Source organism: Bradyrhizobium sp. sGM-13 (assembly GCF_018398875.1).
GTDB lineage: Bacteria > Pseudomonadota > Alphaproteobacteria > Rhizobiales > Xanthobacteraceae > Bradyrhizobium.
The window spans coordinates 1-109,642 of record NZ_JAGWDK010000005.1 but is presented as its reverse complement, the minus strand read 5'-3'; the positions used below and the strand labels follow the sequence as shown (position 1 = coordinate 109,642).

The 109,642-nt window shown below is 62.3% G+C and carries 121 protein-coding genes and 1 tRNA gene (1 of these 122 cut by a window edge); 36 read left to right on the top strand and 86 right to left on the bottom strand.

The features are described from left to right. Positions 1 to 1,074: the 5' end (the start) of an indolepyruvate ferredoxin oxidoreductase family protein gene (locus KJQ96_RS09175; RefSeq protein ID WP_213286333.1), read on the bottom strand. 2,418 nt of this gene lie to the left of the window's left edge; the window shows 1,074 of its 3,492 coding nt (coding positions 1–1,074); its start codon is at positions 1,072 to 1,074; its stop codon lies off the left edge, out of view. A gap of 279 nt (positions 1,075 to 1,353) precedes the next feature. On the opposite strand from KJQ96_RS09175, the gene KJQ96_RS09170 reads away from it, so the two are divergent. The 3 genes from KJQ96_RS09170 to KJQ96_RS09160 all read left to right on the top strand — a co-directional run bounded on the left by KJQ96_RS09170 (position 1,354) and on the right by KJQ96_RS09160 (position 4,148). Continuing rightward, on the top strand, positions 1,354 to 2,571 hold the full coding sequence (locus KJQ96_RS09170; protein ID WP_213286332.1) for a c-type cytochrome: 1,218 nt from the start codon (positions 1,354 to 1,356) through the stop codon (positions 2,569 to 2,571). Between the two features lie 230 nt (positions 2,572 to 2,801). Beyond that, positions 2,802 to 3,212, top strand: coding sequence for a hypothetical protein (locus KJQ96_RS09165; RefSeq protein ID WP_213286331.1), 411 nt, complete (start codon positions 2,802 to 2,804; stop codon positions 3,210 to 3,212). Positions 3,213 to 3,407: 195 nt separating this feature from the next. Next, the gene (locus KJQ96_RS09160) at positions 3,408 to 4,148 is read left to right on the top strand and encodes a bifunctional 2-polyprenyl-6-hydroxyphenol methylase/3-demethylubiquinol 3-O-methyltransferase UbiG (protein ID WP_213286330.1); all 741 of its coding nucleotides are present in this window, start codon (positions 3,408 to 3,410) and stop codon (positions 4,146 to 4,148) included. A gap of 69 nt (positions 4,149 to 4,217) precedes the next feature. Here KJQ96_RS09160 and KJQ96_RS09155 read toward each other — a convergent pair whose 3' ends face one another. Both KJQ96_RS09155 and KJQ96_RS09150 read right to left on the bottom strand, forming a co-directional pair. After that, positions 4,218 to 5,030 carry an oxaloacetate decarboxylase gene (locus KJQ96_RS09155; protein ID WP_213286329.1) on the bottom strand — a complete coding sequence of 271 codons (813 nt, stop codon included), beginning with the start codon at positions 5,028 to 5,030 and terminating at the stop codon, positions 4,218 to 4,220. Between the two features lie 67 nt (positions 5,031 to 5,097). After that, the gene (locus tag KJQ96_RS09150) at positions 5,098 to 5,406 is read right to left on the bottom strand and encodes an NIPSNAP family protein (RefSeq protein ID WP_213286328.1); all 309 of its coding nucleotides are present in this window, start codon (positions 5,404 to 5,406) and stop codon (positions 5,098 to 5,100) included. 166 nt (positions 5,407 to 5,572) lie between these two features. Between KJQ96_RS09150 and KJQ96_RS09145 the strand changes: the two genes are divergently transcribed. From KJQ96_RS09145 to KJQ96_RS09135, 3 genes are all read left to right on the top strand, one after another. After that, the gene (locus KJQ96_RS09145) at positions 5,573 to 6,277 is read left to right on the top strand and encodes a helix-turn-helix transcriptional regulator (RefSeq protein ID WP_213286327.1); all 705 of its coding nucleotides are present in this window, start codon (positions 5,573 to 5,575) and stop codon (positions 6,275 to 6,277) included. 108 nt (positions 6,278 to 6,385) lie between these two features. After that, complete coding sequence (locus KJQ96_RS09140) at positions 6,386 to 7,399, top strand: alpha/beta fold hydrolase (RefSeq protein WP_213286326.1); 1,014 nt, start codon at positions 6,386 to 6,388, stop codon at positions 7,397 to 7,399. 83 nt (positions 7,400 to 7,482) lie between these two features. Next, positions 7,483 to 7,737 (top strand): GCG_CRPN prefix-to-repeats domain-containing protein, encoded by a 255-nt coding sequence (locus tag KJQ96_RS09135; protein WP_213245414.1) that lies wholly within the window; start codon positions 7,483 to 7,485, stop codon positions 7,735 to 7,737. 75 nt (positions 7,738 to 7,812) lie between these two features. Here the strand turns inward: KJQ96_RS09135 and KJQ96_RS09130 are convergent, their stop codons facing one another. Together KJQ96_RS09130 and KJQ96_RS09125 are read right to left on the bottom strand one after the other, a co-directional pair. Beyond that, positions 7,813 to 8,142, bottom strand: a complete 330-nt coding sequence (locus tag KJQ96_RS09130) for a twin-arginine translocation signal domain-containing protein (protein ID WP_213286325.1) — start codon at positions 8,140 to 8,142, stop codon at positions 7,813 to 7,815. A gap of 224 nt (positions 8,143 to 8,366) precedes the next feature. Further along, positions 8,367 to 8,681: a hypothetical protein gene (locus KJQ96_RS09125; protein WP_213286324.1), complete on the bottom strand. Its 315-nt coding sequence runs from the start codon at positions 8,679 to 8,681 to the stop codon at positions 8,367 to 8,369. A gap of 216 nt (positions 8,682 to 8,897) precedes the next feature. On the opposite strand from KJQ96_RS09125, the gene KJQ96_RS09120 reads away from it, so the two are divergent. After that, positions 8,898 to 10,145: a glycerophosphodiester phosphodiesterase family protein gene (locus tag KJQ96_RS09120; RefSeq protein ID WP_213286323.1), complete on the top strand. Its 1,248-nt coding sequence runs from the start codon at positions 8,898 to 8,900 to the stop codon at positions 10,143 to 10,145. Between the two features lie 108 nt (positions 10,146 to 10,253). On the opposite strand, the gene KJQ96_RS09115 is transcribed toward KJQ96_RS09120, so the two are convergent. Continuing rightward, a complete protein-coding gene (locus KJQ96_RS09115) occupies positions 10,254 to 11,243 on the bottom strand; it encodes a tripartite tricarboxylate transporter substrate binding protein (protein WP_213286322.1) in 990 nt (329 codons plus the stop codon). A 253-nt stretch (positions 11,244 to 11,496) separates the two neighbouring features. Between KJQ96_RS09115 and KJQ96_RS09110 the strand changes: the two genes are divergently transcribed. Next, complete coding sequence (locus KJQ96_RS09110) at positions 11,497 to 12,324, top strand: ThuA domain-containing protein (protein ID WP_249733890.1); 828 nt, start codon at positions 11,497 to 11,499, stop codon at positions 12,322 to 12,324. 70 nt (positions 12,325 to 12,394) lie between these two features. Here KJQ96_RS09110 and KJQ96_RS09105 read toward each other — a convergent pair whose 3' ends face one another. From KJQ96_RS09105 to KJQ96_RS09090, 4 genes are all read right to left on the bottom strand, one after another. Next, positions 12,395 to 12,982: an N-acetyltransferase gene (locus tag KJQ96_RS09105; protein WP_213286321.1), complete on the bottom strand. Its 588-nt coding sequence runs from the start codon at positions 12,980 to 12,982 to the stop codon at positions 12,395 to 12,397. A 38-nt stretch (positions 12,983 to 13,020) separates the two neighbouring features. Further along, complete coding sequence (locus tag KJQ96_RS09100) at positions 13,021 to 13,740, bottom strand: DUF899 family protein (protein WP_213286320.1); 720 nt, start codon at positions 13,738 to 13,740, stop codon at positions 13,021 to 13,023. Positions 13,741 to 13,883: 143 nt separating this feature from the next. Further along, on the bottom strand, positions 13,884 to 14,921 hold the full coding sequence (locus KJQ96_RS09095) for a cell wall metabolism sensor histidine kinase WalK (protein WP_249733889.1): 1,038 nt from the start codon (positions 14,919 to 14,921) through the stop codon (positions 13,884 to 13,886). 482 nt (positions 14,922 to 15,403) lie between these two features. Next, positions 15,404 to 16,123, bottom strand: a complete 720-nt coding sequence (locus KJQ96_RS09090; protein WP_057843627.1) for a response regulator — start codon at positions 16,121 to 16,123, stop codon at positions 15,404 to 15,406. A 502-nt stretch (positions 16,124 to 16,625) separates the two neighbouring features. Between KJQ96_RS09090 and KJQ96_RS09085 the strand changes: the two genes are divergently transcribed. Together KJQ96_RS09085 and KJQ96_RS09080 are read left to right on the top strand one after the other, a co-directional pair. Then, complete coding sequence (locus KJQ96_RS09085; protein WP_213286318.1) at positions 16,626 to 17,039, top strand: hypothetical protein; 414 nt, start codon at positions 16,626 to 16,628, stop codon at positions 17,037 to 17,039. Between the two features lie 231 nt (positions 17,040 to 17,270). Continuing rightward, positions 17,271 to 18,632: an IS1182 family transposase gene (locus tag KJQ96_RS09080; RefSeq protein ID WP_213286317.1), complete on the top strand. Its 1,362-nt coding sequence runs from the start codon at positions 17,271 to 17,273 to the stop codon at positions 18,630 to 18,632. Between the two features lie 161 nt (positions 18,633 to 18,793). Here KJQ96_RS09080 and KJQ96_RS09075 read toward each other — a convergent pair whose 3' ends face one another. Beyond that, a complete protein-coding gene (locus KJQ96_RS09075) occupies positions 18,794 to 19,843 on the bottom strand; it encodes an aminoglycoside phosphotransferase (protein ID WP_213286316.1) in 1,050 nt (349 codons plus the stop codon). Positions 19,844 to 20,543: 700 nt separating this feature from the next. On the opposite strand from KJQ96_RS09075, the gene KJQ96_RS09070 reads away from it, so the two are divergent. The 5 genes from KJQ96_RS09070 to KJQ96_RS09050 all read left to right on the top strand — a co-directional run bounded on the left by KJQ96_RS09070 (position 20,544) and on the right by KJQ96_RS09050 (position 25,625). Further along, positions 20,544 to 21,140, top strand: coding sequence for a DUF2380 domain-containing protein (locus KJQ96_RS09070; RefSeq protein ID WP_249733887.1), 597 nt, complete (start codon positions 20,544 to 20,546; stop codon positions 21,138 to 21,140). Positions 21,141 to 21,187: 47 nt separating this feature from the next. Then, positions 21,188 to 21,778, top strand: a complete 591-nt coding sequence (locus tag KJQ96_RS41975; RefSeq protein WP_375293151.1) for a GFA family protein — start codon at positions 21,188 to 21,190, stop codon at positions 21,776 to 21,778. 801 nt (positions 21,779 to 22,579) lie between these two features. Next, positions 22,580 to 23,623 carry a methyltransferase gene (locus KJQ96_RS09060; protein WP_213286314.1) on the top strand — a complete coding sequence of 348 codons (1,044 nt, stop codon included), beginning with the start codon at positions 22,580 to 22,582 and terminating at the stop codon, positions 23,621 to 23,623. A gap of 23 nt (positions 23,624 to 23,646) precedes the next feature. Beyond that, complete coding sequence (gene pobA, locus KJQ96_RS09055) at positions 23,647 to 24,825, top strand: 4-hydroxybenzoate 3-monooxygenase (RefSeq protein WP_213286313.1); 1,179 nt, start codon at positions 23,647 to 23,649, stop codon at positions 24,823 to 24,825. Positions 24,826 to 25,133: 308 nt separating this feature from the next. After that, complete coding sequence (locus KJQ96_RS09050; protein ID WP_249733909.1) at positions 25,134 to 25,625, top strand: methyltransferase; 492 nt, start codon at positions 25,134 to 25,136, stop codon at positions 25,623 to 25,625. 24 nt (positions 25,626 to 25,649) lie between these two features. On the opposite strand, the gene KJQ96_RS09045 is transcribed toward KJQ96_RS09050, so the two are convergent. The 5 genes from KJQ96_RS09045 to KJQ96_RS09025 all read right to left on the bottom strand — a co-directional run bounded on the left by KJQ96_RS09045 (position 25,650) and on the right by KJQ96_RS09025 (position 31,038). Next, a complete protein-coding gene (locus KJQ96_RS09045) occupies positions 25,650 to 27,197 on the bottom strand; it encodes an FAD-binding oxidoreductase (protein ID WP_213286564.1) in 1,548 nt (515 codons plus the stop codon). Positions 27,198 to 27,292: 95 nt separating this feature from the next. After that, positions 27,293 to 28,033, bottom strand: a complete 741-nt coding sequence (locus KJQ96_RS09040) for a protein-L-isoaspartate(D-aspartate) O-methyltransferase (protein ID WP_249733885.1) — start codon at positions 28,031 to 28,033, stop codon at positions 27,293 to 27,295. 163 nt (positions 28,034 to 28,196) lie between these two features. Next, entirely contained in the window at positions 28,197 to 29,015 is an 819-nt protein-coding gene (locus tag KJQ96_RS09035; RefSeq protein WP_213286312.1) for a hypothetical protein, read from the bottom strand. 220 nt (positions 29,016 to 29,235) lie between these two features. Next, positions 29,236 to 30,483 (bottom strand): cell division protein FtsZ, encoded by a 1,248-nt coding sequence (gene ftsZ / locus KJQ96_RS09030; protein ID WP_213286311.1) that lies wholly within the window; start codon positions 30,481 to 30,483, stop codon positions 29,236 to 29,238. A 48-nt stretch (positions 30,484 to 30,531) separates the two neighbouring features. Beyond that, complete coding sequence (locus tag KJQ96_RS09025) at positions 30,532 to 31,038, bottom strand: hypothetical protein (protein WP_213286310.1); 507 nt, start codon at positions 31,036 to 31,038, stop codon at positions 30,532 to 30,534. A gap of 241 nt (positions 31,039 to 31,279) precedes the next feature. Between KJQ96_RS09025 and KJQ96_RS09020 the strand changes: the two genes are divergently transcribed. After that, complete coding sequence (locus KJQ96_RS09020) at positions 31,280 to 31,489, top strand: hypothetical protein (protein ID WP_213286309.1); 210 nt, start codon at positions 31,280 to 31,282, stop codon at positions 31,487 to 31,489. A gap of 252 nt (positions 31,490 to 31,741) precedes the next feature. Beyond that, on the top strand, positions 31,742 to 32,203 hold the full coding sequence (locus tag KJQ96_RS09015; protein WP_213286308.1) for a glyoxalase/bleomycin resistance/extradiol dioxygenase family protein: 462 nt from the start codon (positions 31,742 to 31,744) through the stop codon (positions 32,201 to 32,203). A 105-nt stretch (positions 32,204 to 32,308) separates the two neighbouring features. Here the strand turns inward: KJQ96_RS09015 and KJQ96_RS09010 are convergent, their stop codons facing one another. After that, complete coding sequence (locus KJQ96_RS09010) at positions 32,309 to 33,841, bottom strand: acyl-CoA carboxylase subunit beta (protein WP_213286307.1); 1,533 nt, start codon at positions 33,839 to 33,841, stop codon at positions 32,309 to 32,311. Between the two features lie 138 nt (positions 33,842 to 33,979). Between KJQ96_RS09010 and KJQ96_RS09005 the strand changes: the two genes are divergently transcribed. After that, entirely contained in the window at positions 33,980 to 34,387 is a 408-nt protein-coding gene (locus tag KJQ96_RS09005; protein ID WP_213286306.1) for a DUF4260 domain-containing protein, read from the top strand. Between the two features lie 22 nt (positions 34,388 to 34,409). Here the strand turns inward: KJQ96_RS09005 and KJQ96_RS09000 are convergent, their stop codons facing one another. Beyond that, positions 34,410 to 35,711 carry a serine hydrolase gene (locus KJQ96_RS09000; RefSeq protein ID WP_213286305.1) on the bottom strand — a complete coding sequence of 434 codons (1,302 nt, stop codon included), beginning with the start codon at positions 35,709 to 35,711 and terminating at the stop codon, positions 34,410 to 34,412. Between the two features lie 234 nt (positions 35,712 to 35,945). Here KJQ96_RS09000 and KJQ96_RS08995 point away from each other — a divergent pair, with 234 nt between their 5' ends. Next, positions 35,946 to 36,470 carry a hypothetical protein gene (locus KJQ96_RS08995; protein WP_309142385.1) on the top strand — a complete coding sequence of 175 codons (525 nt, stop codon included), beginning with the start codon at positions 35,946 to 35,948 and terminating at the stop codon, positions 36,468 to 36,470. A gap of 8 nt (positions 36,471 to 36,478) precedes the next feature. Here the strand turns inward: KJQ96_RS08995 and KJQ96_RS08990 are convergent, their stop codons facing one another. The 5 genes from KJQ96_RS08990 to KJQ96_RS08970 form a co-directional block, all read right to left on the bottom strand. Then, the gene (locus KJQ96_RS08990; protein ID WP_213286304.1) at positions 36,479 to 37,297 is read right to left on the bottom strand and encodes a penicillin-binding transpeptidase domain-containing protein; all 819 of its coding nucleotides are present in this window, start codon (positions 37,295 to 37,297) and stop codon (positions 36,479 to 36,481) included. 132 nt (positions 37,298 to 37,429) lie between these two features. Beyond that, positions 37,430 to 37,696 carry an EscU/YscU/HrcU family type III secretion system export apparatus switch protein gene (locus KJQ96_RS08985; RefSeq protein WP_028349018.1) on the bottom strand — a complete coding sequence of 89 codons (267 nt, stop codon included), beginning with the start codon at positions 37,694 to 37,696 and terminating at the stop codon, positions 37,430 to 37,432. Next, a complete protein-coding gene (locus tag KJQ96_RS08980) occupies positions 37,693 to 39,282 on the bottom strand; it encodes a flagellar hook-length control protein FliK (protein WP_213286303.1) in 1,590 nt (529 codons plus the stop codon). Before KJQ96_RS08980 ends, KJQ96_RS08985 begins: the two co-directional genes overlap by 4 nt. A 71-nt stretch (positions 39,283 to 39,353) precedes the next feature. Further along, entirely contained in the window at positions 39,354 to 40,127 is a 774-nt protein-coding gene (locus KJQ96_RS08975) for an ATP12 family chaperone protein (RefSeq protein WP_213286302.1), read from the bottom strand. Positions 40,128 to 40,345: 218 nt separating this feature from the next. Then, positions 40,346 to 41,548, bottom strand: coding sequence for an RluA family pseudouridine synthase (locus tag KJQ96_RS08970; RefSeq protein WP_213286301.1), 1,203 nt, complete (start codon positions 41,546 to 41,548; stop codon positions 40,346 to 40,348). A 128-nt stretch (positions 41,549 to 41,676) separates the two neighbouring features. Between KJQ96_RS08970 and KJQ96_RS08965 the strand changes: the two genes are divergently transcribed. The 5 genes from KJQ96_RS08965 to KJQ96_RS08945 all read left to right on the top strand — a co-directional run bounded on the left by KJQ96_RS08965 (position 41,677) and on the right by KJQ96_RS08945 (position 44,582). After that, positions 41,677 to 42,621, top strand: coding sequence for an alpha/beta hydrolase (locus KJQ96_RS08965; RefSeq protein ID WP_213286300.1), 945 nt, complete (start codon positions 41,677 to 41,679; stop codon positions 42,619 to 42,621). A 131-nt stretch (positions 42,622 to 42,752) separates the two neighbouring features. After that, positions 42,753 to 43,214 carry a hypothetical protein gene (locus tag KJQ96_RS08960; protein ID WP_213286299.1) on the top strand — a complete coding sequence of 154 codons (462 nt, stop codon included), beginning with the start codon at positions 42,753 to 42,755 and terminating at the stop codon, positions 43,212 to 43,214. Then, positions 43,211 to 43,891: a helix-turn-helix domain-containing protein gene (locus tag KJQ96_RS08955; RefSeq protein WP_213286298.1), complete on the top strand. Its 681-nt coding sequence runs from the start codon at positions 43,211 to 43,213 to the stop codon at positions 43,889 to 43,891. The genes KJQ96_RS08960 and KJQ96_RS08955 overlap by 4 nt, the downstream gene beginning before the upstream one ends. 11 nt (positions 43,892 to 43,902) lie before the next feature. Continuing rightward, on the top strand, positions 43,903 to 44,298 hold the full coding sequence (locus KJQ96_RS08950) for a TfoX/Sxy family protein (protein WP_213286297.1): 396 nt from the start codon (positions 43,903 to 43,905) through the stop codon (positions 44,296 to 44,298). Further along, the gene (locus KJQ96_RS08945) at positions 44,295 to 44,582 is read left to right on the top strand and encodes a YciI family protein (protein ID WP_213286296.1); all 288 of its coding nucleotides are present in this window, start codon (positions 44,295 to 44,297) and stop codon (positions 44,580 to 44,582) included. Before KJQ96_RS08950 ends, KJQ96_RS08945 begins: the two co-directional genes overlap by 4 nt. 18 nt (positions 44,583 to 44,600) lie before the next feature. On the opposite strand, the gene KJQ96_RS08940 is transcribed toward KJQ96_RS08945, so the two are convergent. The 4 genes from KJQ96_RS08940 to KJQ96_RS08925 all read right to left on the bottom strand — a co-directional run bounded on the left by KJQ96_RS08940 (position 44,601) and on the right by KJQ96_RS08925 (position 48,501). After that, positions 44,601 to 45,314: a tetratricopeptide repeat protein gene (locus tag KJQ96_RS08940; protein ID WP_213286295.1), complete on the bottom strand. Its 714-nt coding sequence runs from the start codon at positions 45,312 to 45,314 to the stop codon at positions 44,601 to 44,603. Next, the gene (locus KJQ96_RS08935; RefSeq protein ID WP_213286294.1) at positions 45,311 to 46,648 is read right to left on the bottom strand and encodes a replication-associated recombination protein A; all 1,338 of its coding nucleotides are present in this window, start codon (positions 46,646 to 46,648) and stop codon (positions 45,311 to 45,313) included. The genes KJQ96_RS08940 and KJQ96_RS08935 overlap by 4 nt, the downstream gene beginning before the upstream one ends. After that, positions 46,645 to 48,042 (bottom strand): DegQ family serine endoprotease, encoded by a 1,398-nt coding sequence (locus KJQ96_RS08930; RefSeq protein ID WP_213286293.1) that lies wholly within the window; start codon positions 48,040 to 48,042, stop codon positions 46,645 to 46,647. Before KJQ96_RS08930 ends, KJQ96_RS08935 begins: the two co-directional genes overlap by 4 nt. 81 nt (positions 48,043 to 48,123) lie before the next feature. Then, positions 48,124 to 48,501 carry a helix-turn-helix domain-containing protein gene (locus KJQ96_RS08925; protein ID WP_065748174.1) on the bottom strand — a complete coding sequence of 126 codons (378 nt, stop codon included), beginning with the start codon at positions 48,499 to 48,501 and terminating at the stop codon, positions 48,124 to 48,126. A 129-nt stretch (positions 48,502 to 48,630) separates the two neighbouring features. Here KJQ96_RS08925 and KJQ96_RS08920 point away from each other — a divergent pair, with 129 nt between their 5' ends. From KJQ96_RS08920 to KJQ96_RS08905, 4 genes are all read left to right on the top strand, one after another. Beyond that, positions 48,631 to 49,644, top strand: a complete 1,014-nt coding sequence (locus KJQ96_RS08920; protein WP_213286292.1) for a zinc-binding alcohol dehydrogenase family protein — start codon at positions 48,631 to 48,633, stop codon at positions 49,642 to 49,644. A gap of 128 nt (positions 49,645 to 49,772) precedes the next feature. Further along, complete coding sequence (locus KJQ96_RS08915) at positions 49,773 to 50,750, top strand: tripartite tricarboxylate transporter substrate binding protein (RefSeq protein WP_249733882.1); 978 nt, start codon at positions 49,773 to 49,775, stop codon at positions 50,748 to 50,750. Positions 50,751 to 50,757: 7 nt separating this feature from the next. Next, on the top strand, positions 50,758 to 52,251 hold the full coding sequence (locus KJQ96_RS08910) for an amidase (RefSeq protein ID WP_213286291.1): 1,494 nt from the start codon (positions 50,758 to 50,760) through the stop codon (positions 52,249 to 52,251). Between the two features lie 291 nt (positions 52,252 to 52,542). Beyond that, positions 52,543 to 52,911: a hypothetical protein gene (locus tag KJQ96_RS08905; protein ID WP_213286290.1), complete on the top strand. Its 369-nt coding sequence runs from the start codon at positions 52,543 to 52,545 to the stop codon at positions 52,909 to 52,911. A gap of 65 nt (positions 52,912 to 52,976) precedes the next feature. Here the strand turns inward: KJQ96_RS08905 and KJQ96_RS08900 are convergent, their stop codons facing one another. From KJQ96_RS08900 to rplJ, 43 genes are all read right to left on the bottom strand, one after another. Continuing rightward, positions 52,977 to 53,321: a DUF1236 domain-containing protein gene (locus tag KJQ96_RS08900; protein ID WP_213286289.1), complete on the bottom strand. Its 345-nt coding sequence runs from the start codon at positions 53,319 to 53,321 to the stop codon at positions 52,977 to 52,979. 149 nt (positions 53,322 to 53,470) lie between these two features. Next, complete coding sequence (locus KJQ96_RS08895) at positions 53,471 to 53,770, bottom strand: DUF1330 domain-containing protein (RefSeq protein ID WP_213286288.1); 300 nt, start codon at positions 53,768 to 53,770, stop codon at positions 53,471 to 53,473. 27 nt (positions 53,771 to 53,797) lie between these two features. Further along, positions 53,798 to 54,256, bottom strand: a complete 459-nt coding sequence (gene greA / locus KJQ96_RS08890) for a transcription elongation factor GreA (RefSeq protein ID WP_213286287.1) — start codon at positions 54,254 to 54,256, stop codon at positions 53,798 to 53,800. 128 nt (positions 54,257 to 54,384) lie between these two features. Continuing rightward, positions 54,385 to 54,801, bottom strand: coding sequence for a 50S ribosomal protein L17 (gene rplQ / locus KJQ96_RS08885; protein ID WP_213286286.1), 417 nt, complete (start codon positions 54,799 to 54,801; stop codon positions 54,385 to 54,387). 159 nt (positions 54,802 to 54,960) lie between these two features. After that, on the bottom strand, positions 54,961 to 56,001 hold the full coding sequence (locus KJQ96_RS08880; protein ID WP_176722005.1) for a DNA-directed RNA polymerase subunit alpha: 1,041 nt from the start codon (positions 55,999 to 56,001) through the stop codon (positions 54,961 to 54,963). Between the two features lie 110 nt (positions 56,002 to 56,111). Next, complete coding sequence (gene rpsK, locus KJQ96_RS08875) at positions 56,112 to 56,501, bottom strand: 30S ribosomal protein S11 (protein ID WP_006021048.1); 390 nt, start codon at positions 56,499 to 56,501, stop codon at positions 56,112 to 56,114. Positions 56,502 to 56,628: 127 nt separating this feature from the next. Beyond that, positions 56,629 to 56,997 (bottom strand): 30S ribosomal protein S13, encoded by a 369-nt coding sequence (gene rpsM, locus KJQ96_RS08870; RefSeq protein WP_028349038.1) that lies wholly within the window; start codon positions 56,995 to 56,997, stop codon positions 56,629 to 56,631. A 184-nt stretch (positions 56,998 to 57,181) separates the two neighbouring features. Then, a complete protein-coding gene (locus KJQ96_RS08865) occupies positions 57,182 to 58,042 on the bottom strand; it encodes an adenylate kinase (RefSeq protein ID WP_213286285.1) in 861 nt (286 codons plus the stop codon). A gap of 71 nt (positions 58,043 to 58,113) precedes the next feature. After that, on the bottom strand, positions 58,114 to 59,445 hold the full coding sequence (gene secY / locus KJQ96_RS08860; RefSeq protein ID WP_213286284.1) for a preprotein translocase subunit SecY: 1,332 nt from the start codon (positions 59,443 to 59,445) through the stop codon (positions 58,114 to 58,116). A 135-nt stretch (positions 59,446 to 59,580) separates the two neighbouring features. Continuing rightward, positions 59,581 to 60,066, bottom strand: coding sequence for a 50S ribosomal protein L15 (gene rplO / locus KJQ96_RS08855; protein WP_213286283.1), 486 nt, complete (start codon positions 60,064 to 60,066; stop codon positions 59,581 to 59,583). Positions 60,067 to 60,082: 16 nt separating this feature from the next. Beyond that, positions 60,083 to 60,277: a 50S ribosomal protein L30 gene (rpmD, locus tag KJQ96_RS08850; RefSeq protein WP_028349042.1), complete on the bottom strand. Its 195-nt coding sequence runs from the start codon at positions 60,275 to 60,277 to the stop codon at positions 60,083 to 60,085. Positions 60,278 to 60,314: 37 nt separating this feature from the next. Further along, complete coding sequence (gene rpsE / locus KJQ96_RS08845; protein ID WP_028349043.1) at positions 60,315 to 60,890, bottom strand: 30S ribosomal protein S5; 576 nt, start codon at positions 60,888 to 60,890, stop codon at positions 60,315 to 60,317. A gap of 62 nt (positions 60,891 to 60,952) precedes the next feature. Beyond that, positions 60,953 to 61,312 carry a 50S ribosomal protein L18 gene (rplR, locus tag KJQ96_RS08840; protein ID WP_065728824.1) on the bottom strand — a complete coding sequence of 120 codons (360 nt, stop codon included), beginning with the start codon at positions 61,310 to 61,312 and terminating at the stop codon, positions 60,953 to 60,955. 11 nt (positions 61,313 to 61,323) lie between these two features. Further along, the gene (gene rplF / locus KJQ96_RS08835; protein ID WP_213286282.1) at positions 61,324 to 61,857 is read right to left on the bottom strand and encodes a 50S ribosomal protein L6; all 534 of its coding nucleotides are present in this window, start codon (positions 61,855 to 61,857) and stop codon (positions 61,324 to 61,326) included. A gap of 16 nt (positions 61,858 to 61,873) precedes the next feature. Further along, positions 61,874 to 62,272 carry a 30S ribosomal protein S8 gene (rpsH, locus tag KJQ96_RS08830; protein ID WP_028349046.1) on the bottom strand — a complete coding sequence of 133 codons (399 nt, stop codon included), beginning with the start codon at positions 62,270 to 62,272 and terminating at the stop codon, positions 61,874 to 61,876. 14 nt (positions 62,273 to 62,286) lie between these two features. Then, a complete protein-coding gene (rpsN, locus tag KJQ96_RS08825; protein ID WP_028349047.1) occupies positions 62,287 to 62,592 on the bottom strand; it encodes a 30S ribosomal protein S14 in 306 nt (101 codons plus the stop codon). A gap of 43 nt (positions 62,593 to 62,635) precedes the next feature. Continuing rightward, positions 62,636 to 63,193: a 50S ribosomal protein L5 gene (gene rplE / locus KJQ96_RS08820; RefSeq protein ID WP_213286281.1), complete on the bottom strand. Its 558-nt coding sequence runs from the start codon at positions 63,191 to 63,193 to the stop codon at positions 62,636 to 62,638. Further along, positions 63,186 to 63,500: a 50S ribosomal protein L24 gene (gene rplX / locus KJQ96_RS08815; RefSeq protein ID WP_213286280.1), complete on the bottom strand. Its 315-nt coding sequence runs from the start codon at positions 63,498 to 63,500 to the stop codon at positions 63,186 to 63,188. The genes rplE and rplX overlap by 8 nt, the downstream gene beginning before the upstream one ends. Then, a complete protein-coding gene (gene rplN / locus KJQ96_RS08810; protein ID WP_011473865.1) occupies positions 63,500 to 63,868 on the bottom strand; it encodes a 50S ribosomal protein L14 in 369 nt (122 codons plus the stop codon). Before rplN ends, rplX begins: the two co-directional genes overlap by 1 nt. An 84-nt stretch (positions 63,869 to 63,952) precedes the next feature. Beyond that, positions 63,953 to 64,201, bottom strand: a complete 249-nt coding sequence (rpsQ, locus tag KJQ96_RS08805; protein ID WP_028349050.1) for a 30S ribosomal protein S17 — start codon at positions 64,199 to 64,201, stop codon at positions 63,953 to 63,955. A gap of 11 nt (positions 64,202 to 64,212) precedes the next feature. Then, positions 64,213 to 64,419 (bottom strand): 50S ribosomal protein L29, encoded by a 207-nt coding sequence (rpmC, locus tag KJQ96_RS08800; protein WP_028349051.1) that lies wholly within the window; start codon positions 64,417 to 64,419, stop codon positions 64,213 to 64,215. A 5-nt stretch (positions 64,420 to 64,424) separates the two neighbouring features. Then, positions 64,425 to 64,838: a 50S ribosomal protein L16 gene (gene rplP / locus KJQ96_RS08795; RefSeq protein WP_028349052.1), complete on the bottom strand. Its 414-nt coding sequence runs from the start codon at positions 64,836 to 64,838 to the stop codon at positions 64,425 to 64,427. A gap of 30 nt (positions 64,839 to 64,868) precedes the next feature. Then, positions 64,869 to 65,573 (bottom strand): 30S ribosomal protein S3, encoded by a 705-nt coding sequence (rpsC, locus tag KJQ96_RS08790; RefSeq protein ID WP_057843581.1) that lies wholly within the window; start codon positions 65,571 to 65,573, stop codon positions 64,869 to 64,871. A gap of 19 nt (positions 65,574 to 65,592) precedes the next feature. Further along, entirely contained in the window at positions 65,593 to 65,979 is a 387-nt protein-coding gene (gene rplV / locus KJQ96_RS08785) for a 50S ribosomal protein L22 (protein ID WP_028349054.1), read from the bottom strand. 10 nt (positions 65,980 to 65,989) lie between these two features. Continuing rightward, positions 65,990 to 66,268, bottom strand: a complete 279-nt coding sequence (gene rpsS, locus KJQ96_RS08780; RefSeq protein WP_025588653.1) for a 30S ribosomal protein S19 — start codon at positions 66,266 to 66,268, stop codon at positions 65,990 to 65,992. A gap of 12 nt (positions 66,269 to 66,280) precedes the next feature. Next, positions 66,281 to 67,114: a 50S ribosomal protein L2 gene (gene rplB, locus KJQ96_RS08775; protein ID WP_028349055.1), complete on the bottom strand. Its 834-nt coding sequence runs from the start codon at positions 67,112 to 67,114 to the stop codon at positions 66,281 to 66,283. A 12-nt stretch (positions 67,115 to 67,126) separates the two neighbouring features. Then, positions 67,127 to 67,426 (bottom strand): 50S ribosomal protein L23, encoded by a 300-nt coding sequence (locus KJQ96_RS08770; protein WP_028349056.1) that lies wholly within the window; start codon positions 67,424 to 67,426, stop codon positions 67,127 to 67,129. Then, positions 67,423 to 68,043 carry a 50S ribosomal protein L4 gene (rplD, locus tag KJQ96_RS08765; protein WP_213286279.1) on the bottom strand — a complete coding sequence of 207 codons (621 nt, stop codon included), beginning with the start codon at positions 68,041 to 68,043 and terminating at the stop codon, positions 67,423 to 67,425. The genes KJQ96_RS08770 and rplD overlap by 4 nt, the downstream gene beginning before the upstream one ends. Position 68,044: 1 nt before the next feature. Then, positions 68,045 to 68,767, bottom strand: a complete 723-nt coding sequence (gene rplC, locus KJQ96_RS08760) for a 50S ribosomal protein L3 (RefSeq protein ID WP_213286278.1) — start codon at positions 68,765 to 68,767, stop codon at positions 68,045 to 68,047. A 52-nt stretch (positions 68,768 to 68,819) separates the two neighbouring features. Continuing rightward, entirely contained in the window at positions 68,820 to 69,128 is a 309-nt protein-coding gene (gene rpsJ, locus KJQ96_RS08755) for a 30S ribosomal protein S10 (protein WP_002712302.1), read from the bottom strand. A 93-nt stretch (positions 69,129 to 69,221) separates the two neighbouring features. Next, a complete protein-coding gene (gene tuf, locus KJQ96_RS08750; RefSeq protein WP_213286277.1) occupies positions 69,222 to 70,412 on the bottom strand; it encodes an elongation factor Tu in 1,191 nt (396 codons plus the stop codon). A gap of 40 nt (positions 70,413 to 70,452) precedes the next feature. Next, a complete protein-coding gene (fusA, locus tag KJQ96_RS08745) occupies positions 70,453 to 72,525 on the bottom strand; it encodes an elongation factor G (protein WP_213286276.1) in 2,073 nt (690 codons plus the stop codon). Positions 72,526 to 72,554: 29 nt separating this feature from the next. After that, the gene (gene rpsG / locus KJQ96_RS08740; protein ID WP_028349061.1) at positions 72,555 to 73,025 is read right to left on the bottom strand and encodes a 30S ribosomal protein S7; all 471 of its coding nucleotides are present in this window, start codon (positions 73,023 to 73,025) and stop codon (positions 72,555 to 72,557) included. A 15-nt stretch (positions 73,026 to 73,040) separates the two neighbouring features. Then, a complete protein-coding gene (gene rpsL / locus KJQ96_RS08735; protein WP_027536823.1) occupies positions 73,041 to 73,412 on the bottom strand; it encodes a 30S ribosomal protein S12 in 372 nt (123 codons plus the stop codon). A 427-nt stretch (positions 73,413 to 73,839) separates the two neighbouring features. Further along, positions 73,840 to 74,271, bottom strand: coding sequence for a hypothetical protein (locus KJQ96_RS41970; protein ID WP_213286275.1), 432 nt, complete (start codon positions 74,269 to 74,271; stop codon positions 73,840 to 73,842). A gap of 17 nt (positions 74,272 to 74,288) precedes the next feature. Further along, positions 74,289 to 75,080 carry an MOSC domain-containing protein gene (locus KJQ96_RS08725; RefSeq protein ID WP_256441604.1) on the bottom strand — a complete coding sequence of 264 codons (792 nt, stop codon included), beginning with the start codon at positions 75,078 to 75,080 and terminating at the stop codon, positions 74,289 to 74,291. A gap of 41 nt (positions 75,081 to 75,121) precedes the next feature. Beyond that, the gene (locus KJQ96_RS08720; protein ID WP_213286273.1) at positions 75,122 to 77,152 is read right to left on the bottom strand and encodes an ABC transporter ATP-binding protein; all 2,031 of its coding nucleotides are present in this window, start codon (positions 77,150 to 77,152) and stop codon (positions 75,122 to 75,124) included. A 161-nt stretch (positions 77,153 to 77,313) separates the two neighbouring features. Further along, complete coding sequence (locus KJQ96_RS08715; protein WP_213286272.1) at positions 77,314 to 79,368, bottom strand: FAD-dependent oxidoreductase; 2,055 nt, start codon at positions 79,366 to 79,368, stop codon at positions 77,314 to 77,316. A gap of 247 nt (positions 79,369 to 79,615) precedes the next feature. Next, positions 79,616 to 80,713 carry a helix-turn-helix transcriptional regulator gene (locus KJQ96_RS08710; RefSeq protein WP_213286271.1) on the bottom strand — a complete coding sequence of 366 codons (1,098 nt, stop codon included), beginning with the start codon at positions 80,711 to 80,713 and terminating at the stop codon, positions 79,616 to 79,618. A gap of 147 nt (positions 80,714 to 80,860) precedes the next feature. Beyond that, entirely contained in the window at positions 80,861 to 85,060 is a 4,200-nt protein-coding gene (rpoC, locus tag KJQ96_RS08705) for a DNA-directed RNA polymerase subunit beta' (RefSeq protein ID WP_213286270.1), read from the bottom strand. A gap of 152 nt (positions 85,061 to 85,212) precedes the next feature. Next, positions 85,213 to 89,331: a DNA-directed RNA polymerase subunit beta gene (gene rpoB, locus KJQ96_RS08700; protein WP_213245518.1), complete on the bottom strand. Its 4,119-nt coding sequence runs from the start codon at positions 89,329 to 89,331 to the stop codon at positions 85,213 to 85,215. A gap of 484 nt (positions 89,332 to 89,815) precedes the next feature. Beyond that, positions 89,816 to 90,193, bottom strand: coding sequence for a 50S ribosomal protein L7/L12 (rplL, locus tag KJQ96_RS08695; RefSeq protein WP_213286269.1), 378 nt, complete (start codon positions 90,191 to 90,193; stop codon positions 89,816 to 89,818). A gap of 50 nt (positions 90,194 to 90,243) precedes the next feature. Then, entirely contained in the window at positions 90,244 to 90,762 is a 519-nt protein-coding gene (rplJ, locus tag KJQ96_RS08690) for a 50S ribosomal protein L10 (RefSeq protein WP_057843567.1), read from the bottom strand. 398 nt (positions 90,763 to 91,160) lie between these two features. Here rplJ and KJQ96_RS08685 point away from each other — a divergent pair, with 398 nt between their 5' ends. Genes KJQ96_RS08685 through sigJ form a run of 3 tightly spaced genes read left to right on the top strand, consistent with a single transcriptional unit; the run spans position 91,161 to position 93,169 of the window. Next, on the top strand, positions 91,161 to 91,766 hold the full coding sequence (locus KJQ96_RS08685) for a hypothetical protein (RefSeq protein WP_213286268.1): 606 nt from the start codon (positions 91,161 to 91,163) through the stop codon (positions 91,764 to 91,766). Further along, the gene (locus KJQ96_RS08680; protein ID WP_213286267.1) at positions 91,759 to 92,304 is read left to right on the top strand and encodes a hypothetical protein; all 546 of its coding nucleotides are present in this window, start codon (positions 91,759 to 91,761) and stop codon (positions 92,302 to 92,304) included. Before KJQ96_RS08685 ends, KJQ96_RS08680 begins: the two co-directional genes overlap by 8 nt. Further along, a complete protein-coding gene (gene sigJ / locus KJQ96_RS08675; protein WP_309142384.1) occupies positions 92,276 to 93,169 on the top strand; it encodes an RNA polymerase sigma factor SigJ in 894 nt (297 codons plus the stop codon). The genes KJQ96_RS08680 and sigJ overlap by 29 nt, the downstream gene beginning before the upstream one ends. 5 nt (positions 93,170 to 93,174) lie before the next feature. Here the strand turns inward: sigJ and KJQ96_RS08670 are convergent, their stop codons facing one another. From KJQ96_RS08670 to secE, 5 genes are all read right to left on the bottom strand, one after another. Next, on the bottom strand, positions 93,175 to 94,128 hold the full coding sequence (locus tag KJQ96_RS08670; protein WP_213286266.1) for a 2-hydroxyacid dehydrogenase: 954 nt from the start codon (positions 94,126 to 94,128) through the stop codon (positions 93,175 to 93,177). A 128-nt stretch (positions 94,129 to 94,256) separates the two neighbouring features. Continuing rightward, complete coding sequence (gene rplA / locus KJQ96_RS08665; RefSeq protein WP_057843562.1) at positions 94,257 to 94,949, bottom strand: 50S ribosomal protein L1; 693 nt, start codon at positions 94,947 to 94,949, stop codon at positions 94,257 to 94,259. Positions 94,950 to 94,955: 6 nt separating this feature from the next. Then, positions 94,956 to 95,384, bottom strand: coding sequence for a 50S ribosomal protein L11 (gene rplK, locus KJQ96_RS08660; protein ID WP_028349072.1), 429 nt, complete (start codon positions 95,382 to 95,384; stop codon positions 94,956 to 94,958). A gap of 132 nt (positions 95,385 to 95,516) precedes the next feature. Next, positions 95,517 to 96,047 (bottom strand): transcription termination/antitermination protein NusG, encoded by a 531-nt coding sequence (gene nusG / locus KJQ96_RS08655; RefSeq protein ID WP_028349073.1) that lies wholly within the window; start codon positions 96,045 to 96,047, stop codon positions 95,517 to 95,519. A gap of 20 nt (positions 96,048 to 96,067) precedes the next feature. Then, positions 96,068 to 96,259: a preprotein translocase subunit SecE gene (secE, locus tag KJQ96_RS08650; RefSeq protein ID WP_028349074.1), complete on the bottom strand. Its 192-nt coding sequence runs from the start codon at positions 96,257 to 96,259 to the stop codon at positions 96,068 to 96,070. 368 nt (positions 96,260 to 96,627) lie between these two features. Between secE and KJQ96_RS08645 the strand changes: the two genes are divergently transcribed. Further along, a complete protein-coding gene (locus KJQ96_RS08645) occupies positions 96,628 to 96,813 on the top strand; it encodes a hypothetical protein (RefSeq protein WP_213286265.1) in 186 nt (61 codons plus the stop codon). Between the two features lie 51 nt (positions 96,814 to 96,864). Here the strand turns inward: KJQ96_RS08645 and KJQ96_RS08640 are convergent, their stop codons facing one another. From KJQ96_RS08640 to KJQ96_RS08620, 5 genes are all read right to left on the bottom strand, one after another. After that, on the bottom strand, positions 96,865 to 97,554 hold the full coding sequence (locus KJQ96_RS08640) for a hypothetical protein (protein ID WP_309142383.1): 690 nt from the start codon (positions 97,552 to 97,554) through the stop codon (positions 96,865 to 96,867). 68 nt (positions 97,555 to 97,622) lie between these two features. Continuing rightward, entirely contained in the window at positions 97,623 to 98,018 is a 396-nt protein-coding gene (locus KJQ96_RS08635; protein WP_057843560.1) for a phage holin family protein, read from the bottom strand. After that, positions 98,015 to 98,611 (bottom strand): hypothetical protein, encoded by a 597-nt coding sequence (locus KJQ96_RS08630; protein WP_249733880.1) that lies wholly within the window; start codon positions 98,609 to 98,611, stop codon positions 98,015 to 98,017. The genes KJQ96_RS08635 and KJQ96_RS08630 overlap by 4 nt, the downstream gene beginning before the upstream one ends. A gap of 16 nt (positions 98,612 to 98,627) precedes the next feature. Then, entirely contained in the window at positions 98,628 to 99,653 is a 1,026-nt protein-coding gene (locus KJQ96_RS08625) for a DUF3618 domain-containing protein (protein ID WP_213286263.1), read from the bottom strand. A gap of 44 nt (positions 99,654 to 99,697) precedes the next feature. Beyond that, positions 99,698 to 100,552, bottom strand: a complete 855-nt coding sequence (locus KJQ96_RS08620) for a YihY/virulence factor BrkB family protein (RefSeq protein ID WP_213286262.1) — start codon at positions 100,550 to 100,552, stop codon at positions 99,698 to 99,700. A gap of 108 nt (positions 100,553 to 100,660) precedes the next feature. Between KJQ96_RS08620 and KJQ96_RS08615 the strand changes: the two genes are divergently transcribed. Then, a complete protein-coding gene (locus tag KJQ96_RS08615) occupies positions 100,661 to 100,909 on the top strand; it encodes a DUF3072 domain-containing protein (RefSeq protein WP_249733878.1) in 249 nt (82 codons plus the stop codon). Between the two features lie 92 nt (positions 100,910 to 101,001). Here KJQ96_RS08615 and KJQ96_RS08610 read toward each other — a convergent pair. Continuing rightward, a tRNA-Trp gene (locus KJQ96_RS08610) sits at positions 101,002 to 101,077 on the bottom strand. 148 nt (positions 101,078 to 101,225) lie between these two features. On the opposite strand from KJQ96_RS08610, the gene KJQ96_RS08605 reads away from it, so the two are divergent. Further along, on the top strand, positions 101,226 to 102,449 hold the full coding sequence (locus KJQ96_RS08605; RefSeq protein ID WP_213286261.1) for a serine hydrolase: 1,224 nt from the start codon (positions 101,226 to 101,228) through the stop codon (positions 102,447 to 102,449). A gap of 169 nt (positions 102,450 to 102,618) precedes the next feature. On the opposite strand, the gene KJQ96_RS08600 is transcribed toward KJQ96_RS08605, so the two are convergent. Then, positions 102,619 to 103,386 (bottom strand): SDR family NAD(P)-dependent oxidoreductase, encoded by a 768-nt coding sequence (locus KJQ96_RS08600; protein WP_028349077.1) that lies wholly within the window; start codon positions 103,384 to 103,386, stop codon positions 102,619 to 102,621. An 89-nt stretch (positions 103,387 to 103,475) separates the two neighbouring features. Continuing rightward, the gene (locus KJQ96_RS08595; protein ID WP_213286260.1) at positions 103,476 to 104,186 is read right to left on the bottom strand and encodes a histidine phosphatase family protein; all 711 of its coding nucleotides are present in this window, start codon (positions 104,184 to 104,186) and stop codon (positions 103,476 to 103,478) included. Positions 104,187 to 104,325: 139 nt separating this feature from the next. Here KJQ96_RS08595 and KJQ96_RS08590 point away from each other — a divergent pair, with 139 nt between their 5' ends. Then, positions 104,326 to 105,111, top strand: coding sequence for an SDR family NAD(P)-dependent oxidoreductase (locus KJQ96_RS08590; RefSeq protein WP_213286259.1), 786 nt, complete (start codon positions 104,326 to 104,328; stop codon positions 105,109 to 105,111). 17 nt (positions 105,112 to 105,128) lie between these two features. Here KJQ96_RS08590 and KJQ96_RS08585 read toward each other — a convergent pair whose 3' ends face one another. From KJQ96_RS08585 to KJQ96_RS08575, 3 genes are read right to left on the bottom strand one after another with little or no spacing between them, the layout of a single operon-like run. Continuing rightward, positions 105,129 to 106,040: a DMT family transporter gene (locus KJQ96_RS08585; RefSeq protein WP_213286258.1), complete on the bottom strand. Its 912-nt coding sequence runs from the start codon at positions 106,038 to 106,040 to the stop codon at positions 105,129 to 105,131. A gap of 18 nt (positions 106,041 to 106,058) precedes the next feature. Further along, positions 106,059 to 107,117 (bottom strand): phosphotransferase family protein, encoded by a 1,059-nt coding sequence (locus KJQ96_RS08580; RefSeq protein ID WP_213286257.1) that lies wholly within the window; start codon positions 107,115 to 107,117, stop codon positions 106,059 to 106,061. 57 nt (positions 107,118 to 107,174) lie between these two features. After that, positions 107,175 to 108,407, bottom strand: coding sequence for an acyl-CoA dehydrogenase family protein (locus KJQ96_RS08575; RefSeq protein ID WP_213286256.1), 1,233 nt, complete (start codon positions 108,405 to 108,407; stop codon positions 107,175 to 107,177). Between the two features lie 216 nt (positions 108,408 to 108,623). Between KJQ96_RS08575 and KJQ96_RS08570 the strand changes: the two genes are divergently transcribed. After that, positions 108,624 to 109,316 (top strand): TetR/AcrR family transcriptional regulator, encoded by a 693-nt coding sequence (locus KJQ96_RS08570; protein WP_213286255.1) that lies wholly within the window; start codon positions 108,624 to 108,626, stop codon positions 109,314 to 109,316. Positions 109,317 to 109,642: the final 326 nt, after the last annotated feature.

The following is a 109,642-nucleotide window of genomic DNA, read 5'->3' as shown; positions in this document are numbered from 1 at the left end:
CCAATTGAACAGCTCCTGCTTGACTTGGTTCTCGACGATCTCGCGGCGCTCTTCGACGATGAAGATTTCCTCGAGGCCGATGGCGAAATTGCGCACGCCTTCCGGCTCCAGCGGCCAGGGCATGCCGATCTTGTAAAGCCGCAAGCCGATCTTGGCGGCGACCTCCTCGGTGATCCCGAGCTCGCGCAGCGCCTGACGGATGTCCTCGTAGCTCTTGCCGGATGCCATGATGCCGTAGCGGGCATTCGGCGAATCCATGGTGATGCGGTTGATCTTGTTGGCGCGAGCAAACGCGATCGCGGCATAGCCCTTGTAATCCTGCAGACGCAGGTCCTGCGCATAGCGATCGTCGGGCCAGCGCAGGTTGAGTCCGCCCGGCGGCATCTCGAAATCGGTCGGGATCGCGAACGGCGTCATCTCGTCGGTGAGGTCGATCTCGGCGGTGGTTTCCACCGTCTCGGTGATCACCTTCATGCCGACCCAGCAGCCGGAGTAGCGCGACATCGCGATACCCAACAGGCCCATCTCGATCATTTCATGGATGCTGGAGGGATAGAGATACGGCATCAGCGCGGAGATGAAGGCGTGGTCCGACTGATGCGGGACGGTGGAGGATTTCGCACCGTGATCGTCGCCGGCGAGACACAGCACGCCGCCATGTTTAGCCGAGCCGGCCGTATTGCCGTGGCGGAAGACGTCGCCGCAGCGGTCGACGCCGGGGCCTTTGCCGTACCAGATGCCGACCACGCCGTCGTACTTGGCGCCGGGCGAGAGATTGAGTTGCTGCGAGCCCCAGATCGCCGTGGCCGCGAGATCCTCGTTCACGCCGGGCTGGAACTTGATGTTGTACTGTTCGAGATGTTTTCGGGCTGCGAAGAGCTGCTGGTCGTAACCGCCCAATGGGGAGCCGCGGTAACCGGAGATGAAGCCCGCCGTGTTGAGCCCTGCGGCGCGGTCGCGGCGGATTTGCGCCATCGGCAGGCGGACCAGCGCCTGGATGCCGGTCAGGAAGATGTGGCCGGACCCTTGCGTGTATTTCTGATCGAGACTGATCGGACCCTGGTTAATTCCCATTGCAGCCCTCTTTGGCGGTAAGCCTTGATCGTGACGACGCTCTTTTAGCTAAGCATCTGAACTCGTTAGAACCAGTCTATGTCGGATTTTCCGGGCCGCGCACCACAAATCTCGGCAAGAAAGCCGCGCCTTCAAACTTCGCAATTTAGTGCCGGGAAAATCGGCGCGGCATTTCGGTTTGTGTCGTCCGGAAGCCTCGGCGCGAAATGGCATGACGCCCCCGCTGTGTGCGCTTTCGCGCTATAACGCTCCGGAACGTCAATCGGTGCAGGGACGACCATGCGGGCGATTCTCGCGGCACTGCTTTTGTGCACTGCGTTCATAGCCGAAGGTCATGCCCAGCCCAAGGGCGATCCGGCGATGGCCGAGGACATCGCGCGCGGCAAGGCGCTGACGAACGCCGGCGACTGCGCAAGCTGCCACACCGCCGATCCCGCAAAACCGTTCGCCGGGGGCAAGCGGATCGACACGCCGTTCGGCGGCATCTACGCGCCCAACCTGACGCCGGATCGCGAAACCGGGCTCGGCGCGTGGAGCGATGACGACTTCTACCGCGCGCTCCGCTTCGGCGTGGCGCGCGACGGATCGCGCTATTACCCGGCCTTCCCCTATCCGAATTTTACGAAACTGACGCGGCAGGACATTTTGGCAATCCGCGCCTATCTGGCCACGCTGCCACCGGTCGCGAACGCACCGCGTGCGCCGGAGCTGCGCTGGCCGTTCAACTACCGCTTCGTCATGCGCGGCTGGAACTGGCTGTTCTTCAAGCCCGGCATCCTGATGCCGGACCAGGCCAAGAGTACAGAATGGAATCGCGGCCGCTATCTGGTCGAAGGCGTCGCCCATTGCGGCGCCTGCCATACGCCGAAGAACTTTTTCGGCGCGGACAGGCGCGACCAGGCTTACGGCGGCGGGCGCGTTGCGGGCATGTTCGCGCCGCGGCTCGATGGCGCTGCCCGCAGCGGCCTGAAATCCTGGAGCGTGGAAGATATCGCCGAATATCTGCAGAGCGGCCGCAACGCGAGGAGCCATGCCGGTGAGCTGATGTCGGAGGTCGTGGTCAACTCGACCTCGAAGATGAGCGATGCGGATGTCAGGGCCATCGCGGTTTACCTGAAGGATCTGCCGGCGGGCGCGCCGGAGCCGAAGGTCACTCCGCCTCCAGCCGCACGAATGGCCGCGGGCGAAAAGCTCTACAGCAGCGCCTGTATCGCCTGCCACGAGAGCGATGGATCGGGTGCGCCGCGGATCTATCCACCGCTGCCCGGCAACGCCAATCTGCAATCGGCCGATCCCTCCTCGGCGCTGCGCATCATTCTCGACGGCGCCGAGACCGTGACGACGCCACGCGCACCCAACAAGGGATCGATGCCAGGCTATGCCGCCAAGATGACCGACCAGGAGATCGCCGACGTGACGAACTATATCCGCAATGCCTGGGGCAATGCCGCGCCGCTGGTGACGGCGGCGGAAGTCGCGAGCGCGCGGCGCAAATGAGCGCGGCGTAAATTGATCGTGTCCCGGACGCGGTGCAGTCTAGGCGACGCAAAGCATCGTCCGGAAACGCTGCTCCGGGGACGTCGGCCAGCGCAAGGCAATCTCACTCAGGAACTCTAAGGGATCACGGGTTCCAACATTACCGGGTTGCAACGTTGGCGCGGAACATCCGCGCACGCCAGCCATTGTCCTCACGCTTCACTTCGGGATGCTAACGGAGGAACCCATTCATGGCACACCAACCCGATCCGAACGATCCTTACCGCGCCGGCCTGAGCGATGAAGAAGTCCGCCGTCAGGCCCGCTTCAACAGTCTCGACAATGAGCTGCAACCCGATCCCGCGCTGTCCGAAGGACCGCCGAGTGGCGGCAAGGTCGCGATGTTCGCCGTTGCCATCGCGCTCGTACTCGGCGCGCTGTTCTACGGCCTGAACAACACGACCGTGCAGCAGGCCGGTACCTCGTCGACCAACCAGACCGCGCAGCAGCAGCCGGCCAACCCGTCGGCGCCTCCGGGCATGCGTGACGTAACGCCGCGCAGCAACACCGACCCCGGCACGACCACCGGCTCCGCGACCAATCGGCCGACGCCGCCATCGCAGAACCCCACCGGCACGGAAGTTGATCGCTCCAAGCAGTAGCGGTTGATCAATCCCAAGCTACGTACAGCGGGCAAAATGGCCCGCTGTTTTTTTGCGTTGTCCAGGCTCATGACTGATTAATCAACGCTAGAGGATAACGGTTGCGCGATGCACACTGGCGAACCCTGGCCTCGCCCTCGCGGGCGAGGTCTTTCGGCTTCTGAAACGTGCCTCGCCCTCCTTATGGAGACAAACGTGGCGCAGAATATCTACGACAATCCCGATTTCTTCGCCGGCTACAGCCGATTACCTCGCCAGGTGCAGGGGCTGGACGGCGCGCCAGAATGGCCGGCTGTCCGGGCCATGCTGCCCGCGCTAACCGGCAAGCGCGTGGCCGATCTGGGCTGCGGCTTCGGCTGGGCCTCGCGCTGGATGCGCGCGCAGGGCGCGGCCTCGGTGCTTGGCCTCGATCTGTCGCAGAACATGATCGCACGCGCCAAGGTCGATACCTCGGATCCGGCCATTGAATATCTGCTCGCCGATCTCGAGACATTGGAGCTGCCCGAAGCGGCTTTCGACCTCGTCTACAGCGCCCTGACCTTCCACTATATCGAGGATTTCCGGCGCCTCGCGCGCATGATCCACAAGGCGCTGGTCGACGGCGGAGATCTGGTCTTCACGATCGAGCATCCGATCTTCATGGCTGCGGCGCATCCGCATTGGATCGCCGATGAAGGCGGCCGCAAGACCTGGCCGGTCAACGGCTACTCAGTCGAAGGCGAGCGCCGCGCGGACTGGTTCGCCAAGGGCGTGCTGAAGTATCACCGGACCCTCGGCACGACGCTCAACACGCTGATTGATGCAGGCTTCGAGTTGCGCCGGGTCGAGGAATTCGCCCCGACGCGCGAACAGATCGAGCGCTTGCCCGAACTGGCCGAAGAGCTGGAGCGGCCGATGATGCTTTTGGTCTCAGCGCGAAAGACAGAAACGCGTTGAGAGTCGAGCCGCCCGCGCCGCATGACACGGGCGGCTCGCGATTGACCACCGCCTTAAGATCGATGGCCGCTAGCTGAACATCTTGTTGATCTCGCCGCCGGGATAGCCGTTGGCGAACTCGCCGAAGGTGCCCTTCTCCGCCATCTCCTTTGACGCCTTCATGAAGCCGGCCCAGGCCATCCGCGCCAGCGAAGCGCCGACGCTGATGCGGCGCACGCCGAGATCGGAGGCCGCCTGCAGCGACGGTCCGGTCGCGCCGACCAGGAGATTGACCGGCTTTGGATGCACCGCTTTCACGACCGCCGAAATCTCTTCCGGCGTCGCGATGCCGGGCGCATAGAGGCAATCGGCACCGGCGTCGGCATAGGCGGTGAGCCGGTCGATCACGAGCTTCAAATCCTTCTGCCCGCGCAGGAACGCCTCGCAGCGGCCGGTGAGCAGCACCCCGCTATTGTCGGCATCGATCGCCTGGCGCGCCGCCTTGATGCGATCGATCGCCAACGCGCGATCAAACAGCGGCTTTGCGTTGTCGCCGGTAAAATCCTCGATCGACAGGCCGGCCACGCCGGTCTGAACTGCGCGCGCGACATTGGCGCCGACCTTGTCCGGCTCGTGCGCAAAGCCATCCTCGAAATCGGCATTAACCGGAATGTCGACCGCTGCGCAGATCGCGGCGAGATGGGCGCAGACGTCGTCGACGGTGACGTGGTTGTCGGCCTTGCCCAGCGTCCAGGCGAAGCCGGCGCTGGTGGACGCCAGCGCCTTGAAGCCGAGATGCTGCAACGCCTTCGCGCTGCCCACGTCAAACGGATTGGGAATGATGAAGCTTCCGCTCTCGTGCAACTTCCTGAATGCGGCGCGTTTGTCAGCAGATGTCAGCATGGGTCGCTCCCCTCGGTTTGTTTGGCGCCGCCTACATAGTAACGCTGCGTCAGCTCCGCCAGACGTCTCACGCCACGACCTTGCGCAGAAACGTCCGCTCCTCCGCGAGGATGAACTTGTTCTCCTCGGCGAAATCAAAATTGGCCCGGCCTTCGCTGTCCGCGCGCAGCCGTGCGCGGTAGCTTTCGTAAGACGCGAGGCTGTCGAACGAAATCAGCGCGAATGCGATGTTGTTGGTGCCCTCGTGCGGCATCCAGTAGCCGATCAGGTCGCCGCCGCATTTCGGGATGATTGTGAGCCAGTTTTTGGAATATTCTTCGAACAAGGCACGCTTGAACGGGTCGAGTTGATAGCGGATGAAGACGGTGACGGTCATTGGTCGGCACTCCGATGGTTCACTCCGTCATTGCGAGGCGCGTTAGCGACGAAGCAATCCATTCCTTCGCTCGTGGCGCGATGGATTGCTTTCGCTTCGCCCGCAATGACGTTCGAGGCAATACTACCCGCTTGCGTGTCATCGATGCTTCGGCTATCATCGAACTATGAAATCAGGTCCTGATATCGCTATGGTCGCCTCCTTGGTCGGCGATCCCGCCCGCGCCAACATGCTGACCGCGCTGATGGATGGCCGCGCGCTGACCGCGAGCGAGCTGGCGCACCAGGCCGGCATCACGCCGCAGACCGCGAGTTCGCATCTTTCCAAGCTCGAAACCGGCGGCCTCATCGAGCCGGAGAAGCAGGGCCGTCATCGCTATTACCGCCTCACCGGCCCCGATGTTGCGGGCGTGCTCGAAGGGCTGGCGGGCCTTGCCGAACGCGCCGGGCACACGCGCGTGCGCACCGGGCCGAAGGAGCCGGCGCTGCGCCGCGCCCGGATCTGCTACGATCATCTGGCCGGCGATCTCGGCGTGCAGATACTCGACAGCATGCGAAAGCAAAAGCTGGTCCGACAAACCAAACAGGCGATCGAACTCACCGGCGAGGGCAAGCGCTTCATCGCCGAGGCGCTGCAGATCGACGCAGATATGCTCGCCCATCCGCGCCGTCCCGTGTGCAAAGCCTGTCTCGACTGGAGCGAACGGCGGCACCATCTCGCCGGCACGCTGGGCGCTGCGGTAATGAACCGCTTCACCGAATTGAACTGGGCGGCGCGCGATCCCGCGCCCGGCAGCCGCGTCGTGAATTTCACGCGCGCCGGCGAAAAGCGGTTCGCGGCGCTGTTTGGGAGCAGCGAAGCTCATTCGTGATGGCTTGAGGGTTAGCCAGCTCGCGCTCTCGCCAAAACGTGAAATGCAAAGTCTTTACAGCGCGAGGGGACGGCATCAATTCAACTTCATCTTCAGATGGAGTTTGCGATGCGACCAATTCTTGCCGGCGTGCTCACCGCCGCTCTTTGCATTCAGCCCTTGCTGCCGGCCGGAGCCGCGGAAGCCGCGCAACGCGAACCCTACGGCATCGGTCTCGAAGGTTTTGCCTATCCCTACCCCGTCCATCTGCTGCCGCTGGTCAATGACGGCGAGCAGGTGCGGATGGCCTATATGGATATAGCTCCCGCACAGCCCAATGGACGCAGCGTGGTGCTGCTGCACGGCCGCAATTTTCCATCGAGCTATTGGGCGCCGGTCATCAAGACCTTGAGCGATGCCGGTTACCGCGTGGTCGTGCCGGATCAGATCGGCTTTGGAAAATCATCGAAGCCGCAAGGCGATTTGCATTTCGATACGCTGGCGCGCAACACGATCGCGCTGCTCGATCATCTGCAAATCGCCAAGGCCGACATCGTGGCGCATTCGCTCGGCAGCATGCTAGGGGTGCGGATCGCACGCGCCTACCCTGACCGGATCGCGCATCTGGTGCTGATCGCTCCGATCGGGCTGGAGGATTACCGGCTCTATGTGCCGCCGACGCCGACGGAAAAGATATTGGAGAACGAAGATAAACTCACAGCGGACGCCTATCGCAAACAGCTCGAAACCAACTACGCCCTCAAACTGCCGCCCGAACAGATCACGCCCTTCATCGACGCGCGCTTCAACATCAAGGGCAGCGCCGAATATCCGCGCTGGCTGCGCGCGTTCGTCAGCTCGGCACAGATGATCTATCGCGAGCCTGTCGCGCACGAGATTCCGCTGATCACGCAGCCGACGCTGTTCGTGATAGGCGCCGACGATCATAATGCGCCGGGAAAAGCCAATGCGCCGGAGGCGCTGCGTCCGAAGATGGGGCAGAACGCCGAGCTGGCCAAGGCGCTCGCCGCCAAGATGGCACGCGGCCGGGCCGAGGTGATTCCGAACACCGGACACCTGGTCTTTCTGGAGGCGCCGGGCAAATATAACGAACTGGTGCTCGGATTCCTGGCCGCCCCATAGCATCAGGGAACATTCATGTTCCATTCAGGTCTCGTCACTAAGTTCCGTTCCGTGCCGCCTTGCGGCCGAAAACGGGAGAAAACATGAAATACCTTTTCGCAGCAGTTTTGGCCCTGGGCACCGTTGCCAGCTTCAGCGCGGCGGAAGCCGCGCAAGGATGCGGCCCCGGCTGGCATCGTGGCCCCTATGGCGGCTGCCAACCCAATCGCCGGGTCGTTGTTCGGCCGGCGGCACCAGTCGTCGTGGTGCGGCCTCCAGCTCGGACCGTCGTGGTGCGGCCCGGCCGCGTGTGCCCCTACGGCACCGTGTGGCGCTATGGACGCTGCCGCGCTTACTGAGAATTCGCAAGCATGACAAAGCCCCGCTCGCGCGGGGCTTTTTTATTGCGTCTCTAAACAATGCGCGGCGAAGTCTTACCAGTAACGACGGCGCCAGTAGCGGCGGCGCCAGCGACGGCGGCGATACCAGCCCCAGTGCCTGCGGCGCCAACGGCGGCGACGCCAGCCCCAGTGCCTTCGGCCCCAACCGCGACGTCGGCCGCGGCCCCATCGTACTTCTTCAGGCGCGAGGCGATCGACCTCGGCGCGGGACGTGACAGCAGGTTGAGCATCTTTGTTGGCGGGCAGCTTCGCGTCATCGGCGAGCGGTGCCGGCATCAGCGGCGCGGCCTCCGCGCTCGCTGCGAGCGCGACACCGCTCGCCGCAAATCCAAAGGCGAGCTTCAGAAAGTGGCGGCGTTCCATCACATCCCTTCCTCCGTTTGCTGTGTGCAAGAAAGAGAGTTTCGATGTGCTGAGATGAACGCGCGGTGAACTGCGTGTACAGCTTTGCTGCGAACGGAGTCGATCGAGAATTATTTTCGTGCGCTGTTGTTTGCAGCGGAACTTCCGTCGTCTTTGCGGTATTTCTGCGTCGCGCGCATGTGTGACCGCGCGTCTTCTCTACGACGAACACGTCGTCTCGCGTCTTACGCTACGCGCTCCTCGGCAAGCACCAGCACCTCGCGCGTCCGCGTCACGTCCGGCCAGTCGCGGTTGAAGTCAGCGACCAGCCGCTTCAGCTCTGGTCCCTCGATCGCGCGATCGAGCGCAGCCTTGTCCGTGAACTGGTACATCGCCTCGTGCAGCGATGGATCGGTCGCGCTCCAGTAGCGCCACGCCTTCACGGCGCCGAACGATTTCATCGCATCCGGCAGATGCTCGCGCGAGTACCAGGCGTCGAAGGCCTGACGCTTGGCGGGATCGGACACGGTGGCGCGGACGACGAAAAAGGCTGCGGGCATGTCATTCTCCCAAGGAAGGGTGGGCAAAGCGCAGCCTGCCCACCATCCATCAACAACAGTGCAGGAAATGGTGGGCACGCGGAGCCTGTCATCGGGCGCGCGTTCGCGCAACCCGTTGGCTTTCCCCACCCTACGCACCTACATCCTTCAACATGCAACTGTCACATGCTCCGTGATATCAAGGCTGCGCGCAATGCGTTATCCGAGGTGCCACCCATGCCCGTCCGCCATCGCTCCGCCCTCCTCTCAGCGCTCTGGCTGTTGACCGCGGTCCTTCCCGCCGCGGCCGAGGACATCCTGCTGCCGCGCGAGCCGCAGATTGGCCCGCGGCCGTTCTATCTCGTCGACAAGATGAAGGACGGGCCGCTGAAGCAACAACTCAGCCAGTGCACCGGGCCGTTTCGGAAGACCGATTTTTCCATCGGCCACCGTGGCGCCGCGCTGGAATTTCCTGAGCATACCAGGGAATCCTATATCGCCGCCGCCCAGATGGGCGCCGGCATCATCGAATGCGACGTGACGTTTACGAAAGACCGCCAGCTCGTGTGCCGCCATTCGCAGTGTGACCTGCACACCACCACCAACATTCTGACCGTGCCCGCGCTTGCTGCAAAATGCATGCAAGCCTTCAGCCCGGCTTATTCCGCGGCCGGCAAGAAAGCCTCCGCAAAGTGCTGCACGTCAGACATCACGCTTGCCGAATTCCGGCGGCTGCGCGCGAAGATGGACGGCTTCAATCCCGACGCGAAGACGCCTGAGGAATATCAGAACGGCACGCCGCGCTGGCGCACCGACCTCTATGCGAACTCCGGCACGCTGATGACGCATGATGAGAGCATCGCGCTGATCAAAAGTCTGGGCGCCAAGTTCACGCCTGAGCTCAAGGCGCCCGAGGTGCCGATGCCGTTCGACGGCGATTACACCCAGGAGAAATACGCATCGCAGATGCTGGACGCCTACAAGAAGGCCGGGATTGCGCCGAGCGATGTGTTTGCGCAAAGCTTTAATCTCGCCGACGTGCTCTACTGGGTGAAGACCGAACCGGAGTTCGCGAAACAGGCGGTCTATCTCGAAGAGCGCTACGAAAAGCAGGGTCTCGATCCCAACAAGCCGGAGACGTGGAAACCGTCGATGGCGGATTTAAAGGCGCAAGGCGTCGCGATCCTCGGCCCGCCGATCTGGACCATGCTGACGCTAAACGACAGACAACAAATCGTCCCGTCCGAATACGCCAAAGCCGCCAAGGCCGCCGGCCTCGACCTGATCGGCTGGTCGCTGGAACGCGACGGCCCGCTCAACAAGGGCGGCGGCTTCTATCACAAGTCGATCAAATCGGCGGTTGACCGTGACGGCGATACGCTGACGGTGCTGGACGTGCTCGCCAAACAGGTCGGCATCCGCGGCATGTTCTCGGATTGGCCGGCGACGACGACGTTCTATGCGAGTTGTACGGGGATGAAGTGAGAATCGTAGGCTTTGTAGGGTGGGTTAGCGAAGCGTAACCCACCGGCCTTACCACCGCGTATTGAGACTTTGGTGGGTTACGCTACGCTAACCCACCCTACAGGCCAACTACGCCGGCTCCAGGCCGAGGGCCTGCGCGGTCTCGATCCAGGTCGGCAATTCGCGCTGATACAGAGCATTGCTTTCCTTGAAGCCAAGCGCCGGCTCGAGCACGAACGTGGCGAGAACTTCCTTCACTTTCGGATCGTTGTTGGCGGCCACGCAGAGTTCCGAAAGCCGATCGACGATCGGCTGCGGCGTCGCCTTCGGCAATGCCCAGCCGGTGAAGCCGCTCACGGTGAAGAACTTCGATGTCGCGCCTTGTTCGGGAAGGGTCTTGACGTTCGGGATCGCAGCGACCTTCTTCGAATGCACCGCGAACACCACGCCGTGGTTGCCTTGCAGGACGGGTTGAGCGGCCGTGTAGCTGCCCATCGCGACGTCAAGCGTGCCGTCCATCAGACCCGTCCACATCGGCGCTTCGCCCCGGTAGTGGATCGGTTCTATCTTGAGGCCGTACTGCTTGTTGAGTTCGTTAATCGTCATGTGCGGGGCCGAGCCCGCGCTATAGGTGCCGAAGTTCACCTGGCCCTTCTTGCGTGCGAACGCGACGAAATCGTCCAGTGTTTTGACGCCGGACGCCAGGCTCGCGACCAGCAGCAGCCCGGCGCCCGGGATGATGCTGACGAGCGTCAGGTCTCTGTCCATGTCGTAGCCGGGGTTCTTCATCATGACCCGGTTCATCACATAGGTGGTCGAAATCGAGCACAGGATGGTGTGGCCATCGGGCGCGGCGCGTGCGACTTCCGCCGCGCCGATCGAGCCTGAGGCGCCCGCCTTGTTTTCGATGACGACAGTCTGCCCGACCTGCCTGGAGATGAAATCGCCGAAGGCGCGCGCCAAGAGGTCCGTCTGCCCGCCCGCCGGGTAGCTGCAGACCATGCGGATATTCCGCGATGGCCAGGCGGCTTGCGCGGAGACGCCGCGCGCGAGGAAAGGCGTTGCGGTGGCGGCCGCACCGGCGGCGATGAAGTGACGGCGGCTGATTCTTACTGGCATATTCGCTCCCTGATTTTCAACGAGGGTACCGCATCGTCCCGCCCCTGCCATAGGTGAAAGGCGGGACAGATTGGCGCACATCAGATTCGAGCTTTCGCGGATGGATAACCGAATCAACCGGCATTTTCCGAGACGCGAAAATACCGACGGCGGCAGCCCGCCAAATCTCTCGATCGCCTATCGGAACGCCAAGGAGCCAAAGGCGTGAACTGCACGTGGCGTTGCATAGGACGGCAGAGAGTAGCGATGGCCCATGGCCAGCGCCGGGCCGCTCTGTGCTAAGCTTCTTTCCATACATTGCTGGCTGGGTTTAGCGGAGGGGATTGTGCGGCGACGCGATTTCATCGCGCTCCTCGGCGGCGCGGCGGCCATCCGACCGCTAAGCGCGCAGGCGCAAGCCGCGCGCGAGCGCGTCCTCTATTTCACGCACTCGGCCGGCTACCGGCATGATGTCATACCGCTTTCCGAGGCAATCCTGGCCCAGCTTGGAAGCGATTCGGGCGTCTTCGAAGTCACCGCAACGGAAGATACGTCTGAATTATCCCCCGCTAACCTCGGACGCTACGCCGCGGTGATGTTCTACACGTCAGGAGAACTGCCAATGAGCGAGGCGCAAAAGGCAGCTCTTCTCAACTTTGTGCGCTCGGGCCGCGGATTCCTCGGTGTTCATTCGGCGACGGACACCTTCTACGCCTGGCCGGATTATCTCGACCTCGTCGGCGGCTACTTCAATGGTCACCCCTGGCATCAGACCGTCACCATCGAGGTGGTTGATCCGCGCGATCCTCTGGTAGCTTTCCTCGGGAAATCGTTGCAGGTCGAGGACGAGATCTACCAAATCAGCGACTTCGACTATCGTCGATCACGCGTGCTCCTGCGCCTCGACCCAACCTCGGTGGACCTTGGCAAGGCTGCCGTGCATCAACGATTCTATGGTTGGCCTCTCGCATGGACGCGGTCCTACGGCGAGGGACGCGTGTTCTATACGGCACTAGGCCACGAGCCGTCAGTCTGGCGGGATGCCCGCTTCCAGCGATTCCTCACCAACGCTATCCTCTGGTCAATGCGAAGGTCGCCCTAGAACCTCTCGGAATAACCGCAATCGCGCTTATTCCTGAGATGCACGGTGATAGCGAGCGCGTCGAACGTTCTCAGGATGCGGGCCGCAGCATCGGCGTCACTATCGGAGAAGAGCCGCTCTGGATTCTGCCAACAATCTTGAAGCCGTGGCGTTCGTAGAGCGAAATGTTACGCGGGTTCGAGCTTTCGAGGTAGGCCGCGATGCCCTCCTCGTCGCATCGTCGAAGCGCATGTTTCATCAGCAACGCGCCAAGCCCCTGCCCGATCCATTTCGGATCGGCGGCGATAAGAGGCAGATACCAATGCGGCTCATGCGGATGATGTTCGGCCATTCCTTTCATGATGGCCCCGATATCGCCTGATATCTCCGGGCGCAGGGACTCCTCCATGATAGCGCCCATTTCTGCTTCGTCCGGCTCGACGCCTGGTGGCAGCCATAAGGCGGCAGCGCGGGCTCCTTCGGTGATGTAGGCTGTGCCATGCTCGAAAGCACGGCCGCCGAAGGCATTGACCATCCGAGGCATTGTTCTGAGGTATACGGACGGATCGGGCCAAGCAAAACGCGTCATCGGGTCGGCCGCAAAGCCCAGCACGATGGTGCTAATCGCGCTTGCCCGGTTGTCCCCGCCTGCGGATATGACTTCCGGCACTGCCGACATCGTGTCGCTCCCTCCATCACGGACCGTCGATCCGAAGGTCAATCGTATTTCACTTTTGGAAAAAAGTCTCCACGCCCTTCGGGGGTCATATCGAGCAGACCCCACAAGGGGTCGACCAGATCCCCGGCGCGATGATGTTGATTGGGTTCGGTTGGCGCGAAGCTCATCTCTGAACCCCAGAAGTGACGGATTGCTCCGCCGCTCTTCTTGAACACGTTGAAGATCGTTTCGTCCCAGTTCTCGCCGTCCGGAACGCGATGCTGCGCACGCAAGCCCTTGGGAAACTTCGACGTGTCACCAAAATAATCCGCGTCGTAGCTATTGCCCGCCGTAGACACGAGCGGTAGATGGTCCCAGCCGCGCTCGTGAGCCCACGCGGCAAGACGTGCGATTGGGGATTTCGCGACAATGTAAAGTGCAGCTCGCTGGCCGATGTGCCTTGCCGCGCCGTCGAGCCCATCGAGCAGGTGCGTACAGCCGGGACATGGCAGCTCCCGCTCGGGTCCATACATGAAGCTGTACAGAATGAGCGTGTCATGCGGACCGAACAGCTCGGACATCCTGACCTTCTCCGGCGCGGCATTCTTGCCGATCCGCTCGAATACGTAGTCTTCCGGTATTTCGCCGCCGAGCGGCAAGGCGCGGCGCTTGGCCGCTACAGCTTCAATGTGGGCACGAAGCGCAATCTCGTCGTCTAGAAGCGCGTTTCTGGCAGCACGATACTCGGCGGTTTCGTTTGGATAGCGGAGATGCTCCATGGCTTCCCTCCGGATTGAAGGTCTGTGAGCCCATAAACTCATCCGTGAGTAGCGCGTTCCCTATTGCACCCGCTTGCCGCAACACACCCAACGCGCTGCACAAATTTGACCTTCGAAGTCAGTTATCTTTGCGTCACCTCTGATCAATGAGTGGCAGCCGTTGGCGTGGCCACCGACGAAGGCCCTGCCTTTTCGAGAGCGCTGGCAACGTCCCTCGCTCCTGCGACCGGGCGGCTGATAGGAGGCGGCGGCCCGCCGTCCAGCGCTGGCAGGCTAATGGTCGCCTGTAGCCCCTTCTGCTTGTTGCTCAAGACGATATCGCCGCCGTGGTGGCGGACAATGGTCCGGGCGATGGAAAGGCCGAGACCTACGCCTCCTGTCTCGCGGTTCCGCGAATTCTCCATCCGGAAAAACGGTGTAAAGACCTGCTCTTTGGCACTGTCTGGAATACCAGGGCCGTCGTCCGAGACGGTGATTTCGACGCTATCGGCCTGCCTTTCCACGCTGACGCGCGCTCGCTCGCCATACCGGATGGCATTTTCGACCAGGTTGCGGCACGCGCGGCGCAGCGCGTCTGGCCGGCAGCTATAGCTGATCTTCTGCCCTTCAGAAAAGGAGATGTCATAACCGAGTTCAGCGAGATCATCGCAGAGACTTTCCACGAGGGCCGAGAGGTCCACGGTCCGCGTGCTTTCTGCGGTTGCATCTTCGCGAGCGAATGCGAGGGTCGCCTCCGTCATCGTCTGGATCTCGGAAATGGTGGAGAGCATTTTCTCGCGAACGTCCCCGTCGGGCACGAATTCTGCTCGCAAGCGGAGCGAGGTCAAAGGTGTACGCAGATCATGGCCGATGGCGGCCAGCATTCTGGTGCGGTCGTCGACGAAACGGTGCAGGCGCGCTTGCATGCGATTGAATGCCTCGGCGGTGCGCCGGATATCGTCGGGGCCGGTCTCCGGCAGCGGTACGATCTCCTGGCCACGGCCGAGGGCCTCGGCCGCTACGGCGAGCCGGCGCAATGGTTGCGCGATGCCGCGTGCGGCGAATACAGCAATGATCGACAACGACAACGCGGAGAGGCCGAGCGCCAAGGTGGATTTGGAGGTCCAGAAGCCATCTTGCGCGGGCTTGGCAAATGCAGTGTTCAGCCATGCTCCGTTAGCCAACTGAACGGCCAATCCCATGCCGGTGGCATCATCGAGATAAAGAAATTTCGCTGGTCGGGACAGCGGCCAAGCTTCCGGCCTTAGGTCGACCCATTGCGAGGAGACGCCGCTACTGCTGGCGGTGTTTCGGGCGAAATCCGGTCTCACCTCGGCGGGCACGCTGTGGCCGGCAAAGGACATGCGCGGCAATGGCTGCGCCAAGCGCTCCCATGCCTCCTCTCGCCACGCGGAGGCATCCTTCAATCCGTTGGTCGATATCCAATATCTCGCTGAACTGGTGTTGCTGGCATTAAGGATATCGGTCTGCAGCGACGGAGGCGTCGCCTCCAAAACCCGGGCGAGCGAGGCGCTCCGGCTGAATATCTCGCCCTTGGCGGCCTTCCGAATCGCCTGCCCGTGCTCATCCCAGGAAATGAAGAACACGATTGCTTGCGACAGCACTAAAGACAGCAGCGTGAAACAGATGAAACGGGCCGCAAGACTACGCTTCCACAAGCCCATCATGGCTGCTCGACCTGCGCGGCGAGGCTGTATCCTCCGCCCCAGTGCGTCTTGATCAAGGCTGGTACTTTCGGATCGGCCTCGATCTTCTTCCGCAAGCGGCTGACCTGATTGTCGATGCTCCGGTCGAACGGATCGGCATCCCGGCCGACCGTCAGGTCGAGGAGCTGATTGCGGCTGAGCACCAGGCCGGGATGGTCGAGAAATGCACACAACAGGCGGAACTCCGCCGTGCTGAGCGGCACAGCAACGCCGTCGTCTCCCGTCAACTCGCGCCGATTGACGTCAAAGGTCCATCGATCAAAACGTACAACCTTGGTCGCAAGCCGGCCCTTTTGCGGCGGCAGGCTTTGGACTCGTCGAAGCACTGCTTTGATACGGGCGAGGAGTTCGCGCGGATTGAATGGCTTGCTCACATAGTCATCGGCACCGACTTCCAGGCCGACGATTCGATCGGTCTCCTCAGCCATCGCAGTCAACAGGATAACGGGAAGGTCCGTGGTGCTGCGCAGATGGCGGCAGAGGGACAGTCCGTCCTCACCCGGCATCATGACGTCAAGAACCACCAGGTCCAGGGCACTTCGTTCGAGCAAGCGGCGGAGTGCAACAGCGCTCTCCGCAAGACTGATGCGGTAGCCATGCTGCATCAAGTATTTGCCGACCAGATCGCGAATATCGCGATGATCATCCACTACGGCGATGTGAGGTGCCGAGTCCATCTAGTTTGCTCCGTCCCGGATCATACTGAAGTCCCGCACCCGCCCCATCGAAAAAGTGTAACAGAATGTATCGGCCGCGTATGATCGAGTGAAATCAAATGCTTGTGGCTGGCTTCACTGACAGTGTCGCGGGATCGGGATCGCAGGATCCCGATGCCGGCCGATCCGAGCGGGAACCGGCCTCAGGTGCATGATTCCCCGATCTGGCCGAAACAATCTAGGCACAAGCTGTCGCAGAACGTTGTCCTGGTGAGCCATCTTTGTCGCAATTTGTCGCAAACCGTATGCCTGTTCAAACTTGATGCAACTTAAGAAGCCGCATTGAGAGCAACGTCATTCAAGAGCGGATGACAGGAATGGCCATCACCGATGGCCGCAACTGTCGCGAACTATGCAATGCAGCATTCCTGAGACAGATCGCGACAATTTCCGGCGGTCGTCGGCAAAGTTCTGCGACATCCGGACCCCATCGTGCGCACGCTCAACGAAGCAGGAGCGTTACATGTACGATGCGATGCACGCCGTTTCCCGCGTGGCCGTTCCGGAAATCTCGCCGGAAATCTCGAAAGGCTCATCGGCCGAGGGCGATGAAGACCACACTACACCGAAGGGACTGTTTCTTCGTAGAGCCGCAGTGCGGATAGGTTGGCTGCTCGTTTTCGTGTTGCGGAATACCTCGGCCTCCACCACGCCCCTGGATTTGATGTACTGTGGAGATCGTATGGCTATTTCGCGCCTCGTGACGGAGGACGATTGTTTGACGTCCGAGCAGAATCTTAAGTTCGTGTGCAGAGTGCCCGACTTTGCTTCTTCCAGGCCATGTGTTCGTATCAATCACGAAGGCTCGTCCTCTGGGCCGATCAGCCTGACTGCCGTCGCATGCAAACAAGATGACGTCTTGCCCGAACCGGTTTGAAGTCGCGACGCGTCGCTTCGCCGGTACGGCGCCGCTGCTGGCCAGATCCCTGAGTGCTTCGACCCAGCCGATGCAAGGTAGCAAGCGCCTCAAACAATGGACGGCAGACCGCGATCGTTCCTCGTGAACGGAAGGAGGTCCGCTGTTGGCGGATTGTGTTGAAAAACTCGGCCGTTGAAGCTGAGGGGGTTCGCTGATTCACTCCGTCCGGTGGGCGGGAGAGCCGAATCGATGATGGGTCATCGGCAGATTGATCAGGCGGCGCTGTTCTACGAGTTCTCGCTTGAGCGACACGTTCCTGTTACCCACCTGCTGAGATCGATCGATCGGTTCGTCGATTTATCCGAGATCCGACGGCACCTGGAGCCATTCTACAGCTGCACCGGCCGGCCTTCGATTGATCCCGAGCTGCTCGTGCGGATGCTGTTAGTTGGCTACTGCTACGGCATCCGTTCCGAACGGCGCTTGTGCGAGGAAGTGCACCTGAACCTCGCTTACCGGTGGTTCTGTCGGCTCGGTCTCGAGGGCGAGGTGCCGGACCATTCGACCTTCTCCAAGAACAGGCATGGCCGCTTCCGGGACTGCGACCTGCTGCGAAAGCTGTTCGAGACGGTGGTCCAGCGCTGCATCGCAGAAGGATTAGTCGACGGCGCCGCCTTTGCGGTCGATGCCAGCTTGATTGCCGCCGATGCCAACAAGCAGCGCGCTGTTGCTGGAGCTAATGAGGTTGACTGGGAGACCATTGCGAGGACGCGCCGATCCGTCCGGGAATATCTCGATACGCTGGATGAAGCGGCCTGGGGCGCGGCGAGCGATACAGTGCCGAAGTTCATTGCCAAGTCGGATCCGGCCGCGCAATGGACCGGCGCTCACAAGGGACATGCCTTCTTTGCCTACGCCAACAATTATCTGATCGACCTGAAGGCGGCGATCATCGTCGACGTCGAGGCGACGCGAGCAATCCGGCAGGCCGAGGTCGGAGCGGCGCGCACCATGATTGAGCGTACCGAAGAGCGCCTTGAGCTCCGTCCCGAGCGCGTTGTAGCCGACACTGCCTACGGGGCAGCGGAGATGCTCGGGTGGTTGGTCAACGAGCGCGCGATCGAGCCGCACATTCCGGTCTTCGATAAATCAGGGCGTGCCGACGGGACGTTCTCTCGGGAAGACTTCGCCTACGATCAACAGAGCGACGTTTACATCTGCCCGGCTGGCAAGGTGCTGACTTCCACCGGCACCCTTGTGAACGATGGGACAACGCTGCTCTACCGGGCCAGCAAATATGACTGCGATGCTTGCGAACTCAAGCCGCGGTGTTGTCCGAAGATGCCCTCCCGCAAGGTCCCACGTTCAATCTACGAAAAGGCTCGAGACGTTGCGCGCGAAATCGCCAAGACCAATGCCTATGTGACGTCGCGGCGTGAACGGAAGAAGATCGAAATGCTCTTCGCGCACCTCAAGCGCATCCTGCGCCTCGACCGTCTCAGGCTGAGAGGTCCATTGGGTGCTCGAGACGAGTTCCTTTTGGCGGCCACCGCCCAAAATCTCCGGAAGCTCGCAAAGCTGATCCCGAGCCCTGCGCTGCAGCCCCCCTAAGCACAATAGAGCCCACGCGCGCCTGCCCCTTGGCATCGTTGCGAACGGCCTATTGGCCGACTTTTTCAACACAATCGGCGCAAAGCGGACGCTCGGAGCAATGATGAGGTCGGCAGAAGGGCCACAAGCAGACACTGTTGGAAGAGCCAGGCTACTATCGTTCAGGTCAATAAGTCGCGACACCCGAGATCATCAACGGCGAGGTGGATGCGCTCTAGGTTGTTCCACCAAATCACAGGCGGAATACCGACGGCACGGTGCCAGATCGGCGTCGTCGTATGCCACAAGACCGAGAGTCGGTAATCTTCCTGCAACGCGGTTCGGTCGTAATCTTGAACCCCGCGGGCCACCAACTCGTCATGATAGCAGTCGAGTAGATGTCCCTCGAACCTGAGTCGGAGGTCGGGGCACCAGTGGATAGCCATCATGTAGGCGAGGTCATCTGAGCCGACGTCAATCCGCCAAGCGTCCCAGTCGAACAACTTGGCACCGTCTGCACCGCCAACCCTCGGGAGGAAGCAGTTCCAGACATGGGCATCGCCCTGAACAATGGTCATGTGACGACGTGAATGGTAGCGCGCGCTCAGCCGGGGTGCGACATCGAACAATCGCGCATAGAGATCGCGCCGCTTGGTCGAAAGCCGATCGCCGAGGTCATCGGCAAAGCTGGCATACTGGTCCTCCAGACTCTTGACAGACTGCGCAGTCGCCGAGGCGTCCCGCCAGGCTCCGACCGTCACGCCCAAGCGAGCGTCGTCCCACCAAGCTGCCTGGAACCGCGCCCGCATTCGGACGATGGTTTCGCATTGTGCAAGCGTCGGGGGTAACGGCCATTGCGTCGCTACGAAATGGGACTCTGACAGGTCCTCAAACAGCAGATGCCACGCGCCGGTGTCTGGATCCCAGTGAGAGCCGAAGCAGCGCGGAACGTAGCCCGCAGGCATCGCCGATGCGACTTCCGTGTAGAACGCGACCTCATGCCGACCGCCCATCCACGGGCCGCCAGCACGGCTGGGCAGACCAGCCTTTAGGATCAGGGAAGTGGGAGCGCCTACTGCGCCATCGTCGTAAGCCAGCCGCAATTGGAAGAAATGTGAGAGTACGGTTGCGAAAGACTTTTGAACGGCAACATGTCTGACTTTGCCCTCACCAATGACGCCGGATTTGCGAAGTACTTCGGTCAGATGCGCAGCGTCGGCTGCTGCCGGCAATGAGTCGTTGTCATTTAAATCGCCCCTGACCTAGATCACGATCAATATCGCATCACTCGACTGTTCGCAAACGGCGCTACTTCCGCTCTGGGTCCAGAACCAGAAGTGATCCAGCCCGGATGGCCTGTCCGTACTACCCTCGATAGTGTTGCAAAAGTCGAAAGTTGCAGCGATCCAAATTTTTGGCGAAAACCTGCGGCGCAAAGAGATCGATGATTCGCATGGCCTCAGTCGCGCTACCGAAGTCGCCCATTAATTTGGCGCAAGGCGATGAGGTTCCCTCAGATCATTACACGAAGAACGCGCCAGCGGCCCTCAGAATTTTCAACATCTCCTGCAAAACGACTTTTGCAACACAATCCCCTCAAGAGCGGACATCGTCGGACCGCCCAGGCATGTCACTTTGGTGCCATAAGCGGACTCATGCGTGGCAGCAGACTGCGTCTTTTAGTCGATCACTTCGTCTGCGCGGGCGAGCAGCGCCCGGGAAGATCGAGGCCCAAGCATTTTAGCGGTCTTGAGGTTGACGACCAGCTCGGCGCTTGCAATGCGAGCACTTCAAACAGCCTTCAATGACTAACTTGTAAGCTGACTTTCCGCTCGCGACCTCTAATGTTCTGGTCAAATCCGCTTTGGACATTGGCGCGACTTGGTCTGAACGACGGTGCCGGATAGCGGTAGGGAATGCAGCAATTGATGCTTGGAAAGGGTTATCGTCGCACCGCAATTCAGCCACGGAGATCGAGCCATCGCCATGCGCCACGCCTCCCTGTTGCACGCTCTTACCACAGCCGGCCTGTTCACCGGTCTGTTCCTCGGATCCAGCCTCATCCCAGATGCATCCGCCGCGACCGCGGGCCACGCCTTGGCTGTCTCCGTCGACGATTTCAGTTATATCGACACGTCGAACGAGCCCACCGATCAGACGGCCGTGCATGAAAAGCGATTGCGGGCTTTCATGACCGCGCTGCGGGACGACGTCACGGCAGACCGGCGCTTTGAGCTCGTGCCCTCCTCCTGCGCACCAAATTGTCCGACCGACGGACCGGCGTTGCGCGATCGGCTGCGCGCCGCGTCACAGGCCGGCACGCAGATCCTGATCATCGGCATCGTTCACAAGCTAAGCACGCTGGTGCAGGTGGTGCGGATTGCTGCCGTCGATACGACAGCCCAGCGCGTCGTGTTCAGAAAGTACTTCCAGTTCCGCGGTGACAATGACGAGGCATGGCAGCGGGCGGAGCGCTTTGTATCGGAGGAGGTCCGCGACCGGCTGCTTGAAAGTAGATCGCAGCAATAGGCCACGCGCGTCTGCCATGGGTCACGAGCAGCGGTCGAGTATCGCTGATGCGAAGTCCGGACTGCCCTCAATACCAGACTAGCCCTGAACGACGAAGGTGGTCGGCTCGGGGCCAACAGGCGACATCGTTGACACACGATGGTCAGTCGGCACAATCGAACAGTCCTCTACAGGAACAAGGTGCGGCAATGGATGCCACTTCAGTGTCTGGCAGATGTTTGTGCGGCTCGATTGTCTTCCAACACACCGGGGAACCGAACTGGACGTTGCATTGCCATTGCGAGAGTTGTCGACGAGCAACCTCTTCCCCAATAACGACATGGATTTCAATCCCACGCGGCGCGTTCGCGTTCACGAAGAGCGCGCCCCGCTATTTCCATTCTTCGCCGGGCGTTCGGCGTGGTTTCTGTGAGAATTGTGGGTCACCCCTCACATATGAGAATGCACGGATAGAGGGAGAAATTCACATATATGCGGTGTCGCTGCTCGATGCGAATTATGCGTCGCCGAGTTGCCACGTCTTCGTTAGTGAACAGCTACCTTGGTTCGAGGCGCTTGATGACTTGCCGAGGTTTGCAACGACCGGTCGCGATGGTGCCTCGCCTATCCGTTTCGGTCCTGAGAAGAAATTGGATTGATCTTTCGTGCCGAGGCCCAGTTAGGGTCGGGTCTCGGTTGGATGGATGAGAGGTTCATATACCTGGCGCTGTGCAGTCTTGCCTTTCGTAGTCCCAGAAAAATCAACGCACCCGGATGTGCTCGTTCCATCTCGCGATTCGGTTGACGTCTCTCGTGGGTCATCTGCAGACGCAACCGCCGTCAAAGCTTTTGTCCGCGGACACTGGTCACCATTATCTGCCAAGGCCTTAGGCCGACGTCCGTCAGCTATGAGCGACGGCTCAGCTTTCGTGGGAAAATCTCTGCAAAAAAGGACCATCGGAACAACCGATGGTCCTAAAAGCCTTGAGGCTTCGTCTTGCATTCACGTTGCCAGTTAGCTGCGGACAGACTGGCGGCTGCCGCAGGGTTGATGCTCGCTTTGCACTGGCCGTTTGGACCCTGACCTTTGGACCCTTTGCCATTGAGACGTCGGTCCCGTCGGACGCCTGTCACCCTTGGCATTGGTCGTTATCGGCACTCGTCACTGTTGGCGCGGGATGGTGCGAGAAACCACTCGATCAACCGAGCAATCCAACGCCTGACGAAAGAGCCAGTTCCTCCATGAGGAGGCTGAGTGGATGCTGGCAGGGAACTTTATTGCTCGGTCGAGGTAGGCAGGAACGAACATGAGGACGAGAGATGTCCGCAGAATTGGACTGGCCGAGAATCCATGAATTGGCACTTCTACCAGCCCGTAATTCCTTACGATACTGCGATGGCAATGTTCGCCAACACGCTCATGCAAGCCACAGCCGTAGTCTGGAACATGGGAGGCCGAAATGCCTCGAACAAAAACCCTTGCCGCCACGCCGGAGCTTCCTTCCGCCGTCCCGCTGATGGCGCTTTCGACCGGTTTCTGGGCCTTCAAGACTCTGGCCGCTGCGCACGAATTGGACCTCTTCAGCCGCCTTGCGGGCGGCGCCGGCATCACGGTTGCCGGGCTGGCGGAAGCGCTCGGTCTGCATCCACGCCCGGCCGAGATGCTGTTGACCGGCTGCGCTGCACTCGGGCTTCTGGAGAAGACGGACGGCCATTATCGCAATACGCCGTTAAGCGAAGCCTATCTCGTGCGCGGGAAGCCGTATTACTTCGGTGGCTTCGTGCAGATGGCCGACAAGCGGCTCTACGCGGGCTGGGGAAGACTTACAGAGGCGCTGCGCACGAACCGGCCAACCACGTGGGACCCGGCAGCGCAATCCTCCATGTTCGACGGCGAGGATCCGACGATGCTGGCACTCTTCTGGGAGGCGATGCATTCGCTTTCCACGATGACCGCGCGCAAGCTCGGCGAAGCGGTGGATTTCGGAGATTTCCGCCGCCTCCTGGATATCGGCGGCGGATCAGGTGCGTACGACATCGAGTTTTGCAAACAGTATGGAGCGCTGCGTGCGACCGTGTTTGACTTGCCGCATGTGGCCGCGATCGCCGCGGGAAAAATTACCGAGGCCGGCTTGACCGACCGCATCGAGGCCGCCGGCGGCAACTTCTTCGAACAGCTTCCCGGGGATCACGACGTGCATCTCCTGTCGATGATCCTGCACGATTGGGATGAGGCGAAGAACCGCGCCCTGCTGCGCCGGTCCTTCGAGGCTTTGCCGAGCGGCGGCGCAGTCGTCATCAGCGAGCTTCTCGTCAATGACGAAAAGACCGGGCCGGCGCCGGCCGCGCTGATGAGCCTCAACATGCTGATCGAGACGGAAGAACGAAACTACACGCCGGCCGAATATTCGGCGTGGCTCGAGGAAGCCGGATTCCGGCACATCGAGACGGTCTGGTTCGAGGCACCCGCCGCGAACGGCGCCGTGATCGGCCGCAAGCCGTAACTCAAGGGAGGCCTCATGCGGCGATGACGCGAACGCAGGTTGCCATCATCGGCGGCGGTCCCGCCGGTCTACTGCTCTCCCACATGCTCGCCCGCAACGGCGTCGACAGCATCGTGCTGGAGCGGCAGAGCCGCGGCCATGTGCTCGAGCGCATCCGCGCCGGGGTGCTGGAAGCGGGAACGATCGAACTCTTACGCGAGGTCGGCCTCGGCGCGCGCATGGATCGGGAGGGACGTGTCCATGACGGCTCGGGCATCGCGTGGGAAGGCAAGCCGCACTTCTTCATCGACACCCGCAAGTTCACCGGCCGACCTATGATGTCCTATGGCCAGACCGCGATCACCGAGGATCTCTATGCCGCGCGCGACGCGGCTGGCGGCGTCGTGATCGATGACGCGGCAAACGTCGCGCTGCACGAGCTGACGTCGGACCGCCCGCACGTGACCTACGAAAAGGGCGGGCAGACCCGCCGGATCGATTGCGACTATGTCGCTGGCTGCGACGGCCACCATGGCGTGAGCCGGCAATCGATCCCGGCGTCGGTGCTGCGCACGTTCGAGCGCGGCTATCCGTTCGGCTGGCTCGGCATCATGTCGGCGACGCCGCCCTATCCGGAGATCTGCTACTGCTATCATTCGCGCGGCTTCGCGCTCGCCTCGCAGCGCAGCCCGATGCTGAGCCGCTACTACATCCAGTGCGATCTCGACGCCCGCATCGAGGACTGGCCGGACGACCGCTTCTGGGAGGAATTGAAGGCGCGCTGCCCGAAGGACATGGCCGACAACATCGTGACCGGTCCCTCGATCGAGAAATCGATCGCGCCGCTATGGAGCTTTGTCGCCGAGCCGATGCGCTATGGTCGCCTGTTTCTGGCGGGCGACGCAGCGCACATTGTCCCTCCCACAGGAGCGAAAGGTCTCAACCTCGCGGTCTCCGACGTGTTCTACCTCTCGCGCGCGTTGACCGCGGCCTTGAAGGCCGGCCGCACCCACTATCTCGACGGCTATTCCGATATGGCGCTGCGCCGGGTGTGGAGCGCCGAGCGCATGTCGTGGTGGCTGACCACGTTGATCCACCAGTTCCCTAATGAAGCGCCGTTCGACCGGCGCATGCGCGAGAACCAGTTCGATTACCTTCTTGCGTCGGAGCGTGCGCAGGCATCGCTCGCCGAGCAGTATGTCGGCCTGCCATTTGAGAGCTGATGCCGCGAGCGCTACGCTTCGCTGCCGCAATCGCTCGCAGCGCCTTATCGGCAGCGGGGCCCGCACGAACTCTGGAATCGAAGGACACTGGCAACTCGTTGATTCCAGTGTGGCTTGGTTCAGAAGTCCGTATGTCCGACCCGCCGCGAGAATGGTGCGGACTTCTGAACCGCCACACTAGTGATGCACACGAAGCCTGTTGACCACATGCAGAAGAACAGCCGTCTTATGCGACTGCCGGCCGCATCTAGGAGTCTGGTGACCGGACTGATCGCCGCAGCCTCGACCGCCTTGATCCTCTCCAGCACCTGGGCACCTGCGCAGGAGGTGAAGGTCGGCGTTCAGTTGCCTTATACCGGCGTGGGCGCGGAGAACGCTTTGATCTGCCGCATGTGGCCGCGATTGCCGCGGGAAAGATTGCCGAGGCCGCCTTGACCGACCGGATCGAGACCGCAGGCGGCAGCTTCTTCGAGCAGCTTCCGAAGGATCACGACGTGCATCTCCTGTCGATGATCCTGCACGATTGGGACGAGGCGAAGAATCGCGCCCTGCTGCGCCGGTCCTTCGAGGCTTTGCCGAGCGGCGCCGTCGTCATCAGCGAGCTTCTCGTCAATGACGAAAAGACCGGACCAGCGCCGGCTGCGCTGATGAGCCTCAACATGCTGATCGAGACGGAAGGGCGAAACTACACGCCGGCCGAATACTCGGCGTGGCTCGAGGAAGCCGGATTCCGGCACATCGAGACGGTCTGGTTCGACGCGCCCGCCGCGAACGGCACCGTGATCGGCCGCAAGCCGTAAGGCGTAGAGCGGAGTGGAATTTCCTTACGGGTCGATGAGCACTCCCGGGTTGAGCATGCCTTGCGGATCGAGCTCCCTTTTTGCGGCTCGAAACGCGATCGCGAAAAGCTCCGGGCGCTGACGATCGTACCAGGGACGATGATCACGGCCAACGGCGTGGTGATGCGTGATCGTCCCGCCCGCTTCAATCAGCGCATCGCTGGCCGCATTCTTGATCGCCTGCCACTGCTCCAGCAGAGCACCGTGGCGACCGAGTGCATGGAAAGAAAAATATGGCGCGGGGCCGTCAGGATAGACATGGGTGAAGCGGCATGTGACCTCGCCTTTTACGCCAGTCGTCTCGAGAATCGCACGCTCCGTTGCCGCCTTCACCTTGTCGTGGAAGCTTTCGAACCGCTCCCAGGTGATCGCGGTTTCGAAGGTGTCGTTGATGATGCCGGCCGGGGTCAGAAACTCGCGCGCATAGGGCATACGAATGAATGCGTTACGCCAGATTCCTGCCGCGCCTTCGAGATGTGCTTCGCCGGCCTTTGCCGCCTCCGGTATCCCGCCATGGTCGGCGCAGCATTCGAGCGCGCGTGCCATCCAGGCATCCGGCGAATGGTCGCCCGATTCAAAGCCGAGCACCATAATCGCGACGCTGCCGTCGGCAGCCCCGGTGTTGAATGCCTCTTGCGCGTCAAGGATGCGGCAGTTCGATGGATAGAGGCCGGCCTGTGCGATCGCGCGCAGCGCGCGGGCCGCACCGAAGAACGAGTGGAAACGAACCGATGCGCCGGCACGGAATTTCGGGCGCGGCTGCAATCGCATCCAGGCGCGCGAAATCACTCCGAGCGTTCCTTCGGAGCCGATGAACATGCGGTCGGGGCTCGGTCCGGCACCCGATCCGGGCAGGCGACGCGTCTCCATTATGCCGCGCGGCGTCACAACGCGCAGGCTTTCAACGAAATCGTCGATATGCGTGTAGAGACTGGCAAAATGACCGCCCGACCGCGTCGCGATCCAGCCGCCAAGGGTTGAATACTCAAAACTCTGCGGAAAATGACGCAACGTGACACCATGCGGCCTAAGCTGGCTCTCCAGAGATGGACCAAAGGCACCACCCTCGATCCGTGCGGCGCGCGATATCTGATCCACCTCGACGACGTTGCCGAGATTGCGTAAGTCCAGTGTGACGGCCGCTTTATATCTGATACCGTCAACGCGCGGCTCGACACCACCGCAAACGCTCGACCCGCCTCCGAACGGTGTGAGCGACGCGCTGACACCACCGGCCCAGTCCATGACAGCGGCAATCTCTGCTTCGTTCCGGGGATAGGCGACCACGTCGGGCGCGCTATCGTAATCGCCGAGCATGGCTCGCACGTAGTCTGGATAGGATTTGCCGTAGGCGTGCGCGACGCGGTCGTATAGGTCGCTCGTGCAAAAAGCGGCAAGTGAGGCCGGCGGCACCACGCGCGGCGCGCGCAATGTCAGGTCCTCGAGGCGCGGGACAACTTTGGTCTCAAACGTATCGCGCGCAAATTTTTCGCGATAACGGCCGAGCACAAAGGCCCGCTCCTCGGCAGTCATGCCTTCGTCTTCGCGACCCCAGCCGTAATGTTTTAGCCTTGCACCGCTCACGGCCTCCTCCCTGCTTTTTTCTATCGGAGCCGTCGGACCGGCTCTTAATCTTTTGAACGCGTAAAGGGCACAAAGCGCACCGGGGCGACGGCACGCGTCGTCGTCTTGTCGGGGGCCACTTTGTCGACGACCGTGAGTTGCTGACTGGCATAGGCCGATCCCACCGGCATCACGATCCGGCCACCCACTTTTAGCTGCTCGATCAGCGGCGGCGGCACCTCGCCAAGTGCCGCGGTGACGACGATGCCGTCAAATGGACCGCATTCGGGCCAGCCGGCATAACCATCGCCATGCCTGACGCTCACATTTTCATATGCGAGTTCTCTGAGTGTTTTCGCGGCGGACTCTGCCAATGACGGGACGATCTCGATGGTGCAGACCTTGCGCGCCAGATGCGCAAGGATGGCGGCCTGATAGCCCGACCCCGTACCGACTTCGAGCACGACATGATCGGGCGCGACCCCGGCCAACTCTGTCATCAAGGCCACGATGAACGGCTGCGATATGGTCTGGCCATGGCCGATCGAAGCCGGCCTGTCCGCGTACGCGATGGAGCAGGACCGCTCAGGGATGAACAGATGGCGTTTCGTTCGCCCCAAAGCCTCAAGAACTCTCTCGGAGAGGCCCTGTTGTCCCAAAACACTGGCGCGGGAATGACGGGCGTAGGCTCTGACAGATTCAACCATGGCCGCGCGTTCGCGGTCGCATTGTACTTCCTGTGCCGTCGCTTCCCGCGCGACGACACCCAGGGACAGAACGAGCAGCAGCAAGATCTTCATGATCATGCGGCCATCCAAAATCGAAGGCACCGTCCGCTATCTAGGATCGAAGCCCCGTGGAACAAGTTGTCTGGTCCTTGGGCCGAGTGAACATACTCTGCCCAAGTTCCAACTGTCGTTTGCCCCTTCTGGCGGCACGAGGACAAGCCTTCGGCCAGCGGGGCGAAAACTATTGTTGTCCGGGCTGCAACTGCACCGGCGCTCCCGCTTGCACTCTGGTTTGTGTCGCCGGAGGCGTCGACACGGGCTTGCGCGAAGAGCCGGCAATCGGCGGTGGCGGATTGGCCGATGTCGTCGCTGACGCTTTGGGCCGCGGCTGTTGCGCGGAGGCGTTCGCGATCACGCGCGCCATTTGCTCCTGGTTTGCCTTGAGCTGCTGGGCGGTGCTGGCATTTTCACGGACCAATTCTTCCTGGCCAGCCTTGAGCTGTTGGATCTCCTGCTGCACGTTGGCGAGATCACGCGCCATCGTTTGAAGCAATTGTGTCACCTCGGGAGAGACCGGGGCGGCGGCTGCGTCTTGCGGTGCGGCCTCGGCCGGAGGTGGCAGTTGCGAAACCAAAGCATCCGCCGCAGCTACCTGAACGGTAGGCTCGCTCTGCTGGGCGGCGAGCTTCGGTGTTTCCGATGGCAGCGACGAAGCCGGAGCCAGTTGCGGTACCCACGGGGCGATCATCAGCCTCGCGGCCTCGCCATAAGATTGCGAAGCGAAAGCAGCGATACAGATTCCCGCTGTCAACAGCAGACCGACAAAGCCGCGCAGCGCCGGCCTGCCGCGCGATGGCTGACGAAGCCCGTTAACGGGCTTTTTCTCCAGCCTGGCAATCTGTTCATTGACAAGCGCAAGCTGTTCGTCCGCGCGCGCGATCTTTTCATAAGCATGCGCGAGCCGTTCATCGGCGCGCGCCACCAGTTCGATGTCTTGCGTGGACAGTCCCGGATTAACGTCGCGTGGATCGGTTTGCCTGGTATTTACCGCGGTATCCATGAGCGCCTCCTGCCCGGTTTGCGATCACCTGAATGGACGGTCGTCGGATTTAAGACACTTCCTACCGCCGTTTTGACCAAAACAAGGCTGGAGAATGGAAAGTATAGGACCGATTTTGGGCATTAGAGCTTCAGGCACCGCCCAGGTGCCTCGACGGGGGACCTGTTGAAGTCGGATCGCGGCGGCATACAACCTTCAGGCGATTCGGCTCTTATGACGGTCAGTTGGCCTTGCTGCCCAGGAAAGCCGGGAGATCCAGAACCTTTTCCTCGATCGGATTGCGTGCGGGAGAAGCGCGACCGTAGGGATCGAGGCGCTGCGGTGCCGCATGCCGCGCCGGTTCGGCGATCGGCGGCCGTGCTTCGAGGTGGCGCGGCGGCGGGATCAGCGATGGCGGGCTGGCGAATTGCGGCTGCGATACGCCACGCTCGGCGATACGACGCCGGTCGTTGCTCAGCCTGCCGGCGAGGTCCGTGAGCAGGCCTTCCGCGGCCTGCGTCTGGCCTGTCGCGTCGAGATTATCGATACCGGTGGCCACGACCGAAACGCGGACGATGCCTTCGAGGCTGGCATCGAAGGTCGCGCCGACGATGATGTTGGCGTCCTGATCGGCCTCGTCGCGAATGCGGGTGGCGGCCTCGTCCACCTCGAACAGCGTCAGATCCCTGCCGCCGGTGATGGAAACGATCAGGCCGCTGGCGCGCTTGATCGAGGGATTCTCGATCAACGGGTTGGAAATCGCAGCTACCGCAGCGTTGAGCACCCGCTTGTCGCCGGAAGCCTCGCCCCTGCCCATCATGGCTTTGCCCTTCTCGCGCATGACCGAGAGGACGTCGGCGAAATCGAGATTGATCAGGCCTTCCTTGACGATGAGGTCGCTGATGCAGGCCACGCCCGAATAGAGCACCTGGTCGGCCATCGCGAAGGCATCGGCAAAGGAGGTCTTCTCGTTGGCCACCCGGAACAGGTTCTGGTTCGGGATGATCAGGAGGGTATCCACCGCCTTCAAGAGTTCCGCGATGCCGGCTTCGGCATAGCGCATGCGGCGCTGGCCCTCGAACTGGAACGGCTTGGTGACGACGCCGATGGTGAGAATGCCGAGTTCACGAGCGGTCCTGGCGATGACGGGCGCGGCTCCGGTGCCGGTACCGCCGCCCATGCCGGCGGTGATGAACACCATGTGCGCGCCGGTCAGATGATCGCGGATCTCGTCGATGGCCTCTTCCGCCGCGGCGCGGCCGATATCGGGCTGGGCGCCAGCGCCAAGGCCTCCGGTTACCTGCGTGCCCATCTGGATGACGCGCCTGGCCCTCGAACTCGTGAGCGCCTGGGCGTCGGTATTGGCGACGATGAATTCGACGCCTTCAAGCCCCGCGTCGATCATGTTGTTGACGGCATTGCCGCCGGCACCGCCCACCCCGAACACGATAATGCGCGCCCTCAACTCGCGAATATCGGTGCCACCCATTTTTGCCCCACGGTTGCTCCGCCAAACCGCGGAATAGGAAGAGATTTGTTACCCACGACCAGCCTTGCGGTCTGCTTCCACCAAGCTCGCAGCCAGATGCCCCAGCCGGCGCGCAGAATGTCCGTGATTCTCGCTCGGACTGCTAGTTCGGAGAGCGGTCCGAAGCGCTGCCACCTCCCCCTCAAGCCGCGCCGTCGCCTCCCTGGCGGCTTTGGTCTCAGCAGACGCCTGCAGCAGCTCGGCGATCAGGTGATCAGCGCGCTGGCGTTCGTACTCGAAATCTGCGCGGTGACCGGCTGCCCTGGCCTCCAACTGCGCAACCTCGGTCTGCAGCGTTACGACGAGCGCCCTCAACTGGGCGGCCTCGCCCGCCCGGTGACCGCCCGGTGGGTGTGGCGTATGCTTGACTTGAGTGAGATCAACGCTCACCAGAGCCTTCCCGTCCTCGGAAAGCGAGCGCGGCAATCGGAGCCGCCTGGCAAGCGAACGGGCGGCCGCTGCCGAGATGTTGAGGCGGGCGCCCAGGGCTGCATAGGTCAGAATCTCAACGGACATCGGCTGTTCTCCTCGAACGAACCGCACTGGAATCGTCTGATGATGACCGGATAGTCTCCTTAAGTTAGGGGCCTTATGGTTAACAAACGGTTAAGGGACAACCAGGTGGCGGCTTGAGCGGGCCGCGGCCGCCACTTTGCTCAGCCGGGGTGGTGAATCCCACCGGGATTGGGCTGTGCAAGCTGTGCGAGATCAACGGGTTGCGGTATATTCCGCCCATCGCGGCTGAGGCGCGATAGAGATGGATGACGAACAGCTTGCTGACCTGCACCGATTCCTAGCCGACTACCACCGAAGACTCGCCAAGGAAGCGGTGCTCGACGTAGTGCAGCAATACCACTCCGACCTTGCGCAACGGCTCGCCGACGAAGCCGCGCTGATCCCAAGACGAACGGCGATCGCGCAACGGCTGCGCGAGGGCGAGCAGCGCATAAGGGACGAAGAGAAGTGACGGCAGTTTCGTAGGACCTCCCTGACAGTTTCGCGAACGGCTGCAGGGGGCGGCGAATACGATTTTGTTCCTCTCTTGCCGGCTTCGTCGGCTAGGGGAACTTGGCAGCGGACACACGTTGACGCGGCCGCCAGTGCGCGGACCGCAGCCGCCACACTTTGCTCAAAGACTGGATCGAAAATCGCGGGCAAACCAATAAGCGGGCTGGGCCGTTCTGCATGGATCAAATCCATCAAACCAGAGGAGACAGCCATGGCAACACAGGTAAAGCCGGTTCCCGAGGGATTTCACACCGTCACGCCTTATCTCGTCGTCGATAGGGCGGAGAGGGTCATTCGCTTCATGAAAGAGGCCTTCGGAGCCGAACCGGTATTCGAGCCTATGATGGGGCCCGACGGCAAGGTTATGCATGCGGAGTTCAAAATCGGAGATTCCATCGTGATGATTTCCGATTCCTCGGAGCGTGCACAGGCAACATCCACCATGCTGTATCTGTACGTACCCAACGTCGATGCAGTTTATCAGAAGGCGCTGAAGGCCGGCGCGACATCGTTGATGGAGCCCGCGGATCAATTTTATGGCGACCGCAGCGGCGGCGTGAAGGACCCGGCCGGCAATAGCTGGCACATCGGCACCCATATCGAGGACGTATCGCCGACTGAGCTCAAGAAGCGCGCGACGGAGTTCATGAAGCAGCAGCACAAGGCGGCGTAGCGAACGCGTAAGCTTCGTAGGGTGGGCAAAGCAAAGCGTGCCCACCATCCAGATATCCGGCGGCAATGGTGGGCACGCTTCGCTTTGCCCACCCTACAGCGCCTGTTACAACGGCAAATTGTCGTGCTTCTTCGCCGGCATCTCGACCTTCTTGTCTTTCAGCATCGCCAGCGCCCGCGCGATCCGCTTCCTGGTCGAATGCGGCATGATGACATCGTCGATGTAGCCGCGCTCGGCGGCGATGAAGGGGGACAGGAAGCGGTCCTCGTATTCCTTGGTGCGCTTGGCGATCGCCTCGGGGTCGTTCATGTCGGCGCGGAAGATGATTTCGACGGCGCCCTTGGCGCCCATCACGGCGATCTGGGCGGTCGGCCAGGCGTAGTTCATGTCGGCGCCGATTTCCTTGGACGCCATCACGTCGAAGGCGCCGCCATAGGCCTTTCGGGTGATGACGGTGACGAGCGGCACCGTGCATTGCGAGTACGCAAACAGCAGTTTTGCGCCGTGTTTGATCAGCCCGCCATATTCCTGCGCGGTACCCGGCAGGAAGCCCGGCACGTCGACAAACGTCACGATCGGGATGTTGAAGGCATCGCAGAAGCGGACGAAGCGCGCGGCTTTCCGCGACGCGTCAGAGTCGAGCACGCCCGCCAGCACCATCGGCTGGTTGGCGACGAAGCCGACCGTGCGGCCGGCGATGCGGCCGAAGCCGGTGACGATGTTTTTGGCGAACGCTTCCGAGATTTCGAAAAAGTCGCCCTCGTCCACGACCTTGAGGATCAACTCCTTCATGTCGTAGGGCTTGTTCGGATTGTCCGGGATCAGCGTATCCAGCGACATGTCCACGCGGCCGATGTCGTCAAAACTCGGCCATTCCGGCACGCCGTCGGTGTTGTTGGACGGCAGGAAGTCGATCAGCCGGCGCATCTGCAACAGCGTCTCGACGTCGTTCTCGAACGCGCCGTCGGCTATCGAGGAGCGCGTCGCATGCACCGAGGCGCCGCCGAGTTCTTCCGCCGTCACCACCTCGTTGGTGACGGTCTTCACCACGTCGGGGCCGGTGACGAACATGTAGCTGGTGTTCTTCACCATGAAGATGAAATCGGTCATCGCCGGCGAATAGACGTCGCCGCCGGCGCAGGGGCCCATGATGACGGAGATCTGCGGGATCACGCCCGATGCGATCACGTTGCGGCGGAACACGTAGGAATAGCCCGCGAGCGCCGCCACGCCCTCCTGGATGCGCGCGCCCCCGGCGTCATAGAGGCCGATGATCGGCGCCCTCGCCTTCATCGCCATGTCCTGGAGCTTGGTGATCTTTAGCGCGTGGGTCTCGGACAGCGAACCGCCGAACACGGTAAAATCCTTGGCGAACACAAACGTCTTGCGGCCGTTGACGGTGCCCCAGCCGGTGACGACGCCGTCACCCGGCACTTTCGTCTTCTCCATGCCGAATTCGGTCGAGCGGTGCTCGACGAACATGTCGAATTCCTCGAACGAGCCCTTGTCGAGCAGGAGCTCGATGCGCTCCCGCGCGGTCAATTTTCCGCGAGCGTGCTGCGCCTCGATGCGCTTCTCGCCGCCGCCGAGCTTGGCGCCGGCGCGCCGTTCTTCGAGGGTGTCCAGGATGTCCTTCATGCTGCTTCCGCCCGCCTTTTGAGTAACGATTTGAAGGCCTTCTAGCATGGCCTTTTCGGAAGCGGAAACACCCTCATCCCGCCTCTGGTACCGCGGCCCGGCGCCTCCTATATGGGCATCCTGACTATGGGGACCGGAATGACCGATACCGCAAGCGCCGACACCTCGGGCGCCGTTACAGGGGGGGTGCGAACGGTGCTGCTGCTGGAGGGATTAGCGCTCTTTATCGGTATGACGCTGCTTTACTATATCTGGGACGGATCGTGGTGGGTCTACGCCCTATTGTTCTTCGTGCCTGACCTCAGCTTTGCCGCTTATCTGGGAGGACCGCGAACCGGGGCCTTCGTCTACAACGCCGCGCACAGCTACCTCGCGCCGATGGCAATCATGACGACCGGATTTGCCACCGCCGCGCCGCTCACGCTCTCGATTGCCATGATCTGGCTGGCCCATATCGGCCTCGACCGCGCGCTCGGCTACGGGCTGAAATACGCCACCGGTTTTGGCTTCACGCATCTGGGGCGGATCGGGAAGCCTTCGAATTGACGTTGGCTACGTTTGCATCACGCTAAGGCAGGCGCCTGCCCGGCAGATGCTTGCCGTTCTGATGCAGCCTCAGCGACGACACCACACCGCCTTCGGACCTTGCGAAGCTGACCTGGGCGTCGACCACGCGATAGAAAAATTCGGTCTCGCTCTCGGCGTAAACCTCGATCTCGGGCTGTGCCGTCGCCTGGATGAACAGCCGCGCGCCATCGGCGCGCACCGTCAGCGCGAAGGTCGGTGACAGCTCGTAACGTCCGGCATAGGCCGCAAGCACGGCAGGATCGACCGGCACCTCGCGGCGAATTTTTGCGAGCGGGTATGCCGCATTAATGAGGTGCATGCCAAGCGCGATATTTGGGTTATAATCAGCCGCATTGGAGAGCACGATGCAGTTTCGTCGGGTTTTGGTCGAGGAGCCGATGAAGCTTGCATAGCCGCCGGTACCTCCACTCTTCCAAATCAATTCATCGCCGAACCGCGACGAAATGAACCAACCCAGCGCCACGTCGCTCTCCTCCATCATTGGACGGCGCCTGGAAAGCGTCATCTTCAGCGCCGAGGCGACCGGCCCGTCAGCGGGATCCATGCACATCCGCAAGAATTTCATCAGATCGTTCGCCGTCGAACGGAACGCGCCGGCGCCGGCGAGCACTGAAAAATCCCAGTTCGCGACGGGTGTCAGCGCGTCGCTGTGGCCGCGCGCCAGACGTTGCTGCATCGAGCTCGAAAGCGTGATGCGCGTATCCTCCATGCCGAGCGGGGCGCAAATCCGCGAGACCACCAGATCCTCGTAGCTCTTGCCGGCGCGCAGTTCGAGGATGTGGCCGAGCAGGCCGAAACCGAGATTGGCGTATTCGTAGTGGCTGCCGGGCTTGTGTGCGAGCTTGTGGTTCGAGAGAAAGTCGTAGAGCTGCTCGGAGGTGTAGTCGATATAGGGATTGCTCCAATCCTTCGGCGCGAAATTCGACGGCATCCGCGGCAGGCCCGACGTATAGGTCGCAAGGTCCATCAGCGTGATCGGCGCACCCTCGAAATCGGGCATCCTGACGCTGGCAGGCAGATATTTCGCCGCAGGGTCATCAGGTGCGAGCTCGCCGCGAAGCACCATGTCGGCAAACACCAGCGCGGTGAATACCTTGGTGATGGAGCCGATCTCGAAAACCGTGTCGCCATCGAGCGGCCGATAGTCGTGGGAGCCGGATTGACCATACGCCGTGATGCCGTGCCGGTCGCCGTCAAGGAAGGCGGCAACGAGGCCCATCGTTTCACGGCCGACATCCACCCTCTCCTTGAGGATGGCGGCAACATCCTGCCCCGGTGACATCTGGGCCCAACCCAATCCGGCTAAAGCGAAAACGCCAAGCCTCCTAACAGCACCGAGCGACGATGCGGCATGCACGATCCCTCTGGTAGCCATGGCAAGCTAGTACAACTTGCTCCCGCGCACCAGTCGATCGGGCTACTGCCGCCGATCCAGGATATCGGAGAGGCATTGCTACAATCTCGGGCAACGGAACCTCGCAGCACACTTGCCGGTGAAGGAACCGTGAGCCGTTTGATGACGTTGATTGCCAAACCGAAGGAGGCCCATCAGATGTACGGATCCAATCTCACGAGAGCAGCGCTTCTTTTGGCATCACTCAGCCTGACCGCCAGCGCGGCGATGGCGGCACCTGCCTCGCCCTTCACTGCGATGGCGGGTACATGGTCAGGCGGCGGCGTGCTCAGCACCAGTGACGGACAACGCGAGCAATTGCGCTGCCGCGCGTCTTACGACGTCGCCGGAAGGGGCGATCAGCTTCAACTCAACCTGAGGTGCGCGAGCCAGAGTTACAATTTCGATCTCGCAAGCGAGGTGGAATACCGTGGCGGCGCGATTTCGGGCTCATGGAGCGAAGCGAGCCGCAATGCTTCCGGAACGCTTACCGGGCGCGCCGCCGGCGATCATGTCGAGGCCGCCGCCCGAGGCGACAACTTTTCGGCTCACCTGTCGCTGACGACCCGTGGCGGCAAGCAGACAGTATCGATCCAGCCCCAGGGCACCAACGTCACGTCAGTCTCGCTGGCGCTCAGCCGGCGCTAACCGGAGGGCTAGATCGCGACGATATCGGCGAGGCATTGCTGCACCACCGTCATGCGGGCGGCGATGTGGCTTTGCTCCTTGCAGTCCATGTTCATGGCGAACACCGTCTGCTGGCTGCCCTTCTCGGCCCAGCCGACCATCCAGCCCAAGGACGGCTTGCCCGCTTCCGCGCCCAGCAAGCCGCTTTTGGCGCGGATGGTGGCGTCGCCGACCTTCGTCACGGGGAGGATGCCGCGGGTCAATTCCTGGCTGCGCTTGGAGACCGGCAGCACGCCGCGCCGCAGCCGATCGATGAAATCGATCTGCTGGATCGGATCGATGCGCAAATTGCCACTCAGCCAGAACTGGTCGATGCCGCCGCCGATGTCGCGGTTGCCATAGTCGAACAGGTCGACATATTTCTGCATGCGCTCCTGCCCGATGCGGCGCGCGATCTCCTGATAGACCGGCACCACTGAAGCCGCGATCGCCGAACGCAGCGTATGATCCTTGTTCCAGGGCTCGATGCTGCGCGTCACGCCGTCCCACTTGAAGACGTCCTTGTCCGGATCCTCGACCACACCGGTCTCCAGCGCGATGATCGAATTCGGAATCTTGAAGGTCGAGGCCGGCAGCCTGCCCTCGCCCGAGCGCACCTTGTCGCTGGCGATGATGAGATAATCGTCCACCTTGTAGCCAACGAAGGTGCCGGTCGTGCCGAGATCGAAAAACCGCTTGGAAAAATCGTCGCGAAACTCGCTGCGCTGATAGGAGACATTGGCAAGACCGCGCGCGGGCAACAGAGTGGTCGCGGCAAGCAGGCCGAGCGCATGACGACGATTGATCACGAGGATATCCGAACTGATTGAGGAATGCCGACGATGCAGATGGCATCGTGGAAAAACTATGACAGGCGGGCCTTTAGTTGCCCTGTGTTCCCGGCGCAAGCCGGCATCCGCTCGCGCAAAAAACTACCGCAATCAGCGGATCCGTCCCGACAGCCGCAGCACGAAGATCAGGACTTCAGCGACCGCCTTGTAGAGCTCCGGCGGAATTTCGTCGCCGATTTCGACATGGGACAAGGCGCCCGCCAGCACCTCGTTCTCCTCGATCGGGATATCGTGTTCCCGGGCCAGCTCGATGATCTTCGCGCCGATGACGCCCTTGCCCTTGGCGACTACCCGCGGCGCGCCGGTCTTGTCATAATGCAGCGCGACCGCAAGCTTGCTTCTGGTTTCGACGCTCATAGCGCGCGATCCAGAAAATGACCGGCACGGGCGGCGGGCGCGGTCTGCGGCGGCGCGCCGTCGCGGATCACGATATCGCCGGGCTGCAAGTCGGCCCGGCTGAGCGCCTCGCTCAATTGCGATGTCCCGGCGCGCAGTTGCTCTGCGGTCGCGGGCCGCTCCGCCCAGAGCCGCACTGAAGTTTTGTCGCCGGTCAGCGATATCAGCGCGTGAACCGGACCGGCCGGCTCGACATCGAGGGAAAATCGCGCGCGCCACACCCGCTTGACCGCCTCGACGGCCTCGCTGCCGCCATCGCGGGAAATCTCGAACTGCGCCATCGCGGTGCCCTGCGGCGTCACGAAGGGAATTTCGAAATTCCAGCGTGGCGCCGCGACGTCGGCTTTTGGCCCCGCATGATCGATGCGGTCCGGCAAGGAGGCGACCTGCAGCAGCGTCTGCCGCGCAATCGCGGCATCGGTATCATCGAGCAGATGATGCGCGGTCGCCTCGAGCGGCGCATGCGGCGCGATGGTGGGCGAAGCCATCGGCTGTGCGGCCGGCAGTCCGCCGCGGATGGGCGGCGGCGGGGTGTTGGTATGGAAGGTGACGTCGCCGCCCCGAACGTCCTTCGGCGTGGCTGTGGCACTCCTGATTGGAACACCGAGTTCCTGCAGCGCTTCCTGCAGCAGCTTCAGCGTAGCGCGGGCATCAGGCGGGGCGGCCAGCGCGCTTCGGGTGGCATGGACCGGCAGCGCAAGATTTTCGGCTGCAAGCAATCGCGCCTGCGGCAGCAGGATTTCCGGCACATCGAGGTTGGGCGACAAGGACGGCGCAAGGCTCGCAGCGGCCTGTGGCGGCGCAGCTTGTTGCGCCCCGGCCGGTGTCGCCGGCGAGGCGGTCGTCGAATTGACGCCGAGCGCCGACTGCAGTGTCTGACGCAGCACGATCAGCGCGGCCTTGAGATCGGGTACGCCGCTTGGGGGGACTGAGCCCGACGCCAGCGACGCTTCGAGGAAGATTCCGGACTTCTGGAATGCCGTCTTGATGTCGGCGCCGTCGAGGTTCTGATCGAGACTGGTCTGTTGCGCCAGCACCTGCGCGATCGCCGCTTGCAATTTCGGCGGCAGATTGCTGGACGAAATCGCCGCGCCCAGATTGGCAAACAGCGGCGCCAGGCTGTCCTGTTCGGTCGCCGCGGCTTGGGCGACGGCGGAGACGGCCGCGCGCTCCAGCGGCGTCAGCACGTTCTTCGCCGACACGATGGCCGGCCGATTGACGGCCACATCGGCCAGCGCATCTGATGATAAGGTGACGGCGTCGGCGGATGCCCCGGCGGCATCACTGCCCTGCCCGACCACGGCCAGGCGGATGCCGTCCTTGGTCTGCGATACCGCAAGCTGCAGGTTCTGGCCTTGCTGCAGCGGAATTTCCGTGGCCGCGTCGATCGAGAGGCTGGCGATCGCAATGCGCACGAGATCGGCGGAGAGTACTTTCAGCACCTGGGCGTTGACCACGCTGCCGGGCTGCAGCACCAGTTCGGGCGCCACGCTGCCAGCTTCTTGGGCTGATAGCACCGGGAGAACGGGATTGATGGAAATCGCCATAGTGTGAGGTCTCGGCCAAGCCCGAAGCCTACCCCGCCGCCGTAAACCTCTCCTTAACCGGCAGCAGGCGCTTAGGCCTTCAGGGCGTCCAGAATGGTCACCGCGGCGCGGAAATCGACCAGCCGGGCGGCCCGGCGAGCGGCCACCTCCTCGTCCACGCCCCATTTCTCGGCGTTCCAGTCGTCATCGACATGGGCGGCCGCCCAAACCTGGTCGGAATCGAGGGCCCCGCGCAGCAACGCCAACGCCAGTAGCGCGGAGCCTGTCAACGTCGTCACCACATGCAGCGCCGCCACGGCCCAAGGGTCGGCCGGAAACACACTACGGGCGGCCTTGATCGCCTGCTCCGGCTGGGTCACATGCACAATCCCCTCGGACAGGATGAAATGAGCCCCGAGTTCGTTCGCGGCCCATGACAGCACCGGGTCCCAATGCGCGGCTTCCCGCGCGACCAGCGCCTCGGGATGGCCGGCGCGGTAGAACAGCAAGTCGGAGCCGAGGTATTTTTCGACATCGTCGGCGACGGCATCGACGCGATCGGCGACCTCGGCGACAGAATTGGCGAAGCGCGTCAGCGGCATCGTAAGGGGATCGATGGTCTCGCCTTGCGCATTCCATTCGGCGGCGATGTGCTCGGCAATGCTGGTTGCCGGCGCTATGACCTGGCGGCCGGAAGGCGTGCGGATCGGCTTGCCATCCAGCGTCACCGCAAACCCGCCATCGGCCGGTGCTACGCTGGCTTCCTTGTAGATGCGCTTGCGCTGGGGCGCGCGCGTGGCGCGGCGCACTGCTTCCGTCGGATCGAGCGGAGACTGTCCGGCAACTTCATCGAATAGTTCGCGCATGCGGCTTCCAGCAGGTCGGTGATAATCCAATCCCGACAATACGATGCCGGCGGATGCAAATAAAGGCGATGAGGAAGTTAGGCCAGCAAGCTGCGATGCTGGTTCTGACGGCTGAAGTTCCGCTCGCCGGAAATGCGGGTTCTCGAGATCCAGGTTCCGTTGCGTCATTCCGGGTCGCGACGAAGTCGCGAGCCCCGGAATGACGATCGCCGTCGCTGTTACTCCTCCGGTGCGTTCTCGATCGGATCGAACCGGTCGTGCTCCAGCCCGAGCAGATTCCAGGATTGCAGCATGTGCGGCGGCAGCGGCGCGCTGACATCGATCACGCCGCCGCGCGGATGCGGGATCACGAGCCGCCGCGCCAGAAGATGGAGCCGGTTCTGCAGGCCGCCCGGCAGATCCCAGTTTTCCTTGTTGAAATATTTGGGATCGCCGACGATGGCGTGATCGATATGCGCCATGTGGGCGCGCAACTGGTGGGTTCGCCCGGTAACCGGCTTCAGCGACACCCAGGCGAGCTTCTGCGCCGAGGTCTCGACCACGGCGTAGTACGTCACCGCGTGGCTCGCGCCCTCGTCGCCATGTTTTGCGACCCGCATGATACTGTCCTCCTCGCTCTCCTCCTTGGCGAGATAGGTCGAGATGCGGCCCTGCTTCGGCTTCGGCACGCCCGCCACCAGCGCCCAGTAAATCTTGCGCGCGGAGCGGTGGCGGAACGAGCCGGTCAGTGCGGTGGCGGCGAATCGCGTCTTGGCGACCAGAAGACAGCCCGACGTTTCCCTGTCGAGCCGATGCACCAGCCGCGGCTTCTGCCCCTTGGCGTCGCGCATCACCTCCAGCATTTGGTCGACATTGCGCGTGATGCCGGAGCCGCCTTGCACCGCCAGCCCCGCCGGCTTGTTCAGCACCACGACGTCGGCATCTTCGTAAAGCGTCATCTCCTTCAGGGCCTGCAGCGTCTTGGTCGCGGCTTCAGAGAGAGGACCCGTTCCCTTCGGCGCATCGAGCCGCAGCGGCGGAATGCGAACGCTCTGGCCTTCTTCGAGCCGGTCCTTGCTGTCGGCGCGCTTGCCGTTGACGCGCAACTCGCCCTTCCGAACGATGCGCTGGATGTGGGAGAACGACAGGCCGGGAAAGCGCGCCTCGAGGAAGCGGTCAACGCGCATGTTGTTTTCGTCGGCGGTGACGACGACGGTCTGAACCTTGGTCGGCAGCGGAACTTCTGCCTTGGTCTTTTCGGGCTCTGCCACCACGAAAGCCGGCTTCTCACGGCGCGGTTCGGCAAACCGCGCAGGCTTGCCGCCCGGACGGGTGCCCTGCGGCCGGTCGCCAGGCTTCTTGCTGCGGAAGGGCGTGGCTCCCCTGGGACGGTCGCCTGATGTACGCGACTTGGCTAGCGGTTTTCGGTCGCGGCGGCTCATCTGGTTTCGCTCCAAGGGGTAGATCGTTGCCTAGCGCAAATGCAGCGGATCGTCACGGTGAATTCGGTGCCAATCCCGCGCCGGATCGGCCAAACTAGGCCAATTTCGACGATGCGTGGGAAGCCCGGATGGCCTTATCAAGATTGGCGTTGATCGTTGTGGCGGCAATGTTCGCGAACGCGGCCGAAGCGCAGCGGAGCCCGATGCCGGAGCATATCGCGCAGGCACTGTTGGAACTCGGCCGCGTCATCGATCCGCCCAGGACCTTCGCGCTGTATGCGCCGCTGCAGGAAAAAGAGCCATATCAAGGCGTCAAGTTCGAGCGGGACGTCAAATACGGTCCGGCCGATCGCAATCTGCTCGATATCTTCATGCCGGACACGGCTGCATCTCCGCGGCCGGTGCTGATCTATGTGCATGCCGGCGCGTATGTAGGCGGCAACAAGCGCACGACGCCGACCAGCCCATTCTATGACAACATCATGCTGTGGGCGGTGAAGAACGGCTTTATCGGGGTGAACGTGACCTATCGTCTCGCACCGCAGGCGCCCTGGCCGGCGGGCGCCGAGGATCTGGCCACCGCGGTGCAGTGGGTTGCGGACAAGATCGGCGAGCGCGGCGGCAATGGCGCGCGCATCTTTCTGATGGGGCACTCTGCCGGCGCGGTTCACGTCGCGACCTATGTCTCGCATCCCGAACTTCACAAGATCAAGGGCGGCGGCATCGCCGGCGCGATCATGATCTCGGGCATTTACGACCTGACCGCGATGCCGCTTGCCGATACCCAGCGCGCCTATTTTGGTGACGATGCCGCGCGCTATGCCGAACGATCCTCATCGAGAGGTCTGGCAACGACCGACATTCCGCTGATGATGGTTGCCGCCGAACTGGATCCGGAAGGATTCGTGGTGCAGCTCGATCTCGGGAAGCGGGCCACCTGCAAACGGGCCGCCGGATGCGCACGCGCTATCCTGTTGCCGCAGCACAGTCACATGTCGGAGGTGTATTCGATCAACACTGCCGACACGCGCCTGACCGATCAGATCCTGGATTTCGTGAGGACGGGGAAATAGCGATAGAGATCAAGGGCATTTACGGCCTCGCGCCCAGGAACGCCGCACGGCGACGCTGCCGCCCACGAATATTTTGACTCCATATTTTATAGTATGTACTATAGAAAATGTAGTACGATGGAGCTATTCCGATGTCAGCAACGTCCGATGTTGCCCGTCCGACCGGCGCCCGGGGCTTTTGGCTTGGCTTTGCCGCCTATCTGCTTCCCTCGTTTCCGATCGCCTATGTCTGGCACCTCGTCCTGTTCGAGCAGAAGTACCACGCGCTCCAGATCTATCGCGACGAGCCGGTGATCGCGTTCGGGCTGGGTTCGATGATCATCCAGGGCGCGATTTTCTCGTGGTTGTTCCCGCGCGTATTTGCACAACGTAGCGGCTCGTTCCTGAAAGACGGGCTCTTGTACGGACTTGGCGCTGGCCTGCTGTCATGGTCGTTCACCACGCTCGCGGTCGCAGCCAAGCATGTGATGGCTTCCGTGCCGGAATACGTGCTGCTCGAAACCGCGTTCACGATCCTGCAATTCGCAGTCGTGGGGCCGTTGATCGCCCTCGCCTACCGTCATGATGCGGAGGAACCAAGCTCGACTGCATGAGCAATCTTCACTATCCGCAATTCTGTGCACTCGCCCGCGCGGCGGAGATCATCGGCGAGCGTTGGACTCTGCTGATCATCCGCGAGCTTCTTCTTGGGCCGAAGCGATTTGGCGATCTCCTGAATCATCTTGACGGCATGAGCCCCACCTTGCTGACAACGCGCCTCACCGCCCTGATCGAGTGCAACGTCGTACGGCGGACCGCCTTGCCGCCGCCGGCCAATGCGCAGGTATACGAATTGACCGAGATCGGTCGGGAAATTCAGCCCGCGATCCGGGAGTTGATCCGCTGGGGCGGCCGCTTCCTGTTCCCGCCGGTGCCCGGCGACACGTTCGAGCCGGATTGGGTGCTGCTTGGCCTCGACGCCATTGCAAAGCGTTCCCCCGCGCCGGAAATCAGGATCGGGCTTGTCGTCACCCATGGCAAGAAATCGGCAGGCTTCACCGTCGCGGGCGGCGGCTTCGGGACGGCGATTGAGAGAGGCATCACCGATTGCAAGGGAACGCTGGAAGCTCCGTTCGACGCGATGCTCCAGATTGTCGGGACGAGCGTGTCCCTGCAGGACGCGATCGATGCGAAGCGCGCCAGCGTGAGCGGCTCGATGGCCCTCGTCCGCAAGCTTCCCCTTCTGTTCGACCTTGCGGAACGCCGGCGCTTAACGCCCGCTGCAAACTGACGGAGGGGCCGGTGGTCTGGACGAAATCACCGCAGTCGCTGATCGACCTGTTCGACAAGTCGGTTCCGCCAGGCGCCAATATCTCCCGCCGCAAGATGTTCGGCTACCCGGCGGCCTTCGCCAACGGAAATCTGTTTATCGGGCTGCACCAGAACGATTTCGTCATGCGGCTCTCGGAGAAAGATCGCGCCCGGTTCAGCGCCGAATTTGGCGAACGGGTTTTCGAGCCCATGAAGGGCCGGCCGATGCGTGAATATGTTCGGTTGCCAGAGGAGCTACTGGCCGACGCGGAGAAGCGCGCATCCTGGATCGATCTTTCGCTGCGATATGCCGAGGCAATCGCGCCGAAGGTGACGTCTCCAAAGAAAAAGCAATTGCCCCGATCGATGAAAAGGAGCCGAGTATGAAGAAGTTCGTGCTGTTGCACTACGGATTTGAAAAACCCACTCCAGAAATCATGGCCGCCTGGGGCAAGTGGTTCGAGGCAACCAAGCCCCATACCGTGGACATGGGTGGCTTCGGCAATGGTCGCGAAATCTCGAAAGGCGGAACGAAGGACCTTCCGCTCGGACCCGACTCCATCACCGGCTTCACAATCGTCAACGCGGCAAGCCTCGACGACGCCGAGAAGATGGCGCAAGGCAACCCTTTCATTTCGAGCATTCGAGTCTACGAAGTAAGGTCCGGCTGACGCGGAAGATCACCGGCACTATTTGCACTGCGCGGCGCTTCTCACCATGGTCAGGTCGGCTCCGGAGTTGTTGGACGGACGCTTCCTGGCGGCTTCATCCGCCGCTGCGCAGGCCGCCGCGTCACCATTCTGGAAGCGCGCGATGGCGAGATTGGTCCAGGCGTCGCCGAAATTAGGCGCATCCTTGACCGCCTGCTCCAGCACGGGCTGCGCGTCGCGCGGGCGTTTTGCGATCAGCAACATGCGGCCATAGTCGGCCCTGAGCGCCTTCACCGGATTGGGCTGTTTGAGCGCGATCCTGAACAGCTCATCGGCGGCATCGAGATCATTGAAGCGAAATTGCGCGACCACCGCGAGGCCGTGATAGACGGCGCTCTGCTCCGGTGAAATGAGAAACGCCTGGTTAAATCGCAGAGCGGCCTCACGTATCTTGCCGGTGTTGACGGCCCTCCAACCGCGCAGGGTTATTTCGTCAAAGGCTTTTTCGCGAGAGCCTGTTGCGCCGATGATGGCGCTTACGAATTTCTCATCGGCGGCCTTCTCCTCCGAATTCTTGACCGCAAATCCGAAAAACGGCTGCTCGTTGGTCGGCGCTGTATAGCTTCGCTTTGTCACCTGCACGCCCGGCGCCACCTCGACGCCGTCAGCCGCGGCAGCAAGCGGCGACGCCAGCATCACTACACATGCGACGGCCCGAATAGCCTGCCTCAGACAATTCTCGAAACTGTTCATTCGCGCTTGTCCCGTTCCTTACGCATCTTGGCCCAGTAATCCAGCCGCTTGCGAATCTCGCGCTCGAAGCCGCGATCGGGCGGATCGTAGAAGGTCTGCCGCCCCAGCGCTTCCGGAAAGTAGTCCTGTCCGGAGAACGCGTCCGGCGCGTCGTGGTCGTATTCATAGCCCGCGCCATAGCCTTCCGACTTCATCAATTTTGTCGGCGAATTGAGGATGTGTTTTGGCGGCAGCAGCGACCCGCCCTCCTTCGCCGTGCGCGTCGCCGCGCCGAAGGCCTTGTAGGCGGCATTCGATTTCGGCGCGGTGGCGAGATAGATCACGGCCTGCGCGATCGCGAGCTCGCCCTCGGGAGACCCAAGAAAATCGAAGGCATCCTTGGCAGCATTGCAGATCACCAGCGCCTGCGGATCGGCAAGCCCGATATCCTCCACCGCCATGCGCACGACGCGCCGCGCCAAAAACAGCGGGTCCTCGCCGGCGTCCAGCATGCGCGCAAGGTAATACAGCGCGGCGTCGGGGTCCGAGCCGCGCACCGACTTATGCAGCGCCGAAATCAGGTTGTAGTGGCCATCGGCAGATTTGTCGTAGATCGGCGCCCGGCGCTGCAGAATCTCCTGCAACTGCGCAGCATTGAAGATTTCGTCCCTGCGCGCGGCGCGCCAGACCTCTTCGACCAAGGTCAGCGCGGCACGGCCGTCGCCGTCGGCCATCCGCACCAGCACGGCGCGCGCCTCGGCATCGAGCGGCAATTTTCGGCCCTCGACCCTCTCGGCATGGGCAAAGAGCTTTTCGATCGCGGCGGCATCGAGCGAATGAAACACCAGCACGCGCGCGCGAGATAGCAGCGCGGCGTTGAGCTCGAATGACGGGTTTTCCGTGGTGGCGCCGACCAGCACGACGGTGCCGTCTTCCATGACAGGTAGAAAGGAATCCTGCTGCGCGCGGTTGAAACGATGCACCTCGTCGACGAACAACAGCGTGCCCTTGCCCATTTCGCGACGGGCGCGCGCCGCGTCGAAGACCTTCTTCAAATCGGCGACGCCGGAAAATACCGCCGAAATCTGCTCGAAATGCAGTTCGGTGGCATCCGCCAGCAGCCGCGCCACCGTGGTCTTGCCGGTGCCCGGCGGTCCCCAGAACACCAGCGAGCCCAGCGTGCGCGTCTCCAGCATGCGCGTCAGCGCGCCGTCGGGACCGAGGATGTGGTCCTGTCCGACGACATCGGCGAGCGAGCGCGGGCGAAGCCGGTCGGGAAGCGGACGCGGCGCATCCTCCTCCATCCCTGCCGCAGCAAAGAGATTGGTCGCCTCGCGGGGTTTCTTCGGGCTCATCCGCCGAGCGTCACGTTGATCTGCTGGCCGCCGCGCACCACGACGATGCGCCAGAGCCTTGAGCCGGCTTTGGATGCCTTATCAAGGTCGCTCGTCTTGCCGATCTTCTGGTTGTTGACCGCAAGGATAATGTCTCCCTTCTGGAAACCGACGCTTGCCGCGGTGCCGCCGTCGGCGAGGTCGATCACCACGACGCCCTCGGTCTGGGAATCCAGATGCAATTCGTCGGCGATCGCCGGCGAGATATTGGCGATCTTGGCGCCCTGGAACGGCGAGCGCGCGGTGAGCACGATTTCATCGCGGTTGGTGTCGGGGGCTGTCTCCAGCGGAACCGTGACCTTGACGATCTTTCCGCCACGCTGCACGTCGATCTGCGCGGCGCCACCGAGCTGCCTTGTGGCGAAGCGGTAGTCGAACGCATTGGGTTCGTCGATTGGCTGCCCTTCGATGGCGACGATCAGATCGGACGGCTTCAGGCCGGCGCGCGCGGCCGGGCTGTTTGGTGTGACATTGGCGACCAGGGCGCCGTTCGGCAGTTTCAGCCCCAGCGTCTCGGCGATTTCAGGCGTCACTGCCTGCAGTTTCGCACCCAGCCACGGCCGCTTGACGGCCTTGCCGCCGCTCTTGGCGGAGGCCACGACCACGCGCACCATGTTTGCGGGGATCGCAAAGCCGATGCCCTGCGAGCCGCCGGAGCGCGAGAAGATGGCGGTGTTGATGCCGACCAGTTTGCCGGTCATGTCGACCAGCGCGCCGCCGGAATTGCCGGGATTGATCGCCGCATCGGTCTGGATAAAGAACTGGTAATCGGTGACGCCGACCTTGGTGCGGGCCAGCGCCGAAACGATGCCGTGGGTCACGGTCTGGCCGACGCCGAAGGGATTGCCTATCGCGAGCACGACGTCGCCGACCAGCAATTCATCGGAATTGGCAAAGTCCAGCGTCGCAAATTTCTCTTGTCCGTCCTTCACGCGCAGCACGGCGAGATCCGTGCGGCTGTCCTTCAGCACGATCTCGGCCTCGAACTCGCGCTTGTCGGCGAGCGAAATCTTGACCTGATCGGCGCCCTCGATGACGTGGTTGTTGGTTACCACGAGCCCCGAGGCATCGACCATCACGCCCGATCCCAGTGAGCGCTGCATCTGCTCGGGCTGCATGCCCGGCACGCCGAAGAAGCGGCGGAAGATCGGGTCATCCAGCAGCGGGTTGCGATTCTGTACGGTCTTGGCGGCATAGACGTTCACCACTGCCGGCTGCGCACGCTGCACGATCGGCGCGTATGACAGCCGCAGTTCGGCGCCCGAGGATGGCACGCGCCGATCCTGCGCCAGTGCCGGCGTTGCAACCACTGCGGAAACCAGCAGCAAGGCGAAAGAGCGGATCGTCAACGTCATGCAAGAATCCCAAAATTGATGGCCTCAGATATAGATGCGAGGCAGTAACGAGAGAAGATAAGGCGGTACACGATACTGCCGTCAGGCCGCGCGATCGGGCACTTTCGCAGTGTCGGAGGCCGGCGCACAGGATAGCCTTTCCTGATGGCCCTCGCCCCATGCCCTGAGCGTCTCGATCACGGGCCGCAGGCTCTCGCCGATCTCCGACAGCGTGTATTCGACCCGCGGCGGCACCTCGGCGTAGACCTTGCGGATCACGAGTTTGTCGTCCTCGAGCGCGCGAAGCTGCTTGGTCAGCATGCGCTGGGTAATCCCCGGCATCCGCCGCCGCAACTCCCCAAAACGCTGAGTGCCGGCCTGCAGGTGAAACAGGATCACGCCTTTCCACTTGCCGTCGATCAGATCGAGCGTCGCTTCAACCGCGCAGCCCGGCCGACGGGCAAAATTCCGCCGTTTCATGAGTTTTTCCTGGAATTTCCCCAATAGTATCCAAACAGGGACTAGTTCCCCAAATTTACAGTACTTGCCAAGCGGATGCTAGAGCGACAGTTAGGCAATCAACCTGTCAAACACGGAGGAGGCACGGACATGAAGGCCGTCGGATACAAAAAATCGCTTCCCATCGAAGATGCAAATGCGCTGATTGACTTTGAGGCCGCCAAGCCGGAACCGACGGGCCGCGACATCCGCGTCGCCGTCAAGGCGATCTCGGCCAACCCGGTCGATTACAAGGTCCGCAAGCGCGCCGCCCCGCCCGAGGGCGAAACGAAAATCCTGGGCTACGACGCTGCCGGCATCGTCGATGCTGTCGGCCCGGACGTAACGCTGTTCAAGGCAGGTGACGAAGTGTTTTACGCCGGCTCGATCCTGCGCCAGGGGACGAACGCGGAATTTCACCTGGTCGACGAGCGGATCGTCGGCAAGAAGCCGAAATCGCTGTCGTTCGCGCAGGCCGCGGCACTGCCGCTGACCTCGATCACCGCCTGGGAATTGCTGTTCGACCGGCTCGGCGCCGCACCGGGCAAGAGCCTCGATCCGCGCACGTTGCTGATCACCGGCGGCGCCGGCGGCGTCGGCTCGATCCTGATCCAGCTCGCGCGCCGCCTCACCGGGCTGACGGTGGTCGCTACCGCGACGCGTCCGGAGTCGCAGAAATGGTGCCGCGATCTCGGCGCGCATGCGGTGATCGATCATTCCCAGCCGATGAAAGAGCAGATCGAAAAGTTGAAGGTGCCGCCGGTCGCGCTGGTCGCGAGCCTCACCTTCACCGACCAGCACTACAAGGCGATCGCCGATTTCATCGCGCCGCAAGGCAAGTTCGGCCTGATCGACGATCCCCCGGAATTCACCGTCTCCGCCTTCAAGGGCAAGGCGGTCTCGATCCACTGGGAATCGATGTTCACGCGCTCGTCATTCCAGACGCCTGACATGATTGCGCAGCACCACCTCCTGAACGACGTCTCCGACCTCCTCGACAAGAGCGTGCTGCGCACCACGCTCGACCAGACCTTTGGCACCATCAACGCCGCCAACCTGAAGCGCGCGCACGCGCTGCTGGAGAGCGGCAAGTCGCGCGGCAAGATCGTGCTGGAGGGCTGGTAGCGGCCCAACAATGGGGTTGATCTGGAGGTCGATTCAAGGGAGCCTGTTCCATCGATCCGGGATGGCTGTCGCCGAAAAGCCCCGGCGCGAATTGCCGGGGAACACGGAAGACAGGAGACCTGTTCGACATGATACGAATGTTTCTGGCGGCCGCGCTGGCGTCGTCCTGCGTGGTCGGTTGCGCGTCGATCGCAACGGCACAAGGCAGTTACCCCGAAAAATCGCTGCAGTTGATTGTGCCCTATCCGGCGGGCGGAGCTGGCGACGTCGTCGGGCGCATCATTGCTGGCGAGCTCGAGACGCGTCTGGGCAAGCCCGTGATCGTGCTCAATCGCCCGGGCGGCGGCACGACGATCGCCGCCAAAGAGGTCGCCAACGCGGCAGCGGACGGTTACACACTGCTCACCAGTTCGAATTCGACCTTCACCCTGCAGCACGCCGTGAAGGAGAACGTGCCGTACGATAGCGGCAGGGATTTCGAGCCGATCGCCCAGACCGGTACCCTGACCATGGTGCTGGTCACCCATCGCGACAGCCCGATCAAGGACGTAGCGGCGCTTGTCGCGGCGGCGAAGGCCAATCCCGACAAGCTGTCGCTGGCGTCCTTCGGCGTGGCCACCATCTCGCATTTCGCCGGCGAGCTGTTCAAATCGAGTGCCGGCATCAAGATGGTGCACCTGCCCTACAAGGGTAGCGCGCCGGCGATGAACGACCTGATAGGCAAGCACATCGAGTACCACGTAGACACCGTGATCGCGATCAGGCCGCAGCTCGAAGCCGGCACGGTTCGCCCGCTGGCAGTGTTTTCCGCCAAGCGGTCGCCGTTCCTTCCCGACGTTCCGACTCTCGCCGAACTCGGTTATCCGAACATCGACCTCGTCTCCTGGGGTACCGTGGTCGCGCCCAAGGGAATCCCTCCGGCCATACGTGACCGGTTGGCCTCGGCGCTAGAAGAGGCAATCGCAAGTCCTTCGGTGATCGAGCGCTTTAAGAAGGTCGGGTACGAAGCCGGCTTCAAGCGCTATTCGGACTGGCCGGGATTCATCGCCAAGGAAACGGCCGAGATGAAGGAACTGGCCCGCAAGGGCGGGATCAAGGAAGAGTAACCCTGATATGACCGAGCCGTGCGATCTGCCCGCGGTAACGGCCCGGGCCCTGATCGGCGAGCGCAAGCTTTCGCCGGTCGAACTCATGGACAGTTGCATCCGCCGCATCGAGGAAATCGATCCAGCGGTCAATGCGATCATCGCACGCTCCTTCGAGTCCGCGCGCGCGGCGGCGCGGGAAAGCGAAGCTGCCATGATGCGCGGCGATGCGCTCGGGCCGCTGCATGGGCTTCCGCTCGGGGTCAAGGATCTGATCGACGCCAAGGGGCTGCCGACGAGCTTCGGCAGCATGCTGTTCGCCGACAACATGGCGGCCGAGGATGAGGCGATCGTCGCAATGCTCAAGCACGCCGGCGCTATCGTCATCGGCAAGACCAACGTCCCCGAATGGGGCGCAGGCGGCAACACACGCAATGCGCTTCATGGCGCCACCGGCAATCCGTTTGATCCCGAGCGCTCCGCCGCCGGCTCGTCCGGCGGATCGGCGGTAGCGCTTGCGACCGGCATGGTGCCGCTGGCGACCGGTTCGGATACCGGCGGCTCGGTCAGGAACCCCGCCGCCTTTTGCGGTGTCGTCGGATTCCGCCCCTCCCCCGGGCTGATCGCCAGCAACAGCCGCAATATGGCCTGGCTGCAGATCTCGCAACTCGGGCCGATGGCGAGAAACGTATCGGACGCCTGCCTGATGCTTTCCTGCATGCTGGATCGCGACGCGCGCGATCCGTTGTCGGCCATCCTTCACGCCGCAGGAACGCCGGTGTGCGAGACCTATCGCGATCCGCCACGGACCGATCTCGCCAGCTTGCGCATCGCGGCGACCTGCGATTTCGGGTTTGCGCCGACGGAACGCGTCATCGCCGAGACGTTCAAAACGAAGCTCGCGACGTTCGGATCGGCATTCCGCCGCGTCGCATGGACCCATCCGGATTGCAGCCATGCCGACGAGGTGTTCCGGATCTTGCGCGCCGTCGCATTTCTGGGCCGGCACCGAGAGCTTGCCGAGAAATATCCGGACAAAGTTGGTCCCAACATTCGCGACAACGTGGCCGAGGGGCTCGGCTATTCCGCCCTCGACGTGGCACGCGCGCTTTCGCTGCAGACCGCGCTTTATCGGAGCTGGCAGGAATTTTTCGGCGAGCACGATTTTATCATCGCGCCGACCGTCACGATCAGCCCGCGGCCCTGGTCCGAGCTTTACCCGGCTGCCATCGACGGCATACCGACGAAAAGCTATTTCCACTGGCTGGCGCTGGCCTATGCCGTGACCAATGCCGGACACCCGGCGGTGGCGATACCGGCCGGCCGCGACGGCGCCGGATTGCCGTTCGGCATCCAGATCATCGGTCCGCGAGGCGGCGACGTCGCGACGCTTTCGGTCGCCCGCGAGATCGAGGCACAGCTTGAAGCCAATCCGGAGACGGCCCGTCCCGTCCCCGACCTCGCCTGGCTGCGCCGACAGCCTCCGATTTCCGGCCGGCCAGGTTTTCTGGATTTCGACTGAAGGCGATATTCATCCGTGCTGGCTTTGAGACATTTGCCGCGCGAAATTGCCGCCTTAGGGCCGTGCGGAACACGCGCTCCGGCGAACGGTTCCGGAGTCGAAAAATGCGGCATCGCCCCGCGCCGGCGGCTTCATCGAAAGCCGCCTCCTGAACGCGCGTTCATCAAAATTAAATCCGCCGCGAAGCCCTTTGGAAGCCGACACTTACGCAACGAACTTCACTCGAAAGTGTTTAGCGAGTCTCCCGTTATGTGAAAAGTTTGCCTGTGTAATTACGGAAAGGAGTAGTCCATGAGAAAGGCACCTTTGGCTTTAGCCGCAGCGGCGGTCTTGGGCTTGACCGCGGTAACGGCGCCGTCGCCGGCAGAGGCCCACTGGCGCGGTGGGGGATTTTTCCCGGCCGTGGCTGGCGGACTGATCGCGGGCGCGGTGATCGGCGGACTGGCTTCGAGCGCCTACGCCTATGGTCCAGGTTACGGATATTATGGTTATCCGCGCTATTACGGCGGTTATGCGCCGGTCTACTACGGCGGATATTACGACGAGCCTTATTATCCCGTTGTTCGGTACCGTCGCGTGGTTCGCCCGGCGTTCGCCTACTATGGCGGTCCGCGATTTTATGGTCCGCGGTATTACGGCGGCTACTGGCGTCGCTGGTGATCCAGCAAAATGAAAAAGGGCCGCCAGACATGGCGGCCCTTTTTGCATGGAGCGACGAGAGCACCTCAGTCGATCTCATGCACCACCGTACGCGTGGCGGGGTCGACCAGCATCACGCGATTGTTCGAGTACACATAGCGATACTTCGTCACTGACGGGCCCCAATCCGAAGGCACTGCCTCGAGTTCGACGTCAGTCGGCACCTTGGCGCCCACCACGATCCTTTCACGCGTTTCCACCGGACGGATCTTGCGCTCGGTCACGTAGCTCTTGATCTTCGTGCGATATTCCGGCTCGATCCGAACCGTGGCGCCTGCAGCTCCGGTCGTCGTCTCAACCGTGGTAGTCTGTGCATTGGCCACCGTCGCAACCAGCGACGCTGCCGCCGCAATCATGAACAGCTTCTTCATCTAGTTCCTCCTCAAACCGCATAAGCGCGGTTACAGGAAAAACAGATTTTCCACTCACTTGTTCCGGGAAGAATGCGGCACAGCAACGCGTTGAGCGCACAGCAATATCACCGACGCACCCGTTGTCAGCGCGACATTGCAGTGCAAGCTCAAGCCGACGGGACGCCCTCAACGAAGATCAGCCGCCGAGCGAACGCGGTCTGTCGCACGTTCAGAGCCTCCGCGTATTCCGGCGAGGCGTACCATTCGCGCAAACGCTCCATCGTCGGAAATTCGACAACAATGACGTTTTTCGGCGGTGGGCCACCTTTGATCAAATTGGCGGCGCCGCCACGGATCAGATAGCGGCCGCCATAATGCGCGGTCGCCTTCGCGGCGAGGCTGCGATAGACTTCGAACTCTGCCGGATCGCGCACATCATCGACTTCGGAAATAACGTAAGCTGACATCCTTCGCCTCACGGACGGTGTTACGCATCACCGGATTTCGACGATCTCCGCTTCGCTTCCGGCTATGGCGACGACATCGCCGACACTCTTGCCGAACAGCGCGCGCGCCAGCGGTGAGCCGTGCGAGATCGTGCCGTGCGCAGGTTCGGCCTCGTCTTCGCCGACGATCCGGAACGTCTGTCGCCGGTCGTCCTCGCGCACGATGGTGACGGTGTGACCGAAGCGCACGACAGAATTGTCTAATGGCGCGGGGGCCACCCTTGCCGTGGCGCGGCGAGCATTCCAATAGCGGAAGTCACGGCGAGCGCTGGCCAGCGCCGCGCGATCGCCGGCGGATTGCGCCGCAGCCTGGGCCGCCTCGGCCGCGGCCAACGCCTGCTCGATCCGGCGGAGACCTTCAGCCGTCACGTCGTTCGGAAGATCGGAGATTGGCCGGTCAGGCAGACCTTCGACGTCCTCGGTATCCTTGACGAACGCCCTACTCATGCATGTCAAACGTTTGGCGACCCGAGACGTTCCGGTGAAGTTCCGCGCCGGCCGCGATCGCGGGCGTGTCGGGCAAATAAAAAAGCGGCGCTTTAAGCGCCGCTTTTGAAAACTGCGATTCAGACGAGTTACGCCGCTTCGGCGGACCTCTCCTCCACCGGACCGGAATCCTGGCCCTTGGCGTCGACGTCGCGGTCGACAAATTCGATCACGGCCATCGGGGCGTTGTCGCCGTAGCGGAAGCCGGCCTTGATGATGCGGGTATAGCCGCCCTGGCGGTCCTTGTAGCGGGGCGCCAGCGTGTCGAACAGCTTCTTGACCTGATCGACGTCGCGCATTTCGGAGATCGCCTGGCGGCGCATGGCCAGCCCACCCTTCTTGCCGAGGGTGACGAGCTTCTCGACGATGGGGCGCAGTTCTTTGGCCTTCGGCAGCGTGGTGACGATCTGCTCGTGCTTGATCAGCGCGGCGCACATGTTGGCGAACATCGCGCGGCGATGCTCGGCGGTGCGGTTGAGCTTACGATGAACCTTGCCGTGACGCATTGATGCATTCCTTGATTTGTCTTCGTCGCGACGGTTCGTCGGACTTGTTGCTCAGGTGGGCTGCCTGCGTTCGCCCCAGTCATTCCGGGGCGCGCGTGAGCGCGAACCCGGAATCTCGAGATTCCGGATCGCCGCTTCGCGACGTCCGGAATGACGAAATCAGTAGTGATCCTCGAAGCGCTTGGCGAGCTCGTCGATATTCTCCGGCGGCCAGCCCGGCACTTCCATGCCGAGATGCAGACCCATCTGGGCCAGCACTTCCTTGATCTCGTTCAGCGACTTGCGGCCGAAGTTCGGGGTGCGGAGCATTTCCGCTTCCGACTTCTGCACGAGGTCGCCGATGTAGACGATGTTGTCGTTCTTCAGGCAGTTTGCCGAACGCACCGACAGCTCGAGCTCGTCGACCTTCTTGAGGAACGCCGGGTTGAAGGCGAGATCGGGGATGATCTCCTGCGCGACTTCCTTGCGTGGCTCTTCGAAGTTCACGAACACGTTGAGCTGATCCTGCAGGATGCGCGCGGCATAGGCCACCGCGTCCTCCGGCGAGATCGCGCCGTTGGTCTCGATCGTCATGGTCAGCTTGTCGTAGTCGAGGATCTGGCCCTCGCGGGTGTTCTCGACCTTGTAGGAGACCTTGCGCACGGGCGAGAACAGGCTGTCGACCGGGATCAGGCCGATCGGCGCATCCTCGGGCCGGTTGCGCTCGGCGGCGACGTAGCCCTTGCCGGCGGCGACCGTGAACTCCATGCGGATTTCAGCGCCCTCGTCCAGCGTGCAGATCTGCAGCTCGGGATTGAGCACCACGATGTCGCCGACGGTCTGGATATCACCGGCGGTGACGACGCCCGGACCCGACTTCTTCACGACCATGCGCTTGGGGCCTTCGCCCTGCATCTTGATCGAGATGTCCTTGATGTTGAGCACGATGTCGGTGACGTCCTCGCGAACGCCCGCGATCGAGGAGAACTCGTGCAGCACGCCGTCGATGTGCACCGACTGCACGGCGGCGCCCTGCAGCGACGACAACAGGATGCGGCGCAGCGCGTTACCGAGCGTCTGGCCGAAACCGCGCTCGAGCGGCTCGGCGACAACGGTCGCAAACCGGGTCGCATCGCCGCCCGGCGTTACCTGCAGCTTGTTCGGTCGAATAAGTTCTTGCCAATTTTTCTGGATCGTCACTTTGTCACCCCTTCGGGTCAATAGACCGGCCAGTCGATCCGCCTTCAGATCACTGGCGTTGGAGATCGCGGATCAGTCCGCGGAAAATTCCAAAAGCAATCGCGAGCGGCAGAACCGCCCGCGACCAGATATCAAACACGCCGACGCTTGCGCGGACGGCAACCATTGTGCGGGATCGTCGTCACGTCGCGGATAGACGTGACGGTGAAGCCCGCGGCCTGCAGCGCGCGAAGCGCCGATTCGCGGCCCGAACCGGGGCCGGCAACTTCCACTTCCAGCGTGCGCATGCCGTGTTCCTGCGCCTTCTTGGAAACGTCTTCAGCCGCGACCTGCGCGGCATAGGGGGTCGACTTGCGCGAGCCCTTGAAACCCATCGTGCCGGCCGAGGACCAGGCAATGGTATTGCCCTGCGCGTCGGTGATGGTGATGGTCGTGTTGTTGAAGGACGAATTCACGTGCGCGATGCCGGAGGCGATGTTCTTGCGTTCGCGACGGCGGACGCGGGTGGCTTCCTTGCCCATTACCTTAAAACCTTCCTGTGATCTCAAACGCCGCCGTACTGCCAGCGGCTACACCTAAAAACGCGATGGCGAATGGCGAGCAGCGAATAGATTTCTGTTCGCCATTCCCTATTCGCAATTTGCCGAATTACTTCTTCTTGCCGGCGATCGACTTGGCCGGACCCTTGCGCGTGCGCGCATTGGTGTGGGTGCGCTGACCGCGCACCGGAAGACCGCGGCGATGACGCAGGCCGCGATAGCAGCCGAGGTCCATCAGGCGCTTGATGTTGATGCCGGTCTCGCGGCGAAGGTCGCCTTCAACGAGATAGTCGCGGTCGATGACTTCGCGGATCTGCAGGACTTCCTGGTCGCTCAACTGGCTGACGCGACGATCAGCCGGGATCTTGACCTTCTCCATGATCTCGGACGCGTTCTTCTGGCCGATGCCATGGATGTACTGGAGCGCGATCAGAACGCGCTTGTTGGTCGGGATATTCACGCCGGCAATACGGGCCACGGACTTCTCTCCTGTCGCCGATCCCTCATGGATCGGGCTATGTTCTTGCTAACTCGGGCAGGTGTCCGCAAACGCGAACACGACGCCCTCCCCTCATCTCTTTCGGGGCCCGGCATCGTCATAAAACTATCCGACTTGGATGCGGGGCATATTAAAGGATTCAACTCGGTTTCGTCAACCGCCTCTATCGCTTAGCTCGCTTTTTCGTGACTTTTTTGGCCGCTTTTCGGACGGTCTTTTGGGCGCTTGCGCCCCCTCGCCCTCTGGCCGCCGAAACGGCCTTCCGAGCAGCCTTCTTGTTGCCAACCGTTTTGGCTGCCCTGGAGGCCGGTTTGGCGGCCTTACGCGCCGTTTTGACGGCCTTCTTGGCGGTTTTGGCAGCCTTTTTGGCTGCCGGCCTGGCAGTCTTCCGCGCGGCTGCCTTGGCCTTCCGGGCCGGCGCCACCTTGGGTTCCAGCGCGCCTACAGCGGAGAGGATCCGGTTAACCTCCCGGGTAACCTGCTCGATGGTCATCATCCCGTCGACGGTCGCCAGCTTCCGCCGCTCGGAATAGTAGTGAATCAGCGGCTCCGTCTGCGACCGGTAGGCAGCGAGTCGTTTGGTCAGCACTTCCGGCGTGTCGTCAACACGCACCTCCTCGCCGCGCGCCAGCATCTCGGCGACGCGGGTTTCGACGCGCTGTAACAACGCGCTCTCATTGACGCGCAGTTCGACCACCGCGTCGAGCTTGAGATGCTTTTTCTTTAAGAGCTCATCCAGCGCCTCAGCCTGCGGTACGGTGCGCGGGAACCCATCGAGGACGAAGCCTTTGGCCGCGTCCGGCTGATCGATTCTGTCAGAAATGATTCCGACTACGACGTCATCAGGCACGAGCTGGCCGTTTGCCATGAGGTCCTTGGCCTTCAACCCGACCGGCGTTTCGGCGGCTACGGCCGCGCGCAGCATCTCGCCGGTCGAGAGCTGCACAATCCCATAGCGCTGCACCAGCCGCTGCGCCTGCGTGCCCTTTCCCGACCCCGGCGGTCCCAAAAGGATCAATCTCATGACTATTCGCCCCCCGGCTTGGTGAGCGAAACACCGCACACCTTGTCTTGAATTTCAGAGCGCTCCGCTGATCAGCGACGGCGGCCCCTCAGCTTGGATTTCCGGATCAGCCCCTCATACTGATGGGCCAATAGATAACCCTGCACCTGCGCCACCGTATCCATGGTCACGCTGACCACGATCAGAAGCGAGGTTCCGCCGAAATAGAACGGCACCGAGGCATAGGAAATCAGGATTTCGGGAATCAGACACACGATCGCCAGATAGATCGCGCCCAGCACAGTGACGCGCGACAGCACGTAGTCGATGTACTCGGCGGTGCGTTCGCCCGGACGAATGCCCGGTATGAAGCCGCCATGCTTCTTCAGATTGTCTGCGGTCTCGGTCGGGTTGAACACGATCGCGGTGTAGAAGAACGCAAAGAACACGATCAGGCCCAGATAGAGAATCAGGAACAGCGGACGGCCGTGGCTGAGCTGGGTGTTGAGCCACTGGAACCATTCCGGACCCTGGCCGGCGTTGAAGTTTGCGACGGTCGCCGGCAGCAGCAACAGCGACGAGGCGAAGATCGGCGGGATCACGCCCGAGGTGTTGAGCTTGAGCGGCAGATGCGAGGACTGGCCCTCGAACATCTTGTTGCCGACCTGTCGCTTCGGATACTGGATCAGAAGCCTGCGCTGCGCGCGCTCCATGAACACGATGAAGGCGATCACGACGACCGCCATCACGATCACGAGAAGGATCAGACCAGTCGACAGCGCGCCCTGGCGTCCCAATTCCAGCATGTTGGCGAGAGCAGACGGCAGCTCGGCAACGATGCCGGCCAGGATGATCAGCGAAATACCGTTGCCGATGCCGCGCGAGGTGATCTGCTCGCCGAGCCACATCAGGAACATGGTGCCGCCGGTCAGCGTGACCGTGGTGGAAATCAGGAAGAACATCCCGGGCTCGCTGACCACGTTGCCGGCGCCCTGGAGGCCGACGGCGATGCCATAGGCCTGGAACGTTGCGAGAATCACCGTGAGGTAGCGGGTATACTGGTTCAGCGTCTTGCGGCCCGCCTCGCCTTCCTTCTTCAAGGCTTCGAGCTTGGGCGATACGGTGGTCAGGAGCTGGATGATGATCGATGCCGAGATGTACGGCATGATGTTCAGCGCGAAGATCGCCATGCGGTTGATGCCGCCGCCGGCGAACATGTTGAACATGCCGAGGATGCCGCCGGCCTGCGACTTAAACACCTGCTCCCAGGCCGCGGGATCGATGCCGGGCAGCGGGATATAGGTGCCGAGCCGATAAACAAGCAGCGCACCCAGCGTAAACCAGATGCGCTTCTTCAGTTCGTCGGCTTTGGCCAAAGCGCCGAAATTGAGGTTTGCCGCAAGTTGTTCTGCTGCTGAGACCATGTTCAGGCTTTCTCCCGCCGCCTCCCAGGCCGACGCCCCTTCGCGGGCAATCGGCAGACGCCGGACATTATTTGGTGCGCGGCTTCGATAAGTCCACTGGTCTATGCCCGCGATCAGGCGGGCATGACGCAGATGTTACGCCGCCTCGCCTTCCTTCTTGGCCGGGGCCAGAATCTTCACCGTGCCGCCGGCCTTCTCGACCGCTTCGACCGCGGATTTCGAGGCGCCATACACCTCGATCGCGAGCTTGGCCTTGAGTTCGCCGCGGCCGAGCAGCCGCAGGCCGTCCTTGGCACGGCGGATCACGCCAGCCTTTATCAGCGATTCAACCGTCACGGTTTCCTTGGTGTCGACCAGCTTGGCGTCGATCGCCTCCTGCAGCCGGTCGAGATTGATCTCGGCAAAGTCGAGCCGGAAGATGTTGTTGAAGCCACGCTTCGGCAGGCGGCGATGCAGCGGCATCTGGCCGCCCTCGAAGCCCTTGATGCGCACGCCCGAACGCGCGGTCTGGCCCTTGCCGCCGCGGCCCGAAGTCTTGCCCTTGCCGGAACCGATGCCACGGCCGACGCGCATGCGCTTTTTGCGCGAGCCGGCGTTGTCGGCGATATCGCTGAGCTTCATCGCCCTGTCTCCTTACTTACTTCTCGCCGACGATGCGGACGAGATGTTGAACCTTGCTGATCATGCCGCGAACTTCAGGGGTGTCCTGCAGCTCGGCAACCCGGCCGATCTTGTTGAGCTTGAGGCCGATCAGCGTCGAACGCTGCGAGTGGTGGCGGCGGATCGCGCTGCCGGTCTGCTCGACCTTGATCGTCTTTGCGGCCTTGGCCATCGTCTTAACTCCAAAGAGCGCTTGAAATTCGCGCCGGTTATTCAGCCACCACTTCGGCGTCGCCGCCGACGCGGCGCGATTGCAGCGTGGACACCTTGATGTTGCGGCGCGCGGCGACCGAACGCGGCGAATCCTGATGCTTCAGCGCGTCGAAGGTCGCGCGAACCATGTTGTAGGGATTCGACGAGCCGATCGACTTCGCCACCACGTCCTGGATGCCGAGCGTCTCGAATACCGCGCGCATCGGGCCGCCGGCGATGATGCCGGTACCGGCCGGAGCGGCGCGCAGGTAGACGCGGCCGGCGCCGTGACGGCCGGCGATGTCGTGATGCAGCGTGCGGCCTTCGCGCAGCGCCACGCGCGTCAGATTGCGCTTGGCCGACTCGGTCGCCTTGCGGATCGCCTCGGGCACTTCGCGCGCCTTGCCGTGGCCGAAACCGACCCGGCCCTTCTGGTCGCCAATTACGACCAGCGCTGCAAAGCCGAAGCGCTTGCCGCCCTTGACGACCTTCGCCACGCGATTGATGTGGACGAGCTTGTCGACGAACTCGCTGTCGCGCTCCTCGCGATCCCTGCTCCGTTCGCGTCCGCCGCGTTCGCGTTCACCTGCCATGGTGTTTTCCAATCTTTAGGGGAAGAAAGCCCCTGTCCTCGTAATTATCCAAAACCGTTTCGTTAGAAGCTCAGTCCGCTTTCGCGGGCGGCGTCCGCGAGCGCCTTGACGCGCCCGTGGTAGAGATAGCTGCCGCGATCGAACACCACTTCCTTGACGCCGTTCTTCACGGCGCGTTCCGCCAGCAGCTTGCCGACCGCCTTGGCCGCATCGATGTTGGCGCCGGTGTTGCCGGCCTCGCGCATGGTCTTTTCCAGCGACGAGGCGGAAGCCAGCGTCTCGCCCTTCAGGTCGTCGATGACCTGGGCGTAGATGTGCTTCGACGAACGGAACACCGACAGACGCGGGCGCCCATTGGCGGACCGGCGCAGCGAGTTGCGCACTCGCTGCTTGCGCCGGGCATTCGTGACCTTGAGTGACATGACCGGCTCCGTTACTTCTTCTTGCCTTCCTTGCGGAAGATGAATTCATTGGCGTACTTCACGCCCTTGCCCTTGTAGGGCTCCGGCGGGCGGTAGGCGCGGATCTCGGCAGCGACCTGCCCGACGCGCTGGGAATCGGTGCCCGAAATCGTGATCTCGGTCGGCTTCGGCACCGCGATGGTGATGCCTTCCGGGATCGCATAGACCACGTCGTGGCTGTAGCCGAGCGCGAGCTGCAGGTTCTTGCCCTGCATCGCGGCGCGATAGCCGACGCCGGTGATCTCGAGCTTCTTCTCAAAGCCCTTGGTGACGCCCTCGACCAGGTTCGCCACCTGCGCGCGCGCAGTGCCATACATGGCCTGCGCACGGTTGGTCTTGAACTTCGGCGCGACCGTGACCTCGCCCTTCTCGAACTTCACCTCGACGTCGTCATGCACGACGAACTGAAGCTGGCCCTTCGGCCCCTTCACCTTGACGGTCTGTCCCTCGACGGTCGCCGTCACACCGGACGGGATCGCCACAGGCCGTTTGCCAACACGTGACATGGCTAAAAATCCTTCCTCAGAACACCGTGAAGAGAACTTCGCCGCCCACATTCGCGTCTCGCGCGGCGTGGTCGGCCATGATTCCCTTCGGCGTCGACAACACCGAAATGCCGAGACCGTTGTTCACGCGCGGCAGGTTCTTCACCGAGGCGTAAACCCGGCGGCCCGGCTTCGAGACCCGCTCGATCTCGCGAATGACGGGCTCGCCGTCGAAATACTTCAACTCGATCTCGAGTTCGCTGCGGCCCGAGGCATGCTCCACGCTGGCATAGCCGCGGATGTAGCCCTCGGCCTTCAGCACTTCGAGCACGCTGGCGCGCATCTTCGAGCCCGGGGTCGAAACCTTGGACTTCGAACGCATCTGCGCGTTGCGGATGCGGGTGATGAGATCGGAGATCGGATCGTGCGTTGACATCGTGACGACCCTCCTTACCAGCTCGACTTCACGAGCCCGGGAACCAGGCCCTTGGAGCCGAGTTCACGCAGCGCGATGCGGGAAAGCTTGTTCTTGCGGTAGTTCGAGCGCGGACGGCCGGTCAGTTCGCAGCGGTTGCGAATCCGCGTGGTCGACGAGTTGCGCGGCATCTGGGCGAGCTTCAGCGTCGCCGCAAACCGCTCTTCCATCGGCTTGGTCTTGTCGGCGATGATCGCCTTCAGCTTCGCACGCTGCGGGGCGGCGTTCTTGGCCATCCGCTTGCGCCGGTTGTTCTTCTCGATCGAACTCTTCTTTGCCATGCTTGGCTCCTGGGTTTCCGCGTTTGAGAGGCTTAGCTGCGTCTCACTGCCGGAACGGGAAATTGAATGCGGTCAACAAGGCGCGCGCCTCGTCGTCGGTCTTCGCCGTGGTGCAGACCGTGATGTCCATGCCGCGGGCTTCCGAAACCTTGTCGAAATCGATTTCGGGGAAAATGATGTGCTCCTTGAGGCCGAGCGAATAGTTGCCGCGGCCATCGAAGCTCTTCGGATTGAGGCCACGGAAGTCGCGCACGCGCGGCAGCGCCACGTTCACCAGGCGATCGATGAACTCGTACATCCGCGCCTTACGCAGCGTGACCTTGCAGCCGATCGGCTGGTTCTCGCGCAGCTTGAAGGTCGCGATCGCGATCCGCGAATAGGTCACGATCGCCTTCTGGCCGGCGATCTGCGTCAGTTCGGCAGCCGCGGTCTCGGCCTTTTTGCGGTCGTTGACGGCATCGCCGACACCCATGTTGAGCACGACCTTGTCCAGCCGCGGCACCTGCATGACGTTGGCATAGCCGAACTGTTCGGTCAGCTTGCCGCGAATGCTTTTGTCATACTCCGCGCGCAGGCGCGGCACGTAAGCGGTATCAGCCATCGATCTCTGCTCCCGAGCTCTTGGCAATGCGTACCTTCTTGCCATCAGCCTGAATCTTGAAGCCCACGCGGGTCGGCTTTCCGTCCTTGCCGACATAGGCGAGGTTGGACAGGTGGATCGGCGACTCCTTGGAGATGATGCCGCCTTCCTGGTTCTGGGTCTGCTTCTGGTGACGCTTCACTATGTTGACGCCGCGCACCAGCGCCTTGTTCTCGGCGGGGCGGACCTCGAAGACTTCGCCGGTGCGACCCTTGTCGCGACCGGTCAGCACCATGACCTTGTCACCTTTCCGGATCTTGGCAGCCATCACAGCACCTCCGGCGCAAGCGAAATGATTTTCATGTGGTTCTTGGCGCGAAGCTCGCGCGGCACCGGCCCGAAGATACGGGTGCCGACCGGCTCCGACTGGTTGTTGATCAAGACGGCGGCGTTGCGGTCGAAGCGGATGACCGAACCGTCGGCGCGGCGGATGTCCTTGCGGACCCGCACCACGACGGCCTTCATCACGTCGCCCTTCTTCACCTTGCCGCGCGGAATCGCTTCCTTGATCGACACAACGATAACGTCGCCCACGGTGGCATAGCGGCGCTTGGAGCCCCCCAGCACCTTGATGCACATGACACGGCGTGCGCCTGAATTGTCGGCCACGTCGAGGTTGGTCTGCATCTGAATCATTGATGCACCTCGTCCTCTTTCTGATGCGCTCGAATTAGCGCCTAAAATTTTCCCGAATACTCATCCGGCCAGGCCGAACGAATCTCAGGCGGTTTTCTTCTGTTCGCCCCGGACCACGGTCCAGCGCTTCAACTTCGAGATCGGCTTGCTCTCCTCGATCCACACCATGTCGCCCGGCTTGAACTCGCCGTTCTCGTCATGCGCGTGGTAGTTCTTGGAGCGGCGGATCGTCTTCTTGTAGATCGGATGGGTGAAGCGGCGATCGACGCGCACCACCACCGTCTTGGCTTGCTTGTCGCTCACGACCACGCCCTGAAGGGTACGTTTCGGCATAATACGGCCTCTTACTTCTTCTTCGCGCGAACCTGCGCGGCGATGGTCTTGATGCGGGCGATATCGCGGCGGGCTTCGCGCAGCCGCGATGTGTTTTCCAACTGCCCGGTGGCGCGCTGGAAACGCAGGTTGAAGCGTTCCTTCTTCAGATTGAGGACGGCATCCTCCCTCTGGTCGTCGCTCATCGCGCGGATGTCTTCAACTTTCATCGGGGCCATGAGTGTTACTCCGCAATGCGCGCGACGAAGCGCGTCTTGATCGGCAGCTTGGCGGCGGCGAGCGTGAGCGCTTCCCTCGCGGTCTGCACGTTGACGCCGTCGATCTCGAAAATCACCCGGCCGGGCTTGACCCGCGCCACCCACAATTCCGGCGTTCCCTTGCCGGAGCCCATGCGGACTTCGGCGGGCTTCTTCGACACCGGCACGTCCGGGAACACGCGGATCCAGACGCGGCCGGCGCGCTTCATGTGGCGGGTCAGCGCGCGGCGCGCGGCTTCGATCTGGCGGGCAGTGACGCGCTCGGGCGCCATCGCCTTCAGGCCGAACTGGCCGAACGACAACGTCGCACCCGAAGTCGCAACGCCGTGGATACGGCCCTTATGCGCCTTCCGGAACTTCGTTTTCTTTGGTTGCATCATGGCTTTGAGCCCTCAAACCTTCCTAATGTCTCACGCTGCGGCGGTGTCGCGGCGCGGACGCGCGGTATCGCCTTCGGCCATCTTCTTGTCCTGGGCCATCGGATCGTGCTCGAGGATCTCGCCCTTGAAGATCCAGACCTTGACGCCGCAGGTGCCGAACGTGGTGAACGCCGTCGCAACGCCGTAATCGACGTCGGCGCGCAGCGTGTGCAGCGGCACGCGGCCCTCGCGATACCACTCCATGCGCGCGATTTCGGCGCCGCCGAGACGGCCCGAGCAGTTGATGCGGATGCCTTCGGCGCCAAGACGCATCGCCGATTGCACCGCCCGCTTCATGGCGCGGCGGAAAGCCACGCGGCGCTCGAGCTGCTGCGCAATCGATTCGGCAACCAGGGTGGCGTCGAGTTCGGGCTTGCGGATTTCGACGATGTTGATGACGACGTCGGAAGCCGTGATATCGGCAACCCGCTTGCGCAGCTTGTCGATGTCGGCGCCCTTCTTGCCGATCACGACGCCCGGACGCGCCGAGTGGATCGTCACGCGGCACTTCTTGTGCGGACGCTCGATCACGATGCGGGCTACAGCCGCCTGCTTGAGCTCCTTGTGCAGGATCTCGCGGATCTTGACGTCTTCATGCAAGAGCTTGCCGTATTCGTTCTTGCCGGCGAACCAACGCGAATCCCACGTGCGGTTGATGCCGAGACGCAGACCGATTGGATTGATCTTTTGACCCATCGTTTTCTCCCGCGCCGCTTTAAGCGCTTGCCTCGGCCTCGACCTGACGAACCACGATGGTCAGGTGCGAGAACGGTTTATAGATACGGCCCGAACGGCCACGGCCGCGGGGCGAAAAACGCTTCATGACGATGCCGTTGCCGACATGGGCCTCGGCGACGACGAGATCGTCGACCTCAAGGTCATGGTTGTTCTCGGCGTTCGCGATCGCCGATTCCAGGCACTTCTTGACGTCGACCGCGATCCGCTTGCGCGAGAACTGCAGGTCGGCGAGCGCAGCAGATGCCTTCCGGCCGCGGATCAACTGCGCGACAAGATTGAGCTTCTGCGGGCTGACGCGCAGCATCCGGGCGACTGCCTTGGCCTCGTTGTCCGCGAGGCTACGTTCGCGCTTTGGTTTGCTCATCGTCTATTCCTCAAGCCTTCTTGGCTTTCTTGTCGCCAGAGTGGCCATGGAAGGTACGGGTCGGCGAGAACTCGCCGAACTTGTGACCCACCATTTCCTCGTTGACCGAGACCGGCACGTGCTTCTGGCCGTTGTAGACGCCGAACACCAGGCCGACGAACTGCGGCAGGATGGTCGAGCGGCGGCTCCAGATCTTGATGACGTCGTGACGGCCGGACGCGCGCGCAGCATCTGCCTTCTTGAGCAGAGAGGCTTCGACGAACGGGCCTTTCCAGACTGAACGAACCATGTCCGGCGTTCCTTACTTCTTCCGCTTGTGGCGGCTTAGGAGGATGAATCGATTGGTCGACTTATTCGAACGGGTCTTCTTGCCCTTGGTCGGCTTGCCCCACGGCGTGACCGGGTGGCGGCCGCCCGAGGTGCGGCCTTCGCCGCCGCCGTGCGGATGGTCGATCGGGTTCATGACGACGCCGCGGTTATGCGGACGCCAGCCCAGCCAGCGGGTGCGGCCGGCCTTGCCGATCGAAATGTTCATGTGATCGGGGTTCGACACCGCTCCGATGGTGCCGCGGCAACGGCCGTGCACCAGGCGCTGTTCGCCCGAGTTCAGGCGCAGAATGACATATTCCTGATCGCGGCCGACGATCTGGGCGTAGGTGCCGGCGGAACGCGCGATCTGGCCGCCCTTCCCGATCTTCATCTCGATGTTGTGGACGATCGTGCCGACCGGCATGTTGCCGAGCGGCATGACGTTGCCGGGTTTCACGTCGACATAGTTGCCGGCAACCACCGTGTCGCCCACGGCCAGCCGCTGCGGCGCCAGGATGTAGGCCTGCTCGCCGTCCTGATACTTGATCAGCGCGATGAACGCGGTGCGGTTCGGATCATATTCCAGCCGCTCGACGACAGCGGGAACGTCGACCTTGTTCCGCTTGAAATCCACCAGGCGGTAGGCCTTCTTGTGGCCGCCGCCGCGGAAGCGCACGGTGATGCGGCCGGTGTTGTTGCGGCCGCCATTGCCGAGCTTGCCCTCGGTCAGCGCCTTCACCGGCTTGCCCTTGTAGAGCGCCGAACGGTCGACCATCACCAGCTGGCGCTGGCCCGGCGTCGTCGGATTGTATGTTTTCAATGCCATCGCTGTGTCGCCTTATAGTCCGGTGGTGACGTCGATGCGGTGGCCCTCTTCGAGGGTCACGACAGCCCGCTTGACGTCCGACTGCGAACCGAAATTGCCGCGGAACACCTTGGTCTTGCCCTTGCGGACCAGGGTGTTCACGCTCTTCACCTTGACGTCGAACAGCTTCTCGACGGCTTCCTTGATTTGCGGCTTGGTCGCCTTGCTGGCGACCTTGAACACGACCTTGTTGTGCTCGGACGCTACCGTCGCCTTTTCGGTGACGACGGGGGCTACGATCACGTCGTAATGGCGCGGATCGATATTCTTCATTTGAAGCGCGCCTCCAGCGCATCGACTGCCGCCTTCGTCAGCACGAGCTTCTGACGGCGCAGAATGTCGTAGACGTTGATGCCCTGGATCGGCAGCACGTCAATGTTCGGAATGTTGCGGGCCGCGGTCGCGAAACCGTTGTTGAGCTCGGCGCCGTCGATGATCAGCGCGTTGGTGAGCCCAAGGCCGTTGAAATGGCCGACCAGCGCCTTGGTCTTGGCTTCCTTGACCTGCGCGCTGTCGATCACGATCAGGCCGCCGTCCTTGGCCTTCGCCGACAAAGCATGCTTGAGCGCAAGCGCGCGCACCTTCTTCGGCAGGTCGGTCGCGTGGGAGCGAACCACCGGACCGAACGCACGGCCACCGCCGCGGAACTGCGGCACGCGGGCCGAGCCGTGACGGGCGCCGCCGGTGCCCTTCTGCTTGTACATCTTCTTGCCGGTGCGCCAGATTTCGGCGCGCCCCTTCGCCTTGTGCGTGCCGGCCTGGCGCTTGTTGAGCTGCCATTGCACGCAGCGCTGGATGATGTCGGCGCGCGGCTCTAGACCGAAGATCGCGTCCGAGAGCTGGACCGATCCGGCTTCCTTACCCTCAAGCGTCGTGACTTTCAGTTCCATCTCACGCGCCCTCCTGCTCGGCCGGCGCAGCAGCAGCCTGCTCACCGCCAGCAACCCTAAACTTGCCGGGCTTCGGGGCTTCCTTCGGCAACGGCTTCTTCACGGCGTCGCGCACCGAGATCCAGCCACCTTTGGAGCCGGGAACGGCACCCTCGACCAGGATCAGACCGCGCTCGACGTCGGTCTGCACCACACGCAAATTGAGCGTAGTGATGCGATCGACACCCATGTGACCGGGCATCTTCTTGTTCTTGAAGGTCTTGCCGGGATCCTGACGACCGCCGGTCGAACCGATCGAACGGTGCGAAACCGACACACCGTGGGTGGCGCGCAGGCCACCGAAATTCCAGCGCTTCATGCCGCCGGCAAAACCCTTACCAACCGAGGTGCCGGTGACGTCAACGAACTGGCCGACCACGAAATGGTCCGCCTGGATCTCGGCGCCAACCGGAATCAGCGCATCTTCCGAGACGCGAAATTCGGCGACTTTCCGCTTGGGCTCGACCTTGGCCGCCGCAAACTGGCCGCGCTCCGCCTTGGGCAGATACACGGTCTTGCGGGTACCCGCACCGAGCTGCAGCGCGACGTACCCGTTCTTTTCGGTCGTGCAGTGGCCCAGCACCTGGCAATTGCCCAGCTTCAGCACGGTCACAGGGATATGTTCGCCGGCCTCCGTAAAGACCCGCGTCATCCCGACCTTTTGTGCGATCACTCCGGAGCGCATCGGCGTGCTTCCTGTTCTTTCTGTCCGCTAAAGTCGGACGAGCTAAAAAATCTTAGAGCTTGATCTCGACGTCGACACCGGCGGCCAGGTCGAGCTTCATCAACGCGTCGACGGTCTGCGGGGTCGGGTCGACAATGTCGAGAAGGCGCTTGTGGGTGCGCATCTCGAATTGCTCGCGGCTCTTCTTGTCGACGTGTGGCGAACGGTTGACGGTGAACTTCTCGATGCGGGTGGGCAGCGGAATGGGTCCGCGGACCTGGGCACCGGTACGTTTCGCCGTGTTCACGATCTCGCGGGTCGACGTATCGAGGATTCGATGGTCGAACGCCTTGAGACGGATGCGAATATTTTGGCCGTTCATTGCCGTTTGTCTTTCTTTGTCGCGTAGGGCGAGTGGTGAGCAGCGAATAGCGAATGGAGCTGGTCCACTCGCTACTCGCCATTCCCTATTCGCTTATTCGATGATGGCGGCGACGACGCCGGCGCCGACGGTGCGGCCGCCTTCGCGGATCGCGAAGCGCAGCTTTTCTTCCATCGCGATCGGCACGATCAGGTGCACTTCCATCGCGATGTTGTCGCCCGGCATCACCATCTCGGTGCCTTCGGGCAGGTGCACGACGCCGGTCACGTCGGTGGTGCGGAAGTAGAACTGGGGCCGGTAGTTGGTGAAGAACGGGGTGTGACGACCGCCCTCTTCCTTGGTCAGGATGTAGGCCTCAGCCTTGAACTTGGTGTGCGGCTTCACCGAACCGGGCTTCGCCAGCACCTGGCCACGCTCAACTTCCTCGCGCTTGGTGCCGCGCAGCAGCGCGCCGATATTGTCGCCGGCCTGGCCCTGATCGAGCAGCTTGCGGAACATTTCGACGCCCGTGACGATGGTCTTCTGGGTGTCGCGGAGGCCTACGATTTCGATTTCCTCGCCGACCTTGATGATGCCGCGCTCGACACGGCCGGTGACGACGGTGCCGCGGCCCGAGATCGAGAACACGTCTTCCACCGGCATCAGGAACGGCTGGTCGACCGGACGCTCCGGCTGCGGAATGTATTCGTCGACATTGCGCATCAGCTCGAGGATGGCGTCGTGGCCGAGGTTCTTGTCCTTGTCTTCGAGGGCGGCGAGCGCCGAGCCCTTGATGATCGGGATCTTGTCGCCCGGGAATTCATACTTCGAGAGCAGTTCGCGAACTTCGAGCTCGACGAGCTCGAGCAGCTCCGGATCGTCGACCATGTCGCACTTGTTCAGGAACACGACGAGCGCGGGGACGCCGACCTGACGGGCGAGCAGGATGTGCTCGCGGGTCTGCGGCATCGGGCCGTCGGCGGCCGACACGACCAGGATCGCACCATCCATCTGGGCGGCGCCGGTGATCATGTTCTTCACATAGTCGGCGTGGCCGGGGCAGTCGACGTGGGCATAGTGGCGGTTCTTCGTCTCATACTCGACGTGAGCGGTCGAGATGGTGATGCCGCGCGCCTTCTCTTCCGGCGCCTTGTCGATCTGGTCGTACGCCGTGAACGTCGCACCGCCGGTTTCAGCCAGCACCTTGGTGATCGCTGCGGTCAGCGATGTCTTGCCATGGTCGACGTGACCGATGGTTCCGATGTTGCAGTGCGGTTTAGTACGTTCAAACTTTGCTTTGGCCATTTGACTCTCCGTTCAGTCGTTAGCTTGCAACCAACGACAATCAGGCAAACTTCTTCTGGACTTCTGCCGACACGTTCGCCGGCGCTTCAGCGTAGTGATCGAATTGCATCGTGAAGGTCGCGCGTCCCTGGCTCATCGAGCGCAGGTTATTCACGTAGCCGAACATGTTCATGAGCGGCACCATCGCGTTGATGACGTTGGCGTTGCCCCGCATGTCCTGGCCCTGGATCTGGCCGCGCCGAGAATTCAGGTCGCCGATGACCGAACCGGTATAGTCTTCCGGGGTCACCACTTCGACCTTCATGATCGGCTCGAGCAGAACAGACTTGCCCTTCTGCAGCGCTTCGCGGAATGCCGCGCGCGATGCGATTTCGAAGGCCAGCGCCGACGAGTCGACGTCGTGATACTTGCCGTCGACGAGTTGAACCTTGACGTCGACCACCGGGAAGCCGGCGACCACGCCCGAGCCCATCACGCTGTTGAGGCCCTTTTCGACGCCGGGGATGTATTCCTTCGGCACCGCGCCGCCGACGATCTTGGACTCGAACTCGTAGCCCTTGCCGGGCTCGTTCGGCTCCACGATGATCGACACTTCGGCGAACTGACCGGTACCGCCGGTCTGCTTCTTGTGCGTGTACTTGACTTCAGCGCGCTTGGTGACCCGCTCGCGGAACGCCACCTGCGGCGCGCCGATGTTGGCGTCGACCTTGTAGGTGCGCTTGAGGATGTCGACTTTGATGTCGAGATGGAGTTCGCCCATGCCCTTCAAGATGGTCTGGCCGGACTCCTGGTCGGTCGACACGCGGAACGACGGATCTTCGGCAGCGAGCTTTGCCAACGCGACGCCGAGCTTTTCCTGGTCGGCCTTCGACTTCGGCTCGATCGCGATTTCGATCACCGGCTCCGGGAATTCCATCTTTTCCAGAATCACCGGCTTGTCGGGATCGCACAGCGTGTCACCGGTGCGCGCTTCCTTCAGGCCAGCCAGCGCGACGATGTCGCCGGCATAGGCTTCCTTGATGTCTTCGCGGTTGTTCGCATGCATCAACAGCATGCGGCCGATACGCTCTTTCTTCTCGCGGGTCGAATTGATGACCCCGGTGCCCGACTGCAGGATACCCGAATAGATGCGGCAGAAGGTGATGGTGCCGACGAACGGGTCGTCCATGATCTTGAACGCGAGCAGAGCCAGCGGCTCCTTGTCGTCGGCCTTGCGCACCACTTCATTGCCGTCATCGTCGGTACCCTTGATCGCGGGCACGTCGATCGGCGACGGCAGGTAGTCGACGACGGCGTCGAGCAGCGGCTGCACGCCCTTGTTCTTGAACGCCGAGCCGCACAGCACCGGATAGAATGCGCCGGTCAGCACGGCCTTGCGGATCAGCTTCTTGAGGGTCGCCTCGTCCGGCTCCTTGCCGTCGAGGTAAGCGGCCATGGCGTCGTCGTCGAGCTCGACGGCGGCTTCCACCATCTTCTCGCGGTATTCCTTGGCCTGGTCGACGAGGTCGGCCGGGATGTCGACATAGTCGAACTTGGCGCCGAGCGATTCATCGTTCCAGATGATGCCCTGCATCTTCACGAGATCGACGAGGCCCTTGAAATTGTTCTCGGCACCGATCGGAAGCTGGATCGCGATCGGCTTGGCGCCGAGGCGGTCGACGATGTCGGCCAGACACTTGAAGAAGTCGGCGCCGGTCTTGTCCATCTTGTTGGCGAAGACGATGCGCGGAACCTTGTACTTGTCGCCCTGGCGCCAGACGGTTTCAGTCTGCGGTTCGACGCCCTGGTTGGAATCGAGCACGCATACCGCGCCGTCGAGCACGCGCAGCGAACGCTCGACTTCAATGGTGAAGTCGACGTGGCCGGGGGTATCGATGATGTTCAGGCGCTTGCCGTTCCAGAACGCGGTGGTCGCAGCCGAGGTGATCGTGATGCCACGCTCCTGCTCCTGCTCCATCCAGTCCATCGTCGCGGCACCTTCGTGCACTTCGCCGATCTTGTGGCTCTTGCCGGTGTAATAGAGGATACGTTCAGTCGTCGTGGTCTTGCCGGCGTCGATATGCGCCATGATACCGAAGTTACGGTAATCCTCGATGGCATGTTGGCGGGGCATGGGCTGTTCCTTAAATCCGTTCTTCGCCGTTACCAGCGATAATGCGAGAAGGCGCGGTTGGCTTCCGCCATCCGGTGCACGTCTTCACGCTTCTTGACGGCGTTTCCCCGGTTATTCGACGCGTCGAGCAACTCGGCCGAGAGCCGCTCCGTCATCGTCTTTTCGTTGCGCTCGCGCGCGGCCGTGATCAGCCAGCGAATGCCCAGCGCCTGGCGGCGGACCGAACGCACTTCGACCGGCACCTGGTAGGTGGCGCCACCGACGCGGCGCGACCGCACTTCGATGGTCGGCATGACGTTTTCCAGCGCCTGCTCGAACACCGTGAGCGGCCCCTGCTTGGTCTTGGCCTCGATCATGGCGAGCGCGCCATAGACGATGTTTTCGGCGGCGGACTTCTTGCCGTCGTACATGATCGAGTTCATGAACTTCGTAATGATGATGTTCCCGAACTTCGGATCCGGGTTGACTTCACGCTTTTCGGCAGAATGGCGACGAGACATCGTGTCTGTTCCCGCTTATTTCGGACGCTTCGCGCCGTACTTCGAACGACGCTGCTTACGGTTCTTGACGCCCTGGGTATCGAGGACGCCGCGGAGGATGTGGTAGCGCACGCCGGGCAAGTCCTTGACGCGGCCGCCGCGGATCATGACCACCGAGTGCTCCTGAAGGTTATGGCCTTCACCCGGGATGTAGCCGATCACTTCGAAGCCGTTGGTCAGGCGCACCTTGGCGACCTTACGAAGCGCCGAGTTCGGCTTCTTCGGGGTCGTGGTGTAGACGCGCGTGCAAACGCCGCGCTTCTGCGGCGACTGCTGCAACGCCGGCACCTTCTTGCGCGACTTCTGCACCGTACGCGGATTTGCGATCAGTTGGTTGATCGTCGGCATGTCAGCCTTCACCCTTTAGTTCACGCGAAAACCTGGAATGGCTTTCGTAAATTCTTCTCGGAACTAGCCGTTCCGTTCGGCCCGCCTCACGCGAAAAAAAACATCCGCGCAAAACGAAATCGCGCCAACCACCCATCGCTGAGCGGAAAGCGCTTCGACGCCACAGAGGATCGCGAATTAAGGCCGATCAGCGTTCGCTGTCCGGCCCGCTACCGAGATCATGCACCCGAGTTCACTCTCAAGAGGACGTGCTCAAGAGAACTAAAATCGTCCTGGCATTGCCTAGCTATATGATCGACAGCGTTTGAGCGGCATTCGTCGAGGTTGGTGCCCGTCCAGTACCTTTAGGAATTGCCCATAAGGATTTGAAAGGGTGATCCGTTCCGACGCTGGCGTAGCTCACCGCCTGTCGTTAAGTGGGCGTCTTCTATAAGCGGTGGATGGCTAAGTCAAGCAAAACGAGAACGCTGGAAACGCCTATGGGGCCTGTGGATTTGGCGTTTGCCGCGACATCGGAAAAGCCGAAATGGCGATGCCCTGCCCTCTTCGGAATGGAGCGAGTCGCATATTTTACCCGGGTAAATACGGCCCGAAACACAATTTTCTGGTTCCAGTTTTTCCCGGCCAAGCCATTCGGGGCGCAAAACTTGCGCAAATAGGGCCGGAATTCTTCGTGAAGCACACCGATATTGCGATCATCGGCGGCGGCCTCGCCGATTAGACCGCGGCCGCCATGCTCCGGCGCGCGGGGCATCAGGTCTATCCCATTCGACTTCCGCCTCGAAAAAATCAGCGGCGACGAGCAGCTCGGCCGCTTCTGCCAGACCGGAATCGCCGATTCGGTGCTGCGCTCGGCCACCACGGCGTGTCGGCGGGCTAATCCTGAAGAACGATATCGTCACCCGGGCGAACCAGACCCGCCACCAGCACAGCGGCGTAGACGCCGGCTCTCCCGTCGTGATTCTTTGCTACATACCGCAAAATCTCGGGATTCTCGTCGAGCGACTCCGGATCAATGCCGATCATGCGACAACGGATATCGCATTCCAGAATGTGGACCGTCAGTTTCGGACCGATCCGCAGTCGCCGGCCGACGAATGCGTCTTCGGCAAAGCTTTCACCGGAATTTAGATCGACATAGAGGTTTTCGCGAAAGCGACGCTTGTCGAGCGTCAAGCCCACCGCGCGGCCAATTCCATCGACCGTCTGGGTTGCAAGCAACGAAACCGGGCGACAGTCCGTTAGGGCGCGGTCCGAGCGTATGATGGTCAGGTCGGAAGCGTTGAGCTGATCACCTCCGATCAGACCCAACAGCGCCGGGTCGGACGCCGAAAGAGCTTTTCCGTTCGGCGCTTCGATCTCAAGCGCCAGATCCTCGCTAGACGGAAACAGCGGTGTCAGGCCAGGACCGCGGGTTTCTGCATCGGTCAGGTTGCCCGGTACAAGCGTCAGCTCGGGACGGCGAAACCGCGGGCGAAATCGTAGCATTTCCTTCCTGCTTCGTGCGGTGAGGAATGGAAAGGACTTGGGCGCGCCCGCATGATGGACAGCGTAGACCCGGTCGCCGAGCACGCCGGCAAAGCTGACATAGGCCTCGGGCAGGGATTCTCCCGGCATGCTCTTCACCGGGTAACGCCAAACGCTTTCAAGTCGTCCAACAACCTTCATTAAAACTCTCGTCTGACATTTCCTGATCGCGGCAGTCTGGACTACTCGTCGTCGTCATCATCATCATCATCATCATCGTCGTCGACGACGTCGGCCTGGGCGGCGGCGCTATACGGCGTGTGACCCTGGTCGTCCCAGAGCTTGCGATAGACGCCGTTGGCCGCGAGCAACTGCGCATGCGAGCCGCGCTCGATTGCCTTGCCGCCTGAAATCACGATGATCTCGTCCATCTCGACCACCGACGTCAGGCGGTGGGTCGACCAGACCATGGTGCGCCCTTCCGCCACCTTCATCAGCGTGCGATTGATTGCGGCTTCCGTGGTTTGGTCGAGCGCCGAGGTCGCTTCATCGAGCAGCAGCAGCGAGGGATTGCGGATGATGGCGCGCGCGATCGCGATGCGCTGGCGCTGGCCTCCGGATAGCGTGTCGCCGCGCTCGCCGACCGGCGTGTCGTATCTCTGCGGCAGGCTCATGATGTAGCGGTGAATCTCGGCCTTGCGCGCGGCTTCCTCGACCTCCTTGTCGGTGGCGCCTTCCTTGCCAAGTCGGATGTTCTCGCGGATCGACATGTTGAACAGCATGTTGTCCTGGAACACGACGGCCATGCCTCCGCGCAGCGACTCGCGGGTCACGCGGCGGATATCGATGCCGTCGATCGCCACCCGCCCCTCGTCCGGCGTGTAAAGACGCAGGATCAGGTTGAGCAGCGTGCTCTTGCCCGAGCCGCTCGGCCCCACGATCGCGATGCGCTTGCCGACATCGAGCTTGAGGCTGAAATTGTCGAGCACCGGCGTCTCGCTGCCTTCGTAGGCAAAGGTGACGCGGTCGAAGGTGATGTCGTTGGTGATCGGCGGCAAATCCGGTGCGCCCGGCCGGTCGGCGCCGCGGGTCGGCTCATCCAGCAGTTCCTGCATGTGCCGCACGGCTGCCGCCGACTGGATCGACACCGGGATGAAATGCATCAAATGGGCGATGTTGTAGGACACCTCCCAGAACGCGCTCTCGAAGGTGACGAAGGTGCCGATGGTGATCTGGCCCTTGGTGGCGAGATAGGCGCCGATCGCCAGCACCACAAGATGCAGCAGCAGCACCGAAATGGTGACGGTGCGCTCCACCATGGTCGACAGGAACACGGCGGACGCCGTCTTGATGCGCACATCCTGGTTGCGCATGGTGAACCAGCCGAGCGTGCGGCGCTGCAGGCTGAACGCCTTGATCACGGCCTGCGCAGCCACGTTTTCCTGCACCGTGCCGAGCAGTGCCGCTTCATTGAGCTTCTGCTCGTAATTCGCCTGCACCGCCTTCGGCGTCAGGATTCGCGGCCCGATCAGCGTGATCGGGAATACCAGGAGGGCGACCGCCGCGAGTTGCCAGTTCAAGAACAGCATCAGGATGATGCCGGCGACCAGTTCCAGGAACGGCAAAGCGGCGCTGTTGGCGAACGTCTTGACCGAGCCCTCAAAGGCCGCGAGGTCGATCGAGAAGCGCGAGAGGATTTCGCCGCGCTTGGTGCGGGCAAAATACGACGCCGGCAGGTTCTGGACGTGCTCGAACAGCCGCGTCCGCACATCGGCAATGACGCACGCTGCCAGCCGCGCATCCCAACGCTCGTACCAGACCGCGATGATCGAGGTGATGATACCGGCGACCGCGAGCACGCCGAGAATCTTGTAGAGCGCCTGAAAATCCTCTTCGCCCAGCGCATCGTCGATCAGGAATTTCAGGCTCAACGGCATGATGACGTTGAACAGTGTCTCGACGAGAACGCCGAAGGTCACGAAGACGAGCAGCTTCCTGTAATTGCCCAGATACGGCTTGACGAAGCCGTAGATGGTCGCCAGCGCGCCGGCGGCTTCCTTGGCGGTGAAAACGACGAGGTCCTCGTCATCATCATTGTCGTCGAGCTCGATCTCGTCCTCTTCGTCGTCCTTGTCAGCGTCGGGGGGGATCCCGGCCGCCTTGCCACCGGCAGCGGGCGCAGCGGCAGCCCCGGCCGCGAGCTTCTTCGCAAGCTCGGGATCGTCCGCCGGCGCGGGATTCTGATCATCCGAGGACGGGGGCTTGGGCGCCATGAAACCAACCGATGCTGCACGGCCGGCATGACCGCAAATCGAACGCGGCAGCGGCGGGCGCTACCACACGGATTCTATGCGATCGGGATCAATTCGGCAAACATTGGCGTGACCGGCTCTGCTTCAGCGGAGCGGTCACGCTCAATACAACCAGTCGGTGCTCAATCGTCCGATTCGACCTTGTCAAAAAACGAATAGCGCAGGCTGTCGGCGTCGGCATACCACTGCCCCGGCCCCTTGTTGGCAGCCAGCGTCGCTGCCCATACCGCATCGGTGCAGTCGCGCCGGTGCATCGAGAGGTCGAATCCGTTGCCGAAGAATAATTCAGACCATTCCCACCAGGTGCCGAGCTTCTTCACGCCGCGCAACAAATCGTAACGGTCGATCAGTGCAGGGGCCATGTCCGACGTCACCGATCCGAACACCAGGCCGATCTTCACGACGCGGTTCAATTCGCGCACCGCCCGCGGGACCTGCCTTTCGGCGACATGACACAGACTGGTCTCGAACACGAAATCGAACTCGTCGTCCTTGAACGGCATGTCGACGATCGAGCCGAGCTTGTTGAACTTCTTCAGCGCAGTCGGCGTCTTGGCGTGGATCGCCCGGTTGTTCTCGATACCCCAGGCATCGATGCCGCGCTCGCGCAGCGCGCCGACCAATTCCCCGCTGGCGGAGCCGGCGACCAGGAGCTTGTAACCCTTGGTCCTGCTCCAGACGATCTTGATCAGTTCCGTCAGATAGGCCGGATCGGTAAACTGGCTCCAGACTTCGCTGTAGGGGCCCAGCCCACGGTAATTCTCGAAATAGCTGCGGTCGATCTTGTCGGGCGATACCTCGCCCTGTTGCGCACGCGCGCGGCGCAACCGCATCATCTCGGTCAAAATGATGTCGGTGGCGGCGTCGGAGGAATCGAGCAGCCCGTTCAGCGTCGAATCGAAAAGATAGTCGCCGACCACCACGATTCCCGGATGCTGCTTCGGCTCCGGGCGATGGTTGGTCAGGACGTCGCGCACCGGCAAGCCGCCGGGCAGCGCGTTCACCGACGATAGCCAGCGGTGAATCTTGCCTTCCAGGAAATGATCGCGGGCGTTACCGAACGAAGCCGGCAGCGACTTGATGGCGGCATCGATCAGTTCCTGGTCGCTGAGATTGGCAAATGCCAGTGCGTCCGAGCCCGCGATCAGCCAGTTGAGCACGCCGTGCCTGCCGACGTCGTGGCGGGCACCCTCGTTGTAGACGCAGCAGCCGCCGAACGCTTCCGACATGAACCAGGCGCCGGGGATCTTCTCGCCCCAGAACGGTTCGTCGAACAGGATCGAGACCCGCAAGTAATGCGCCGGACGGTCGAAATAGGCGATGTGCTTGACCATCGACTTGCGCAATTCCTCGCCGTCCCAGCCCATGGTGGCGAGCCAGGAATGCGGCAGACACATCAAGACCAGATCGAAATCCCGTGTCTCGGGCCCCTTCCCGTTCATCATGTTGAGCTGATAGCGGCCGGAAGCGGTTTTTCCGACCTTCAGCACGCGGTGATTGAGCTGGATGTCAGCGTCGACTTCCGAGCGCAGGCATTCGATCAACTGCTCATTGCCGTTCTGGATCGAGTACAGGCCGATGTAGCCGTCGATATCCATCACGAAGTTCTTCAGCGCATTCAGGCCGTTGGTGTTGTGGGCCTCGGTTGCGATATCCGAGCGCGCCATCACCTTGAAGAAGCGTTTGGCCGTGGGATCGTCGACTTCCTTGTCGAGCACTTCCTCGCAAGTCATGTAGGCCCAGGGATGCTCGTTGTCGTGGGCGCCGACGCCCTCGTAATATTCGATCGGCGACACCAAATCGGCGCAGCGCTTGCGGAACGCCTCGATCGCAGCCGCGGTCTTCTCGCCATACTTGCGGCGCATGCCCGGCACGTCATTGAGCAGCACGCCGTCGAGGTGCACCTGCTCGGCGTCCATCGGAATGGTCTGCAATCCGAAATGCTGGATCAGCTCCCGTAGGGGATCCGGGCCGGTCATCGAGTAATCGTAGATTTCGGCGACGCCCGCCTCATACATCGCCGGCGCGGAATCGAATTTGCGCGAGACGATCTTGCCCCCGACCCGGTCGGACGCCTCGTAAATCGTAACGCGGCACAGATCGCCAAGCTTTTTCTTCAGGTACCAGGCGCTCATCAAGCCGCCTGGGCCGCCGCCAACGATTGCAAGATCCAACATGTAAGTTCCGTCGCCCCTCCGCCGCCCCCTCCCCAAGGAGGCGCCGGTCTAAACTGAATTACCAAAGGCCCTTTTCACCCTGAAGGGAAGATGAACAAAGCAGGTCCTCGCACCGCAACAAAGAAAGAAAGCAGCAAAAAGGCCGCCTTGCGCCGGCCTTTTGTCTGCGCACCGTATTCTTGCGGGGTCTCATTCTGCCGGCGGGAGAGCCGGCCGTTTCGCCTCTGAAGCTGCACGGCGCGGTTGTCTAACTCCCACGGAACGCCTTGCCGGCGAGCAGGCTGACAAGCTCCTGCTGGCGTGACAGGCCGGTCTTCGATAGCACGGCCTTGAGCTGGCTGCGCACCGTCTCCCGATTGACGCCGGTTGCGTCCGCAAGTGCATCGATCGTGACAGCCTGGCCGATGCCCCGCGCCACGCGTGCCTCCGCCGGCGTCAGGTCGAACAAGCCTTGCAGGACTTCCGCCGTCGGCACCACGGCGCGATCGACCGGCGTCACCACCAATAGCGCGGTGGCCTGGGTGAAGATATCGCGCGCATCGCCGCGCACGGGGATGACATGCAGCACCATCGGCACGCGGTCTGCCGTCGCAGCGACCGGTATCGACTTGACGGTCCGACCGCCGGCAAGGGACTGCGGACCGAGCGCGTCCGTAAGCAGCGCGTCCGCCGTGACATCCGTCATCGTGACGCGCTCGATACGATCCTGAAACAGCGAAGGGACCAGCGCTTCGAACAAACCGTTTGCGGCGAACACCCGGCCGCGCCCGTGCAACACCGCGCCGGGCAGCCCCAACACCTGCAACGCATCAGCCTGCGCACGGGCGCGCTCGAAGCCGATGCGGTTTGCCGCAAGCGAAGCGCGGGCCAGATGCGGCCGCAATCCATCCAGCAAGGTGACGACTTCGCGCGGCACCGGGCCATGATCCTGATGCCGCGGCATCACGATCGCGATTGAATCGCCGCTTGGCATCGGAATGATCGTCCCGGCGCGGTAGCCAAGGCCGTGTTTGCGGTAAAAGTTGCAATAGACGTCGTTTGTCGCAATCTCCTCCTCCGAGAGGAGATCATAGTCGGTGACGAAGCCTGCATGATTGAGGGCAATGGCGCGCGGCAGATTTGGATCGCGTTCGCTCCATCCCTCTCCCAAGAACACCGGCATGAGCTGGTCATATTCGACAGAATTGACCGCGCTCGTGTAGCCGTCGCGCACGCCGAACACAAAGCCGCCATTGCCGCCGATCGCTGCGCTGAGTTCGCCGAGCACAGCCGGCCAAAGCGATGGAATGAGCCCCGCCTCGTAGATGCGGTCGATCAGGGGTTCAGAATGAGCCGAGCCGCTCATGGGGAATTGCAAACATTACCGTTCTGGCAGGAGGCCATTTCCTGACTTGATAGCAGCGGTCACCCATCCGGGTGAAGCAATATCCTCGCTCGTAAAAAGAAAAAGCCGGCTTCGCAGCCGGCTTTCCTGTTGATTGGCCTGGAAGCCTTACTCCGCCGGCGGCAGCGCCAGCGGTTCGGCTTCCGGAGCGGTCGGCACGATGGCCGCCTGCTTCTCGCGTTCGTCCAGGATCAGCTTGTCGCGTTTGACGGCGACTTCGCGGATCTTGGCCATCGAGGCGCCGGTGCCCGCCGGGATCAGCCGGCCGACAATGACGTTTTCCTTGAGGCCTTCCAGCGGATCCACCTTGCCGTTGACGGCGGCTTCGGTGAGCACGCGAGTGGTCTCCTGGAACGAGGCCGCCGAGAAGAACGAGCGGGTCTGCAGGCTCGCCTTGGTGATGCCGAGCAGAACCGGCGTTCCCGTGGCGGGCTTCTTGCCCTCTTCCTTGGCCTTCAGGTTGAGCGCGTCGAACTCGATCTTGTCGACCTGTTCGCCCGAGATCATGTCGGTGTCGCCCTGGTCGGTGACCTCGACCTTCTGCAGCATCTGACGGACAATCACTTCGATGTGCTTGTCGTTGATGAGCACGCCCTGCAGCCGGTAGACCTCCTGGATTTCGTTGACCAGATAGGCAGCGAGTTCCTCGATGCCCTTGATCGCCAGGATGTCGTGCGGCGCCGGATTGCCTTCGACGATGAAATCGCCCTTTTCGACGATGTCGCCGTCCTGCAGATGGATGTGCTTGCCCTTCGGGATCAGGTACTCGCGCGGCTCCTCGGTCTTGTCCATCGGCTCGATCGAGATGCGGCGCTTGTTCTTGTAGTCGCGGCCGAAACGGATCGTGCCGGCGATTTCCGCGATGATCGCCGCGTCCTTCGGCTTGCGGGCCTCGAACAATTCGGCCACCCGCGGCAGACCGCCGGTGATGTCGCGGGTCTTGGCGCTTTCGGTCGAGATACGCGCCAGGATGTCACCGGCCTTGACCTTCGCGCCGGTATCCACCGACAGGATGGCGTCGACCGAGAGCATGTATCGGGCATCGCCGCCGCGCGGCAGCTTGAGCACCTTGCCGTCCTTGCCCTTGACCACGATGGCCGGACGCAGATCGGCACCACCGCGCGACGCACGCCAATCGATGACGACGCGCTTGGCGATACCGGTGGATTCGTCGAGCGTTTCCGAGATCGACTGACCCTCGACGAGGTCCTCGAACCCGATGGTGCCCTCAACTTCGGTGAGAACCGGACGGGTGTACGGATCCCACTCCGCGATGCGCTGGCCGCGCTTGACCATGTCGCCCTCGTCGACGTGCATGCGCGCGCCGTACTGAATGCGGTGGGTCGCACGCTCGGTTCCGTCGGCATCGACGATCGCAACAACCATGTTGCGAACCATCGCGATCAAGTGACCTTCGCTGTTTCGGGCGATGGACTTGTTCTTGATGGTGACCTTGCCCTCGAAGTTCGATTCTACGAACGACTGCTCGTTGATCTGCGCCGCGCCGCCGATGTGGAACGTGCGCATCGTGAGCTGCGTGCCGGGTTCACCGATCGACTGGGCGGCGATGACACCGACCGCCTCGCCGTGGTTGACCGGCGTGCCGCGGGCCAGATCGCGGCCGTAGCACTTGCCGCAGATGCCGTTGACGAGTTCGCAGGTCAGCGCCGAGCGAATCTTCACTTCCTGGATGCCGGCCTGCTGGATGGCGTCGACATGCGTCTCCTCCATCAGCGTGCCGCGCTTGACCACGACCTTGTTGGTCGCGGGATCGCGCAGATCCTCGCCCGCGGTGCGGCCGAGAATACGCGAGGCCAGCGAAGCGACCACCGTGCCGGCATCGACGATGGCGCGCATCTTGATGCCGAGCTTGGTGCCGCAATCGTCCTGCGTGATGATGCAGTCCTGCGCCACGTCGACCAGGCGGCGGGTCAGGTAACCGGAGTTCGCGGTCTTCAACGCGGTGTCCGCGAGACCCTTGCGGGCGCCGTGGGTCGAGTTGAAGTATTCGAGCACCGACAGACCTTCCTTGAAGTTGGAAATGATCGGCGTCTCGATGATCTCACCCGAGGGCTTCGCCATCAGGCCGCGCATACCGGCGAGCTGACGCATCTGGGCCGGCGAACCGCGCGCGCCCGAATGCGCCATCATGTAGATCGAGTTGATGTCGGCGTCGGCGCCCTTCGGCGTCTTCTTGGTCGAGGAGATTTCCTTCATCATCTCCTTGGCGATTTCTTCGGTCGCCTTCGACCAGGCATCGACCACCTTGTTGTACTTCTCGCCATGGGTGATCAGGCCGTCGTTGTACTGCTGCTCGAAATCCTTTGCCAGCGTACGGGTGGTGTCGACGATCTTCCACTTGCTGTGCGGCACGACCATGTCGTCCTTGCCGAACGAGATGCCGGCCTTGAACGCATTATAGAAGCCGAGCGCCATGATGCGGTCGCAGAAGATCACGGTCTCCTTCTGACCGCAGTGGCGGTAGACCTGGTCGATCACGCCCGAGATTTCGCGCTTAGTCATCAGCTTGTTGATGATGTCGTACGAAATCCGCGGGTTCTTCGGCAGCACGTTGCCGAGCATGACGCGGCCAGCGGTGGTTTCGATCCAGCGCTTGGTGGTCTTGCCGCTCTCGTCGGTGCCCTCCCACCGGTACTTGATCTTGGTGTGGAGGTGGATGACCTTCGAATGCAGGGCGTGCTCGAGCTCGGCCATGTCGCCGAAGATCTTGCCCTCGCCGGGCAGGCCTTCACGCATGATCGAGAGATAGTAGAGGCCGAGCACGATGTCCTGCGACGGCACGATGATCGGCTGACCATTCGCCGGATGCAGGATGTTGTTGGTCGACATCATCAGGACGCGCGCTTCCAACTGCGCTTCCAGCGACAGCGGAACGTGCACGGCCATCTGGTCGCCGTCGAAGTCGGCGTTGAACGCCGCGCAAACCAGCGGATGGAGCTGGATCGCCTTGCCTTCGATCAACACCGGCTCGAACGCCTGGATGCCGAGGCGGTGCAGCGTCGGCGCGCGGTTGAGCAGCACCGGATGCTCGCGGATCACCTCGTCGAGGATATCCCAGACCTCGGGACGCTCCTTTTCGACCAGCTTCTTCGCCTGCTTCACGGTGGTGGACAGACCCTTGGCGTCGAGCCGCGAATAGATGAACGGCTTGAACAGTTCGAGCGCCATCTTCTTCGGCAGGCCGCACTGATGCAGCCGCAGCTCGGGACCGACCACGATCACCGAACGGCCCGAATAGTCGACGCGCTTGCCGAGCAGGTTCTGCCGGAAGCGGCCCTGCTTGCCCTTGAGCATGTCGGCCAGCGACTTCAGCGGGCGCTTGTTGGCGCCGGTGATGACGCGGCCGCGGCGGCCGTTGTCGAACAGTGCGTCGACAGCCTCCTGCAGCATGCGCTTTTCATTGCGGATGATGATGTCGGGCGCGCGCAGCTCCATCAGCCGCTTCAAGCGGTTGTTGCGGTTGATGACGCGGCGGTAGAGGTCGTTGAGGTCCGAGGTCGCGAAGCGGCCGCCGTCGAGCGGCACCAGCGGACGCAGGTCCGGCGGGATCACCGGCACCACGGTCAGGATCATCCACTCCGGCTTGTTGCCGGAATAGCGGAACGCTTCGACGATCTTCAGCCGCTTGGCGAGCTTCTTGTGCTTGATGTCGGATTCCGTCTCCTGCATCTCCGCGCGCAGGGACTGCTCGAGCTTTTCGAGCTCAAGACCCTTCAACAGCTCGCGGATCGCTTCCGCGCCGATCATGGCGGTGAACGAATCCTGGCCGTATTCGTCCTGCGCCTTCAGGTACTCGTCTTCCGACAAGAGCTGACGGTCCTTGAGCGCGGTCAGGCCCGGCTCCAGCACGACGTAGTATTCGAAGTACAGGATCCGCTCGAGATCCTTCAACGTCATGTCAAGCAGAAGGCCGATGCGGGACGGCAGCGACTTCAGGAACCAGATGTGGGCAACAGGTGCAGCCAGTTCGATATGGCCCATGCGCTCGCGCCGGACGCGCGACAGGGTCACTTCGACCGAGCACTTTTCGCAGATGATGCCCTTGTACTTCATCCGCTTGTACTTGCCGCACAAGCACTCGTAATCCTTGATCGGCCCGAAGATGCGGGCGCAGAACAGGCCGTCGCGCTCCGGCTTGAACGTCCGATAATTGATGGTCTCCGGCTTCTTGATCTCGCCGTAGGACCAGGACAGAATCTTCTCCGGGGACGCAATCGAGATCCGGATCTGGTCGAAGACCTGGGCCGGGGTCGTCGGATTGAAGAGATTCATAATTTCTTGGTTCATCGTCTTCTCCTCGCGTGCCGGTCGTCACCGGCAGCAAATTCGAAACTCTTATTTGGTGCGCGCCCCACTCAACGTCCGAGAGGAGCGCGAATGCCCGGCCCTTTTGCGCGAAGCTTGCCTCGCGCCTTGGGTCGGACATGGAATCTCAAGCGTTACTCAGCCGCCTCGGACGTCGGCGCCGGTCCCATCTTGGAATTGTGCAGGTCGACGTTGAGGCCGAGCGAGCGCATTTCCTTGACCAGCACGTTGAACGATTCCGGAATACCCGCCTCGAACGTGTCGTCGCCGCGCACGATCGCCTCGTACACCTTGGTACGGCCGGCGACGTCGTCCGACTTCACGGTCAGCATTTCCTGCAGCGTGTAGGCCGCGCCGTAGGCTTCCAGCGCCCACACCTCCATTTCGCCGAAACGCTGGCCGCCGAACTGCGCCTTGCCTCCCAGCGGCTGCTGGGTGACGAGCGAGTACGGACCGATCGAACGCGCGTGGATCTTGTCGTCGACCAGATGGTGCAGCTTGAGCATGTAGATGTAGCCTACCGTCACCTTGCGATCGAAGGCGTCGCCGGTACGGCCGTCATAGACGGTCGACTGGCCGGAGGCATCGAAGCCCGCGAGCTTCAGCATCTCCTCGATGTCGGCTTCCTTGGCGCCGTCGAACACCGGCGTCGCGATCGGCACGCCGTGGCTCAGATTGCGACCCAGCTCCATCAGCTCGTTGTCGTTCAGCGTCTTGATGGTTTCATCGTCGCCATAGATCTTCTTCAGGGTCTCGCGCAGCGGCTTGAGATCCTGCTTCTGATAATAGCCGTCGATGGTCTGGCCGATGCGCTTGCCGAGGCCGGCGCAGGCCCAACCGAGATGCGTCTCCAGAATCTGGCCGACGTTCATGCGCGAGGGCACGCCGAGCGGATTGAGCACGATATCCGCGTGCGTACCGTCCTCGAGGAACGGCATGTCCTCGATCGGAACGATCTTGGACACCACGCCCTTGTTGCCGTGGCGGCCGGCCATCTTGTCGCCTGGCTGGATCTTGCGCTTCACCGCGACGAAGACCTTGACCATCTTCATCACGCCGGGCGGCAACTCGTCACCACGCTGCAGCTTTTCGACCTTGTCGAGGAAGCGCTGTTCAAGGCCCTTCTTCGATTCGTCGTACTGCTTCCGCATCGCCTCGATTTCGGCCATCAGCTTGTCGTTCGGTGATGCAAACATCCACCACTGCGACTTCGGATACTCCTCGAGCACGGCGCGCGTGATCTTGGTGTCCTTCTTGAAGCCCTTCGGACCCGCGATGCCCTGGCGGTTTTCAAGGAGTTCGGCGAGGCGGCCGTAGACGTTACGGTCAAGGATCGCCTGCTCGTCGTCGCGGTCCTTGGCCAGACGCTCGATCTCTTCCCGCTCGATCGCCAGCGCGCGCTCGTCCTTGTCGACGCCGTGGCGGTTGAACACACGCACTTCCACGATCGTGCCCTGCACGCCCGGAGGCACGCGCAGCGAGGTGTCGCGGACGTCGGAAGCCTTTTCGCCGAAGATGGCGCGCAGAAGTTTTTCTTCCGGCGTCATCGGGCTTTCGCCCTTCGGCGTGATCTTGCCGACCAGGATGTCGCCGGCGCGGACTTCGGCGCCGATATAGACGATGCCGGCTTCGTCGAGGTTCTTCAGCGCTTCTTCCGAAACGTTCGGAATGTCGCGGGTGATTTCCTCAGGTCCGAGCTTGGTGTCGCGGGCCATCACCTCGAACTCCTCGATATGGATCGAGGTGAAGACGTCGTCCTTCACGATCCGCTCGGAGAGCAGGATCGAGTCTTCGAAGTTGTAGCCATTCCACGGCATGAACGCGACCAGCACGTTACGGCCGAGCGCGAGCTCGCCGAGATCGGTCGAGGGACCGTCGGCGATGATGTCGCCCTTCTTGACGATGTCGCCGACCTTCACCAGCGGACGCTGGTTGATGCAGGTCGACTGGTTGGAGCGCTGGTACTTCATCAGCCGGTAGATATCGACGCCCGACTTGGTCGGATCGAGATCTTCGGTGGCGCGGATCACGACGCGGGTGGCGTCGATCTGGTCGACCACGCCGGAACGACGGGCGGCGATCGCAGCACCGGAGTCACGGGCCACCACGCCTTCCATGCCGGTACCGACGAACGGCGCCTCGGCGCGAACCAGCGGCACCGCCTGGCGCTGCATGTTCGAGCCCATCAGCGCGCGGTTGGCGTCGTCGTTCTCGAGGAACGGGATCAGCGCTGCGGCAACAGAGACGAGCTGCTTCGGCGACACGTCCATATAGTCGACCTTGTCCGGCGTGATCGGCAGCACTTCGCCGGCGTGACGGCAGACGATCAGGTCTTCGGTGAAGCGACCCTTGGCATCGAGCGGCACGTTGGCCTGCGCCACGCGATAACGACCCTCCTCCATCGCCGAGAGATACACGACCTCGTCAGTGACGCGGCCGTCCTTCACCTTGCGGTAGGGCGTTTCGACGAAGCCGTACTTGTTGACGCGGGCGAACGTCGCCAGCGAGTTGATCAGGCCGATGTTCGGACCTTCCGGCGTCTCGATCGGGCAGATGCGGCCGTAATGCGTCGGATGCACGTCGCGCACCTCGAAACCGGCGCGCTCGCGGGTCAGACCGCCCGGTCCAAGCGCCGAGAGACGGCGCTTGTGGGTGATCTCCGACAGCGGGTTGGTCTGGTCCATGAACTGCGAGAGCTGCGAGGAGCCGAAGAACTCGCGCACCGCGGCGGCCGCCGGCTTGGCGTTGATCAGATCCTGCGGCATCACAGTGTCGATATCGACGCTGGACATGCGCTCCTTGATCGCGCGCTCCATACGAAGGAGACCGATGCGGTACTGGTTCTCCATCAATTCGCCGACCGAACGCACACGGCGGTTGCCGAGGTGGTCGATATCGTCGATCTCGCCCTTGCCGTCGCGCAGGTCGACCAGCGTCTTGATGACCGCCAGGATGTCTTCCTTGCGCAGCGTGCGGTGGGTGTCGGGCGCATCGAGTTCGAGGCGCATGTTCATCTTGACGCGGCCGACCGCGGAGAGGTCATAACGCTCGGCGTCGAAGAACAGCGACTGGAACATGGTCTGGGCCGAATCGATCGTCGGCGGCTCGCCCGGACGCATCACGCGGTAGATATCGAACAACGCGTCTTCACGCGTCATGTTCTTGTCGGCATGCAGCGTGTTGCGGATGTAGGCACCGACATTGACGTGGTCGATATCGAGCAGCGGCAGTTCCTTGTAGCCCTGCTCGTTCAGTGCCTTCAGCGACTTTTCGGTGAGCTCCTCGCCGGCCTCGGCATAGATTTCACCGGTCTTTGGGTTGACGAGATCCTCGGCGAGATAGTTGCCGATCAGCTCTTCATCCGACAGGCGCAGGGCTTTCAGGCCCTTTTCCTGCAACTGGCGCGCCGCGCGCACGGTCAGCTTCTTGCCGGCCTCGAGCACCACCTTGCCGGTGTCGGCGTCGATCAGGTCGTTGATGGTCGAGTAGCCGCGGAAACGGGCGGCGTCGAACGGCACGCGCCAGCCGTCCTTGGCGCGCTTGAAATTGATCTTCTTGTAGAACGTCGAAAGGATCTGCTCGCCGTCGAGACCGAGCGCGTACATCAGCGAGGTCACGGGGATCTTGCGGCGGCGGTCGATGCGCGCGAACACGATGTCCTTGGCGTCGAACTCGATGTCGAGCCAGGAACCGCGATACGGAATCACGCGCGCGGCAAACAATAGCTTGCCGGACGAATGGGTCTTGCCCTTGTCGTGGTCGAAGAACACGCCGGGCGAACGGTGCATCTGCGAGACGATGACGCGCTCGGTGCCGTTGACGACGAAGGTGCCGTTCATGGTCATGAGCGGGATGTCGCCCATGTAGACGTCCTGCTCCTTGATGTCCTTGACCGACTTGGCGCCGGTTTCCTCGTCGATATCGAACACGATCAGGCGCAGCGTCACCTTCAGCGGCGCAGCATAGGTCATGCCGCGCTGGCGGCACTCGTCGACGTCGTATTTCGGCGGCTCGAACTCGTAGCGGACGAATTCCAGCATCGAGGTGCCGGAGAAATCCGAGATCGGGAACACCGAGCGGAACACCGCCTGCAGGCCCTCGTCCAGCCGGCCGCCCGGAGGTTCATCGACCATCAGGAATTGGTCATAGGATGCCTTCTGAACCTCGATCAGGTTCGGCATCTCGGCGACTTCCTTGATGTGTCCGAAGAACTTGCGGACCCGTTTGCGACCGGTGAATGTCTGCTGCGCCATCGTGGCCTCTCATTTTCGTCGCCTTAGTAGGCGAACCTTCCGAAGCGCGACTGCCGTCGCCCCCGGGTTGAATTGTCGAATCGCTCAAAAGGAACAAAGCCCACTTTCAGGAATTAAATCCTGAACCCGCACTTTAGACCTTCAAAACGCAAAACGACGCGCGGGCGCATGACTGCACCCGCCCGTCATAACTGGTGGTTTCACGGACTGAAAAAGCCCGAAATCTGACTGTCTCCCAACGCGTTACGTCGGGAACCCTGCCGTCCCCGCCGCCTTATCGCGCTTTCCTGCTGCCGACCCGATATGGGGCGGCAATCGTGGAGATTCGAGGGGTAACCCCGCGAATCCCCACACTTTTTTGTGTACGCCGTGCTCCGGGCTACCCCACAGCACAAACTTTGCAAGCTCCGGCCATCCACGCCGCTGGCAGGAGATCCCGGGTCGCGCTGACGCTCGCCCCGGGATTTCGCTGAAGTGACTCGCGTTACTTCAGCTCAACCTTGGCGCCAGCCTTTTCGAGCTGGGCCTTGAGCTTGTCGGCCTCTTCCTTGTTCACGCCTTCCTTGACCGGCTTGGGCGCGCCTTCGACGAGGTCCTTGGCTTCCTTGAGGCCCAGGCCGGTGATGGCGCGGACTTCCTTGATGACTTCGATCTTCTTCTCGCCGGCGGCAGCGAGAACGACAGTGAAGTCGGTCTTTTCTTCAGCCGGAGCAGCAGCGGCGGCGCCACCCGCGGGACCGGCAACCGCCACGGCGGCAGCGGCGGAAACGCCCCACTTTTCTTCGAGCAGCTTCGCGAGCTCGGCAGCTTCGAGCACCGTGAGGCTCGAGAGGTCGTCGACGATTTTCTGTAGGTCAGCCATTGATCAGTTCCTTAAAGGTTTGGTTCGAACCAGATTTGATTTGCGAAGGGTCAGGCCGCTTCACTCTTTGAGGCATAGGCCTGGACGACGCGCGCGAGCTTGGCCGCGGGCGCAGTGGAGAGTTGAGCGATCTTGGTCGCCGGCGCCACCAGGAGGCCGACAAGCTTGCCGCGCAGTTCGTCCAGCGACGGCAAGGAGGCAAGTGCCTTCACGCCGTTCACATCCAGGACGGTTTTACCCATCGAGCCGCCGAGAATGACGAACTGCTCGTTCGTCTTGGCGAACTCCATGGCAACCTTCGGCGCCGCTACCGGATCGTTTGAAGTCGCGATCACGGTCGGCCCCTTCAAAAGGGAGCCAATGGCAACGACGTCCGTGCCTTCAAGAGCAATTTTGGCGAGACGGTTCTTCGAGACCTTCACCGACGCGCCCGCCTGCTTCATCTGCGTACGCAGCTTCTGCATCTGGGCCACGGTGAGGCCGGAATAATGGGCGACGACTGCAACGCTCGTGGTCTTGAAGACCTCGTTCAGCGCCTCAACCGCGTCCTTTTTTGCCGCTCTTTCCACAGCAAGCTCTCTCCGGTTGGCGGCCTTCGCTTAAGAGCGAGACCGCCGGGTTGCACCCATCGTCTCGCCCAAACCTGACCTCTAGACACCAATCTCAAGGACACGCCGGGCAGACGACATTTGAAAAGCCTGCCCTCCCGAACCAGATGGCGCGGGGTGTCGAGGTTCGAACCAAATCAGCCTTGGCGCCGCGCAAGGCGACGCTAAAGCGAAATCCGGTCTTCACCCGTCTATGCAGGCTATAAGATTAAGCCGTTGAGGAACTTGCGTTTCTTCGCGGGCGCCTGCAGTCTCGGACAGGATCGGGGCCATTCGGCAAGCCGAAGGACCCCTGCCGCATTCCACGAAACGATGAGTTTCGTTCCTTTCGAGCAATCCATGTGGATGTCCTGAAAGGAATGATCTCCTACCGTAACGGGTTTTCGGAATGCGCGCACAGACGTGCCAGCTATGGCCAGCACGCCTGGAAGCCGTTGTTTAACGAGTCTTGCCCGGCTTGCCAAGAGCAAAATTCACACCAGTTCACGGACCGGCCGGACAACAATTTTCGTTCCGGATCTCGAAATTTCTTTGACGGTTCCGTCACACCGGCGACGCCCGCCTCGTCTTGGCCGCAGGAGGTTCTCATGCGGCGTCAGTTGGCAGCCATTCTTGCGATACCCACGGTTCTGAACGGGCTGGCAATGCTTATGGCCGGACCGCTCTGGTACCAAAGCGTGCCCGGGGTGCCCGACACCGGCCCGTTCAACCCACATTTTGTTCAGGACATCGGTGCCGCGTTCCTCGTAGCCGGTCTGGCGCTGGCCGTGCGGGCATGGCGCCCGCGCTATTGGCCGGCGGCCGTGGCGGGGGCCGGGTTCCTCGCCGCGCACGGTCTGATCCACCTGGTGCTGATCGTTAGCGGGCGCGCCCATCACGGCGCGTTCGATCTCCTTGCCGTGGTCCTGCCCTCCGCACTCGCCCTCTATTCCGCCCTTCCCAACCAAGGAGAAAAATATGCGTAGTTGGATCGCCCGCCGCAGTTTGCGCGCATTCGCCAAACGCTACGGTTACGACGTCAGCTATCTCGAAATGATGCTGAACGAATCGCCCGCTGCCCTCTTCAAGTTCGCGCCCCTCATGAAGGCGGCCGCCCACCGCGAGGTGGTCCCGGCCGATGCCAGCTTTGCTGCCAAAATCGTCGGCGCGCTGGCGGAGGATTGCGGCCCCTGCACGCAACTGGTCGTCGACATGGCGTTGGAGGCGGGCATGGCCAAGGACCAGATCGAAGCGGTTCTTCGCCGCGATCCGCGCGCGATGAATGACGCGACCATGCTCGGGTTCCGGTTTGCCGACGCCGTGGTGCGCCGCTCGACCGATGACGACGAATTTCGTGATGCTGTCCGCGCCCAATGGGGCCCGAAAGGCGTGATAGACCTGACGCTGGCGCTACAACTCGGCCGCATGTTCCCGATGGTGAAAGCCGGGCTCGGCTATGCCAAGGAGTGCCGCCGCGTCTCGGTGAATGGGCACGATGTCGATGTCGTCAAACAAGCTGCATGACGACGACCCGCTGGCGCCCCATCGCGGGCGCCTGCTCGGGCTCGCCTATCGCATGCTCGGCAGCCGCAGCGACGCCGAAGACGTCGTGCAGGACGCCTATCTCCGCTTTGCCGGCGCCCGGGATGTCCGCAACGCGGAAGCGTTTCTCGTCACCGTCGTGACCCGGCTTTGTCTCGATCGCCTGAAGAGCGCGAAGGCGCAGCGGGAGATCTATATCGGGCCCTGGCTTCCGGAGCCCGTGTGCGACGCGGAAAGCCTGTCGGCCGAAGCCGCCACCGAACTGGCCGACGATCTATCGTTCGCCCTGCTGCTGGCGTTGGACCGGCTTTCTCCGATGGAGCGCGCGGCCTTCCTGCTGCACGATGTGTTCGACACGCCGTTTTCCGAAATCGCCGCGATGCTCGACCACAGCGAGGCCGCCTGCCGTCAACTTGCCTCGCGCGCCCGCCGAGCGGTGCGCGACAACCGCCCGGCACCTGCGGCCGCGCCGGACGATCACGCGCGCCTGCTGCATGCTTTCAGCGAAGCGGTCGCCAGCGGCGATGTCAGTCGGCTGGCCGAATTGCTACGCGAGGATGCGGTTGCGATTACCGACGGCGGCGGCCGCAAATTCGCGGCGCGCAATCCGATTGTCGGGAAAGACAAGGTCGCCCGCTTCTTCGTCGGCATCGCCGGCAAGACCGCCGGCCAGGACGTCCGTATCGAGCCGGCTGTCATCAACGGTGCCATTGGCGCGCTACTCTATCTGGATGGCGAACTCGACCTCACTTTGAGCATGGCGATCGATGGCGAAAGAATCGCCGCGATCTACGTCGTCCGCAATCCCGACAAGCTGCGCCACATCCCGCCTGCCGAGATACACTGAGCCCGTCAGCCAAGCGGCACCTTGTACGGCAGCGGCTTGCCGGCGAAGAACGCGTCGAGATTGGCGAGTACGCAGTTCTGCATCGCCACATGCGACTCCAGCGTATGGCCGCCGATGTGCGGAGAGAGCACGACATTGGGCAGCGCCGTCAGCGCATCCGGAGCATGCGGCTCCTTGGCGTAGACGTCGAGGCCGGCGCCAGCGATGGTCTGGTCGGACAGCGCCGCGATCAGGGCCGGCTGGTCGATCACCGAGCCGCGCGAAATGTTGACGACATAGCCATCCTTGCCGAGCTTGCGCAGAATATTGGCATCGACAACGTGATGGGTATCGGCGCCCGCCCGCACCGCGATCATCAGGACACTGCACCATTCGGCCAGCGCATCCAGGCTCGGAAAATACCGATACGGCACATCGTGCTGCCGGCGGCTGAAATAGCCGACCTCGGTCTCGAACGCGGCAACCCGCGCGGCGATCTTGCGGCCGATCTCGCCCATGCCGTAGACGCCGATTTTGCGGCCGAGCATACCCGCCTGCGGACGCATCATCGGCGACGGCTTCGCCGCCGCCCAACTGCCGCCCCGCACATAATCGTCGGCAACGAGCAGCCGCCGCGTGGCGGCCAGCATCAGCGTAACAGCGATATCGGCGACCGACGCGGCATTGGCGCCGGGGCTGTGACCGACCGCAATATTGCGCTTCGCCGCCGCCGCCAGATCGACGCCGTCATAGCCGGTGCCGTAGCAGATAATGGCGCCCAGTTTCGGCATCATGTCCATCGCGTCGCCACGCAGCGGCGTGCCGCCCGCCGTGATCAGCGCTCTGATGTCGGCGAGTTGCTCGGCGGAGAACACCTCATTCGGCGCCTTGCCGGCAGCGTTCAGCAGTTCAAAGCGTTCGCCAAACCGCTCCATTTGGGCTTTCGGGAAACGCGAATAGATGAGGACTTTCTCGGGCATTGTTCTTCCTTCTTGCCAAGTCCTTGCCAAGTCCGACGGGGCGACGATTACGCAAAAGCGACATCAAACGCAAAGGGCGGAATCGGTCGCCCGATTCCGCCCCTGCAATTCACTTAAACCGCCACGAACTAGCCGAGCAGCGTGCCCGGCTCGACCTTGACGCCCGGGCCCATGGTGGAGGACACCGCTACGCGCTGGATGTAGGTGCCCTTGGCGCCGGCCGGCTTTGCCTTCGCCACCGCATCCGCAAGTGCTTTCACGTTCTGCACCAGCTTTTCCTCGGAGAACGACGCCTTGCCGACACCGGCCTGCACGATGCCGGCCTTCTCGACGCGGAATTCGACCGAGCCGCCCTTGGCGCCCTTCACGGCTGACGTAACGTCCATCGTCACGGTGCCGATCTTCGGGTTCGGCATCATACCGCGCGGGCCGAGCACCTTACCGAGGCGGCCAACCAGCGGCATCATGTCGGGGGTTGCGATGCAACGGTCGAAGTCGATCGTGCCGCCCTGGACCTTCTCGACGAGGTCTTCGGCGCCGACGACGTCAGCACCGGCAGCCTTGGCTTCGTCCGCTTTGGCGCCACGGGCGAACACGCCGACGCGCAGCGTGCGGCCGGTGCCGTTCGGCAGGTTGACGACGCCACGAACCATCTGGTCGGCGTGGCGCGGGTCGACGCCGAGATTGATCGCGATCTCGATCGTCTCGTCGAACTTCGACGTGGCGCGTTCCTTGACCATCTTGATGGCATCCGCGAGCGGATAGAGCTTCTCGCGGTCGATGCCCTCACGGACCTTCTTCAAACGTTTTCCGATTGCCATGGTCCGTTACCCCGCAACTTCCAGACCCATCGAACGGGCGGAGCCCTCGACCATCTTCATGGCCGATTCGACTGAGTCGCAATTGAGATCCTTCATCTTCTTCTCGGCGATCTCGCGCACCTGCGCGCGTGTCACCTGGCCCGCCTTGTCGCGGCCCGGAGCTTTCGAGCCGGACTGGATCTTGGCAGCCTGCTTGAGGAAGTAGGACATCGGCGGCGTCTTCATCTCGAAGGTGAAGGAACGGTCCGCATAGATGGTGATGATCACCGGGATCGGGGTGTTCTTTTCTTCCTTCTGCGTCTGCGCGTTGAACGCCTTGCAGAATTCCATGATGTTGAGGCCGCGCTGACCAAGCGCGGGGCCGATCGGGGGCGACGGATTGGCCGCACCCGCCGGCACCTGAAGCTTCAGGTATCCGGTCACTTTCTTTGCCATGTATCACTCCTGTTGTGCCGGGTATGAAACCGGCGGTTTCAGGGTCCGTGGTTCGGTTGAAGCGCGGTTGGCGACCGCCCTCATCCTCCCACGGCCTTAGTTGACGCGAAGACAAGCTTCGCGCCGCTCCGATCAGACCTTCTCGACCTGACCGAATTCCAGTTCGACGGGCGTGGCGCGGCCGAAGATCGACACCGCGACCTTCACGCGCGAACGCGCCTCGTCAATTTCCTCAACCACGCCGGAGAATGACGCGAACGGACCATCGGCCACGCGGACGTTCTCGCCGATTTCAAACGACACCGTGGCCTTCGGCCGCTCAACACCTTCCTGCACCTGCTGCAGGATGTGCATCGCTTCGGATTCGGAGATCGGCATCGGCTTGTTTTCTGCGCCGAGGAAGCCCGTCACCTTTGGCGTGTTCTTGATGAGATGGAACGCCTCGTCGGTCAGCTTCATCTTCACCAGCACGTAGCCCGGGAAGAACTTGCGCTCGGCGTCGATCTTGCGGCCGCGGCGCACCTCGGTGACTTTTTCGGTCGGCACCAACACCTGGTCGAACAGTTCCTCGAGGCCGCGCTGCTTCGCCTGCTCGCGGATCGATTCCGCCACCTTCTTCTCGAAATTCGAGTAGGCGTGAACGATATACCAGCGCTTGTCCATCGTAAGGGTTCCGGTGCTCATCATTGGACGCCCAGCAGGAAGGTGACGACGTAGCGGATGATCAAATCCGACAGGAAGAAAAAGATCGAAGCCAAGGCAACCATCACGAAGACCATGATCGTGGTGATCGTTGTCTCGCGGCGCGTCGGCCAGGTGACCTTGGCGGTCTCCGAGCGCACTTCCTGCAGGAATTTGAACGGGCTGAAAGCCATCGTTGGTTACCGCGTCCTTCGTGAGACGATTGCGATTCAAAGCGAATTCGAACAGCCCTCTAGTGCCCAGCCCTCTCTCGAAGGATGAGCCGCCAAGCGGGCTCGATTGTTCGGGGGAATTCAAAGCCGCGCCGGATATCCGCATCTCAACGGGCCGGCAGCAGGTGGCGGGTATCTACTGCCGCCCGGGCAAAAGGTCAAGGTACGGGGTGCCGCGCCCCCTTGTCGGCTGGCTGGTGGCCGACCGACCGGGGCGGAGCCATTGGTTAACCGCGGGTACCGGGTCGGCTCAAATGCACACTAGCCCGCCATCCTGATTTTAAAAGCTCCTGGATATCCTGTTTGCTCCACTGGGGAGCGAGACGACCATGGCACTGTTGGGCCAGGACTACGAAAGACCTTCGGGCGAGACCGCGTGGACCATTCTCGACGCGGCACATGACCTCGGCGACACCGTCACCGTCGATGCCTGCCGGCGGGTGATCGATGCCGACCTGCGCGGCGACACGCCGGCGACCTCGGACATGGCGGTCCTCTCCGCGTTCTTCGGCTAGCTCCGGGAACGCGGCAGATCTTTCTCGCAAGCCGCTGATTCAACTGCGATTTTAACCGATATTGGTCGACCGGGACGTCACGTCCGCTTTTTCTCGGGCGGCGTCCATTGCATCGTGCCCCGCCTGTTGGACCCGATCAACCAGTTCGGCACCGGCATCCGAGAACTCGGCCTTGAGCGTGTCGGAAGCCTCTCTCACGCTTTGCGATACGGCACCAGCGCGGGTATTTAGATCCGCCTTCAGACTGTCGCTGAGGTCGCCGACCCACTCGTCCTCAAGACCGGACTTCGCCAACGCCCCGGCCACCGTGGCGCCGATCGCCAGACCGACAGCACCGAGCACCAGCGGTTGTCGTTCGAGGAGATCGGAAAGCGAGGTTTGCGCCTGAGCCAGCGTTTCCCTCCGTGGCAGCGCCCTGCCCAGACGGTCCCACATTTCCCGCGCACCGGAGACGCCCTCCTCGAACCGATCGCTTATCGTATTCGCCGCATCCCCCATCGTGTCGGAAGCCGCGCTTCGAGCGTCGCGTACGGTTTCACTAATGCCTCGCGAGGCTTCGTCCTGCATGCGGGACGTTCGATCCCGAGCGGAACTGTAGCTGTTCTCGAATTTGGAAGCGGCGGCCCGTTGACCGCGCGCAACTGTATCGGCAAGCGGCGCGGCAGCGCCCATGACGGAGTTCGCCGCGTCCTTCAACTTGTCATTGCCGATAAGCAGCCAAAGCGCGCCGCCTCCGATCAAGGCCGCAGCAAGCGGATTGTCGCGGGCAGCAGCCGTCAGGCCATCTATGAAAGTCCCTTGTGTTCCGCTCATCGCACCATTCCCTTCACGGTATCCTTGTCCTTTTCGAGTTGCCGCAGCGTTTCGCGCGGGGCCAGATTCCGCGCGTCCAGCCGGTTCATGCCGATCGCAAACAGGATCGCCGCAAGCACCGCGGCCACGATCGCGGAGATCAGATACGCGACGGGCTGCGACCATCCTCCCGCGATCAAGGCGGCTGAAAGGGCAAACAGGGCCATGACAACCGCAGGAACGACGAGAATGGCGCCGGCCGCGACTAGGCCAACAGCGACACCGATTTGCTGAACCTTCTCGCCAAGCTCAGCCTTGGCGAGATCGACTTCGTTTTGAAACAGCTTGGCAAATTGCGAAAGGGCATCGCCCAAGAGGTTCGAGATCGTCCGAAGATCGGTTTTGGTGCTCATGATGCCTCCGCTTTGTAGGAGGACGAGGTGGAGGGTGATGGCGGGTACGATGAGGAAGAGCCTTGCGGTGAAGAGCTCTGATTCCCGGACGCCTTCAGGAAGCGGACCGCGGCGAAACCGGCAAGCACCGAAAGACCGAGAAAAGCCGCAGGCTGCCGCCTCGCAAAATCTGTCGCGCCATCGACGAGATCGCGGAGACTTCCGTTGCGGAACTTGTCGGCGGCCTCGTCAACATATTCAGCCGCGGAATTGATGCTGCGGGCGGCAAACGGTGCGTCATTCTCGAACGCGCGCGCCGCATTCCTGATATCGCCGGCAAGCCGGCCGATGAAATCCGCGCCCGTACGCTGTTGTCCTCCAGCCTGCTCCTGGAGACGATCGGCAGTTCCTGACGCCACGTCCTTGGCGGCATCCGCCGCTTCCTTGAATTTCTCGCGCGCCATATCCGTCGACGCCTTCAGCGCGTCGCCGGCGCGCTGCTTCATCTCTGCGCCAGCTTCGGTAGCCTGGTCCTTCAAGTCCTGGGGCGACGTCGTCGTATTCTGGTCCTGAGAGGAGTTGGTGTTACGGGTGTTGAGATCCAAATCGCTCATGGCGGTCTCTTTTCAGCTATGCGGGGTTACGGGAAGGATCAAATGCCGTCGTCACGACGTCGTCGGCCACTTCTTGGAGCCTCTCGGTCACGCCTTCCGTGATCCGACTGGCGTGCTTGCCGAGGTCGGCGTCGGAAACGCTTTTCGCCGCGGCGTCCGCAGCCGACATAACGGCGTCCTTAGCCGCATCGAATCCGGATTGAGCTGCCGTGCCGGCGGCGCGTTTTGCGCTGTCGCTCGCTTTACCCATTACGCCGGCCTCGGCCCTGGTACTTGGAAGCGAAGCAGCAAGGATCGCACCAATCGCCACTCCCAGGCCGCCGATCAATGCAGCGTTGTCGCGGATCACCTTGCTTGCCGCTGCGGGTGCTGCGGTCGCCGCGCGGGTGGCGGAGGAGCGAGCGCGCTCCATCTTTTCTTTCGCCATTTCCATAGTGTCATTTGCCATTTCCGAAGCGGCATCCGTGCCAGCCCTGACCTTGTCGATGACGGCATCAGCGGTCTCGGCGGCCCGATCCCTCGTCTCGCTCGCCATCTCGCCCGCGGCCTCCTGTGCGTCGCCGGCCCTAGCGGTTGCCTCGCTCTGGGTGGAGGATAGCGCCTGACGCAGGCCATCGCCGAGCGACTGCGCGCGTGCCGCGGTCTCGTCCATCACTTCCCTGGCTTTTTCAACTCCGGGCGCCGCCGCTTCCGCAGCGCGGTCGCGCACGGTTTTCGAACTCAGGGCGAGCCCCGCACCGATCATCAGGAGCGGGAGCGGAAAACCGCGGGCCAGCCGCAGCGCGGGCACCGCAATCGCGGTGCCCGCGGCAATCGCCTGCATCGGATTCTCCATCGCTTGCTGCCTGAGCGCGCCAAGCCAAGTCTGCGTCTTGTGACTGATGAAGCCGGAAACCTCGGCCTTGATGCCATCCGGCGAAACCTTGTAGCGAATGTCTTCCGCGGTGTCGGTGATCTGTTCCCTCAACCGATCGACGGTCGCCGCAAGCTGCGCGCGGCTTTGCTCGGATTCCCGTCGTAGCTCTTCTACGGATCGTGTCATGTCGTCACCGCCCTCTTGGGTTCGTGTTGATTTTGAGGACGAACTCACGCGCTATTGAATTGTTCCTCGCGCTCGTCGCGCGTGGCTGGATGGCGCTCGTCATCGATCGCCTTCGTCAGTTCAGCACCGAACAGGAAAATCTGCGACGAGTAATAGACCCAGAACATGAGGACGATCAGTGCACCCGCCGCGCCATAGGACGAACTCGGCGCCGCGCGACCGAGGTATAAGCCGATTAGCGACTTGCCGACGGTGAACAACACGGCTGTGACAAATGCCCCCAGGACGAGATGGCGCCAGTAGATCGTCGTATCGGGCAGTACCCGGTAGATCGCTGCGAACAACAGCGTGAATATCGCCAGCGATACCACCGTGTTGAGAGCGCTCAGGACGACCTGATCAGCAGACCACTGCTCCAGGGCCGATAGCGCGGCGCTGGCGGCCAACGAAACGATCAGCATGAAGCCAAGGGCCGCCACCAGGCCGAGACTAGCGACGCGAGCCTTAATCAAGGAGGAGATGGGCTCGTCGACCGGCTTGGCCTTGAAAGTTGCGTTCAGTGCCGTGCGCATTTCCCCGAAAACGCCCGATGCCGTTATCAGGACGGTAACGAGCCCGATAACTGTCGCGGTCGTCCCCGACGCCGGATCGCTTGAGCGCGCGAGGATGGTCTTGATGAATTCGCCGCCCGCCGGCCCGAGCAGTTTGCCGAGTTCCTCGCTTATCGCGGCACGGGCAGCATCCTGCCCGAACGCCAAGCCTGCGATTGCGACGACGATCAGAAGCACTGGCGCCAGCGAAGTCGCCGCATAAAACGCAATGGAGGCTCCCCGGCTTAAGGCGTCGTTGGCCACAAAGCCCAAAACGGCGGCCTTCAATATCCGCCACAAGGGTGCCATTGCTCTTCCCTCGCCTCCTCGTCGCGCCGCAAGTACGGAGGGCAGGTTTGCTGAACGGCGGGAGTTCTCTGGAGTTTCACGGGTGCGTCATGGCGCACGGAACAATACATGAACAAACGCGTTCTTGGGATGAGGAGAACGGCAATGACTTCCAAGACGCGCATCGACTCGAACACAGAAAAGGACCCTGACGATTGGGTCTCCGGCGATGAGCCGATGACTGGGGCTCAGGCATCTTACCTGAAGACATTGTGCGAGCAGGCGCATTGCCCCGAGGCATTCAATGAGAACCTTACGAAGGCAGAAGCGTCGAAGCTGATCGACAAGATGCGCGAGAAAGCCGGCGTGGCAGAATAGGCCGATCGTCGTTGAATGAAGCGCGAGTTCATCGGGGGCCTGAAGGGCTCGACCGGCCGTCGCCGAAAATCAGCGTAAGTATTTGATTTAGCTGGCAGGAGTGGCAGGGCTCGAACCTGCGACCCCCGGTTTTGGAGACCGGTGCTCTACCAATTGAGCTACACTCCTGCAGGGAACCGGCGCATGCGTCGGTTCGTGCTGTTTCAAGCATAGGGCATGCCCCGATTGCAAGGGCGAAGCAACTCACCGCCCTATCCAAAGCACGCCTTCTGCGCCAGACTTGGTCATCACAACAACAAGCGCAACGGGAGAGACCATGAACGCGCAGAACGCCGCCCGGCAGACGTCCGTCCCCCAAACTCCTTCGCTCCCGCAGGCCAAGCCGGAAACGATCGGCCTCTCGAGCGTCCGCCTGCAGCGGATGTCGGACGCTTTCAAGCGGGAGGTGGACAAGGGAACCCTGCCCGGCGCCACCGTGATGGTGGCCCGACGCGGCCAGATCGGCTGGTTCGATGCGATCGGCCGCCAGAGCCCGGCCGCCAGCGCGCCGATGGCGCATGACAGCATCTTCCGTATCTTCTCGATGACCAAGCCGATCGTCTCGGTCGGCATCATGATGCTGATCGAGGACGGCCACTTCATCCTTGGCGATCCCGTCGCCAAATTTATTCCGGAGTTTGCCGACCAGAAGGTCGGCGTCGAGAGCAACGGCAAGCTCGAGCTGGTGCCGGCGAAGCGGCAGATGATGGTTCAGGACCTGCTGCGGCATACGTCCGGCCTGACCTACGACCACACCGGTAACGGCCTCGTCCAGCAGCTCTATCAGCAGTCGCGGCTGCGCAGCCGCAAGATCACCAACGCCGAGCACGCCACCATGATCGCCGGCATGCCGCTGATCTGCCAGCCCGGCGCGGAATGGAACTACAGCCGCTCGACCGACGTCTTGGGCCGCATCATCGAAGTCGTCTCCGGCAAGTCGCTCGGCGCGTTCCTGACCGAACGCATCCTGGCGCCGCTGCAGATGGCCGAGACCGCTTTCCATACCTCAGAAGCCAAGGCCGGCCGCCTCGCCGAACCGTTCGCGACGGATCCGTGGAATGGCGACAAGGTGCAGCTCTTCAACATGCTGGAGAAGCCCGCGATGGAATCCGGCGGCGGCGGGCTGGTCTCGACCACCATGGACTATGCGCGGTTCTGCCAGATGCTGCTCAACGGCGGCGCGCTCGACGGCAACAGGATCATCGGCCGCAAGACGCTGGAGTTGATGGCATCGGATCATCTCGCCCCAGGCGTGAAGGTTGACTCGCCGCTGATGCCGCCCGGTCATGGTTTTGGCCTCGGCTTCGCGGTCCGCACTCAAAGAGGCATCGCGCCGTTCCCGGGATCGCTCGGCCAGTTCTTCTGGAGCGGCATGGCCGGCACGTTCTTCTTCATCGATCCCGCGGAAGACCTGTTCACGGTCTTCATGATGCAGGGCCCCGGCCAGCGCGAATACATCCGCAACATGCTGCGGGATCTGGTGTACGCGGCGGTGGAGTGACGTCGAGGCGTTTTCTCCGCGCAGCCCCCAGCCACCACCGTCATGCCCCGCGAAGGCGGGGCATCCAGTACGCCGTGACATCTATGGGAATCGAGACGATTGCGTTTACTGGATCGTCCGCCTTCGCGGACGATGACAGTGAAAATGCAGACGCAGCGCGCGTCACATCTCAACTGATCGTCGCGCCGCCGTCGATCACGATGGTCTGCCCGGTCATGAAGTCGCCGGCTTTCGATCCCATCAGCACCGCAGCGCCCGCGATCTCGTCCGGCACGCCGATGCGCAAAAGCGGCGAGCGCGCGGTGGAAGCCTTCAGCGTCTCCGGATTGTCCCACAACGCCTTGGCGAAATCGGTCTTGATCAGGCCGGGCGCGATGCAGTTCACGCGGATATTGTGCTTGCCGTATTCGCAGGCCAGATTGCGCGCGAGCTGCATGTCGGCCGCCTTCGAGATCGCGTAGGCGCCGAGCACGGTCGAGCCCTTCAGGCCTCCGATCGAGGAGACGATGATGATAGAGCCGTCTTTGCGCTCGATCATCTGCGGCACCACCATGTTGATCAGCCAGTTGTTGGCGACGATGTTGTTGTCGAGGATCTTGCGGAACTGTTCATCGGAGATGCCGCCGAGCGGGCCGTAATAGGGGTTGGATGCGGCGTTGCAGACCAGCACGTCGATCTTGCCGAAGGCGCGGTTGGACTCGTCGACGAGGTTTTGCAGATTTTCCTTGCTGGAAATGTTCGCGGCGATCGCGACCGCCGTCCCCTTGCCGAACTTGTCGTTGATTTCCTTGGTGACCTGGTCGCAAACATCCTGTTTTCGCGAGGAGATCACGACCTTCGCGCCGTGCTCGGCCATCCGCTCGGCGATGGCGCGGCCGATGCCGCGCGTCGAGCCGGTGATGACGGCGACTTTCCCGGTCATGTCGAACAAGCTCATGTCTCTCTCCCGATGTTGATCCAGCGCGATGCCGGTTTCGTCTTGAATTCGAGCTAAGCAGCCTTTGCGGCCTTCGACAACTTGAGGCGTCAACCGAGCTTGGTCGACGGTGGCTCGACCTCCGGCCCGGCCGGCTGGTGCATGGCTTGGTGCGAAGCGTCCGCGATCCATGGCTGCTGGTTGACCATCGGCAGCCGCCAACGGCTGTGACTGGCGCTGGAGAGGTGATCGAGCCGCGTCACCGAGCAATTGTCGATATCGAAGGCCATGCCCTTATCGGGATGGCCGCCGAGTGCATGGCCGATGGCGGCTCTGATCGTGCCGCCATGGGCGACGACGATCACGTCCCTACCCGCCTGTTCGGCATTGATGCGCTCGATAGCACCGCTGACGCGATTGTAGAGGTCCATAAAACTCTCACCACCGGGCGGGACCTCGTCGATTTCCGCAAACCAGTGACTGCCGAGCGGACGGCTGGCGAGGAACGCCGCGCGATTGAGGCCCTGCCACTCACCGAGATGCTGCTCGGCGAATGCGTTCACATGCGGCATCTCCGAAGGTTTCGGAAAGCCCGCGGCCCAGATGGCGTGCGCGGTCTGGTGCGTGCGCTTCAGATTGCTTGCATACCAGATTGCATTGCGCGGCAGAATTTTTCCAACAGCCTCGAACACGATGCGATCGCTGCAGTCGCAGCCGAGATCCTTCTGCCCGTAAATGCAGCCGTTATCTTCGCGAACCGGCGCGTGGCGTACCCACCACCAGCGCGTTACAACCAGTCGCGGTTTGTCTGCATTGGACATCGCCAACACCCTTCAATACTGTTCGCTGTCGCTGTACGTCAGAGCACGCATCGCCTCAAGTGACTTGGCGTTTGAAATCTTGTTTGAATTCCGCAACGCGGCACACGCCGACGCGCATAACACCGTAAGGGAGAAGCTCATGGGCCGCCTCGAAGGCAAATCCGTCGTCATCACAGGCGCTGGCAGCGGCATTGGGCGCGCGGCGTCGGTGCTGTTCTCCAAGGAGGGGGCGAAGCTCGTCATCGTCGACCGCGCTGAGGGCGTGAAGGAAACGGCCAAGCTCGTCAGCGATGCCGGCGGCACCGTCGAGGCTGTCATGGCCGATGCCGGTTCGGAGGCCGATGTGAAGGCGTTCATCGACAAGGCGGTTTCGAAATACGGCCGGCTTGATGCGATCTGGGCCAATGCCGGTGTCAGCGGCGGGCTGGTGCCGCTGGCCGAGCAGACCGTCGAACATTGGCAGGAAGTTTTGCGCATCAATCTGATCGGGCCATTTCTCGCGATCAAGCATTCGATGCCGCACATGATCCGGCAGCAGTCCGGCTCGATCGTGTGCACCGCTTCTGTTGCAGGGCTCAAGGCCGGCGCCAGCGGTCATCCCTATGGCGCGAGTAAGGCCGGCGTCATCAGCCTGGTGCAGACCACCGCCTATTCGCTGTCCGGCACCGGCGTGCGTATCAACGCGGTCTGCCCCGGCCTGATCGAGACCGGCATGACCAAGCCGGTATTCGACCGCGCCAAGGAGCGCGGCACTTCCGACAAGATCGGCCAACTCAATCCGCTGAAGCGCCCCGGCCAGCCGCACGAACTCGCCGCGATGGGCCTGTTCCTCGCCAGCGACGAGGCCTCCTACGTCAACGGCCAGGCAATCCCGGTCGACGGCGGCCTCACCGCGTCGATGCCGTATACGGGCAAGCCGATCTGATTTCCGTTTCGTCATGCTCACAACCCGTCCGGCGGCAGGCCGGATGACTCCGCCGCCAGCGCACGGTGGCGGATGCGCTCGCGGTAGAATGCGTAGAGGCCTGATAACACGATGATCGAGGCGCCCAGCACCATCATTGCATCGGGTACATCGCCGAACACGAGGTAGCCGAGCAGCATCGCCCATAGCAGCGCGGAATAGCGGAACGGCGCCACCGCCGAGATGTCGCCCGAGCGCAGCGCCGAGATGATGCATTGATAGCCGATCAGTAGCAGCACCGCGGCCAGTGCCTGCAGGCCTAGCGCGCCAGCGGATGGCGGCGTCCAGCCGCCGAGCGGAACGAGGATGGCCCCGCCGGCCGCCGTGACGGTCACGGTAGTCAACAAGGTGATGAACAGCGAGGGAATCTTCGCCGGGATTTTCCGCGTTGCGAGGTCGCGCAGCGCGCAGAACGCCACCGACACCAGCGCGAACAGCGAGTACTCGCTGAAGCCGGCAAGCCCCGGCCGCACGATGATGAGCACGCCGATGAAGCCTGCGACGATCGCCGACCAGCGCCGCCAGCCCACCGGCTCGCCGAAGATGACCGCGGCGCCGAGCGTGATCGCGAGCGGCAGCGCCTGGAAGATCGCCGAGGTGTTGGCGAGCGGCAGATGCACGAGCGCCGCCATGAACGAGATCGTGCCGCCGATCTCACCCAGCACCCTGAGCGCTACCGGTTTGAGCATCAGCGTGCGCAGCGGACGCAGCGCGCCCTGATAGTACGCGAACGCCGCGACCAGCAGAATCGCGAACAGCCCGCGCACCAGCATCACCTGGCCGAAGTTCATCTCTGACGACACCGCCTTGGTGATGGAGTCGTTCATCGTGAACGCCGCCATGGATACCGCCATGAGCAGGCTGCCGCGGATATTCGGTGAGAGTGCCAAGTCGGTTAGTCGCGCTGATTAGATCGCGCCGGCCTTCTGAGCGTATTCCCAGGAGGACTTCGACAGCGGCACTGTGCGCGCCGCCGACTCCAGCGCCTTGGCGTTGGCCGCGGTGCCGTCGCGGATTCGTCCGGCGATACCCTGCGTGATGCCGGCGAGGCGGAACATGTTGTAGGCGAAGTACCAGTTGAGATCGGGCACTTCCATGCCGGTGACGTCGCAGTAGATCTGCGCGGCCTCCTCCAGGCTCGGAATGTTCAGCGCCTTGAGATCGGCTTTTTCCAAGCCCGGCATAGTCCACTGCATCAACAAATAGGTGAAGTCGGCCATGGGGTCGCCGAGGGTGGACAGCTCCCAGTCCAGCACCGCCTGCACCCGCGGTTCCGTCGCGTGGAAAATCATGTTGTCGAGGCGGTAGTCGCCGTGGACGATCGAGACGCGCTTCTGTTCAGGCACAGTTCGCGGCAGCCATTCGGCTACTTTTTCGAACTCCGGAATGTGCTGGGTTTCCGAGGCGCGGTATTGCTTGGTCCAGCGGTCGATCTGGCGCGCGAAATAATTGCCCGGCTTGCCGAAATCACCAAGCCCGATCGCTTCCGGATTGAAGACGTGGAGTTTCGCCAGCGTCTCGATCTTGCTGGTGAATATCTTGCGCCGGTTGTCCGGCGTCTGGCTCGGCAGTGTCGGGTCCCAAAATACCCGGCCGTCTTCCATCGACATGATGTAGAAGGCCGCCCCGATCACGGCGTCGTCGGTGCACAGCGCGTAGGCTTTTGCGACCGGAAAGCCCTGCTTGCCGAGCGCTGCAATGACGCGGAACTCGCGGTCGACTGCATGCGCCGACGGCAGCAATTTGCCGAACGGCTTTCGGCGCATCACGTAGGATCGGGCCGGTGTTTCGAGCTTGTAGGTCGGGTTGGACTGGCCGCCCTTGAACTGCAGGACCTTTAGCGGTCCCTGATAGCCCTCGACATGCTCGCGCATCCAGCCGTCGAGGCTCGCCTCGTTGATGCGATGGCGCTCCTCGACTTCCTTGGTGCCCGAGAACTCTTCGTCTTTCCTGACGCCGTCCGCCACGATGACGCTCCCTTGGATTCTTCTTGGACTTTGGGGAGCGCCATTGATGGCCTCCCGTTAGTGCGTAGCGTTTGCATACTTCCGAAGTTCAAGTCTGGCAATGGCGCGGTTATGCACCTCGTCCGGACCGTCCGCCAGCCGCAGCGTGCGCACATGCGCGTAGTCCACCGCCAGGCCGGCGTCATCGGAGACGCCGCCGCCGCCGAACGCCTGGATCGCGTTGTCGATGATCTTCAACGCCATGTTCGGCGCCGCCACCTTGATCATGGCGATCTCGAGTTGCGCGGTCTTGTTGCCGACCTTGTCCATCATGTCGGCAGCCTTGAGGCACAGCAAGCGGTTCATCTCGATGTCGATGCGGGCTTCCGCGATGCGCTGCTCCCAGACCGAATGCTCGATGATCTTCTTGCCGAACGCGGTGCGCGACGACAGCCGGCGCACCATTTTCTCCAGCGCCTCCTCGGCCTTGCCGATGGTGCGCATGCAGTGATGGATACGGCCCGGACCGAGACGGCCCTGTGCGATCTCAAAGCCCCTGCCCTCGCCGAGCAGGATGTTCTCCTTGGGAACGCGAACGTTCTCGAGCAGCACCTGGGCGTGGCCGTGCGGCGCGTCGTCGAAGCCGAACACCGGCAACATTTTTTCCACCCTGATGCCGGGCGTGTCGAGCGGAACGATAATCTGCGACTGCTGCTGGTGACGCGCCGCGTTCGGGTCGGTCTTGCCCATCAGGATCGCGACCTTGCAACGGGGATCGCCGACGCCAGACGACCACCATTTGCGGCCGTTGATGACGTAATGATCGCCGTCCTTCTCGATGCGGGTTTCGATGTTGGTGGCATCCGACGATGCCACCGCAGGCTCGGTCATCAGGAAGGCGGAACGGATTTCGCCGTCCATCAGCGGACGCAGCCATTTGCGCTTCTGCTCCTTGGTGGCATAGCGCATGAACACTTCCATGTTGCCGGTATCGGGCGCGGAGCAATTGAAGACTTCGGACGCCCAACTGATGCGGCCCATCTCCTCGGAGAGCGGCGCGTATTCCAGATTGGTCAATCCCGCGCCACGGAATTCATCGTCCTCATGCGAGGACGGCGGCATGAACATGTTCCAGAGGCCTTCGGCGCGTGCTTTCTTCTTCAGATCTTCCAGGATCGGAATCACCTTCCAGCGCTCGCCCGCCGCGTCCTGCTGCTTGTAGATCGGCACCGCGGGGCGGACATGCGTGTTCATGAACGCGCGGACGCGGTTCAGCCATTCCTTTTGCTTGTCTGACATATCGAAATTCATGGGACGCTCCTCGGCTCTCGGCTTCTGAAATCGTTTGGCTGCACTGTCTGCCCGCCACCGGTGGCCCGCAAGCCATTTTGCGGATTTGCCCGACGGGTGACAGTCCGACCGGCAGGAAATGCGCCCCGTTCGCAAACGCGGATTGACATTTCCCGCTCTTCAAACGATAGTTTCATACAACTGTTTGAATTGCAACTCCCCAAACGGGGGCCAGATATGTCGAGCGATCGGACCCGGTCTGCCATCCTTGCCGCTGCGGAAAAGCTTTACGCCGATCGCGGCTTCGGCGACGTGACGCTGCGCGACATCGTCGCGGAAGCGAACGTCAATCTCGCTGCGGTGAATTATCACTTCGGTTCCAAGGACGAATTGATCGCGGAGCTGTTCGTCACCCGCAGCCTTGCCACCAACCGCGAGCGGCTCAACGAGTTGAAACTTGCGGAGGAACAAGGCGGCGGCCGCGCGCCGATCGACGCCATTTTGCACGCGCTGGTAGGCCCTCCCCTGCGCGGCTGCCTCGGCCCGGACCGCGAGGGTTCGACCGCGGCGCGCTTCATGATCCGCGCATCCATTGAATCGGTGCCGCCAATCCGCCGCATCAAGAACCGCGAGGTCGATCATCTGCGGAAATTCATCGCCGCGATGCGGCGCTCGCTGCCCGGCCGCGACGACGCCGAGCTCTATTGGGGCCTGCACTTCGCGCTGGCGATGACGCATCACACCATCCGGGAAAAAGAGCGGCTGACAAAATTGTCGGAAGGACAATGCGACCTCAACGACGTCGATGCCATCGTTGACCGCGTGGTTTCGGTCTCGGTGATGGCGCTGACGGCTGGCCAGACGCCGGCGAAGAAAGCGTCCGTCCGACCGGCGGCGGTGCATGGCAGGCTGACCCGGCAGGACCTGTGAACCGGACTCGTCAACGCGCTAAATTCGCGTAGCACCGACGGGCCAACGGCTGTCTCCACATCATTGCGAAATGATGTGGAGGTAGAGACGCACACACTGTTGTCATCCCCGCGCATGCGGGGATCCAGTACATCGCGGCTTCTCGGTTCAATCACTGGCGTTTCTGGAATACTGGATCCCCGCCTTCGCGGGGATGACGACCGAATATGAGGCGACACTCTCGCGACGCATAGCGCCCGAGGTTTGCTATCAACCTTCCGCCCTCTCAATTAGAGGGCGCAGGGAAGACCGGGTGCTGGCTGCACCCGCGGTCTCGTGTGCCATTG

Bases quoted from the DNA above. Each gene is read 5' to 3' on its own strand.
- KJQ96_RS09025 (WP_213286310.1), bottom strand. From the start codon at position 31,038: ATGTCCGTTGAGATTCTGACCTATGCAGCCCTGGGCGCCCGCCTCAAC.
- rpsS (WP_025588653.1), bottom strand. From the start codon at position 66,268: ATGGTTCGTTCAGTCTGGAAAGGCCCGTTCGTCGAAGCCTCTCTGCTC.
- KJQ96_RS08970 (WP_213286301.1), bottom strand. From the start codon at position 41,548: ATGAGCCGCCGCGACCGAAAACCGCTAGCCAAGTCGCGTACATCAGGC.
- rplL (WP_213286269.1), bottom strand. From the start codon at position 90,193: ATGGCTGACCTACAGAAAATCGTCGACGACCTCTCGAGCCTCACGGTG.
- KJQ96_RS08940 (WP_213286295.1), bottom strand. From the start codon at position 45,314: ATGAACAGTTTCGAGAATTGTCTGAGGCAGGCTATTCGGGCCGTCGCA.
- tuf (WP_213286277.1), bottom strand. From the start codon at position 70,412: ATGGCCAAAGCAAAGTTTGAACGTACTAAACCGCACTGCAACATCGGA.
- KJQ96_RS08595 (WP_213286260.1), bottom strand. From the start codon at position 104,186: ATGTCCAATGCAGACAAACCGCGACTGGTTGTAACGCGCTGGTGGTGG.
- KJQ96_RS09115 (WP_213286322.1), bottom strand. From the start codon at position 11,243: ATGCCAGTAAGAATCAGCCGCCGTCACTTCATCGCCGCCGGTGCGGCC.
- KJQ96_RS08725 (WP_256441604.1), bottom strand. From the start codon at position 75,080: ATGAAGGTTGTTGGACGACTTGAAAGCGTTTGGCGTTACCCGGTGAAG.
- KJQ96_RS09020 (WP_213286309.1), top strand. From the start codon at position 31,280: ATGGATGACGAACAGCTTGCTGACCTGCACCGATTCCTAGCCGACTAC.
- KJQ96_RS09125 (WP_213286324.1), bottom strand. From the start codon at position 8,681: ATGCCCGCAGCCTTTTTCGTCGTCCGCGCCACCGTGTCCGATCCCGCC.
- KJQ96_RS09005 (WP_213286306.1), top strand. From the start codon at position 33,980: ATGACCGATACCGCAAGCGCCGACACCTCGGGCGCCGTTACAGGGGGG.
- KJQ96_RS08615 (WP_249733878.1), top strand. From the start codon at position 100,661: ATGAACAAACGCGTTCTTGGGATGAGGAGAACGGCAATGACTTCCAAG.
- rplO (WP_213286283.1), bottom strand. From the start codon at position 60,066: ATGAAGCTCAGCGATATCGCCGACAACGCCGGCTCGCGCAAAAAGCGC.
- KJQ96_RS09165 (WP_213286331.1), top strand. From the start codon at position 2,802: ATGGCACACCAACCCGATCCGAACGATCCTTACCGCGCCGGCCTGAGC.
- rplE (WP_213286281.1), bottom strand. From the start codon at position 63,193: ATGGCTGATACCGCTTACGTGCCGCGCCTGCGCGCGGAGTATGACAAA.
- rplX (WP_213286280.1), bottom strand. From the start codon at position 63,500: ATGGCTGCCAAGATCCGGAAAGGTGACAAGGTCATGGTGCTGACCGGT.
- KJQ96_RS08670 (WP_213286266.1), bottom strand. From the start codon at position 94,128: ATGCCCGAGAAAGTCCTCATCTATTCGCGTTTCCCGAAAGCCCAAATG.
- rplA (WP_057843562.1), bottom strand. From the start codon at position 94,949: ATGGCAATCGGAAAACGTTTGAAGAAGGTCCGTGAGGGCATCGACCGC.
- KJQ96_RS09045 (WP_213286564.1), bottom strand. From the start codon at position 27,197: ATGACTGCCGAGGAGCGGGCCTTTGTGCTCGGCCGTTATCGCGAAAAA.
- KJQ96_RS08620 (WP_213286262.1), bottom strand. From the start codon at position 100,552: ATGGCACCCTTGTGGCGGATATTGAAGGCCGCCGTTTTGGGCTTTGTG.
- KJQ96_RS08955 (WP_213286298.1), top strand. From the start codon at position 43,211: ATGAGCAATCTTCACTATCCGCAATTCTGTGCACTCGCCCGCGCGGCG.
- KJQ96_RS09085 (WP_213286318.1), top strand. From the start codon at position 16,626: ATGTACGATGCGATGCACGCCGTTTCCCGCGTGGCCGTTCCGGAAATC.
- KJQ96_RS09155 (WP_213286329.1), bottom strand. From the start codon at position 5,030: ATGCTGACATCTGCTGACAAACGCGCCGCATTCAGGAAGTTGCACGAG.
- KJQ96_RS08945 (WP_213286296.1), top strand. From the start codon at position 44,295: ATGAAGAAGTTCGTGCTGTTGCACTACGGATTTGAAAAACCCACTCCA.
- KJQ96_RS08985 (WP_028349018.1), bottom strand. From the start codon at position 37,696: ATGAGCGTCGAAACCAGAAGCAAGCTTGCGGTCGCGCTGCATTATGAC.
- KJQ96_RS08915 (WP_249733882.1), top strand. From the start codon at position 49,773: ATGATACGAATGTTTCTGGCGGCCGCGCTGGCGTCGTCCTGCGTGGTC.
- KJQ96_RS08645 (WP_213286265.1), top strand. From the start codon at position 96,628: ATGGCACTGTTGGGCCAGGACTACGAAAGACCTTCGGGCGAGACCGCG.
- KJQ96_RS08710 (WP_213286271.1), bottom strand. From the start codon at position 80,713: ATGAGCGGCTCGGCTCATTCTGAACCCCTGATCGACCGCATCTACGAG.
- rplD (WP_213286279.1), bottom strand. From the start codon at position 68,043: ATGGAACTGAAAGTCACGACGCTTGAGGGTAAGGAAGCCGGATCGGTC.
- KJQ96_RS09170 (WP_213286332.1), top strand. From the start codon at position 1,354: ATGCGGGCGATTCTCGCGGCACTGCTTTTGTGCACTGCGTTCATAGCC.
- secY (WP_213286284.1), bottom strand. From the start codon at position 59,445: ATGGTCTCAGCAGCAGAACAACTTGCGGCAAACCTCAATTTCGGCGCT.
- rplV (WP_028349054.1), bottom strand. From the start codon at position 65,979: ATGAGCAAACCAAAGCGCGAACGTAGCCTCGCGGACAACGAGGCCAAG.
- rplP (WP_028349052.1), bottom strand. From the start codon at position 64,838: ATGATGCAACCAAAGAAAACGAAGTTCCGGAAGGCGCATAAGGGCCGT.
- rplC (WP_213286278.1), bottom strand. From the start codon at position 68,767: ATGCGCTCCGGAGTGATCGCACAAAAGGTCGGGATGACGCGGGTCTTT.
- rpsK (WP_006021048.1), bottom strand. From the start codon at position 56,501: ATGGGCAAGGAAGCCACCCGCGTCCGCCGTCGCGAACGCAAGAACATC.
- KJQ96_RS09100 (WP_213286320.1), bottom strand. From the start codon at position 13,740: ATGGAGCATCTCCGCTATCCAAACGAAACCGCCGAGTATCGTGCTGCC.
- KJQ96_RS09080 (WP_213286317.1), top strand. From the start codon at position 17,271: ATGATGGGTCATCGGCAGATTGATCAGGCGGCGCTGTTCTACGAGTTC.
- KJQ96_RS08575 (WP_213286256.1), bottom strand. From the start codon at position 108,407: ATGAATTTCGATATGTCAGACAAGCAAAAGGAATGGCTGAACCGCGTC.
- KJQ96_RS09010 (WP_213286307.1), bottom strand. From the start codon at position 33,841: ATGAAGGACATCCTGGACACCCTCGAAGAACGGCGCGCCGGCGCCAAG.
- KJQ96_RS09035 (WP_213286312.1), bottom strand. From the start codon at position 29,015: ATGGATACCGCGGTAAATACCAGGCAAACCGATCCACGCGACGTTAAT.
- rpsG (WP_028349061.1), bottom strand. From the start codon at position 73,025: ATGTCTCGTCGCCATTCTGCCGAAAAGCGTGAAGTCAACCCGGATCCG.
- rpsN (WP_028349047.1), bottom strand. From the start codon at position 62,592: ATGGCAAAGAAGAGTTCGATCGAGAAGAACAACCGGCGCAAGCGGATG.
- KJQ96_RS08965 (WP_213286300.1), top strand. From the start codon at position 41,677: ATGGCCTTATCAAGATTGGCGTTGATCGTTGTGGCGGCAATGTTCGCG.
- sigJ (WP_309142384.1), top strand. From the start codon at position 92,276: ATGTCGATGTCGTCAAACAAGCTGCATGACGACGACCCGCTGGCGCCC.
- rpmD (WP_028349042.1), bottom strand. From the start codon at position 60,277: ATGGCCAAGGCCGCAAAGACGATCAAGGTCGAGCAGACCGGCAGCGCG.
- greA (WP_213286287.1), bottom strand. From the start codon at position 54,256: ATGAGTAGGGCGTTCGTCAAGGATACCGAGGACGTCGAAGGTCTGCCT.
- rplQ (WP_213286286.1), bottom strand. From the start codon at position 54,801: ATGCGTCACGGCAAGGTTCATCGTAAGCTCAACCGCACCGCCGAGCAT.
- KJQ96_RS08680 (WP_213286267.1), top strand. From the start codon at position 91,759: ATGCGTAGTTGGATCGCCCGCCGCAGTTTGCGCGCATTCGCCAAACGC.
- rpsH (WP_028349046.1), bottom strand. From the start codon at position 62,272: ATGTCAACGCACGATCCGATCTCCGATCTCATCACCCGCATCCGCAAC.
- KJQ96_RS08995 (WP_309142385.1), top strand. From the start codon at position 35,946: ATGACGTTGATTGCCAAACCGAAGGAGGCCCATCAGATGTACGGATCC.
- KJQ96_RS09090 (WP_057843627.1), bottom strand. From the start codon at position 16,123: ATGGACTCGGCACCTCACATCGCCGTAGTGGATGATCATCGCGATATT.
- fusA (WP_213286276.1), bottom strand. From the start codon at position 72,525: ATGCCCCGCCAACATGCCATCGAGGATTACCGTAACTTCGGTATCATG.
- KJQ96_RS08920 (WP_213286292.1), top strand. From the start codon at position 48,631: ATGAAGGCCGTCGGATACAAAAAATCGCTTCCCATCGAAGATGCAAAT.
- KJQ96_RS08630 (WP_249733880.1), bottom strand. From the start codon at position 98,611: ATGAGCGATTTGGATCTCAACACCCGTAACACCAACTCCTCTCAGGAC.
- KJQ96_RS08975 (WP_213286302.1), bottom strand. From the start codon at position 40,127: ATGCGCGAACTATTCGATGAAGTTGCCGGACAGTCTCCGCTCGATCCG.
- KJQ96_RS09145 (WP_213286327.1), top strand. From the start codon at position 5,573: ATGAAATCAGGTCCTGATATCGCTATGGTCGCCTCCTTGGTCGGCGAT.
- KJQ96_RS08925 (WP_065748174.1), bottom strand. From the start codon at position 48,501: ATGAAACGGCGGAATTTTGCCCGTCGGCCGGGCTGCGCGGTTGAAGCG.
- rplB (WP_028349055.1), bottom strand. From the start codon at position 67,114: ATGGCATTGAAAACATACAATCCGACGACGCCGGGCCAGCGCCAGCTG.
- KJQ96_RS09105 (WP_213286321.1), bottom strand. From the start codon at position 12,982: ATGTCGGCAGTGCCGGAAGTCATATCCGCAGGCGGGGACAACCGGGCA.
- KJQ96_RS09015 (WP_213286308.1), top strand. From the start codon at position 31,742: ATGGCAACACAGGTAAAGCCGGTTCCCGAGGGATTTCACACCGTCACG.
- pobA (WP_213286313.1), top strand. From the start codon at position 23,647: ATGACGCGAACGCAGGTTGCCATCATCGGCGGCGGTCCCGCCGGTCTA.
- secE (WP_028349074.1), bottom strand. From the start codon at position 96,259: ATGGCTTTCAGCCCGTTCAAATTCCTGCAGGAAGTGCGCTCGGAGACC.
- rplK (WP_028349072.1), bottom strand. From the start codon at position 95,384: ATGGCAAAGAAAGTGACCGGATACCTGAAGCTTCAGGTGCCGGCGGGT.
- rpsQ (WP_028349050.1), bottom strand. From the start codon at position 64,201: ATGCCGAAACGTACCCTTCAGGGCGTGGTCGTGAGCGACAAGCAAGCC.
- KJQ96_RS08910 (WP_213286291.1), top strand. From the start codon at position 50,758: ATGACCGAGCCGTGCGATCTGCCCGCGGTAACGGCCCGGGCCCTGATC.
- KJQ96_RS41975 (WP_375293151.1), top strand. From the start codon at position 21,188: ATGCGAAGTCCGGACTGCCCTCAATACCAGACTAGCCCTGAACGACGA.
- KJQ96_RS09000 (WP_213286305.1), bottom strand. From the start codon at position 35,711: ATGTCACCGGGGCAGGATGTTGCCGCCATCCTCAAGGAGAGGGTGGAT.
- KJQ96_RS09095 (WP_249733889.1), bottom strand. From the start codon at position 14,921: ATGGGATTGGCCGTTCAGTTGGCTAACGGAGCATGGCTGAACACTGCA.
- KJQ96_RS09120 (WP_213286323.1), top strand. From the start codon at position 8,898: ATGCCCGTCCGCCATCGCTCCGCCCTCCTCTCAGCGCTCTGGCTGTTG.
- KJQ96_RS09040 (WP_249733885.1), bottom strand. From the start codon at position 28,033: ATGATCATGAAGATCTTGCTGCTGCTCGTTCTGTCCCTGGGTGTCGTC.
- rpmC (WP_028349051.1), bottom strand. From the start codon at position 64,419: ATGGCCCCGATGAAAGTTGAAGACATCCGCGCGATGAGCGACGACCAG.
- KJQ96_RS08935 (WP_213286294.1), bottom strand. From the start codon at position 46,648: ATGAGCCCGAAGAAACCCCGCGAGGCGACCAATCTCTTTGCTGCGGCA.
- KJQ96_RS08905 (WP_213286290.1), top strand. From the start codon at position 52,543: ATGAGAAAGGCACCTTTGGCTTTAGCCGCAGCGGCGGTCTTGGGCTTG.
- rpsE (WP_028349043.1), bottom strand. From the start codon at position 60,890: ATGGCAGGTGAACGCGAACGCGGCGGACGCGAACGGAGCAGGGATCGC.
- KJQ96_RS08895 (WP_213286288.1), bottom strand. From the start codon at position 53,770: ATGTCAGCTTACGTTATTTCCGAAGTCGATGATGTGCGCGATCCGGCA.
- KJQ96_RS08715 (WP_213286272.1), bottom strand. From the start codon at position 79,368: ATGTTGGATCTTGCAATCGTTGGCGGCGGCCCAGGCGGCTTGATGAGC.
- KJQ96_RS08770 (WP_028349056.1), bottom strand. From the start codon at position 67,426: ATGAAGAATATCGATCCGCGCCATTACGACGTGATCGTAGCCCCCGTC.
- rplN (WP_011473865.1), bottom strand. From the start codon at position 63,868: ATGATTCAGATGCAGACCAACCTCGACGTGGCCGACAATTCAGGCGCA.
- KJQ96_RS09135 (WP_213245414.1), top strand. From the start codon at position 7,483: ATGAAATACCTTTTCGCAGCAGTTTTGGCCCTGGGCACCGTTGCCAGC.
- KJQ96_RS08960 (WP_213286299.1), top strand. From the start codon at position 42,753: ATGTCAGCAACGTCCGATGTTGCCCGTCCGACCGGCGCCCGGGGCTTT.
- KJQ96_RS08980 (WP_213286303.1), bottom strand. From the start codon at position 39,282: ATGGCGATTTCCATCAATCCCGTTCTCCCGGTGCTATCAGCCCAAGAA.
- rpsC (WP_057843581.1), bottom strand. From the start codon at position 65,573: ATGGGTCAAAAGATCAATCCAATCGGTCTGCGTCTCGGCATCAACCGC.
- KJQ96_RS08865 (WP_213286285.1), bottom strand. From the start codon at position 58,042: ATGAGATTGATCCTTTTGGGACCGCCGGGGTCGGGAAAGGGCACGCAG.
- rplF (WP_213286282.1), bottom strand. From the start codon at position 61,857: ATGTCACGTGTTGGCAAACGGCCTGTGGCGATCCCGTCCGGTGTGACG.
- ftsZ (WP_213286311.1), bottom strand. From the start codon at position 30,483: ATGGGTGGCACCGATATTCGCGAGTTGAGGGCGCGCATTATCGTGTTC.
- rpoB (WP_213245518.1), bottom strand. From the start codon at position 89,331: ATGGCGCAGCAGACATTCACCGGTCGCAAACGGGTCCGCAAGTTCTTC.
- KJQ96_RS08635 (WP_057843560.1), bottom strand. From the start codon at position 98,018: ATGAGCACCAAAACCGATCTTCGGACGATCTCGAACCTCTTGGGCGAT.
- rpsL (WP_027536823.1), bottom strand. From the start codon at position 73,412: ATGCCGACGATCAACCAACTGATCGCAAATCCGCGTACGGTGCAGAAG.
- rpoC (WP_213286270.1), bottom strand. From the start codon at position 85,060: ATGAACCAAGAAATTATGAATCTCTTCAATCCGACGACCCCGGCCCAG.
- KJQ96_RS08590 (WP_213286259.1), top strand. From the start codon at position 104,326: ATGGGCCGCCTCGAAGGCAAATCCGTCGTCATCACAGGCGCTGGCAGC.
- KJQ96_RS09060 (WP_213286314.1), top strand. From the start codon at position 22,580: ATGCCTCGAACAAAAACCCTTGCCGCCACGCCGGAGCTTCCTTCCGCC.
- KJQ96_RS08685 (WP_213286268.1), top strand. From the start codon at position 91,161: ATGATCTCCTACCGTAACGGGTTTTCGGAATGCGCGCACAGACGTGCC.
- rplR (WP_065728824.1), bottom strand. From the start codon at position 61,312: ATGTCACTCAAGGTCACGAATGCCCGGCGCAAGCAGCGAGTGCGCAAC.
- KJQ96_RS08570 (WP_213286255.1), top strand. From the start codon at position 108,624: ATGTCGAGCGATCGGACCCGGTCTGCCATCCTTGCCGCTGCGGAAAAG.
- KJQ96_RS09150 (WP_213286328.1), bottom strand. From the start codon at position 5,406: ATGACCGTCACCGTCTTCATCCGCTATCAACTCGACCCGTTCAAGCGT.
- KJQ96_RS08900 (WP_213286289.1), bottom strand. From the start codon at position 53,321: ATGAAGAAGCTGTTCATGATTGCGGCGGCAGCGTCGCTGGTTGCGACG.
- KJQ96_RS09140 (WP_213286326.1), top strand. From the start codon at position 6,386: ATGCGACCAATTCTTGCCGGCGTGCTCACCGCCGCTCTTTGCATTCAG.
- nusG (WP_028349073.1), bottom strand. From the start codon at position 96,047: ATGGACAAGCGCTGGTATATCGTTCACGCCTACTCGAATTTCGAGAAG.
- KJQ96_RS09130 (WP_213286325.1), bottom strand. From the start codon at position 8,142: ATGGAACGCCGCCACTTTCTGAAGCTCGCCTTTGGATTTGCGGCGAGC.
- KJQ96_RS08600 (WP_028349077.1), bottom strand. From the start codon at position 103,386: ATGAGCTTGTTCGACATGACCGGGAAAGTCGCCGTCATCACCGGCTCG.
- KJQ96_RS08720 (WP_213286273.1), bottom strand. From the start codon at position 77,152: ATGGCGCCCAAGCCCCCGTCCTCGGATGATCAGAATCCCGCGCCGGCG.
- KJQ96_RS08605 (WP_213286261.1), top strand. From the start codon at position 101,226: ATGAACGCGCAGAACGCCGCCCGGCAGACGTCCGTCCCCCAAACTCCT.
- KJQ96_RS08625 (WP_213286263.1), bottom strand. From the start codon at position 99,653: ATGACACGATCCGTAGAAGAGCTACGACGGGAATCCGAGCAAAGCCGC.
- KJQ96_RS09110 (WP_249733890.1), top strand. From the start codon at position 11,497: ATGGCCAGCGCCGGGCCGCTCTGTGCTAAGCTTCTTTCCATACATTGC.
- KJQ96_RS08930 (WP_213286293.1), bottom strand. From the start codon at position 48,042: ATGACGTTGACGATCCGCTCTTTCGCCTTGCTGCTGGTTTCCGCAGTG.
- rpsJ (WP_002712302.1), bottom strand. From the start codon at position 69,128: ATGAACGGCCAAAATATTCGCATCCGTCTCAAGGCGTTCGACCATCGA.